We start from the raw sequence: 111,986 nt of genomic DNA, 5'->3' as shown, positions 1-111,986 counted from the left end.
ACGGCGAGGAACGAGAGGGAGAACGCCCCGAGCCGGTTGATCGTCCGGGCGGCGAGCAGCAGCCACACGGTGCGGGGCAGGGGGGCGCCGCGTGCGATGAGGCCCATGGCCGTCCTTGTCGTCGTCACTGGCGAATCGGGTAATGTCAGTGACGAAACGGTAGGGCCGAGAGGAGTAACTGGTCAAGTGCTATTCGACAGTCACATGGCGGTCCTGCTCGATGCGGGCGTCTCGTTGGTCAACGCCCTGACCGACGGGGAGGCGCGCGGCAGGCCGTACACCGCCCCGCGCGGTGCGGACCTGTGCGCGGCCGTCGACGCCGCACTGCCCGGCGGTACGGCGTCCGGTCCCCGCGCGATCGAGCCGGGGCAGGCCGCCGCTCTCGCCCGGACGGCACAGGAGTTGCGGCGGGTGTTCGAGGCCGTGAGCGCCGATCGCATCGACGACGCCGTGGTGGCGCTGAACCCGCTGCTGCGCTCGAGCGGGGCCCGTCCGCAGTTGGACCGGGCCGCGGGCGAGCCCTGGCAGGTCCACTTCCACGGCGCGGACGACTCCCTGGCGGTGGGGTGGAGCGCGGGGTGCGCGACCGGCCTGGCGATGGTGATCGGCGGGGACCTCGCCGGTCGCCTCGGCGTCTGCCAGGGCACCCGGTGCGACCGCGTCTACGTCGACACCTCGCGCAACGCCGCCCGGCAGTTCTGCTCGACGGCCTGTCAGAACCGCGCCAAGGCCGCCGCCTTCCGCACCCGCCGGGCTCAGGAGAGCGGTTAGATGGGCGGAACGAGGGCGAAGTAACGGTCGAGGACGGCCTGCTCGCCGGTGACCGTGAGGCGGTCGGCCGGGATCCGCTGCCAGAGGAAGAGCGTCAGGTCCGAGGCGCTACCGGCGAGTTCGACGTCGCCGGGCCCGTCGGGGGTGCGGGTGAGGCGGACGTCGGCGCCGTCGAAGTGCACCGACCAGCGGCCGGGGCCGTCGGTCTGCCGGAACCCGAAGCGTTCGCCCGCGCCGGGCGGGGAGGGGATCCAGGATCGCCGGGCCGGTGCCATCACCTCGAAGGTCTGGGTGACGGCGTCCACCGCGAGCTCGGCGTCGATCGGGCCGGCGGTGCCGAGTGCGTTCTCGACGTCCCAGCGGTGCAGGGCCGCCTCGATGCTCTGCATGCGGGGCCAGAACCCGGTGGTCTGCTCGGGCCCGAAGGTCCAGACCGGCTCGTTGGGACCGCACCGGACGAACTGCTCCTCCAGCGCGCGGGCCCCCTCGGCGAACCAGTCGGTGAGCTGCGCCGCCACCGGTGCGCGGTTGGGTGCCTGCTCCGGGGCCGGCCAGTCGGCCAGGTCCGCGGGCAGGTCGAAGGTGCTGAGGTCGCCCGCGTCCGGCGGCGTCATGAGCCGTTCCCCGATGAGCCGGTGCAGGAAGCGGTGCACCCCGCCCAGGTGGACGACCAGGTCGGAGACCGACCAGCCCGGACAGGACGGGATCAGGGGCGCTTCGTCGGCGTCGGCTGCCTGCCGAACCGCGGCCTCGAACGCCAGGATCTCGCGACGGAAATGCGCAACGTAGTCCATGAGCCCCACTCTGCCACGAGGTCAGGAGGGCTGGTGCTCGGCGGCGATGGCCTCCACTGCGGCGCGGGCGTGTTCGGCGTCGGCCGGGACCAGGCCGAGGCGGGTGCGGCGGTCCAGGATGTCGCCGGCGTCGAGGGCGCCCTCGTGGGTGAGCGCGTACTCCACCTCGGCGCGGGTGACGTCCAGGCCCTCGGCGATCGGGTCCAGCGGATGGGCGGTGCGGGCCGCGGCGAGGACGGTGGCGGCGGCGCCGCCGTGGCGGGCGAGCAGCGAGGCAGGCAGGGCGGTCGCCGGAGCCGGCCGGCTCTCGGGGTGGCCGGGTGCGCCGACCAGCGGGAGGTCGCGGGTCCGGCAGGGGCCGGCGGTCAGGCCGCGGGCGCGCAGCGCGGCGTCGACGGTGTCCTCGGCCATCGCCCGATAGGTGGTCAACTTGCCACCCACCACGGTGATCACGCCGGAGGGCGACTCGCGGACGGCGTGCCGGCGCGAGAGGTCGGCGGTCTCGCCGCCGCCGGCGTCGATCAGCGGGCGCAGCCCGGCGAAGGCGCCGCGGACGTCGGCGCGGGTCAGCTCGCGGCGCAGCGCGGTGTTGATGGTGGCGAGCAGGAAGTCGATCTCGCCGTCGGTGGGGACCGGCTCGTCCGGGATCGGGCCGGGGGCGTCCTCGTCGGTGAGGCCGAGCACGACCCGTCCCAGCTGCTGGGGCAGCGCGAAGACGAACCGGCTGGTCGAGCCGGGGACGGGGACGGTCAGCGCCGCCTGCGGACGGCCGAGGGCGGCGGCGTCGAAGACCAGGTGGGTGCCGCGGCTGGGGCGCAGGCGGATCGAGTCGTCCACCTCGCCGGCCCAGACCCCGGCGGCGTTGACGACGGCGCGGGCCGTCACGCTCAGCGTCTGCCCGGTGAGCGTGTCGGTCAGCTGCGCCGAGCTGCCGGTGACCCGCTCGGCCCGGACCCGGGTCAGCACGCTCGCGCCGTACTGCGCGGCGGTCCGCGCTATCGCGACCACCAGCCGTGCGTCGTCCACGAGTTGGCCGTCGTGGGCGACCAGGGCGCCGCGCAGGCCCTGGGTGCGGACGGCCGGGGTGAGCGCGGCGGCCTCGGCCGCGCCGACTCGGCGGGCCCGGGGCAGGACGGCCGCCGGGGTCCGGGCGCTGAGCCGCAGCGCGTCGCCGGCCAGGAAGCCGGTGTGCACCAGGGCGGCCTGAGCCCGGCTCACCGAGGGCAGCAGCGGGACGAGTTGGGGCAGCGCGCGGATCAGGTGGGGGGCGGTGCGGGTCATCAGGATGCCGCGCTCCACGGCGCTCTCCCGGGCCACCCCGACCCGCCCGGAGGCGAGGTAGCGCAGGCCGCCGTGGACCAGCTTGGAACTCCAGCGGCTCGTTCCGAAGGCGAGGTCGCGCGACTCGACCAGCACGGTCCGCAGCCCGCGCGAGGCCGCGTCCAGGGCCACGCCGGCGCCGGTGACGCCGCCGCCGATGACGAGCACGTCGATCGCGGCGCCGTCGGCGAGCGCGTCGAACTCCTCGGCACGGCGCCGGGAGTCGAGGACGGTGGTGCCGGCGTGACGGGTCATGGGGTGAGGTATCCGTTCAGTGCGGTGGCCAGTTCGCGGCGCCAGGCCGCTTCGGGGAGCAGCTGGGCGACCATCCGGTGCGACTGGACGGTGGACTGGGCGATGAGCAGCACCATGGTGGCCAGCTCGGTCGGCTCGCCGGGGCGGATCGAGCCGTGCCGCTGGCCGAGTTCGACGGCCTCGCGCAGTGCGTCGAGCAGGCCGCGCTGGCTGGTGCCGAGCCGTTCCACCACGTATTCGAGCAGGACGTCCGCGTCGGAGCGCAGCAGTGCGCCGAGCACGGCGTGGTCGCGTACCCGGATCGCGACCTCCACGACCCAGGCGACCACCGACTCGCGGTCGTCGCCGGCGCGGACGACCTGCGCCTGGGTGGCGTGGATCTCCCGGGTGAGCAGGGCGCCGATCACCGCGCGGACGTCCGGCCAGCGGCGGTAGACCGTGGGGCGGCTGACCCCGGCCCGGCGGGCGATCTCGGCCAGCTGGGTGCGGCGCAGGCCCGCGTGGACGACCAGCTCGGCGGCCGCGTCGAGGATCGCGTCGTCCACGCTGCGGGCGGCGGCCGGGTCGGCTTGGACTGCGTGGCTACTTGACATGATGTGGAACACTGTAACGCATGCCCTCAGACACGCACCCCACAGCCGCCCCGGCGGCGGCCAAGCTGCCGCTCCCGCCGATGAGTTGGGACGCCTGGGGTGACCCGGCGCTCGCCAAGCCGCTCTCCGACGACATCAGGGCGCTGCTGGAGCAGCTGCTCGGGGTGTCGGCCGCGGACGGCAGCGCACCGACCGCCGACGAGGTGGTGCTGCGCCCCTCCGCGCTGCCCGAGCAGGACCTGAGCGCGCTCGCCGCGATCGTCGGCGAGTGGAACGTGAGCGCGGCGGACGCCGACCGGCTGCCCCGCGCCGGCGGCAAGTCCACCCCCGACCTGCTGCGCCGGCGCAGCCGCGAGCCGCAGGACGCGCCCGACGCCGTCGTCCTGCCGGGGACCGAGGAGGAGATCGCCGCGGTCCTCGCGCACTGCTCCCGGCGCCGGATCGCGGTCGTCCCGTTCGGCGGCGGCACCAGCGTGGTCGGCGGGGTCGACCCGATCCGCGGCGCGTTCACCGCCGTCCTCTCGCTGGACCTGCGCCGCTTCGACGCGCTGCTCGACCTGGACGAGGTCTCCGGCGAGGCCGTCCTCGGTGCGGGGCTGACCGGCCCGCAGGCCGAGCAGCTGCTCGCGGCCCGCGGCTTCGAACTCGGCCACTACCCGCAGAGCTTCCGCTACGCGACCATCGGCGGCTTCGCGGCCACCCGCTCCTCCGGCCAGAACTCCGCCGGGCACGGCCGCTTCGACGACATGGTCCGCGGCCTGCGGGTGGTCACCCCCGCCGGCGCGCTCGACCTCGGCCGCGCGCCCGCCTCGGCGGCCGGTCCGGACCTGCGCCAGCTGTTCATCGGCTCCGAGGGGACGCTGGGCGTGATCACCGCGGTGCGGCTGCGGGTCCACCCGCTGCCCGCCGTCAAGGTCCACGAGGCCTGGAGCTTCCCCGACTTCGCGACCGGCGCCGCCGCGCTGCGCGCCGTCGAGCAGCAGGGCACCGGGCCCACCGTGCTGCGGCTCTCCGACGAGATCGAGACCGGCGTCAACCTGGCGATGGCGGAGAAGATCGGCGGCGACCAGGTCGCCGCCGGCTGCCTGGCGGTCACCGTCTTCGAGGGCACCGAGGAGCAGACCGCCGCCCGCCACGAGCGGACCCGCGCGGTGCTGCTGGCGGCCGGCGGCACCTCGCTGGGGGCGGAGCCGGCCCGCGCCTGGGAGCACGGCCGCTTCAACGCGCCCTACCTGCGTGACGCGCTGCTGGACTGCGGCGCGCTGTGCGAGACGCTGGAGACCGCCACCGACTGGTCGAACCTGGACGCGCTGAAGACGGCGGTGACCTCCGCACTGCAGAGCACGTTGCAGGAGGGCGGCAGCAGCTCGCTGGTGATGTGCCACATCTCGCACGTCTACCCGACCGGCGCCTCGCTCTACTTCACCGTCCTCGGCGCCCAGCAGGGCGACCCGATCACGCAGTGGGCGGCGGCCAAGACGGCGGCCTGCGACGCGATCATGGCGGCCGGCGGCACCATCACCCACCACCACGCGGTCGGCGCCGACCACCGCCCCTGGATGTCCCAGGAGATCGGCGACCTCGGCGTGAGCATCCTGCGCGCGGTCAAGGACGCGGTGGACCCGGCCGGGATCCTCAACCCCGGCAAGCTGATCCCGTGACCGCCGCGCCGGTCCGGCGGCCGATCGCGTCCGTCGTGCTGCTGAGCAACCCGGCCGCCGGCAGCGGCCATGCCGACCGGGCCGCCGCCCGCGCCGCCGCCCGGCTGCGCGAGCGCGGCGTCCAGGTCCAGGCGGTGGCCGGCAGTGACCCGCAGGACGCCGCCCGGCTGGCGCGCGAGGCCGTCGACAACGGCGTGGACGCGCTGGTGGTGGCCGGCGGCGACGGCATGATCGCGCTCGCCCTCCAGGCGCTGACCGGCACCGATGTCGCGCTCGGCGTGATACCCGCCGGCACCGGCAACGACCACGCCCGCGAGTACGGCCTGCCGCTGAAGAACCCGGAGGCGGCGGCCGACGTGATCGCCGACGGCCAGGTGCTGACGGTGGACGTCGGCCGGATCGACGCCGCCGACGGCAGCACCCGCTACTTCGGCTCGGTGCTCGCCGCCGGCTTCGACTCGCTGGTCAGCGACCGCGCCAACCGGCTGACCTGGCCGCGCGGGCGGATGCGCTACAACCTCGCCATGCTGGTCGAGTTGGCGGGCCTGCGCCCGCTGCCGTTCCGCCTGGTGCTGGCGGACGGGACGGTCGTCGAGGAGCCGCTGACCCTCGCCGCGGTCGGCAACACCCGCAGCTACGGCGGCGGGATGGCGATCTGCCCGGGCGCCGACCACGCGGACGGGCTGCTGGACCTCACCCTGGTGCGCGCGATGCCCCGGCGCACGCTGGTGCGGTTCTTCCCGACCGTCTTCCGCGGCACCCACGTGCGGCGCTCCGAGGTCGCGACCTACCGCACCGCCTCGCTGCGGATCGAGTCCGCGGGCATCAACGCCTACGCGGACGGCGACTGCGCCGGGCCGCTGCCGGCCGACGTCCGGGTCCTGCCGGGGGCGCTGGGGATCCTCGTTCCGGCCTGAGTCCCGAAACGCCGCCCGTAGCGTTGTGTGGCATGTCCGTGACGGGAAACCCGCTGGTCAAAGCCCTTCTCAGCGCTCCGGCGCCGGGCTAGCATTCCGGACACGGCGGCCCCCACCACCCCGAGAGCGGGGCCGCCGGCCAACCTCCGCACGCCCGAGCGCTTCGGCCGCACCCCCCACCGGGGGGTGCGGCCGAAGGCTGCGCGGCGACTAGTTGTGGAGCAGGTTGAGCGTGTTGGCGGTGGGCGCGTCGTCCACGAAGTAGACCGCGCGCTCGTCGGGGGCCACGGCCAGGCCGAAGAGGTTGCCGGCGCCGGGCGGGGTGCCGGTGGAGTCGAGGGTGCGCACCGCGATCTGGTGGCCGGCGGGGGTGGTCTCCACCAGGTTGCCGTCGCCGGCGTTGACGGTGAGGATGTCGCCGTCCGGCGCGACCGCCAGGCCGAGCGGGCTGTTCAGGCTGTTGTCGCAGCTGACCTCCCGTCCGGTGCCGGCCGAGTGGGAGCGGTGCAGGGCGTCGGGGATCGCGGTGATCCGGTTGCCCACGGTGTCGGCCACGTAGAGCGTGCCCTCGCGGGAGAGCCCGACGCCGGTCGGCCCGACCACCAGGGCGGCCGGGTCGGTGTGCTCGCCGAAGCCGGAGCCGATCTCGGTGGTCGACTCCAGACGCGGCGGCTGGTCGTCGTGGCCCCGGGAGAGCCGCAGGCGCAGCACCGTCCCCTCGTTCACGACGCTCCCGCCGCCGGCCACCGTGTCGTTGAGCACGTTGGTGACGAAGAGGTCGCTGCCGTGCTCGTCACTGGCCGCGGTCATGTCCCACGGGCCGTTGATGCCGTTGCCGGACAGCGTCTCGCGGACCGTGCCGTGGCTGTCCAGCACCAGCAGGCAGCCGGCCTGCGCGGTGGCGGACGTCCCGTCCGAGGTGGGCAGGCTGCCGACCACCACCCAGCCGCCGGGCAGCACGGAGAGCGCGGTGGTCAGGCCGACGCCGCCCGGGCACGGGCCGGGGAGGTGGGCCGGGTCGATCTGCGCGAACTGGTGCACGGTGCCGTTGCGGGCGATCTGCATCAGGGTGGTGCCGGTGCCCTGCTGGTTCTGCGCGTTGTTGAAGTTGCTGACCAGTACCTCGCCCTTGTGCAGGTCGCCGATGCTCTCCGGGACCACTGCGGTGCCGTACGGGTTCTGGTCGCCGTTCGACGGCACGGTGGACGCGATCGTGGAGACCGTGTTCAGCGGGCCGACGAAGGGCCCGCGGGCGTGCGCTGAGGGGGCGCAGGCCAGGCCCGCCGAGAGGGTGACGGCCAGTGAGGCGGTGGTGGCGAGGGTCGTGCTGAGTCGTCTTCTCATACTCTGCTTCCTCCTGGTGGGGCTCGAACATTTGGGACATACCGTCCTATACATTGACATCCAGGCGCAGCGATCTGACGCAGCCACAGCGCGTCGTGTCCGCGCCGGTTCCCTCTCATCGCCCCAGGAGGCCGCTCCCCGTGCAGACACTCACCCGACTCGGAATCGTCGCCGCGACCGCGCTCGCGACGACCGCCGCCCTCGCCCCGGCGGCGGGCGCCGCCGATCACCACGGCGCCCGGCACGCCGTGTTCGTCCAGACCGACAACCCCGCGGGCAACCGGATCATCGCCTATCACCGAGGGGACGACGGGCGGTTGACCGCCGCCGGCAGCTACGACACCGGCGGCCTCGGCGGCGTGCTGGACGGCTCGGTCGTCGACCACCTGGCCTCGCAGGGGTCGCTGACCTACGACGCCCGCCATGCGCTGCTGTACGCGGTGAACGCCGGCAGCGACACCGTCACCGTCTTCTCGGTCGACGGCGAGCACCTGATGAAGCGTCAGGTCATCGGCTCCGGCGGCCGGTTCCCGGTCAGCGTCGCCGTGCACGAGGACACCGTCTACGTGCTGAACGCGCTGGACGGCGGCTCGATCCAGGGCTTCACCGTCCACGACCGCCGGCTGAGCCCGCGCACCGACTGGAACCGCTGCCTGGGCCTGGACCCGAACGCCACACCGCAGTTCACCAACACCCCGGGCCAGGTCGGGTTCGCCGCGGACGGCTCGCAGCTGGTCGTGACCACCAAGGCCAACGGCAACAGCCTGCTGGTCTTCGCGCTCGACCACGAGGGCGCACCCGCGGACGCCCCGGTGGTCACCGTGCAGCCCGGAGCGGTGCCCTTCGGCTTCGTCCAGCACGGCCCGCACCTGCTGGTCACCCAGGCCGGACCGAACGCGGTCGCGACGGTGATGGTCAACCCGGACGGCACCGCCACCCAGTCGGGCGCCGCGCTCACCGGCCAGGCGGCCACCTGCTGGGACACCCTGATCGGACGCACCGTCTACGCCTCCAACGCGGGCAGCGGGACGGTCAGCGGCTTCCGGATCGGCGACCGCGGCGTGCTTGAGCCGCTGGGGAACACCGCAACCCACCCGGGCACCGTCGACTCCGCGGCCTCCGAGGACGGCCGCTTCCTCTATGTCCAGACCGGCGCGGCCGGAATCGTTGACGAGTTCCAGGTCAACGCCGACGGTTCGCTCACCGCGCTGGACTCGGTGACCGTGCCCGACGCGGTCGGCGGCGAGGGCATCGTCGCGTTCTGACGAGCGCAGCCCCCCGGACGGCTACCCCTGGTGGCCGTCCGGGAGGTACCAGTGGTGCGGGGCGATCTGGTCGCGGATCGCCTCGGGGCCCCAACTTCCTTGCGGGTAGGGCTGGACGGGCGGTGGGTTGTCGAGCAGCGGGGCGGAGATCTCCCACAGGCGCTCGATCCCGTCGGAGCGGGTGAACAGCGACTGGTTGCCGAGCATCGCGTCCAGCAGCAGTCGTTCGTAGCCCTCCAGGCCGTGCCGGCTGCGGAAGGAGTCGGCGTAGCGGAAGGTCATCTCGGCGGCGCCCAGGTCCATGGCGGGGCCGGGCTCCTTGGCCAGGAAGCGGACGCTGATCCAGCCGGGGTCGTCGAAGTCGATCACCAGGGCGTTGCGCCGCTGGGCGTGCGGGCCGACCAGGGAGTTGGGGAACATCCGCAGCGGCGGCTTGCGGAAGTGCAGCGTGACGACCTGGCGGCGCTGGCCCATCGACTTCCCCGACCGCAGGTGGAAGGGGACTCCGGCCCAGCGCCAGTTGTCGACCATGGCGCGCAGCGCGACGAAGGTCTCGGTCTGCGACGCCGGGTCGACGCCGGGCTCCTGGCGGTAGCCGGTGTACTGCCCGCGCACCACCTGGGCGATGTCGATCGGTTCGAGAGCCTCGAAGACCTTCGCGGTCTCGTCGCGCAGCGGCTTGGCGGCGAGCGAGGTCGGCGGTTCCATCGCGACGAAGCCGAGCAGCTGGAACAGGTGGGTGACGATCATGTCCCGGTAGGTGCCGGTCTGTTCGAAGAACTGCGCGCGCCCCTCGATCCCGATCGTCTCGGGGACGTCGATCTGAACGTGGCTGATGTGATAGCGGTTCCAGACCGGTTCGAAGAGCCCGTTGGCGAAGCGCAGCGCCAGGATGTTGTCCACCGACTCCTTGCCGAGGAAGTGGTCGATCCGAAAGACCCGGTCCTCCCCGAAGACGGCGTGCACCGCGTTGTTGAGCGCCCGGGCCGAGGCCAGGTCGGTACCGAACGGCTTCTCGACGATCACCCGGGCGCGCTCGGCGAGCCCGCTGTCGCCGAGCATCGCGATCACCGAGCGGAAGGCGTCCGGCGGCACCGCCAGGTGGCAGAGCCGCCGCGGCTCGCCCCCCAGCGCCTGTTCGGCGTGCCGGACGGCGTCCAGCAGCGGCCGCGGGTCCTCGGGGTCGGCGGCGCCGAAGCTCAGCGCGGCCTCGAAAGCGTGCCAGGCCGTGCCGTCCGGCGCGCTGAGGCCGAACTCCTGCACCGCCTGGCGGGCGTGCCGGCGGAACTCCTCGTCGGTCAGCGCGAACTGCGCCGGCGCCGAGCCGACGATCCGGTAGCGGGCGGGCAGCAGGCCGGCCCGGGCGAGGTGGAACAGCCCGGGCAGCAGCTTGCGGCGGGCGAGGTCACCGGTCGCGCCGAACAGGACGATCACATGGTCGTCGGGACGGGCGTCTGCGGCCGGGCGTGCGTTGTCGTCGGACATGGTGGCTGCCTGGCCCTTCCGCCGTTCGGCCCCGCCCTCCCATCGTGCGGTACCTGCCGGCAGCCCGCGCGCTCAGTGGTTGTTGGCCGGCTGCGGCCGCGCCGCCTCGGCCTGCGGATCCGGCGCGGTCAGCTCGTGGGCCAGTGGGGAGCGGCTGAGCAGCACCAGACCGGCCAGGATCAGGCCCGCGCCGGCCAGCTCCACCGCGGCCCACCAGCCGCCGCGGATCCGCTCGCCGTACAGGACCACGCCCAGCGCGATGCTGGTGCCGGCGTCGCCCAGGGTCAGCGCGGGCTGGGAGAAGACCAGCGACCCGGACTGCAACGCGTTCTGCAGCAGGAACAGCGCCGCCACGCCCACCGCGGCGAAGCCGTACGTCTGCCAGGCGGTGAAGAATCCGGCCGCGCCGTCCGCCTCCCAGCGCAGCGCCGAGGTCTTGAGCAGCGCCGCGGTCAGCGCGTAGCAGACCGCCGCGGCCATCCCCAGGCTCGCCGCCCGGACGGCTCCGGGCCCGCGCGCCGCCGCGAGGGCGGTGAGCGCGGCCGCCGTCGACAGGCAGCAGACCAGCACCAGCAGCCAGCGGCCGGCCGGCACCGCGTCGGCGGCGTGGCCCTCGCTCGGCGAGGCGGCCCAGAGCGCGACCCCCAGGCCTGCGGTGATGCAGGCCGTCGCCCGCCACACCTCGGAGGGCAGCCTGCGGTGCAGGATCACCCCGGCGAGCAGCAGCGCCGCCGGGAGCTCCAGCACGAAGACCGGCTGCACCACCGAGAGCGGTCCGTTGGCCAGCGCCAGCGCCTGGAAGCAGGCCGCCGCGCCGACCGCCGCGATGCCGGCCAGCCAGACCCGCTGGTGTACCAGCCGGGTGATCAGGCTCCACCGCAGACCGTCGGCGTCCGGCACCCGGCGGGCGGCCTTGCGCTGGAGCACGGTCGCCAGCGCGTTGCTGAGGGTGGTCAGCAGGGCGAACAGCACAGCCGCCACGGTGTTCACGGGCCACCTCCCGGTGCAGAAGTCTTGAGCCTGTCACCGATCATCCTGGCCCGTGTTCCGGCCGCCGACACCTCGCGGCGGCCGGAACACGCGTACCCGTGCGTCACACCAGGGCCGGCGCCACCTCCTGGGCGGCCGCCGCGGCGGGCCGCAGCGGCAGGTGGCAGGCCGCGAGGTGGTTGTCGGGACCGTACGGCGCGAGCTTGGGCTCGACCCTGGCGCAGATCTCCTGCGCGGCCGGGCAGCGGGTGCGGAACCGGCAGCCGGAGGGCGGGTCGATCGCGGAGGGCAGTTCCCCGGCGATGCCCTGGCTGCTCTTGGCCGCCTCCACCGCCGGGTCGGCCACCGGGATGGTGTCGAGCAGGCCGCGGGTGTAGTGGTGCACCGGGTTGGCGTACACCGACTCCGCCGGGCCGATCTCCACCAGCTTGCCCAGGTACATCACGCCGATCCGGTCGGACAGGTACCGGATCACCGACAGGTCGTGCGAGATGAACAGGTACGACAGGCCGAGCTCGCCCTGAAGGTCCCGCATCAGGTTCAGCACCTGCGACTGGATCGACACGTCCAGCGCCGAGACCGGCTCGTCCGCGACGATCAGCTTGGGCCGCAGCGCGAGCGCGCGGGCGAGCCCGACGCGTTGGCGCTGCCCGCCGGAGAACTCGTGCGGATAGCGGTCCAGGGCGCTGAGCGGCAGGCCGACCAGGTCGAAGATCTCCCTGATCCGCCGGTCGCGCTCGGCCGGGCTGTCGACCCGGTGGATGTCCAGCGGCTCGCGCATCACCGAGCGCACCATCATGCGCGGGTTCATCGCCGCGTACGAGTCCTGGAACATCAGCTGGACGTCGCGGCGCAGGTGCCGGCGTTCGGCCCGCGGGGCCTGCGCCAGGTCCCTGTCCTGGAAGAGCAGGCTGCCGCCGGTGGGTTTCTCCAGGCCGACGATGAGCTTGCCGACGGTGGTCTTGCCGCAGCCGGACTCGCCGACCAGGCCGACAGTCTCGCCCTGGTGCACCGTCAGGGACACGTCCGCCACCGCGCTGACCGAGCCGACGTTGCGGCGCAGCACCAGGCCGGCGGTCACCGGGTAGTCCTTGACCAGGCCCTCGATGCGCAGCAGCGGCTCGGTCAGCGTGCTGTCGCGCGATACGCGGACCCGCTCGGTGGCCACGGCCGTCGCGGCGACGGGGGCCGCCTCGGTGCGGTAGACGGGCTCGCCGACCGGCAGGAAGCAGGCGAAGCGGTGCTCCTCGACCGTCCCGGCCAGCGGCGGCTCGGACGTCCGGCACTCGTCGGTGGCGTAGCGGCAGCGCGCGGCGAACCGGCAGCCGGCCGGCGGCTTCGTCAGGTCCGGCGGCAGGCCGGGGATCGAGTAGAGCCGTTCCCCGGACTCGGCGCTGCGCTCGGGCAGCGACGCGAACAGCGCCTCGGTGTACGGGTGCCGCGGGTTGGCGAAGAGCGCCCTGGTGCTGGTGGTCTCCACGACCTTGCCCGCGTACATGACGGCGATCTTGTCCGCCCGGCCCGCGATCACGCCCAGGTCGTGGGTGACCAGGATGACCGCCATCCCGAGCTGCTGCTTCAGGTTGTCGATCAGCTCCAGGATCTGCTTCTGGATGGTGACGTCCAGCGCGGTCGTGGGCTCGTCGGCGATGAGCAGCTTCGGCTCGTTGGCCAGCGCCATGGCGATCATGGCGCGCTGGCGCATGCCGCCGGACAGCTCGTGCGGGTAGACCAGCGCGCGCTGTTTCGGACTGGGCATGCCGACCAGCGACAGCGCCTCGACGGCGCGTTCGTGCGCCTCCTTCTTGGAGGCCCCGCGGTGGATCCGCACCGACTCGGAGATCTGCCGGCCGATGGTCATCGTCGGGTTGAGCGACGTGGTCGGGTCCTGGAAGATCATGCCGATGTCGTTGCCGCGGACCGAGTCCATCTCCTCGGGGCTCAGCGAGAGCAGGTCGCGGCCGTCCAGCCGGATCTGCCCGCCCACCACCGTGCCGCCGTTGGGCAGCAGTTGCATGATCGACATCGCGGTCATGGTCTTGCCGCAGCCGGACTCGCCCACGATGCCGAGGGTTTCCCCCGCATCGACGCTGAGGTTGATGCCGTCCAACGCGTGGACGACCGAGCGCTTCAACCGGATCTCGGTGCGCAGGCCGATTACTTCTAGCAGTGCCACGGGATCACCGCTTCTGCAGTCGGGATTCGAAGGCGTCGCGCAGCGCGTCGCCGATCACGTTGAAGCTCAGGATGATCAGGATGATCACCACGGCCGGCGGGTAGATCATCCACCAGTAGCCCTGGCCCGCGTAGTTGGTGCCGACGTCGAGCATCCCGCCCAGGTCGTTGTTCGGCGCCTGCAACCCGAGCCCGATGTAGCTGAGGGTGGAGAGCGCGAAGACCGCGTCGGCGATCGAGAACGTCGTGTTCACGATCGTGGTGCCGATGGTGTTGGGCAGGATGTGCTTGAAGATGATCCGGGTGCCGCCGGCCCCCATCATCCGCGAGGCGTCCACGTAGTCCCGGACCTTGATCGCCAGGGCCTCGCCGCGGACCAGGCGGGTGATGCCGAACCACGAGGTGAGGCCCACCTCCAGGATCAGCATGCCCTTGCTCTTGCCGTAGACGCTGCTGAGGTAGATCAGCAGGAAGATCAGCGGGAATGACATCAGGGAGTCGATCACACGCATCATCAGCGCGTCGATCCAGCCGCCGACGAAGCCGGAGACCGCGCCGTACAGGGCGCCGGCGATGGCGGCGATCGAACCCGCCGCCAGACCGATCTCCAGGCTGGTCTGGCCGCCGACCATCATCTTGCCGAGCTCGTCGATGCCGTCGTTGTCGGTGCCGAGCGGGTGCCCGGCGCCGGGCGGCTTCGTGACGGCGGACAGGTCCACCACCGAAGTGTCGGAGTGGTAGAAGAGCGGGCCGAGGAAGCAGAAGCCGATGATCAGCACCAGGACGCCGACGGCGACCAGGGCCAGCTTGTTCTCGGAGAAGACCTCCCAGCCGCGCCGGAGCATCGAGCGCGGGGGCTCGGCGAGTTCGGTGCCGGGCGCGGCCGCGGGCGGCTCGGCCGTCGTTTCGGGTGCGAGCGTCATCAGGTCAGCCTCACTCGTGGGTCCAGCACCGCGTAGCTGACGTCGGCCACCAGCGAGCCGATCACGGTGACCACCGCCGTCAGCAGGGTGGCCGCCAGGGTGATGCCGTAGTCGTTCTGCAGGGCCGCGCGGGTGGTCAGCAGGCCGATGCCCTGGATGTTGAAGACGAACTCCACGATCAGCGAGCCGCCGACCAGGATGGGCAGCGAGAGGCCGATCAGGGTGACCATCGGGATCAGCGCGTTGCGCAGCACGTGGGCGTACATCGTGCGGCGCATCGAGGCGCCCTTGGCCTTCGCGGTGCGCACGTACTCCTGGGTGATCTGGTCCAGGACCCCGGAGCGCATGTAGCGGCTGTAGCCGGCCACCGTGGTGATCGTCAGGGTCAGCACCGGCAGGCAGACGGCCTCGGGGTGGGTCAGCGCCGCGCCGAAGGTGGAGACCTGGTTCTGCACCGAGACCCACTGGAGGTCGTCCTCGAACCACTGCTGGATCAGGAAGCCGATGAAGAAGGTCGGGATGCCGTACGCCACGAAGGAGAACACCGTGAAGGCGTGGTCGAGCACGCTGTTGCGCCGGGTGGCCTGGATCATGCCCATCGGGATCGCGATGAGCAGGGCCAGCAGCAGCGAGGCGCCGACGATGTAGGCGGAGGCGCCCAGCGCGTTGAACAGCAGGTCGGAGATGGGGCGTTGCACGATGTAGTCGAAGCCCAGGTTGCCGTGCAGCAGACCGTCGAGCCAGGTCCAGTACTGCACGTAGAGCGGGCGGTCAAGGCCCATCTGCTGTGTCAGGTGGGCGATGTTGGCCGGGGTGGCGTGGGTACCGAGGATCGCTCGGACCGGGCCGCCCGGCATGAGCTTCATCAGGCCGAAGGAGACGATGGTGACGATGAACACCGTGACCACGGACTGCAGAAGCCGCCGGAAGAGGTAGGCCGTCACCGCGGCCCCCCGAAGGGGACCGCGATGACCCGCGTGCTGTCATTCGTCATTTGGTGTAGTACCAGTACTCCGGCTCGTACCCCTGGAACGGGTCGCCCGCGTCCACGTGCAGGTTCTTGCTGACCTCGGCGATCGCCAGCGGGTTGGGGTTGTAGATGACCGGCTGCTCGCCCGCGATGTAGTCCTCGTAGGCGTACATGTCCTTGGTGTCGCTGCCGGTCGTGGTCTTGACGATCAGCTGGTCGAGCTTCGGGTCGGAGAAGCCCCAGACGTTCGGGCCGGCGCCGGTGGCGAAGAGTGCGTCACCGGTGGGGGCGTAGTCGGGCTCGTAGACCCAGCCGCCGAAGAGCAGGCCCTGCCACTGGCAGCCGGCCGGCGCGCTGGGGGCGCAGGCGACGCCCTCGTTGCCGATGGTGTTCTGGGTCTTGCTGACCATGGTGATGTCGATGCCGGCCTTGGCGGCGTCGGACTTCAGGTCCGCGGACATGGTGTCCAGCGCGGCCGAGCCGGACGGGTAGTCCAGCGAGAAGGCGGCCTTGGCGCCGGCGACGACACCGGGACCGCACTGGTTGGCGCCGGTGCCCGGGCTCGCGCAGACGGCCGGGGTCGAGCTGGTGTTCCAACCGTGGTCGCTCAGCAGCTTCTTGGCAGCCGCCGTGTCGAAGACGGCCTGCTCGGAGGCGGCCTTCGGGGAGAGCGGGTTACCGGCCGGGATGCTGGGCACGGCGCCGGTGCTCGGGTAGCCCCAGCCCTTGTAGATGCCGTTGATGATGCCCTGCTGGTCCACGGTGTCCTGGATCGCCTTGGTGAAGTAGCTCTGCTTGAAGAGCGGTCCCACCGTCGGGTTGGCGAAGTTGATCTGGTAGTACGAGATCTCGTCCAGGTAGGTCGGCGCGGGGATGTAGTAGCCGCCGCTGCTCAGCGGGTTGCCGGCATCCGGGTTCTTGGCGTTGTAGACCGGGGCGTCCTCGGCGGGCAGGTAGCCGAAGTTGATGGCGTTGGCACCGGAGCTGCCGGCCTTCAGGTCCGCGTACTCGGCGGTGGCCGCGGTGTACGGGACGAAGTCGACCTCGTCCAGGTACGGCTTCTGCGGCCCGGAGTACGCGGCGTTCGGCACGATGTCGTAGGCGCCGGAGGTGCCGTCGTAACTCTTGAGCTTCCAGGGGCCGTTGACGACGGTCCAGAGCGGGCTGGTGGTGTAGGTGCTGCCGGCCGTCGACTGCTTGCTGAGGTAGGTGTAGTCGGCGGTGCAGTCGGTCGTGGCGGCGTCCGAGCCGAACGCGTCGGTGGCGCAACTACCCTTGCTGGTGGCGCCGGTGACGTCCCAGGCCAGGGGCATCGGGGTGATCTGGCTGAGCTCGTCGTCCAGGAACCAGCTCTCGCTGACCGGGGTGTTCAGCGTCATCGTCAGGGTCTGCCCGGCGGCGGTCGCGCTCGCCACGTTGTCCGGGAAGTACTTGGCGCCGATCGACGGGTTCGGCGGGGTGTAGTACGCGCTGTTGGCCGTCTCGGCCTTGGCCATGTTCACCCAGAACATCACGTCCTGGGCGGTGATGGTCTCGCCGTTGGACCACTTCCACGGCTTCATCTGGATGGTGACGGTCTTGCCGTCCGCACTCCAGGTCGGGGTGTCGGCCAGCGAGACCTCGGGGTCCAGGCTGACCTTGTCGTTCAACCCCCAGTAGTACAACGGCCGGTAGAACAACTGCTGGAACTGGCCGGTGTTGATCGTGCTGATCTGCGCGGCGGTGTCGAACGGCCAGATCGCGTCCGGGAAGGTGGACGGCGACTCCGCGTAGCGCACCACACCACCCTTGACCGGAGCACCGGTCGGGCCGCTGACGGGGTTCCCCCCACCGCTGCTGCTCGTGCACGCAGCGGTCGCCGCCAGCACGGCGAGAAGTACCGCCGCCGTCCTTGCCCTTCGTGGTCCTGCCGGTTTCGTCATTCTGCGGACGCCCCTCTCCCATTCAGTGAATACCCATGAAGGTTCTGCCCTCGGTCCGGCAGCATTCTGCGCAGCGCGCGCGCCGGTGAAACGCCGAGGCCCCACCCGAATCTCCCGCGCTCCGTTGCATCTTGGAGCAACAGCGCGCGTAGTGCTACTAGTGAGACTCATTTCTCAAGCGGAGAGAAGAGCCGCGGAGGACTCCAGTTCGTCACGTTTCCATCAAGAACCCCGGCCTGCGGCAACGTTCGATCTTGCTGGGGGAGTTGACGCTTCCTCACACTTGGGCGACACGGCGCCTCAGGAGTACCCACTGGCCTCGCGGGTCTCACTGGCAACACCAGTCATGCCTGAAGAGTGGCACTTCGGATCATGATGCGCCAGATGGCTGCACGTGCTCGGTGGGGCAATTTTTCGGCCCGGACGGTCGGCAGCGGTTGGGAGGGTACGGGAAGGCGCGGGAAGCGCGGAAGGGCCTATCGGCGACGGCATTTCGGTCGTCCGGTTTTCTTTCCGTGCCGGGTTCTGACGGGGTATCGGCCGTTCCGGGTTGGCCGAGCGGCGGGGGGTTGTGGGTGGGCGGCGGGCTGTGCGGGGGCGGGTGGCGCGGGTCTCGGGAGGCCGGCGGGTCGGGGGTGACGAGTGGTGCGGGGGAGGCGGGGATTTCCGGCCGACGTGCGGGCGGCGGGGCTGGCCGGGCCGGTCTCGCCGGTTGGGAACATGACAAGTTTCTGTGGTGATACTGCCGGAGCTCGACCGGAGCTCGACGGGAGTCCATCCGGAGCTCGTCCGGAGCTCGTCCGTTCCGTCCACATCGACCAAAGGAGTTCGATATGCGTACCACCCGAAGCACGTTCGCAGCGGTGCTGGCGGCGGTGGCCGTCCTGGCCGTGGGAGCGGGGCCGGTGTCCGCGACCGGCGCCGACCCCGCCTCCGACCCCACCCCCGTCACCGTGACCGCGGTGCCCAACGCGCTGGTGCTGACCGTCAGCGGCGCGGTGCCGCAGGACGCCTCGATGGGGGAGCGCGCGGTGACCCTCAGCTGTCGCCCGGAGCCCAGCGGCGACCACCCGGACGCCACGGCGGCCTGCGGCAGCCTGATCGGCGTCCAGGGGGACTTCGGCAACCTGCCGACCGCGCACAGCTTCTGCCCGGACCTCTACCTGCCCGTGCTCGCCACGGCCGAGGGCGTCTGGGACGGGCAGAACGTCGCCTACCGGCAGACCTTCACCAACGAGTGCGACCTGCTGCGCGCGACCGGCCAGGTCTTCGACTTCTGACCTGCCTGACCGGCCTGACGTGTCCTCAGACGCGCTCCAGCACCACCACCGGGATCTCCCGGTCGGTCTTGGTCTGGTACTCGTCGTACGGAGGCCAGGCCGCGGTCATCGTCCGCCACATCGCCGGCTTCTCCTCGGGGGTCGCGGTGCGGGCGCGGGCGGTGAAGCGGTCGCCCAGCACCTGCACCTGGACCTCGGGGTTCGCCTGCAGGTTGAGGTACCAGGCCGGCGGCTGATCGGCGCCGCCCTTGGAGGCGACGACGAGCAGCGCCTCGCCGTGGGCCTGGTAGATCAGCGGAGTGATGTGCTGCTTGCCGGTCTTGCGGCCGGTGGTGGTGAGAATCAGCGCGGTGGTGCCCTCCCAATCGTGGCCCTCCGCGCCGTCGGTCTCGACGTAGCGCCTGACGTGCTCGCTGCCGAACAGCATTTGCCAACTCCTCTGGTGATCCGGGACTTCCTACTGACCGGATCAACGCCTACGCGCCGCATCGGTCACGAGGGTGCGGGGGCCGGTCGATCCAGTGGCCCCCGCACGCTACGCCCTCGATGACGGCTGTCACTGGTGGCGTCGATAATTGACGCCATGTCCCATACGATCCCGCTGGCCGTGCCGCAGGCCCTGGTTGATGCCCACGAGCTCGATCTCGCTGCTCCCTACACCTCGGGCTGGGGTTTCTCCCACCAGGGCCTGGCGTACGCACCGGGCGGGGATCTCTATGTCCTGTCCCAGCTGTGGCGCCACCGGCAGGACGAGGACGCGTCGGCAGGCCCCGCGGAGCAGTCGTTCCTGTACGGGATCATCAGCGAACCGCGCTCAAGAAGCACTGGTCACAGGTCGTCTGGCACTGGACCCACCGTCCCGCGGCGGGCGGGCTCCACCGGCTGTGACCCGGGCCTCCCCCTATCGCCCGTCCCAGAGCGCACCGAAGGCGAGCAGTTCGTCCCGGTGCTCGATCCGCTGGACCCAGTCAGCGGGCCATGCGTCCGCCCCGGCGTAGGCGCCGGCAAAGGCGCCGGTCAGGCAGGCGATCGAGTCGGAGTCGCCGGAGGAGTACGCGGCTCGGCGCACGGCGAGCACCGGGTCGTCGGGGAAGAGCAGGAAGCAGAGCAGGCCGGTCGCCAGTGCCTCCTCGGCGATCCAGCCCGCACCCGTGGCCAGGCAGGGATCAGCCTCGGGTGCCGGGGCCGTCAGCGCGGCGTCGAGCCGGTCGAGGACGGCCAGGCACTCGTCCCAGCCGCGCGCCATGAACTCCTCGGGCCGCTTGATGCCGACCTGGGCGGCGAAGTCGTCCAGCCAGTAGGCGTCGTAGCGCTCCCGGGCCGTCTGGGCACGGTCGCGCAGCAAGCCGGGGAGCTCGGCGGGCCGGGCGCCGTCGACCAGTAGGCGCACGGTCAGCGCCGTCAGCTCGCTGGCGGCCAGCGCGGTGGGGTGGCCGTGTGTCAGCGCCGCCTGGAGTTGTGCGGCGCCGGCGAGTTGGCGGTCGTCCAGGCCCGGAAGCAGCCCGAGCGGTGCCACCCGTATGTTGGCGCCGCAGCCCTTGGAACCCAGTTGGCTGGCCTCCTGCCAGGGCTTCCCCGGCCGGCCGAGCAGCCCGCAGGCGGTCAGGCAGGTCATCCCGGGGGCCCGGTTGTTCTCGGGGGAGCGGGCCCAGGCCACCAACTCCTCCCGCAGCGGCGGCAGCAGCCGGTGCGGTGTCAGCTCGCCGGTCCGCTGGAGGGCGCGGGCGAGGGCGAGTGTCATCTGGGTGTCATCGGTGACCAACGCGCGCTTGGGAAAAGGAAGTTCACGCCAGTTGGGCCAGTGCGACCCGATCAGCTCCAGCGTCTTGAACTCGGTCGGGAATCCCATCGTGTCGCCGATGGCGAGCCCGAGCAGCGCGCCCGTCGCCGGCCTGCGTGACGGGCGCGCTGATTCGTACCAGGTCACCAGGGCGGAGGCGATCGCGTACAGGGTCCCGTCCAGGAACGCGGTGCCGATGGTCCCGTCGCTGAAACGCTCCCCCCGCACCACCGCCGTCGCCGCCCGTACGGCGTCGCCGGGGCTGTAGGTCTCCTCCCAACTCAGCTGTGGGAGCGGGAAGTTCATCCAGTGGTACAGCGGGGTCACCGCCCCCAGGCCCGACAGCAGGCCGCAGACCGTGTCCACCCGCTCGCTGTACCGGGGGTAGGGCAACTGGTAGGAGCCACTCTCGGTCCGCCGCATTTCGGACCAGCTCACGTCGCCTTCCTCGACCACCCAGTCCCGCACCAGCGCGCCGAGTTGCTGCCACGCCTCAGGGCGGCTGCGGTCCAGCTGGGCCAGCAGTACCGCGTCTCCCGGGTCCCCCTCGCGCGGAGGCGAGGCGGCCGGGCTGACCCTCGGGACGTTCTGGTGCAGCAGTCGGCGCATCCGGGCGTACTTCACCGTCAGCCGGTGCCGGGTCGCCGGATGCAGGGCGGCAAGGCGCTGGGGGTTCGCGTTGTGCGCCAGGTCGGCCTGCTTGATGTCCAGCGCGCCCGGGGTGGACCTGATCCGGGCCGCGTACTCCCGCGGATCCTCCCCCGGACGCTTCGTCATCGCCAGTACCAGCGCCCTGGTGTGCGCGGACAGCGCCGCACCGGCCAGCCACTGCGGCGACAGCACGCCGTCCTCGATCGCATCGTGCAACCAGGCCGCGGCGACCTGCTCGTCACTGCCCCCGTGCTTCGCCACGCGCTGCGCCACCGCGGCCAGATGCTCGGCGTACGGCCGGCCGGCCTTGTCCACCTGCCCGGCATGGGCGCTCCTGGCCAGCGCTTCGACCTCGGCCAGAGTGAGATAGATCGTCATCCGCGCACTCTACTGTCGCCGCCGAGTCCTCCTCACAGCCCGTCGTACTCCGCGCGGACGGGAGCGATGATCTCCTCGACGAGCCACTGGGCGACGTGTGGGGGATAGGGGCTGCGCAGGCTCAGCACGATGTGCGTTATGCCGGCGGCGACGAGATCCAGGATCGCCTTGCGGTCACCGGCCGGATCGTCGTAGGAGACGATGTACTGCACGGACCGGGTGATCGTCCGCGGGTCCCGGCCGAGAGCCGCGCAGTGTGCGTCCAGGACGCTGCTGCGCTGGGTGATGTAGTCGAGGGTGTTGTGCGGCGGGCCGGGGATGTTCCAGATGTCGGCGTGCTCGGCCACCAGGCGGAGGGTTCTGCTTCCCCAGCCGCCGATCAGCAGCGGCGGGCCTGGTCGCTGGACCGGCTTGGGCTCGTTGCGGTTGCCCTTGAGGGTGGTGAACTGCCCCTGGAAATCGAAGACTTCCTCCGTCCACATGCGCTTGAGGATGGTGACGGTCTCCGCGAGGCGGGCGATGCCCTCCGCCGGCGGGACCAGGGTCAGGCCGTAGGCGTCGTACTCCGCGAGGGCCGGGTTCTCGCCCGTGACGCCACCGGCGTCGGGCGGTTGGTGGGTGCCGCCCACGCCGAGGCCCATGATCAGGCGTCCCTGGGAGATCACGTCCACCGTCGTGGCGATCTTGCCCAGGACGGCCGGCGGGCGGATCCGGTTGCTGGTGACGAGCAGTCCCAGCCGCAGCCGCCGGGTCTGTGCGGCCAGGGCGCTCAGCAGGGTCCAGCCTTCGAGTATCTGCCCGTCCTTGGGGCCTGCGACCGGCAGCAGGTGGTCCCAGAGCCAGGCGTCCGCGATCTCCGGCAGCGCGTCGGCCTCCTGCCAGACCCGGAGGATGTCCTGGTAGCTGACGCGCATCGGGGTGGTCTTGATGCCGAAGGTCAGTCGGTCCTGATGATGGGTTAACGGTGATGCAGTCATGCGGTCACTATAGCTGATCGTCAGTCAGGCTGACTATCAGTCCTGCGATACGATGTCGGCATGACGGGCGACGCAAGCTTCGAGGCCCTCGGTTTCCGCCTCGGCTATCTGTTCAAGCACGTGCACCTGCGGTTGGCCGAGGCATCCGCGCTGGCGCTGGCGCCGTTCGGTGTCGACGGCCGCGAACTGGCGGTCCTGGTCGTGCTCGCGGCAAAGGACCCGCTCTCCCAGCTGGAGGCGGCGGGCAGGCTCGGTGTCGACCGCACGACGATGGTGGCGCTCGTCGACGCCCTGGAGGTGAAGGGGCTCGTCGAGCGCCGGCGCAGTTCCCAGGACCGGCGCAAGAACATCGTGCAGCTGACCCCGACGGGTCAGGACTGCCTGCGCAAGGGCGAGCAGGCCCGCGCGGAGATGGAACGTCAGTTCCTCGCCCCGCTCGCCCCCTCGGACGCGGACCGGCTGGTCCGCTCCCTCCAGACCCTTGCCACGGCCCCTGCGACATCCCCTGCTGCGGTCCCCGAGGACGCCGGCTGACGACCGAAGGCTGCGGCGCCGAGCGGGACGCGCTGATCCGGGCCGCAGGTCACAGCGGGGCGAGAGGGGCAGCAAAGCGCATTCACAGCTTGGGGCGGGAGCGTGGCCGCCATGACCAGTACCAGTGCCGTCCCTTCGGACGCCCTCCCGCCACCGCCCGCCGTGGACCAGATGGGCCGGCCGCGCGTCGGCCCCGCGGCAGAGCCGATCTTTCCACCGCGGCACCCGCCCGGTGACGGGCCAGGGCGCGGGTGGGTGCGGCGCGGGTGGCGGGGGCGGGCGGAGGACGCGGCGTGGGTGCGGCCGGCGTTCCTGGCGCTGCTCGCGGTCACCGCGCTGCTGTACTGCTGGGATCTGAGCGTCTCCGGCTGGGCGAACTCGTTCTACTCGGCGGCCGTGCAGGCCGGCAGCCGCAGCTGGACGGCGTTCTTCTTCGGATCCTCGGACGCCGCGAACTTCATCACCGTCGACAAGCCCCCGATGTCGCTGTGGCCGATGGAGCTGTCGGCGCGCGTCTTCGGCCTCAGCTCCTGGAGCGTGCTGCTGCCGCAGGCGCTGATGGGGGTGGCCACCGTCGGGACGGTCTACGCCGCGGTTCGGCGGCGGTTCTCCGCGCTCGGCGGGCTGGTCGCGGGTGCGGTGGTGGCACTGACGCCGGTCGCCGCGCTGATGTTCCGCTTCAACAATCCGGACGCGCTGCTGGTGCTGCTGATGGCGCTGGCCGCATACGCCCTGCTGCGGGCCGTCGAGACGGCGGGCCTGCGCTGGGTGCTGCTGACCGGGGTGCTGTTCGGCTTCGGGTTCCTGACCAAGACCCTGCAGGCGTTCCTGATCCTGCCCGCGTTCGCGATCGTCTACCTGGTGGTCGCGCCGACGGGGCTGTGGCGCCGGATTCGGCAGCTGCTGGCGGCGGGTGCGGCGCTGGTGGTGGCCGCGGGCTGGTGGGTGGCGGTGGTCCAGTTGGTGCCGGCCGCCGATCGGCCGTACGTCGGCGGGTCGCAGGACGACAGCTTCCTGTCGCTGACCTTCGGCTACAACGGCCTCGGACGGCTGACCGGTGACGAGACCGGCAGCGTCGGGGGTGGTGGTTCCCCCGGTGGCGGTGGGCGCGGGCCGGGCGGTGCTGGAGCGGGCGGTCAGTGGGGTTCCACCGGTCTCGGCCGCCTGTTCGGCACGGACATCGGCGGCCAGATCGCCTGGTTGCTGCCCGCGGCGCTGGTGCTGCTGGTGTTCGGCCTGTGGGTCACCCGGCGCTACGCGCGCACCGACTCGGCGCGGGCCGCCTTCCTGGTGTGGGGCGGCTTCCTGCTCAGCACCGGGCTGACGTTCAGTTACATGGGCGGGATCTTCCACCAGTACTACACGGTCGCGCTGGTCCCGGCGATCGCCGCACTGGTCGGGATGGGCGCGGACGGTCTGTGGCGGGCCCGGCGGCGGCTGCCGTACGGGCTGCTGTTCGGGGCGGTGGTGGCAGGTACCGCGGGGTGGGCGTTCGTCCTGCTCGGGCGCAGCAGCGGGTTCGTGCCGTGGCTGCGCTGGGCGGTGCTGGTCGGCGGGCTGCTGGTGGCCGTCCTGGCGGTACCGGCCGGGCGGCTGGGTGGGCGCCTGGGTGGGCGGCTGGCGGCGGTCACCGGGGTGGTCGCGCTGGCAGTGGGGCTCGCCGGGCCTGCGGCGTACGCGCTGGACACCGTCTCGACCGGTCACACCGGGTCGATCGTGACGGCCGGCCCGCGTGTGCAGGGCGCGAGCGGACCGGGCGGTGGCGGCATGCCCGGCGGCGCGGGCCGTCCGGGCGGTGCGGGTCGTCCGGTCGGCGCAGGCGGCGCGGGTGGCTTCGGTGGCGCCGGCGGCTTCGGTGGCCCGGGCGGGATGCCTCCTGGTGCGTCTGCGGGCGGCAGAGGTGGCGGTGGCGGTGGCGGCGGTGGTGGCATGGGCGGGCTGCTGGACGGCACCCGGGTGAGCCCGGAGCTGGCCGCACTGCTGAAGCAGGGTGCCCACGGCTACACCTGGGTCGCTGCCACGGTCGGCTCGCAGAACCAGGCCGGCTACCAACTCGCGGTCGGCAGCCCGGTGATGGCGCTGGGTGGCTTCAACGGTACCGACCCCTCACTGAGCCTGGCCGGCTTCCAGCAGGACGTGCAGGAGGGCAAGGTGCACTACTTCATCGGCGGCGGCAGCGGTGGGATGGGTGGCGGCGGGATGAGCGGCGGTGGGATGGGCGGCTCGTCCTCCGACTCCGCGCAGATCACCGCCTGGGTCACGGCGCACTTCACCGCGAAGACCGTCGGCACCGCCACGGTCTACGACCTGACCGCACCGACCAGCTGACCGGCTAAGAGAACGGCTGCGCCACCACTGCGGTGGCGCAGCCGTTCTCTTAGCCGGTCCACAGGTTCGGCACAGGAGCGTCTCAGTGCCGCCTCCCAGGATGGCGGCCATGGTCGTTTTCCCCTCCCCCTCCTCTTCGTCCGCCCCTTCCTCCGGCCCCGGCGGCAACCCCGAACTCCGACGGGCCGACGGCACGCCGCTGCGCCTGCTGGTCGTCGACGACGAGCAGGCGCTCGCCGAGCTGCTGTCGATGGCGCTGCGCTACGAGGGCTGGGAGGTGCGCACGGCCCACGACGGCATGTCGGCGCTCCGGCTGGCCCGCGAGTTCAAGCCCGACGCCGTCGTCCTGGACGTCATGCTGCCCGACATCGACGGGCTGCAGGTGCTGTACGGGCTGCGCCGCGAGCTGGCGGAGGTCCCGGTGCTGTTCCTGACCGCCAAGGACGCGGTCCAGGACCGCATCGCCGGCCTCACCGCGGGCGGCGACGACTACGTCACCAAGCCGTTCAGCCTGGAGGAGGTGGTGGCCCGGCTGCGCGGGCTGCTGCGCCGGTCGGGGGCGGCCGCCGCCCGCGAGGGGGCGCGGATCGTGGTCGGCGACCTCGTCCTGGACGAGGACACCCACGAGGTCAGCCGGGCCGGCGAGGAGATCGAGCTGACCGCGACCGAGTTCGAGCTGCTGCGCTACCTGATGCGCAACCCCCGCCGGGTGCTGAGCAAGGCGCAGATCCTGGACCGGGTCTGGTCCTACGACTTCGGCGGCCAGACCAACATCGTCGAGCTGTACATCTCCTACCTGCGCCGCAAGATCGACGTCGGCCGGGAGCCGATGATCCGCACCCGCCGGGGCGCCGGGTACTCGATCCGTCCCGCGGAGGCGGGGTGAGCGCCGTGCCCGAGTCCCGGGCGAAGCTTGCCGCCCGCCTGGTCCGGGTGGGCCGCTGGTCGCTGCGGGCCCGCCTGCTGGCCGCCCTGCTCTCGCTGCTCGCCGTGGCGTGCGCGGTGGTCGCGGTGGTCACCGCGGTGGTGCTGCACCAGGACCTCTACAGCCAGCTGGACCGCCAGCTCGACGCCGTCACGATGCGCGCCGCCGGCCCGCCGGGGGCGCCGATGCCGCCCAGTGGCGACCTGGGGTTCGTCCTGGGTCCCGGCCAGCCGCTGAACACGCTGGGCGCGGTGGTGGACGGCGGCCAGGTGGTCGAGGGCCGTACCAGCTCCGGCGCGCTGAGCCCCGACACCACCGCGCTGACCCCGGCCCAGCTCGCCGTGCTCGACCCACTCGCGACCGGCCGCGAGGGCGTCGCCCACTCGGTGGACGTGCCCGGACTCGGTCCGTACCGGGTGGAGTCGGTGCACGACAACCGCAACGGCGACCGGATCCTGGTAGGCCTGCCCGCGTCCGACCAGCAGGACACCATGGACCGGCTGATCACCGCCGAACTCTGCGTCGGCGTCGGCGCCCTGGTCGCGGTCGGCCTGGTCGGCTTCGTCGCCACCGACTCCGCCCTGCGCCCGCTGCGCCGGGTGGCCGGCATCGCCACCCGGGTGGCCGAACTGCGGCTGCACCAGGGCGAGGTGGACCTGCACGAGCGGGTACCCGAGGCCGACACCGACCGGCGCACCGAGGTCGGCCAGGTCGGCGCGGCGCTCAACGGGCTGCTGGACCACGTCGGTTCGGCGTTGGCGGCGCGGCAGGAGAGTGAGCTGCGGGTGCGGCACTTCGTCGCCGACGCGAGCCACGAACTGCGCACCCCGCTGGCGTCGATCCGCGGCTACGCCGAACTCACCCGGCGCGGACGCGAGGAGACCGGCCCGCAGACCCGGCACGCCCTGAGCCGGATCGAGTCGGAAGCCGCCCGGATGACCGCCCTCGTCGAGGATCTGCTGCTGCTCGCCCGCCTCGACGCCGGCCACCCGGCATCCACGGCCCCGCTGGACCTTGCGCCGCTGGACCTCTCGCCGCTGGTGGTGGACTGCGTCAGCGACGCCCGCGCGGCGGGCGACACGCACCGGTGGCGGCTGGAACTGCCCGACGAGCCGGCCCTGGTCCACGGCGACCAGGCACGGCTGCGCCAGGTGCTGGTCAACCTGCTGGGCAACGCCCGCCACCACACCCCGCCCGGCACCACCGTGACCGCGCGTGCCTACCGGCAGGGCGAGCGGCTCCTGCTGGAGGTGGCGGACGACGGCCCCGGCATCGCCGCCGAGCTGCTGCCGCACATCTTCGACCGGTTCGCGCGCGGCGACGCCTCGCGCTCGCGGCACGCCGGCAGTACGGGCCTGGGCCTGGCCATCGTGCACGCCGTGGTGTCCGCGCACGAGGGGGAGATCGCGGTGCGCAGCGCACCGGGCGGTACGGTCTTCACCGTCAGCCTGCCCCCGCACCGGGCGGCCGCCGCGGCACGGGCCACGGCGCGGGCCGGCGGTTCATAGCGAGGTCACATCTGCGGCACACGGTGGCGACAGCAGCGGCGAGCACGGTGGGTCCCATGCGAACCCTGACGCCCACGCCGACCCCGTCCCTCCGCCAAAGCGCCATGCCGGCCCGGGAGTTCCTCCCCACCGACCGCGACGAGCCGGTGGTCGACGTGGTGATCCCGGTGTACAACGAGGAGCAGGACCTCGCCCCGTGCGTGCGCCGCCTGCACGCGCACCTGACCACCGCCTTCCCCTACACCTTCCGCATCACCATCGCCGACAACGCCAGTACCGACACCACACCGAGCGTGGCGCGGGCGCTGGAGGAGGAGTTCGACGAGGTGCTCGCCGTCCGGCTGGACCGCAAGGGACGCGGACGGGCGCTCAGCGCCATCTGGCTCGCCTCCGACGCGCCGGTGCTGGTCTACATGGACGTCGACCTGTCCACCGGGCTCAACGCGCTGCTGCCCCTGGTCGCGCCGCTGGTCTCGGGCCACTCCGACCTGGCGATCGGCTCCCGGCTGACCCGCTCCTCGCGGGTGGTGCGCGGGCCCAAGCGCGAACTGGTCTCGCGCGCCTACAACCTGATCCTGCGCGGCAGCCTGGCGGCGCGGTTCTCCGACGCCCAGTGCGGATTCAAGGCCATCCGCGCCGACGTCGCCCAGCGCCTGCTACCGCTGGTGGAGGACACCGCGTGGTTCTTCGACACCGAGCTGCTGGTGCTCGCCGAGCGCGCCGGCCTGCGGATCCACGAGGTCCCGGTGGACTGGGTCGACGACCCGAACTCCAGCGTCGACCTGGTGCGCACCGCCACCGACGACCTCAAGGGCGTCTGGCGCATCGGCCGCGCCCTGACCACCGGCCGACTCCCGCTGGACCGGCTGCGCCGCCCCTTCGGCGACGATCCGCGCGACGGTGAGCTGGACCAGGTCCCCGCGGGCCTGGCCCGCCAACTGCTCGGCTTCACCGCCGTCGGCGTGGCGAGCACCGCGGTCTTCCTCGCCCTCTACACGCTGCTACGCCAGACCGCCGGCCCCCAACTCGCCAACGCGCTCGCCCTGTTGCTCGCCACCCTGGCCAACACCGCCGCCAACCGGCGGCTGACCTTCGGCGTCCGCGGCCGCGCCCGCGCCCTGCGCCACCAGGCCCAGGGACTGCTGGTCTTCGCCGTCGGCTGGACCCTGAGCGCCGGTGCGCTGGCAGCCCTGCACACCCTCGGCACGGCGGCCTCGCGCTCCGCCGAGCTCGCCGTCCTGATCGCCGCCAACCTCGCCGCCACCGTGCTGCGCTTCCTGCTCTTCCGCGCCTGGATCTTCACCGGTGGCCGACCGCCTGCCGAGAGCGGCAGCGCCGGCCGACCCGTTCAGCAGTGAGATCAGCGCTCGACCTGCTCGGCGACCTCCTCCCCACCTGACCCCGTGGCATCCAGTCGGAGGCCGAACGCTGGGCCCGTGTCAGCAGCCGGGGCCGATCGACGCAGACGACGTCAGGGCGAGCGCGGCGATCCGCAACTCGGCTGCCCACGTCCGCTGGTCAAGCCCCAACGTGTACTCGATGCAGCACCCGCATTGCGGGATCAGCAGTACGAACGATCGCTCCTCCGCGGTCTCGACCTCCACATCCCACCAGTCGTCCGTCGCCAGGTCGGCGGGAGCGACTTCTCCGTCGACGAGTCTCGCCGCCAGTCGGCGCAGGCCGTGGCGCCGCGCCAGGTCCGGATCGGGCAACCCGATCCCGGACTCGGAGAGTGCCTGCTCGAACGCGTTGCGGATGTCGTGGGCATCCGCGTTGCGCGGCCAACCGGCGAGCTCACACAGCGTCGGGGTGTCCAGGCCGGCCGCGAGCGCCTCAGCAGCGATCATCGGCAGGTCCTCCGGGCGGATCTCACCCGCCTGATAACGGCACGCCAGCTCACCCAGAGTCGTGAGGCCGCTTTGCGCCGGGGTTTCCGGTTCTGCTGTCGTTCCTGCTGTTCGCATGACTCCTACGACCTCATGCCGAACCACTGCGCGGCGCCCCACGCCTCGAACCGTTCCACCTCGGTGAACCCCAGCTTCGCCGCGAGGCGCAGCGAGCGGTCGTTGGCAGTCTGGGTGGCGAGCACCACCGGCTCGCGGGGAAGCGCGTCGGCGAACCAGTCGAGTGCCGCTGCGCACGCCTCCGCGGCATACCCGCACCCCCACGCCTGCGGCAGGAACAGGTAGCCGAGCTCGGTCCTGCCGGCAGCCCGACCAACGTCCTCTGCTCTTCTGGTGAGCATGATCTGACCGATCATCGCTCCGTCGAGGTCGACGACGAAAAGGCCGGGGCGCCGCCCGGGCAGCTCAGGCACCGTGCGCTCGAGCTCGTCACGCGGCTGGGGGCCACCGAGGTAGGTGTTGACCTCCGGCGAGGCCAGCAGCTCGATGAACGCCGCGCGGTCCCCGGCCTCGGACTCACGGAGCACGAGCCTTTCGGTCCGTATCGGGGCAGGCGGCCAGGCGACGGGTCCAAGATCAGTCATGGCGGGCAACCTATCGCATGGTGTGAAAACCATTGTCTGCTCAGTCCGCCCTCAGTCCGCGAGGGCGGGCTGGCGGAGCCTTGAGGAGCTCCTACACCGTTCCGCGGGGCGCCACCCGCTGTAGGAGCTGGCGGGAGGACTCGAAGCCCAGCCGTTCGTAGACCGGAACTGCCCTGCGGCCGGAGTGGACCGTCACGCGCATGGACCCAAGGTGCGTCGCATGCTGCGAAGCAGCGTCCACGAGTGCCGAGCCGATCCCCTGTCCTCGCTGCTCCGGCATGACGAAAACGGTCTGGACGTCTGCGGACAGCCGACTTGTCGCTCCCGGCCTCGGCACGCGAGGGACGAGCGCGACCCAGGCCATGCCGACGATCTCCGGTCCGAGGAGTCGAGCCACGAACGCCAGGTGCGAGTCGCGGTGGGTGGCCCACCAGTCTTCGAGCTCCGCTGCGAATGCGTCAACGGACTGCTGCGCCGGCTCCTCGTGATGGGTGTCCAGCCACAGGAGCCGAGCCAAGTCCGCTATGTCGTCCTCATTCGCCTGACTGATCCTCACGAGAGGAGTCTAGTGCTGTGACCGGCAACGTTCCGCCGGGTTGGCGGTGACGGCGCCTCTTCAGGAACTGTCCGGTGCTGTCAGGGCTGGAACAGTCTCCACTGCCCCTCGGAGACGACCTGGGCGGCGCCGTCGACCACCTTGATGGCGGTCTCGTCGTCGATCGCATACGTCGGCGCGGGAATCCGTGCCGCCCACCTCTCCGCGTTGGCCAGGGAGGCGTCGGGGTGGTCCGGGTGCTCCAGGTGCGGGATCACCGCGAAGTCGACGAGTCCTGCCCCCTGTCCCGTGACCAGGATTCTGTCGACGTCACCCTGAGGCGTGGCGAAGACGATGTCTTCCGACCTCAACGGTCCATCGTTCCCGCGGGGCGGTTCGCGGTAGGTCTCGACAAAGGTGGAGGCAACAGCCATGCTCCCGGCGCTCACCCCCACGTAGACCGCCTCGGAGCGCAGCGTCGGCAGTAGGCGGGTCAAACCGGAGCGCCGCATCCAGTTGGCGAGGAACAGGGGGTCGCCGCCCCACACCAGCAGTGCGTCGGCGGCCTGGACCGTTGGCACCCAAGCTGCCTCCTCGATGCTCGGCAGCGCCGTCAGCTCCAGGATCCCCAACGATTTCCAACCCAATCCACACAACGGCGATGAACCCTCACCGGAGATCGCCCGCCACGCCATGCCCGGCCCACCAGGGAAGGGGTAGATGGCGGTGGGGATGAACAGGGCGTTGGACTCGGCGATCGATTTGCCCAGCAGGTCGACCAGCGCGTCGTGGATGCTGCTGTTCTTGATCCCGGACGACGTGAGCAGTGCTCTCATGTGCCTACCTCCCTGAGTTGCCTACTGCGGAGCACTCGCTGCGCCCCGAACCTCGCTGGACCTGCGCTTGGGCCAGACACAGACCGATCCGGGCGGTGCGATGCACCACCCGAACATCGGTCCGATCGCGACATCAAGACACTCCGACACCATAGAACGCAGGTACGACACAACCGGCCAACGTAACCGGTCAGAGCACTGGCCACGGCGTGGAGCCCGACAACGGGGGCCGGGAGCCGGTCTGCGGTGGGTGCTGGAAGGTGACCTCCGGGTTCGCCGGTGACGGGCCGTCGAGCAGGGGCTGGGGGATGCCCTTCAACTGGAGGTCGAAGAAGGCCGCGACGTAGGAGCGGGTGAGCTCCGCTGCGCGTTGCCCGGGGAGGGTCGCGCCCGGGAGGGGGATGTTGAACTCGGAGGCGAACACGGTCAGGTCGGTGAAGCTGACGTGGTCGGTTCCGCTGACGGTCAGCCAGCGCTTCCAGCCGTTCAGGTTCGCCCAGGCACTGTCCCAGGAGACGTCCTCGCCGGGGGTGTGTCCGGACTGGGTGCCCAGCAGCAGGAAGGGGCGGTGGTCCAGGCCGGTGGCGGGGATGGGGATGTCGAACGTGCCGTCCATGTCCACCCCGGCGCGCACCCGCTGGTCGGCGGCCATGGCCGAGGCGGCGGAGCTGCCACCGACGGAGTGGCCGGCCATGCCTATTCGCCGCGGATCGATCATGTGCGCGTAGTTCCAAGGAGAGTGGCGCTCAGTCAGTTGACTGATGACGAACGAGATGTCCGTGGCTCGACTCCGGTTCACCGCCGGCCACCCGTCGGGGAGATGGTCGCAGAAGGTGCCGCAGGTGAGGGTCTGGCCGTCGGGGAAGGTGGTTCCCGAGTCCTCGTAGGTGTGGTTGACCAGGGCGACCACGTAGCCGCGGCTGGCCAGGTCCTCGGCGAGGCTGGTGAGGGTGGAGCGCGGCATGGTGTACCCGGGAGAGAGCATCACCAGGGGGAAGCGCCCGGGCGCCGGTCGGGCATCGGTCCGTGCCCAGGTACGGGTGTCGCTGACCGTCTGGGGCGAGATGCCGGCTCCTGGTGCCTGTCGCTGCAGGAGGAGTTGTGCTTCCTCGGTGGTCATGTACTGTGCGGGCTCGCCGGTGGCGGGCCGTGCGGGGTAATAGACCGACACCATCAGCTGCCGCGGGCCGGCGGTGGGCACCCAGGGGTCCGGGCGATCCGCGTCGACCAGGTGCAGCGTGCTGAGTCCGACCGCGTGCGGGCCGGTGGGGCGGGGCAGCGCCGACTGGACGCCGACGCCGTGCGGGGCGGCTGTCGTGGCGGTGGCGGGCCCGGCGGCTGCGGAGGCGGCTCCCGCCGTGGCGACGGACAGGGCGAGGACAAGCGCGAGCGCGGCCGGCGCGGCGGCGCGACGAATTCCGGTCATAGCTGCAACGTAGGCTGTATAAAAGGAACTTGACGTCAACTCAGAGGCGGATGGAGTAGATCGGAGCCCTTAGGGGTTTTCCGGGAGAGGCCCCTGAGGCCGTCTTGGGGAGGCTCCTTTCGATCATCCCGAGCTTGCTCCGGAGGAGATCCCTGGACTGCTGGAACGGTTCGCGGGGGTTCCAGACCTCCGTGACGCACGGGGCACGGATGTCACGCGACTATGCCGAAGCCCTGCCCACCAGCGCGGCAGCATGAGGCAACCGCGGATTTTTGCGGAGCCGGTTGATCGCGTGCGGGGTGGTCATCACCGTCAGCCGGGAGACCTGCGGCGGATCGTGCGCGAGGGCAAGCGGTGTGCTACAAGACGAACTTCATCCGCGGGGCCGAGGTCATCCTGAAGCCGAGCTTGTCGTAGAGGCGCTTGCCTTCCGCGGTGGCGCTCAGGTCAACTCGGTCGGCGTCAATGGACCTGGCCCAGCTGAGCACGTCGAGGACGAGCGCCGTTCCGTAGCCGTGTCCGCGGTGTTCGGTCAGGGTGACAAGGTTCGTGAGGCGCACCGCGCGCCCCTTGGTGCACTGGGGGTTGGGCACGCCGAGTTCGAGGCTGCCGATCGCCGTGGCGACGATCTCACCGTCGACCTCGATCACCGGGAAGTGAGCACTGCCCGGATCTTCCACGAAGCAGGCGAACCACTCGGCGGCGTGACGTCGCCACGGCTCCTCTCGGCCTGCGTCGTCGTCGAACAACAGCCCCCAGAGGCGGAGCAACGCGACACCGTCGCTTGCGGTCGCGGTGCGAAGGCAACTGTTGTTCGTCATTGTCACGTCGCCATACTCGCACGGGCCGTGGAGACAACCCATGCCTCAGAGGGTGCCGAAGTCCCCGTTGCGGATGCCGGTGACGAAGCTCGACCAGCTGTCGGTGGGAAGGATGAGGGCGGGTCCGTGGGGGTCCTTGGAGTCCCGGACGGGCACGGCGCCGGTGGCGGCGAAGTCGGTGGAGACCTCGATGCAGTTGCCGCCCTCGCCTCCGGAGTAGGAGGACTTGAGCCAGGAGGCTGATGCGAGGTTCCGAGGTTTGGCCACGTTGATCAACTCTTCCAAGATGCGGCGGATCAGGCGCCTGCTTGCCGGCGCCGAGAGTGCTTGCGCTCGGAGCTGATCATAGTGCCACCGGAGCTGCTTGAGCTCGGCCCCATCCCCGCAGAAGTGTCCCCGCGTCAGAGTCTCGGAGTACAACCAGCGTTGCCCGTTCGGCAGGTGTAGGAAGGTCATCAAATAGCCGAACGCCGACGTTGTGTCCGCGCCCATGGGCAGGATCTGGATCGTCACGTTCTTTCGGGTGCTCAACTCAAGGAGGTGACGCAAGGCTTCGGCTTGGATCTGCGGTGATCCGACCACACGGCGGATCACGGACTCGTCCAGGAGGGAGACGATCTTGGGTCCGTCTGGAGCGAAGATCATGGCCTTCCGCGCCAGTCGGGCCTGGACCCACTCCTCGGCGGTCGCTGCGTCGGGAGCAGCGCCGAAGCCGTCGATGAGTGCTCGCGCGTAGGCCTCTGTCTGTAGCCAGCCGGAAAGGCGGTAAGGCTGCCAGTCCAAGACCTCCTCCGCCTCCGCCTCCAACTTGCGGAAGCGCTGGAACCAGTCCGGCGCGTGGTCGTCGCCCACCCGCTCCACGTACTCGTACGAGCGGGCCAGGACGCCACCCGCTCCGAGGGCGTCGTCGCACTGCTGCGCGAAGGACTTGGTCGGGATCGCGCGGCCGTTCTCCAGAGCCGAGATCCACGACTGGTCGCAGTGGACGAGCTCGGCCAACTGTTGTTGGGTCATATGAGCGGCCCGGCGCCAGTGGGCCAACTCCCGTCCCCACAGGGCGGCTGAGCTGCGGGCGGGGTCGGGGACGAGCTTACGACGTGGCATCAGACACCACCGGATATGAGTCGGGGAAGGAGACATGCGGTCCTGCTTGGTGATCGACCCCGGGAGGGCCGACACTGATTGTGCACTCGAACCGGGGATTTGGCCCCGATGTTCGCGATGAAACCCACCCCACGAGGGAATTCGTGACGTTCCGAGGTGCTCAGGATGTCCAGCACGGCTATGGAGAAACAGGAATGACGGTCGATCAAGAAGGCCCTCTCATGCCCAAACCCGCATTCGTGGACCGCACGATGCCCGACTGCCAATGCCCGGCCGACTGCGGCGGCCGCCCGGAGGCGTCGCTGCGGCTCGTCGCGGTGTACCCGACCGTCAGCTCGGGAGTCGCCAATCCGCCATCCCCCGAGGTTCATGTCACCTGTCAGCGCGGGGAGTTGGTCCGCGACGCGTTGAGCGGACGGCTCGGCGTGCTGATGGACCGGATCGGCACGCTGGTCTACCTGCGCCCCGAGCGCGGCGGTGCGGAGTGGGAGGTGGACCAGCGCTGGTTGCAGAAGCCGGTTGGGTCTCAGGAGCCGGAGGCAGTGTCATGAGTGTGATCCGTCGGCAAGTAGCCGCATCAGTAGCCGAGTTGAACGCCGCGTTCGCCGCCGCCGGACTGCCACTCGACCCGCCGCTCGACGCTGGCTGGCAGGTCACCGAGGCCGGTGCCGTCCTGGTCCTGCTCCGGCCGCTGCACCTGGCCGAGGTCGAGCAGCTCGCGATGGTTGCCTGGGCTGCGGTGGACCGCGGGTGAGTGGAGCGAAGCACGACGACGAGGACGGCGCCCCACCCGTCCCCTCCGGACGCGCCGCCGTGTACGCGGTCTCGTTCGCCGGGATCCTCGCGCTGGGCACGCTCCTGCTGGTCCTCGGCATACGGCCCTGACGTACCGGCAGGCGGGTGAAGTATTCCGGGACACGGCCAGGACGCCACAGGCTTCTCCGCGCTCGAAATAGTCTCCCGGGAAACGGCTAAAACACCCCGGTTGCGGCATTCTCGCGGCCGGTCGGAAAGGCTCGAATCGAAAGGGCTTTGCATGCGCATCAGCAGCTCACGCAGACGAGGGGGAGTGGCGCTGGCGGCGGTGCTGCCGCTGCTCGCCGCCGTCTCGGCCGGGACGACGACGGCGGCCCACGCCGCCTCGCCCGCGCCGCGGCAGGGCCGGGCCATCGTCGCGGGCACCAAGCCCGCCTGGGCACAGCCGTCCACCGACGCGGGCGCGGCCGCCGGGGCGGCGCCGGTCACCGCCCGGGTGTACCTGGCCGGGCGTGACCAGGCGGGCCTGGAGGCGCTGGCGCGGCAGGTCTCCGACCCGAAGTCGGGTTCCTATGGCCACTACCTGACGGCGCAGCAGCTGAACGAGCGCTTCGGGCCGACCGACGACCAGAGCGCGCGGGTCCGGTCCTGGCTGACCTCGGCCGGCATGCAGGTCATCGCGTCCAACGCGCATTACCTCACCGTCCAGGGCGACGTGGACACCGCCGAGCGCGCGTTCGGCACCGAGCTGCGCACCTACCACCGCGACGGCCGGACCTACCGCGCGCCGGCCGCCGACGTCACCGTGCCGGCCGCGCTGGCCGCCGACGTGCTGAGCGTCAGCGGCCTGAGCACCGCGCCGAGCCGGGTGCACCCGGGCAAGGCGCGCGCTTCGGACGCTCCGCCCGCGGGCAAGTCGGAGCCGCGCGACACGCTGCCGGGTCCGGGTCCGGCGTTCGTCAACTCGCCTCCGTTCTCGACGTTCTACGGCTCCAACCCGGCGACCGGCACGCCGCAGGCGTACGGTGCCACTCAGCCGTACGTGCTCCAGGGCTACAACGGCAGCCAGCTGCGCAGCGCGTACGGCGCCGCCGAGACCGGGCTGACGGGCCGCGGCGTGAAGGTCGCGATCGTCGACGCCTACGACTCGCCGACGCTGGGGGACGACGTCACGCAGTACGCTGCGGCGCACGGCGACGCCCCGTACGGCAAGAACCAACTGCTGCGCTACGACCCGGCGGTGTGGACCCACACCACGGCGGACACCAGCGTCGACCCGAACGCCTGCGACGCGAGCGGCTGGTACGGCGAGCAGACGCTCGACGTCGAGGCGCTGCACGGGATGGCGCCCGAGGCCGACATCAGCTACGTCGGCGCGGCCTCCTGCACCGACCCCGACCTGATCGACGCGCTGGACCGGGTGGTCGACCAGCACTTGGCCGACATCGTCTCCAACTCCTATGGCGAGGCCGAGAATGCGAGCGACCCGTCGCTCGACCAGGTCTACCGCCGGATCTTCGTACGCGGCGCGGTGCAGGGTATCGGCTTCTACTTCTCCAGCGGCGACGACGGCGACGAGGTCGCCAAGACCGGTACCAAGCAGAGCGACGTGCCGGCCTCGATGCCGTGGGTGACCGCCGTCGGCGGCACCTCGCTGGGCCTGGACTCCTCCAACTCCTACCGCTTCGAGACCGGTTGGGGAACCCTGAAGTCGGTCCTGTCGACGGACGGCACCAGCTGGACGAACTTCCCCGGCACCTTCAACGGCGGCGCGGGCGGCGGCACCAGCTCCCGCTTCGACGCGCCGTTCTACCAGAACGGCATCGTGCCCGAGGCCCTGGTGACGGCGAACGGCGGGCGCAACCGCGTGGTGCCGGACATCGCAGCGGTCGCCGACCCCAACACCGGCTTCCTGGTCGGCCAGACGCAGGCGTTCCCCGACGGCACCGCCAAGTACAGCGAGTACCGCGTCGGCGGCACCAGCCTGGCGTGCCCGGTGACGGCCGGCCTCCAGGCGCTGGCCCAGCAGGCCCAGGGTTCGCCGCTGGGCTTCGCCAACCCGGCGATCTACGCCCGGTTCGGCTCCGGCGCCTACCACGACGTGACCGACCACCCGTTCGGGCCCGGCAGTGAACTGGCCGAGGTGCGCGTCGACTTCACCAACAGCGTGGACGCCAGCGCCGGTACGGTCACCTCGCTGCGCACGCTCGGCAAGGACTCCTCCCTGTCGGCCGTCGAGGGCTACGACGACGTCACCGGCGTCGGCACCCCCAGCGCGGACTACTTGCGCTCCTACTGCCCGCCGGACGACCACGACCACGACCACGACGGCGGCCACGACGCGCCGTAGCTCCACCCGGACCGGGGCGGTCGCACGGTGCTCTCGGCGCCGAGCGGCCGCCCCCAGCCGTTTCGTGGGTTGGTCACGGGTGCTGGAAGGCGACCTCCGGGTCGGCCGGGTTGGGGCCGGTCAGCAGCGGCTGCGGGCGGCCCTTCAGCTGCTGGTCGAAGTAGGCGGCGACGTAGTCGCGGGTGAGCTGCATGCCGCGCTGCGCCGAGGTCTGCATCTGCGGCGGCAGCGGGATCCCGCCCTCAGTGGCGAGGATCGGGATATCGGTGAAGCTGGCGTGCACGGTGCCTGCCACGGTCAGCCACTCCTTCCAGCCGTCCAACGCCGCGTAGGTGTCGCCCCAGGTGGAGTCCGAGCCGCCGACGTTGTGGTCGATCTGGGTGCCGAACAGGAGGAAGGACCGACCGGCCAGGCCGCTGGCCGGCACCGGGGTGAACAGGGTGCCGTCCAGGTCGGCCCCGGCCCGCACCCGCGGGTCGACGGCCATCGTGGCGAGCGCGGCGGCGCCGCCCACCGAGTGACCGGCCACGGCGATCCGCGAACGGTCTATCAGGTCCGCGTGGGGCCAAGGCGAGTGGCTTTCGGTCAGCTGGCCGATCGTGAACGCGAGATCCTTGGCGCGGCTGTCGACGATGGCGGCCGGACCGCCGGGGACCGGCTGATTGCAGATCGTGCAGCCCAGGGTGGTGCCGTCGGGGAAGGTGGTCCCGGTGTTCTCGTAGGTGTGGTCGACCACCGCCACCACGTAGCCGCGGCTGGCCAGGTCCACCGCGAGGCCGGTGAGCATCGCGCGCGGCTGCTCCATCCCCGGCGAGAGCACCACCAGCGGGAAGCGGCCGTGCTCCGGACGGGCGTCGGCGTAGGCGTACGTCCTGGTGGCGGCCAGCGCGGTGGCGGACAGCGCGCTGCCCGGGACCTCGAAGTCGATGAAGTCCTGCGCCGCGGCCGTGGTCATGTAGGGCGCTGGGCGGCCGGTGCCGTGGACCGCCGGGTAGTACATCGAGACCATCAGCTGCCGCGGTCCGGCCGATGGCACCCACGGGTCCTGGCGCTGCCGGTCGACCAGGTGCAGGTCGTCGGTGCCGACCGCGTACTGTCCGGTCGGGCGCGGAAGTTGGAGCTGCTGCGCGGGCGCGGTGATGGCGGGCGAGCTGACGGCGGGGGCGGTGGCCGGTGCCGCGAAGGCCGTCCCGGCGGCCGCGATGGGTAGCGGCAGGACGAGGGCGAGGAGCGCGGCGGCGAGTGTGATGCTGCGAGTGCGGGTCATGGGGAAGACGGTAGGCGCGGGGGCCGGGAGCGGTCGTCGTTACGACGGGCGATCTTGGGTCCTCCTCGCGGAGGGGGGTCATCCTCCAGGAGGAGGCAGGGAGGCAGGAGGTCGGGCTGTGGCTCAGCCGGACGGGGGTGAGGCGGAGTGTTGGGGCGGCTGCGGGGGACGACCCGGGGTCAGGATTGGCCTGCTGGTGGGATTGTCCGACAGTAGGAGACGGCATGGCGGTGAGTCGGCGAAGGGTGCTGGCGGCGGTGGCCGGCGGAGCGCTGATGGGGGTTCAGGCACCCTGGCAGCCGGTTCCGAGGGCCGAGCGGGCGCCGTCGGACGCACGGGAGGGTGCAGCCCCCGTCCCGGCACATGTCAGCCGGGACGAGATCGTGGCCCGGTACGAAGGGGTCGAGCCGTCCGCGTGGGGGATGGAGGTGCCGGGCGTGATCACCGCTCTGCCCGACGACCGGCCCCTGCTGGCCCTGACCTTCGACGCCTGTGGCAGCACGGGAGGGTGCGGCTATGACGCCGGGCTGATCGACTTCCTACGGGCCAACCGAGTGCCCGCCACACTCTTCGTCAACGCGCGGTGGATCGACGCCAACCCGGACCGGTTCGAGGAGCTGGCGGGCGACCCGCTGTTCGAGATCGGCAACCACGGCACCGCCCACCGCCCGCTCTCCGTCTCCGGCCGCTCCGCGTACGGCATCGCCGGCACCCGGGACGCGGGCGAGGTGTACGACGAGGTGGAGGCCAACGCGGCGAAGCTGACCGGGCTGCTCGGCCGCCGACCTCGGTTCTTCCGCTCCGGGACCGCGCACTACGACGACGTGGCCGCCCGGATCGCCGCCGACCTGGGCCAACTGCTGGCCGGCTTCACGGTCAACGGCGACGCCGGAGCGACCCTGACCTCCGCACAGGTGCGCGCGGAGGTCGCGGCCGCGCCGTCGGGCGCCATCGTCCTCGGGCACATGAACCATCCCGGCGGCGGTACGGCCGACGGCATCGCCGCCGCCGTGCCATCGCTGCTGGCCGCCGGTCACCGGTTCGTCCGCCTCTCGGACCTGAGCTGACTCAGCGCGGCCTGCGCCAGGTCATGATCTCGGTCGGCGGGAGGTGTTCGGCGAACCGGCCGTCGGGTGACGCCTGCCGCAGCAGCGCGTGCAGGTCGCGCCGGAAGTCCTCCAGCCGGTCGCCGAACAGGTGGGGCGCGGAGAAGGAGAGGGAGAACACCCAGGCCACCAGGTCGTCCACGCCGCGGGTGACGACCTGGCCGGCGGGCACGACGTGCCGTTCGGCGTTCTCGAACCCGGCCCTGGCCAGCACGAGGTCCTCGCGGCCCGGGGTGCCGTTCGGCAACGTGCCCTGGCCTGCCCGCCGTTCGGGGCCCAGGTAGTGGCGCACCAGCTCGCTGATCTGCTCGGCCGGTGGGGCCGGATGCGGCAGCGGCGATGAATGTGCTTCTGCGGGCGGGTTCTTGAGGTCGCTCAGGTGGACGAACGCTCCGCCCGGCTCCAGCAGCTCCAGGACGGCGGCCGCGACCCGGTCGCGGTCCGTCCAGTGGAAGGACTGGCCGAAGGCCACGACGCGGAACCCGCCCGACACGGCGCCCGGCAGGTCTTCGGCGCGGCCGGGCACCCACCGCGCGTTGGTGATCCCGCGCCGCTCGCGCTGCCGTTCGGCCTCGGCCAGCATGTCCTGGTCGGGATCGAGGCCGACCACCTCCTGGAAGAAGCCCGCCAGCGCGAGCGCCACCGTCCCCGGCCCGCAGCCGACGTCGAGCAGCCGGCCCCGGCCGTCAAGGCCCAGGGCGGCGCGCAGCGTCTCGGCGAAGCCGGGTGCGTAGGGAAGCCGGCCGCGCCCGTAGTAGGCCGCGCTGCCCTGGAAGAGCGTGCTGTCCCAGCGCCAACCGTCGATCATGCCGAGGAGTCTGCCAGGGCGGGAGCGGCGTCGGTGTCGAGGGCCATCAGGAGCTCGGGATCCGCGGGGGCCGCGAAGCCGACCTTGGCGTAGACCGCGTGGGCGTCGACGGTACGGAGCATGATGCGGCGCAGGCCGTAGGGGGCCAGGTGGTCGCGGACGGCGGCGGCCAGTGCGGTGCCGAGGCCCTTGCCGCGGGCGGCGGGGGCGATGTAGACGTCGCAGAGCCAGGCGAAGGTGGCGCAGTCGGTGATCACCCGGGCGTAGCCGAGCTGAGCGCCCGAAGCGCTGTCGTAGAGGCCGAAGTTGAGCGAGTTGGCGACGGCGGTGTCCTGCTTGTCGCGGGGACGGCCCAGCGCCCAGTAGGCGTCCTCGGACAGCCAGCGGTGGACCAGGGCGGTGTCCAGGCGCTCGGGGTCGGTGGAGATCTCGTAGCCGTCCGGCAGTTCGGTGTCCATCCTCGGATCCAAGCAGGTCGGACCGCCTGCGGGCTACGGAATTTCGCCCTGGACGTGGGACTTGGCGGTGTCCACGAAGTCGTCGATCAGGTCGCGGGTGAGGTCGCGACGGGTGATGACGTCGGCGCGGTCCTGGGCTCGGTCGATCTTGCCTGTCTGCCGGAACGACTCCTTGGCTACGGCGACCAGGGCCGGTTCGTCGGTGATCATCTGGAGTTGGAAGAGAGCGTGCTGGGTGGCGGAGCGCAGCTCGTAGGAGAGCTGCCGCAGCTGCACCTCGTCCTCGGCGTCGGTACCCTCGTTCACGCAGAACCAGTGGTGGAGTTCGGCCTGACGGAACTTCACCAGGAGTCCGGCGTAGGCGGTGTACGCCTCCATGCGCTCCTTGCGCCGCTTCTCCTCGCGCGTTCCCTGCTCGGCGCGCCGGGCGGAGCGCTGCTGGAAGACGTGGGTCACGGTCGATCCCAGCAGGGTGCCGAGGACCGCGACCATGCTCGTGACGATGGCCTGCATGGCCCTAGTTGATCACAGAGTGCCGTCGTCCTGCGGGGAGTCCGGGTCTGCGGGATGGATCCGGTGCAGGCCCTTGCGGTCGTAGTAGCGGGTCATCGCGAAGCCGAAGGCGAGGGCGGCGGCCAGGCCGACGGCCATCATGATCCAGGCGCGGGTCAGGCCCGCGTCGGCGCGGGCGTCGAAGTAGAGGATCGAGCGGACGCCGTCGGTGAGTTGGCGCATCGGTTCGAACTCGGCCAGCACCCGGTAGAAGGTGGGCAGGGCAGCCAGCGGGACGGTGGCGCCGGAGGAGGGCAGCGCGAGGGCGATGAAGACGAACATCGCGATCAGCTGCCCGATCCCGCCGAACGCGGCGAGCAGCGCCTGTGCGCCCAGTCCGATGGTGGCGGTGGCGCAGAACGAGAACACCCAGAGCAGCGGCAGGTGGGAGGCGTCCATGCCCAGGATGGCGACGGTGGCCAGCATGATCAGGCTGGACGTCAGCACGGAGAGGCCCACCGACATCGTGCCGGTGACCAGGAGTGTCTGCGTGCGGCTGATCGGCACGGTCGGCCGCTGGGTGCGCAGCGGGCCCAACTCGCTTGCCGCGTAACCGAGGGCGACGTCCACGCCGTTGCTGATCACGGTGGCGCCCAGGAAGCCGGCCAGCACCAGCAGCAGCGTGTAGTAGAAGGCCGTCAGCCCCAACCCGCTGTGGGCGCCGATGGGATGGCCGACCGCCGTGACGATGGTGACCGGGTCCGCGAGCAGCAGGCGTTCGGCGGCGCTGCTGGTGGGCGGGGCCTTGAGCGTGCTGCCCAGCTGGGTGGAGGCGGCGTGCGCGGCCGTCTGGGCGATGCCGGAGGCCAGCGAGGAGGCCAGGCTTCCTGCGCCGGGGTTGGTGAGTACGGTGATGGTCGGCGGCGCGGGGGCGCCCGGTGCGGGGGCCCCGAGGGCGGTGACGGCGGCGCTGAAGCCGGCGTTCACCTCCAGGACGGCGTAGAGCTTGGCCGAGGCCAGCCCGTTCATCGCGCCCTGCTGGTCCAACTGACGCCAGCTGATCTGGTGTTGGGGATCGGGAGCGCCGGCGATGCCGGCGGTGATCTGCGCGCCGAGGTCGAGGCGCTGACCGTTCACCAGGGCGCCCCGGTCGTTGTTGACCAGGCCGATCGGCAGCCGGTGCAGGTGGCCGCGCGGATTGACGATGCCGCCGACGTAGAGCAGCGACAGCAGGAGCGTCACCAGGCCGATCACGACCGCCGGGAAGATCCAGATCTTGGGGGATCGCAGCACCCGCGCTGCGGTCGTCGCACCCACCAACGGCGTTGCCGGCAAAGGGGTTCAGCTCCTTTTCACGGGAAGGACGGACGGTCAGCCGACCGGGTTGTGCCAGGCGTCGCCGGCCGGCAGCAGCACGTCGGCGTCGGCCGGGCCCCAACTGCCCCTGGTGTACGGGTGGACGGGCGTGGCGTCGTCGAGCACCGGGTCCACGACCTGCCAGGCTGCCTCCACGGTGTCCTGCCGGGCGAACAGCCAGCGGTCGCCGTCCAGTGCGGCGCCGATCAGCCGGTCGTAGGGGCGCATGTCGGAGCCGGGCTGCTGGGTGAAGCTGAGCTCCTCGGCCTGCGGCTCCCAGCCGGCGCCCGGCTTCTTGCCGGCCACGGTCAGGCTCACCCGGCTCTCCGGCCAGATCCGGAACCGCATCGCGTTGGCGACCGGCACTGGTCCGGGCCCGCGTCCGAAGACGTCGTGCGGCACCTTGCGGAACTTCACGCTGATCTCGGTGGCGGTGACCGGCAGGCACTTGCCGGCCCGGATGACGATCGGTACGTCCGCCCAGCGCCAGGAGTCGGCGGCCAGCCGGACGGCCACGTACGTCTCGACGGTCGAGCGCGGGTCGACGCCGGCGACGTCGCGGTAACCCTCGTACTGGCCGCGGACGGTGTCCTTGGCGGTGAGCGGGCGCAGCGAGGCGACCACCCGCATCTTCTCGTCCCGCCAGGACGCCAGGCCCTGCCCGGACGGCGGGTCGGCGAGCACGGTCGCCAGCACCTGGAGCATGTGGTTCTGCACCACGTCGCGGATGGCGCCGGTGCGATCGTAGAACCGGCCGCGGTCCGAGACGTCGAAGGCCTCGGCCATGGTGATCTGGATGCTCTCGACGTGGTCGCGGTTGAGCAGTGGCTCGATCATCGAGTTGGCGAACCGCGCGAACAGCACGTTCTCCACCGGGTCCAGGCCGAGCCAGTGGTCGACCCGGTAGACCGCGTCCTCGGGAAAGTACCTGCTGATGGTCGCGTTGAGCGCGCGGGCGCTGCCCAGGTCGGCGCCGAACGGCTTCTCCACCATCACCCGGGCGCCCTTGGCCCGGCCGACCGCGGCGATGCCCTGGGCCACCCGGGCGAACAGCGCGGGCGGGACCTCCAGGTAGAACAGCAACCGGGTGGCGCTGCCGACGGCTTCGGACATCGCCGCGTAGGTGGCGTCGTCGCCGAGGTCGCCGTCGACGTAGCGCAGCAGCGACAGCATCTTGCGGGCGTCGGGCGCGTCCGGGTCCATGCCGTTGAGGTGCAGCGAGGTGGCGGCGTAGGCGCGGAACTGGTCAAGTCCCCAGCCGCTCTTGGCGACCCCGACCACCGGCACGTCCAGCGCCCCGCGCGCGACCAGGCCGACCAGGGCCGGGAAGGTCTCCAGCTTGGCGAGGTCGCCGGTGGCGCCGAAGATGACCAGTGCGTCCACGCGGTCCGCTGGCATCGGGTGTCTCCCTAGGGTGGGGGTCGGGTTGCCTCAGCCTGCTTCAGCGCAGGCGGTCGAGCAGGTGGTCGCCGACGCGCAGGGCGTTCGCGATGGCGGTCAGCGACGGGTTCACCGCGCCGATGCTGGGGAAGAAGGACGTGTCGACGACGTAGAGGTTGTCGAGGTCGTGGGCCTTGCAGTGCACGTCCAGCGCCGAGTCGCTCGGGTCGGTCCCGAAGCGGACGGTGCCCGCCTGGTGGGCGGTGGCGCCGATCGGCATCGTCTTGTGCAGGTAGAGGCTGTGCGGCAGCAGGTGCTGCTCGTGCATCCCGAGGCGGCCGAGCATCGAGCGCAACCGGTGCTGGAGGCGGTCCAGACCGGCGGTGTTGTTCCGCTCGTCCAGGGTGAGGCGGATCCTGTCGGAGCCGTCCAGGGTGACCCGGTTGCCGGGCAGCGGGAGATCCTCGCCGCAGAGCCAGAAGTCGACGGCGTGGTGCGCGAGCACCTCGAACGGCAGGTCGGGGGAGAGCTGCCCGGCCCAGCGCGGCGCCTCGGCGCGGATCTGCTCGGCGTCCGACTTGCCGAGCATCTGGATGCCGCCGAGCGGGAAGTCCCAGTCGTCCGCGCCGAGATACCAGTCGTGCAGCGCCAGGGTCTTCTGGAAACGGGTGGGGTTCGGCTCCCGGGAGACGGCCATCAGGGCCAGGTTGTTGTGCCGCATGTAGTGCCGGCCCACCACGTCCGAGCTGTTGGCCAGCCCGTTCGGGTGCCGGTCGTTGGCCGAACGCAGCAGCAGCGCAGCCGAGTTGACGGCTCCGCAGGCGACCACGACGAGGTCGGCGGCGAACTCGGCCCGGGAGCCGTCGGCGAGTTCGGCGACCACGGCGGTGACGGTGCGCCCACTGGGGTCGGTCTCCAGCCGGCGTACGGTGACGCCGGTGCGCAGCTCGACGCCGGGGTGTTGCAGGGCCGGATCGACGCAGATCACCTGGGCGTCGGACTTGGCCCCGAGCAGGCACGGGAAGCCGTCGACCCGGTCGCAGCGGATGCAGCTGCTGCCGTGGGCCGCCCGGCCCTGCTCGTCCTGGACCAGGTCGACGCCGATCGGCAGGTGGAAGGGGTGCAGACCGAGCTTCTCCAGGTCGTCGCTGAGCTGCTGGATCCGCGGCTCGTGCCGCACCGGCGGGTGGGCGTACTGCGCGCTGACCGGGCCCTCGGTGGGGTCCTCGCCGTGCCGGCCGTGCACCCGGTAGAGGTGCTCGGCCTGGGTGTAGTAGGGCTCCAGGTCCTGGTAGTCGATCGGCCAGGCGGGGGAGAGGCCGTCGTGGTGGCGCAGTTCGCCGAAGTCCTGCGGGCGCAGCCGGAACAGCGCGGCGCCGAAGAACTTGGTGTTGCCGCCGACGTAGTAGTTGGTCTCGGGGGCGAACTCCTGGCCGTGCCGGTCCAGCCAGAGTTCCGGCGCGCGGTACTTGGCGCGGACGAACACCGCGCCGGAGTCCCAGTTGTCGCGCTCGCGCGGCAGGTAGTCGCCGCGCTCCAGCAGCAGTACCCGCTTGCCCGAGGGCGCCAGGCGGTGGGCCAGCGTGCCGCCGCCCGCGCCGGTGCCGATGATGATGACGTCGTAGTGCTGATCGTCGGTCACGGACCGGGCCGTCCCTCGGTGCTCTGGTAGGGAGTGCTGTGTTCGGAAGGTATCGAGCGCGGGGGTGTGGGACGGGCTCGCTGCGGGCCGGTGGCTCGCGAGTTCACCCGATCGGTGGCGGGTGGTCAGAACAGGGCCACGGGGTTCACCGGGGAGCCGGTCGCCCCCGGCAGGCGCAGCGGCGCGACCACGCACAGGAACGCCCAGCGGTCCTCCTGCGCGCAGACGCGGGCCAGCTCCTCCAGCGCCAGGTAGTCCAGCAGGTGCAGGCCCATCGCCTGGACGGCCAGTACGTGCACCGGGTACGCCACGCCCGCCGCCGGGGAGGGTGCGGCGTCGCTGTTGCCGTCGCTGCCGAGCACCGCGACCCGCCGCTCGGCCGCGAACTCCAGCGCGCGCGGATGCAGTCCGGCCCGGGCTGGACTGCACCCGAGCGCCTCGCGGCGCCGGCGGTGGCCGGTGCGCACCAGCAGTAGGTCGCCCTCGGTGACGCGCACCCGCTGAGCGGACTCGGCCGCGCGCAGGTCGTCGGCGCTGACGCAGCTGCCCGGCTCCAACCACGGCGTGCCGCGCAGCCGGGGGATGTCGAGCAGCACGCCGCGCCCGGCGAGTGCGCCGCCGAGGACGTCCACGGTGAGCGCGGTCGCACCGGCGGCGGTGACCGCGGTGGCGGGCACGCCGCCGTACAGGGTGCCGTCGTAGCTGACGTGGCAGAGCGCGTCGAGGTGGCTGTCGACGTCGCCGTGCACGTTCATGGCGAAGCGGTCGCGGGCGAAGGACAGGCCGACGCCTGTGGGGAGGGCGGTCATCCGGTGCTCGGCGGGGTCGGGGTTGTCCGGTCCGGCGGCGGTCTCCACCGGGGCGCCGAGCGCGACCGTCCGTCCGCTGCGGACCAGTGCGGCGGCGGCCGCGACCCGCGCGCGGGTCAGCGCGGCGAGTGCGCCGCGCTCGGGGTCGGCCCAGGCGTTCGCGGCGCGTAGTTGCTTGTGCAACTCGCGAAATGCCGGAGCTGTGAGGTCGGACATCGCAGGCTCAGACGCCCTTGCGGTCCAGCGCCTCGTCCAGGGTGCTGGCCGCCATGATCAGTGACAGATGCGTGAACGCCTGTGGGAAGTTGCCCAGTTGCTCGCCACTGGGCCCGATCTCCTCGGCGAACAGGCCCACGTGGTTGGCGTAGGTGAGCATCTTCTCGAAGGCGAAGCGGGCCTGCTCCAGCCGTCCGGCCCGGGTGAGCGCGTCCACGTGCAGGAAGGTGCAGAGGCTGAAGGTGCCCTCCGAGCCGCGCAGCCCGTCCGGCGAGGCGGCGGGGTCGTAGCGGTAGACCAGGCTGTCGGAGACCAGCTTGCGGTTCATCGCGTCCAGTGTGCTCAGCCAGGCCGGGTCGGTGGCCGACAGGAACCCCACCCGGGGGATCAGCAGCAGCGAGGCGTCCAGCACGTCGCTGCCGTAGTGCTGGCACAGTGCCTGTTCGGTGCTGCTCCAGCCGTGTTCCATGGCCTGCTCCAGGACGGCGTCGCGGGCGGTGGTCCAGCCCGGCAGGTCGGCGGGCCGGCTGAAGTCGCGCGCCAGTTTCAGGCCGCGGTCGAAGGCGGTCCAGGTCATCACCCGGCTGTAGGTGAAGTGCTGTTGGCCGCCGCGGGTCTCCCAGATGCCCTCGTCGGGCCGGTCCCAGGCGGTGGCGAGCCAGTCGAGCATCCGGGCGATGGCGCGCCAGGCGCGGTAGTTCGGCTGGGTCTCCGCGCCGCGCTCCTGCGCGAGGGCGTAGAGCGCCTCGCCGTAGATGTCCAGCTGGAGTTGGTCGGCCGCACCGTTGCCGAGCCGGACCGGGTACGAGGCGCGGTAGCCTTCCAGGTGGTCGAGGATCTCCTCCGGCAGGTGGGGGTCGCCGTCCACCCGGTACATGATCTGCAGCGGTTCGGACCTGCCGTCGCGCTGCTTGGCGAGGCGGTCGGTGAGCCAGCCGGTGAACGCCGACGCCTCCTCGGCGAAGCCGAGGTCCAGCAGCGCGCGCACCGACAGCGAGCCGTCCCGGATCCAGGTGTAGCGGTAGTCCCAGTTGCGCTCGCCGCCGACCTGCTCGGGCAGTCCCATGGTCGCCGCGGCGATCGGCGCGCCGGTCGGCAGGTAGGTGAGCAGCTTGAGGGTGATGGCGGAGCGGTGCACCATGTCCGGCCAGCGGCCGCTGTAGCGCGAGGTGCGCACCCAGGCCTGCCAGAAGTCCACGGTGTCCCAGAGCTGCTCGGTCAGCGCGGCGGCGGTGGGCGGCGCGGGGGCGGGGCCGTCCGGGGCGCAGACGGTGAACACGGCGCCGGCCGTCTCGCCGGCGGCGAGCGTGATGCTCGCCATGACGTCCTCGCCGTCGCGCTCCAACGGGAACGTGGCCTGGAGGTGGGCGTCGAGCGCGGGTGAGCGGAACTCGGCCGCCTCCGCGTCGGTCAGGGACAGCTCGTGGGCGGCCCGACCGTAGTCGAAGCGCGGCCGGCACTCCAGGGTGAAGGTGACCTGGCCGCGCATGCACCGCAGCACCCGGATCAGCGTGTGCCGGTCGGTGGCCACACCGACCCGGTGCGGCGGCATCCAGTCCAGCACCTCGCCGACCCCATCCGGTGACATGAACCTGGTCACCAGGACGGCGGTGTTGGGGTAGTACAGCTGCTTGCAGCTGTTGTCCGGATGGTCCGGCGAGATGCGGAAGTACCCGCCGCGATCGTGGTCGAGGAGGGACCCGAAGACGCTGGGCGCGTCGCACCTCGGCGCGCAGAACCAGTCGACGACGCCTTCGGAGGACACCACGGCGGTGGTCTGCAGATCGCCCACCAGGCCGTGGTCGGCGATGAGGGGGTAGCGCTCCACGGGGCCTCCGAACCTCGGTACGGGCCTGCCGGACCCCCGGTTCCACTATCCGGCAGGAGCCCCGCGATCGCGCGCCGGAGGTGGGAGCGGGCGGCCCGTACTGTCGGGCGCGGCCGGTCCGGGCTTACCATCCAACTTCCTCATCCAACGTCCTACCGACCTGCGTCCCACCGACCTGCGTCCGACCGACCTGCCGAAAGCGCTGGTGACATGCGACCCACCCTCTTCACCGTCGAACACCCCGGCCCGGGCAAGCTGAGCACCATGGCCAAGCCCCGCGGCAACGACTGGCTGGACGACGAGATGTCCGCGCTGCGCGACTACGGCGTCGACACCCTGGTGTGCGCCCTCACCCTCCCCGAGATGGACGAACTCGGCCTGGCCGACGAGCCCCTGGCCGCGGCGGCCGCCGGCCTGCGGTTCGTCGCGATACCGATCCCCGACCGCACCGTCCCCGACCGCGCCGCCATCCTGCCGACCCTGCGCGAACTCGCCGAGCAACTCGGCAGCGGCGCCCGCATCGTCACCCACTGCCGCGCCGGCATCGGACGCTCCTCCCTCCTCGCCGCCTCGCTCCTCATCCTCAACGGCATCGCCCCCCACACCGCCTGGGCCCGCCTGGAACGAGCCCGCGGCCTCGCCGTCCCCGACACGGCCGAGCAGCGCGACTGGACACTGGACCTGGCCGCCGCGGTGGCAGGCTGAGACCGGGTTGCAACCGATCCCCGGTGCTGGGCGTGTGGGCGTCTCCTGTTCAGCGCCTCCGTCCAGCGCCTCCACTGCGGCGTCCAGGGACGGGGGTCTCAGCTCGGCTGAGCACACCGTCACTACCGAGGGACCGGTGGGAGGTTGGTGACCGTGCGCGACGCCTGATCACGCGCGCGGAAGCCCAAGCTGATGAGGGTGATGCTCTCTCCGGCAGTGAGGGGCGTCCGGCCGTGCGGCGTGAGCGCGCCGTCGAATACGACACAGTCACCCGCGGCGAGGTCGCATTCGAGGCAGCCGTCGGCGGTGATGAAGACGGTGGTGCTGACGCTGGGCGCGGCGGTGGGGCGCTCGTGCTGGAGGCACAGGATCAGGTTGGCCTCACCGAAGCCGAACTCGTCCACATGGAAGTCGAGGAACTGCCCTTCCTCCAGGTAGGCGATGTAGACGGCGGTGTGCGGCTGCTCGACTTCCAGACCGGTGGACCGCGCTACGACTGCGGCGAGGTCGACTTGTCCAGCGAAACGGCTCGCGGCGTCGCCGACGGGCGCGTTCCACTTGCCGTTGTGGAGGTACCCGTCAGCGGCTACGGCTTTCTCGGCCTCCGCCGCCATAGCGGCGATCAGCTCAGCGGGGAACGGCTGATCACGCAGGTGGCGCGGGTACACGCGCTGGTGTGCGTTGAGCCCGCGCACAGCGTCCCGGAGAGCGGGGAAGTCCTCTGCCCACCGGGCCGGTGTCTGGGCCGTGGTGCGGGACTGGAGCCATGAGGTCCACTCGCCGCTCCACTGGCGCGGCACCGCGCCGTCTGCCGCCGATGCGTCGGCTCGGCCGATCAGCAGTTCCACCCGGGCGAGTGCCGCCTGCGTTGACTCGACCAACCCGGCGTCCCCCTTGGTGATCCGCAGCCGCAGCGCTTCTTGCAGATGGGCCTTGGCACTCGCGAGGTCACCGCGCTCCATCAGGTTCTTGCCGGTGTGCTGAAGCGCAAAGTCGACAAGTTCCGGGTGGTGGCTTCGCGCGGTGTTCAGCGCGCTGCGGTAGAGCGCGTCCGCGCCCTGAACGTCCCCGGCGTAGCGGTGCGCGTCGCCGAGGTTGAGCCCGGTGGCGACGACGGCCCGGGTGTTGCCAAGCGCTGCGGCGAGGTCGAGCGACTGCCGGAGGACCGTACGAGCCTCGTCGTGGTTGCCCAGGCACATCTGGCCGATACCGATCCACCTGGTCAGGACCCGAGTTCGAGCGGGGTCGGCCTCCTCGGGCAACCCCCGCAGTTCCTCGTTGAGTTGGCCGACCGCGGTGGTCAGCTCGTTGCGGTCGGTGGGGACCATTCGGAGGCCCTCGTCCTGGTCGATGAGGTGCTGGAGCACTGGACCCTCCCTCGTTCGGTTCTGCTCAGCGTGTCACTACAGCTGGTCGGTCTGGTGGCGCAGGTCGGCCAGCAGCTCCACCCCGTGGGGGGAGAAGTGCTCACGCAGGAGTTCGAGTTCGCGCATGAGGTAGCGGACGGCCGGCAGGCCCGCGTCGTAGGCGCTCTGGAAGCTCGCGCGCTCGTTGGGCGTCAGGTCGTCGCGGCGCAGTTCGGTCCGGCGGAACCGCAGCAGCTGGTTGTACACCCAGGTCGCGTGGAACGCCCGGTCAATTTCCCAGAACTGGTTGCGGGCCACTCCCTGCGAGGCACGCCACGCGATCGCGATCTTGGGGGACGTCTTGGACGAGTACCCGTCGGCGAAGACCTGGTGCTGGAGGACGTGGAAGCTGATCGACTGGTGCGTCCCCTCGTGCAACAGGTTCTCTGCCAGGAAGAGAGGCGACGGCTCCGGGCTGACGGTGTTCGGCGGGATGTGGTGCCGGGCCTTCTCGGAGAACACGATGACGTACGGGAGTGCCGGGTCACTGGAGCTGGTCAGCGAGGAGACGCGGACGCCGGGTTTGAGGCCCACCCACAGCAGCCCACGGACGAATTCGCGCACGCGAGCGAATCCCTCGGGGTGGGCCAGTGACAGGCGGTCCAGGGCCTGGGTCAGTGCCGCGCGGCGCTCGTTGGTGTGCTGGACGATCTCGTAGTCCGTCAGGTTGATCTCGTTGGCGATCTCGCCGGGAAGCTCGGCGTCGAACCAGTCGAAGTTCGCCCCGGCCACGGTCACGTTGTCGCTGCGCAGGGAGCGGGCGTGCTCCGCGTAGGGGGTGCCCGACTTCACAAGGCGCTCCATCAGGGCGAACGGCAGAGCGCTCTCCGCGCCCACCTCGCGCAGACGGATCAGGTCCGGGTCCTTCCGCTCGAGGTCGAAGAAGGAACCGGCGGGGACGCGGGTGGCGATGGTGGTCTTCAATGCGGACTCTCCTTGATTGGGAAGTGTGGCGACGCCCAGCGGCGGGTCGGCTCGGATGATCACCCGCGCCGACCCGCCCATGCCGTCAACTAACCTGCATCAGTTCGGAACTGCGGTCAGACCTCGGTACCCGCCGGGGCGAAGTCGCCGTCCGGGACCGAGTGGTCCAGGCGGCGCGTCAGGGACTCGACGGACGCCTCCGGGACGAAGTCGCCGTCCGGGACGGAGTGGTCCAGGCGGCGGGTCAGGTCGTTGACCTTGATGCTGTTGGTCATAGGAAGTTCTTCCTTTCACGAGATGTCGGTCCCGCACCACTGCGGCGCAGGGTCGTGCCCCGGCTCAGCCATAGGTCTGTTGCGTAACGTTCGGCCGAGACGGGAGTCTTCGATCACCCGCAATGCGGTGGTCCCTTCGGTGACAGGGCACGCATTGTCGGGACGGCCGTAGCCAGCCGCCCTGGCACGCTTTCACGGTTGCCGAGGGGGATCGGTCAGTCCTCGCACCGGGCGGCTGCCGCTTAGTCAACTCCCGTCCAGGACTTGAGACGAGGCCGGATCGGAGGACACATCACCGGACACTTCGGCGGGTACGTTGTGTCCTCTGCCTTCTGGTGGAATTCGGTGGCCTAAGTTGGAACCGAGGGGGTGCACTTGCCCGAAGACACAGCGAACTGGACCTTCGTCGTCGCGCGAGTCGAACACGGTTGGCGCACACAGGAGGACTTCGCCAAGGCATACGACGCTGCGGCCCTGGTCCTCCGCTCGAAGGCTCAGATCTCGGTGCGGCAGATCAGACGCTGGGAGTCGGGTCAGACCACCTGGCCCAACCGGGATGCTCGCGAGGTGCTGTCCGAGATGTTCGGCGTGCCCCTCGAACAACTCGGATTCGTGCCGCCGGCCAGCAAGTCGACGCGATTGGGGGCCCTCACCGATTTCAAGCCGGACCTGGAGGACCACGTGCTTCGACGCACGTTCGTCGGCGGTCTGCTCGCTGCGCCGCTGCTCGATCTGGCGGCGCTCGATCATCTCGCCGCCGCTGCCCGCGATGCCCACCGCTACACCGACCAACAGCTTGTCGGGCACCTGAGCAGTGCCCTGGACGAGACCGCTCGGACCGATGTCCTCACCGGGCCGCACCGGGCCATGCCCGCCGCCCTCGGCATCCTCTCCGTCATCAGCACCAACGCCCGCGACGCCAAGCCCGAGATCCGCCAGCAGCTGCTAGGCCTCGGCTCCCGTGCGGCCGAACTCACCGCATGGCTGCACCGGGACGCCGGATCACCGCAGCAGACGATCACCTACTGGCACAACCAGTCGAAGGAGTGGGCGACCTTCACCGGTGACGGGGCGATGCACGCCTACGTCCTACTGCGCCAGGCGCAGGCGCTCGGCCGGCACGATCCGGCGCGGATACTCGCTCTGGCTGACGCCGCGACCGGCGGCCCGTGGACACTGCCGCCCCGCCCCCGCGCCGAGGCGCTGCAGCAGAAGGCACGGGGCTTGGCGATGACCGGTGCGAGCGAAAGCGAGATCGAGCGCGCCTTGGCCGAAGCCCATGCTGCGCTCGATCAGGCTGCCGAGCCATACGGGCCGGTGACGTGCGCCGGCCCTCTCGGTGACGGCTACACGCGGGACCGGCTGATGGTGCAGTCCGGGATCTGCTGGCGCGAGGCCCACTGCCCGGACAAGGCCGTCACTGTCTTCCAGACCTACATCACCACCACGGCCTTCGGCGCCCGCGACCACGCGCACTACAGCGCGTTCCTCGCCGGGGCGCTTGCGGAGGCCGGTGAGCCGGACGAAGCCGCCGCGGTGGCCCTGGGCGCCTTGGACGTGGCGGGGCCACCTCGGTACGGGCAGGCCATCACCGAACTTCACCGGACTGCGCAGATCCTGTTCCCGCACCGTGAGCGGCATGCGGTGCGGGAGCTCCACGAACGACTTGTCGTCCTGGTGGCCAGCTAGGAGGCGAGGAAGTCCGTGACCTTGGCGATCACCTCCCGCTGCCACGCCTGCGACTGCGGGTCCGCGTAGGTGGGGTCCTCGTGGACCGCGAAGCCGTGCTGTGCGCCTTCGAGTTCGTACAGCTCGGCCCCGGCACCGAACAGTGGCCGGAACCGGCGGGACAGCTCGATGTCGACGAAGGTGTCCTTCGTGCCGTGGACGATCAGCACGGGGGCCTTCACGTCGGCGCAGATCTTTTCCGGGTCCAGGTGGAAGACCTCGTTGAGGAGCCCGCGGCCGGTCTCGAACGGCTGCCGGACGGAGAACCCGCGTTCGTCCAGCTTCGCGGCCCGCTCCACCGACAGGTAGTCGTCGTTCCACCCGGCCGCTTCGGTGATGAAGCGGTTCTGGTAGTCCATGCGCGGGTTGAGCAGCACCAGCTTGGCCACGTCGCTGGGTTGGCTACCGGCGTGCAACGCCGCAGCGCCCCCGGAGAACGAGGCTGCGAGGACATGAACCGGACCGGGACGACCGGTGATCTCCACCAGGTGATCGGAGGCAGCCCGGATGTCGTTGGCGATGCCTGCGATCGTGATGTCAGCGAAGCGGCCGGCGCTCACTCCGTGAGCCCGCAGGTCGAACCGCAAGCAGGTGATTCCGCTGGCGGCAAGTCCGGCTGCCAGGCGGCCGAAGAACCCGCCTTCTTCGCGGGTCACTCCGGCACCGTGCGCGAGCACGGCCAGAGCCGCCGGAGGGGTAGCGGATGGGGTGACCGTGCCGAACAGTGCTGTGCCGTCCAAGGACCGGAACGCAGTCTCGTAATCAGTCATGCGCCGACCGTAGCAAGTGGGATGCGATCGAGTAGGCCGCCTGATCACGGAATGATCGCAGTAGCTGGAAGGGGGCTGTTCCGATGCTGTCGGGCCGTAGGTACCGGCTTGAACTGACTGACGATCAGGCCGCGCTTTCTGGTGGACGACGCCAGGACCACGCCCGAGCAGCACGCCATGCCGAACCGCGTTGGCGTTTGACTGTTTTGCAACCGATCCCCGGTGCTGGGCGTATAGAGGGTCAGTAGATCAACTGTTCACCAGCTATGCGGGAGTCCGGTGTCCCCCCTGTCGAACCTGTCGAAGCCCTTGCTCTTCCTCGACGTTGACGGAGTCCTCAATCCGGCCGAGCCGCACCCGGTGACGGACTTCGAAGCGCACACCGTGCTCGACTTCCGCGTCCTGCTGTCGGCTCGGCACGGCGAGTGGCTGCGCGAACTGGGGCAGGTCTACGAACTCTGCTGGGCCACCACGTGGGAGGAGGACGCCAACATCCACCTCGCGCCGTTGCTCGGCCTGGCGCCGCTGCCCGTGGTGCGGTTCGCCGGCTACCGGCCGCAGCCCGGGGACCCGCGCGTCCGGTTGATGGAGTTGTTCTCGGGGGCCAAGTGGGCGCCGCTGCTGCGTCACGCGAACGGTCGCCCGTTCGCCTGGCTCGACGACGTCATGCCGTTCCGGCTGGTCCGCAACTCGCTCCTGCGGCGCGACCGGCTGCTGCTCCCCGTCGACCCGCACCAGGGGCTGGAACGCCACCACGTCGATCGCCTGCTGTCCCGTCCGCCTCGCCGTCTGCGGCCGGGTGGCGGGCGCGGGAACTGAGGCCGGGCTGCCTCCTACATGGGTTGGACGAAGGGAGGGGAGCGAGTTCGGCCGGTCGGGAGCGCCAGGAACGGCCGGAGCGTCAGGAGCGCCAGGTGCGCAGCACGTCGGCGATGTCGGCGGCGGTGGCGCCGGGGCGCTTGAGGGCGGTGGCCAGGGCGGCGATCAGGTCCTGGTCGATCGTCAAGGGGACGTCGGCGGCGCGCAGGTAGCCGTGGGCGACGGCGACGGCGACGCGCAGGTTCGAGCGCTCCAGCCAGGGCAGTCGGCCCAGCGTGTGCGCCAGGGCGGCGGCGCGCGCGAAGGGGTCGCCGTAGACGTCGCGGCCGGCCAGGACGGCCCGGTGCCGCTCGACGGCGGCCAGGGCGACGCCGAAGTCCTGCGGGGCGGGGCGGGGCTCTCCGGCCCGCTCGACGACGTCCAGGATCCAGGAGAGGTCGAGGTGCAGGGTGGGGCTCACGCCGCGCTCTCGATGCGGTCGATCAGATCGCCGTACCCGTCCAGCACTTCCTGGGCGCCGGCCAGGAACGCGGCCCGGACTCGCTCGTTGTCGTCCCGGATCAGCTGGGCCACGTAGTCGTTCACCGGGATCCGACGGGTCTCGGCGGCCTGCTTGGCCATGTCGGCGACGGAGTCGTCCATCCGCAGGTTCACTTGGGTCTTCGCCATGGCACGGAAGCTACCACGTGCTAGCAGTAGTGGGGAGGTGGACGTGTCGGTGGCTTCCGGCTCTTCGCCGTCCCGCTGGGCGAGTGGGACCGGCTGACCGGCGCTCACGCTCGCCCTGCTCGACCGCGAACTGGCCGCCCGGCTGCGGGCCGGCCCGCGCTGCGCTCCCGAAGTCGCCTGGGCCTGGGGATAGTTGCAACGCACATCGCCGGCCGCGTCCGGGTGGACGCACTGGCCGCCGCCGCCGCCACCGGCCGGGGCCGGGTACCGCGACCAGGGGCTCAGCGGTCGGAGGAGGCGTTGGCGGTGCGGATCCAGCGGACGAGGGCGTGGACGAGGTCCGGGCTGAGCTTGGCGGCCTGGCGCAGCACGTCGACGTCGCCGAGCTGGAGTGGGACGTCGGCGTCGTCCAGTGCGGTGGCGAGCGCGGCCCAGCTGTCGACGTGCAGCGGGACGTGCAGGGTGTCGAGGGTCGCGCCCGCGCGCGGGGTGGCGGCGTACGGCAGTCGCAGGCACCAGTGCTCGCGGGGGTCGGTGGGACGGGTCACCGGTGTCCAACGCCGCGCGGGGTAGGGAGGACACGGCCTCGGGCGCGACATATATCACCCGCAGGGGCCGGTGGGACGCTCGCGGCGTCGGCAACCTACCCGATCGTGCTAAACAGGAGGTAACCAAAGGGGCCCACGTGCACCAGTTCAACCTCGGAGTCATGGCCCGGTCACGCAAAGAGAACGAGCGTCGACTGCCGATCCACCCCGCGCACTTCGAGCGGATCGACCCCGACCTCCAGGGGCGCATCTTCCTTGAGAACGGCTATGCAGAGCATTTCGGCATCCCTGACGAACAGCTGAGACCCTGGGTCGCCGGCTTCCGTTCCCACGACGAGCTCATCGCGCAGTGCGATGTGATCCTGCTGGCCAAGCCGCTGGCCGAGGACGTCGCGGAGCTGCGCGAGGGCCAGGTCCTGTGGGGCTGGCCGCACTGCGTGCAGGACCAGGCGCTCACCCAGCTGGCCATCGACCGGAGGCTGACCCTGATCGCCTTCGAGGCGATGAACCACTGGACCAACGACGGATCGTTCAACCTGCACGTCTTCCACAAGAACAACGAGCTGGCCGGGTACTCCTCGGTGCTGCACGCCCTGCAGCTGCACGGCTCGACCGGTGACTACGGCCGCCGCCTGCGGGCAGCGGTCATCGGCTTCGGCGCGACGGCGCGCGGCGCGGTGACGGCGCTCAGCGCGCTGGGCGTGCACGACGTGGACGTCCTCACCCAGCGCGGCGTCACCGCGGTCAGTTCGCCGATCCACTCCGCGCGGATCGTGCAGTTCGACCGCGACGAGGCGGACGCGCGCTTCAGCTACGCCCTCTCCGAGGACGGCCGGGTGCCGCTCGCGGGCTTCCTCGCCGAGCACGACGTCATCGTCAACTGCGTTCTGCAGGACACCAATGCGCCGCTGACGTTCCTGGGCGAGGACGACCTCGGCCTGCTCGCGCCGGGAACCCTGATCGTCGACGTCTCCTGCGACGAGGGCATGGGCTTCACCTGGGCGCGGCCCACGACGTTCACCGAGCCGACGTTCACGGTCGGGGACAACGTGCGCTACTACGGCGTGGACCACAGCCCGTCCTACCTCTGGAACTCGGCGACCTGGGAGAACAGCGAGGCGCTCCTCCCGTTCCTGGAGGCCGTCCTCAGCGGGCCGAGCGCATGGGATGCCAACGAGACCATCCGCCGGGCCATCGAGATCCACGACGGTGCCGTCCAGAACCCCAACATCCTGGCGTTCCAAGGGCGTTCACCGCGGTATCCGCACCCGCTCGCAGCGTCGGCGGCTCTCAGCGCCTGATTCGCCGGTGCGCGGCCCCGCCCGCCAGGACGTCCCGGCGGGCGGGGCCGCGGCGCGGTGTCAGGTGCTGAGGGCGTCCAGTGCCATGGCGAGCACCTTGGCCCGGAACGGGTTGGCCGGGTCCAGTGCCCGCGCGACCTGGACCGCCTCGTCGAGCAGCGCCTGCCGCAGCATCGGCAGGTCCTGCGCCCCCGGGGCCCGGCCGGCCAGCACCAGCACGTACGCCAGCTTGGACCCGTACGCCTCCGGGTTGGCCTGCGTCAGCACCCGGTAGACCCACAGGGCCTGCGGGCCGCGCAGCACCCGCCGGTTCGAGCTGAGCAGCATCACCTTCGCGCGCAGTACCGCGTCCTGATCCATCGCGTTCCCCCTTCGTCCCGCCACTCCGCCCACCGCCGACGGCGGGGCAGCACGACGTACGCACCGGGTCCTGGGGACAGGTCCCGGCCCGTGGCCGTGGGAGTGGATGCGGTCGAGTCTGCGGGTGGTCGACGGGTCCGGGCAAGGGAGGCCGGACGTGCGCTCGGTCCTACCCCGGAGGGCTGCTGACAGGGCATGATGGATCTGACACGCTGACAGCAGGCAGTGGTGAGCGAGCGGTGCCCCACGTGTGACCGGGTGGTTACGAGTGGTCACGGGCGGCGGGCTCGCTGCTAGACGGCCTCGTACTCGCCGAGCTGGACGCGGACCAGCTGCCGGGACTTGTACAGCTGCTGGAGGTCGCGGCGGACGGTGCGCTGCTCGGGCATCGGGTCGTAGGTCTGCTGGGCCCGTCGCCAGTCCCAGGTGCCGCCCTCTCTGCGCATCGTCTCCAGCAGCCGCTGGCGGCGCTCGGTGGCGGAGGTGGGAGGGGTGCTGTAGTGCTCGGTCATGGTCACCATTGTCTCGCACGATCGTGCGGGTTCTCTCCATCCGAGCGAACGGAACGTGGCAGGCTGTGCTGCATGCGCTACGTGATCATTGGGGCGGGGGCGGTCGGCGCCGGGATCGGCGGCCGGCTGTACGAGAGCGGGCACGACGTGGTGCTGGTCGCGCGCGGCGCGCACCTGGCGGCGCTGCGGGCGGACGGCCTGCGGTTCAGCACGCCCGAGGGCACCCGGACGCTCGCCGTTCCCGCCGTCGGCGGTCCCGAGGAGCTGGAGCTGGGCGCGCAGGACGTCCTGGTGCTCGCCGTCAAGGCCCAGCACACCGCGAGCGCCCTGGAGCCCTGGCCGTCACAGCCTGTGGTGGGCGGGGACGGCACCGCCGGTGAGCTGCTGCCGCTGGTGTGCGCGCAGAACGGCGTGGCGAACGAGCGCGCCGCGCTGCGCCGGTTCCGCCGCGTCTACGGGGTGTCGGTCTGGATGCCGGCCACCTACCTGGAACCGGGCACGGTCGCCGTCCCCGGCGCGCCGTTCAGCGGCATCCTGAACCTGGGCCGCTATCCGCAGGGCACCGACCCGACCGTCCGCGCGATCGCCGCGGACCTGGAACGCTCGCGCTTCCGCGCGCCGGTCCACGAGGACGTGCTGCGGTGGAAGTACGGCAAGCTGATCGGCAACCTCGCGAACGCCGTCGGGGCGCTGGCCGGCCCGTGTGAGGAGGGCCCGGCCCGGGAACTCGTCGATCGGACGATGGCCGAGGGCGCGGCCGTCCTGACCGCCGCGGGGATCGACTTCGCGAGCATCGCCGAGCAGCTGGAGGTGCGCGGGGACCTGATGCGCACCGTCCCACTGGACGGGGTGCAGCTGGGCGGCAACTCCTCGCGGCAGAGCCTGGCCCGCGCCACCGGCTCGATCGAGACGGACTACCTCAACGGCGAGATCGTGCTGATCGCCCGCGAGCACGGCGTGCCGGCCCCCCTCAACGAGGCCCTGCAACGCCTGGCCGCCGGCTTCGCCCGCGACCGGCGTGCACCGGGCAGCCTGACGGCAGCCGAGCTGGCGGCGCTGCTCGCGCTCTGATGCGGGCTCTGCCAGGGTTCCTCCATGCCTGATACCCACCAGCCACCACGCCTGCCGTCCGCCCACCGCAGCCGGCCGGCCACCGCCGCCGATGCACGCGCGATCCACCAGCTGGTCGCGGCCCGCGAGCGTGCGGTGATCGGCCACCCCGAGACCGGACTTGACGCCATCGCCGCGGATCTCGCGCTCCCCGCCGTGGACTTGGCGCTCGACACCGTCCTCGTGCACGACCCGGCGGGGGAGTTGGCCGGCTGGGCCTGGGTGCACGGCGGACGGCGCAGCACCGTCGACGTCCACCCCGCCCACCAGGGCCGGGGGTTGGGCGGCGCGCTGCTCGACTGGGTCGAGGCGCGGGCCCGGCAGCTCGGCAGCGCACGGCTCGCGCAGACGGTCCCGGACGGCGATCGGGCGGCCGTCGGGTTGCTGCGCTCGCGCGGGTACGACCCGTTCGTCACCCAGTGGCTGCTGGAGATCGGGATCGCGGCCGAGCCCGTGGTGCCCGCGCCGCCCGATGGCATCACCGTCCGGCCGTTCCGGCCCGGCGACGAACGATCGGCGTACCAGCTCACCGAAGACGCGTTCGACGAATGGCAGATGCGGCGCAAGTCGTACGAGGAGTGGGCTCTGCACACCGTCGAGCGCACCACCTTCGCCCCGGCCGTCTCACCCGTGGCGTTCGCCGGCGACCAGATGGTCGGCGCGGTGCTGGCCCTGGACGTCCCCGGCTCGGACGAGGGCTACGTCGAGCGCGTCGCCGTCCGGCGCGACCACCGCGACCGGGGGATCGCCCGCCTGCTGCTGCGTACCTCGTTCCGCGGCTTCCACCTGCGCGGGCAGCAGACCTGCACGCTGTGGACGCACTCGAAGACCGGCGCACTGTCGCTGTACGAGCGGGTGGGCATGACGGTCCGGCGCAGCTCCTCGGTCTACGGCAGGGAGTTGGACCCGGACCGCTGACCGCTGACCGCTGACCGCGGGACGGCGGGACGGCGGCGGCGACGGCGATGGCGATGGTGGTGCGGTAACCGCTGCAATTGCCGCGCGCCCGCCGCGCTGTGCGGGTTACCCTCGCGGCCATGACGTCCAGCGCGGGGCCGCAGAGCCACCGAATCGCACTCGCGGCGGTGGCCGGCCTACTCCTCGCCCTGACTGGATGCCGGAGCCAGGGATCGATGGACCACGGCACGGTCTTCGCCTTCGGCACCGCGACGATCCGGGTGAAAGCGGGTCAGACCTTCTCCCTGCACAAGAAGCTCGCTGTCGTGCCGGGCACCGACTGGCAGGTCGTCGCCCCTCGCCCCGACGCCGCGGTGGTCACCGTCGTCGGCACCGACCGGATCAGACCGGACAGTGGGGCGAGCGGCGACGGCGGCGAACTGTATGTGGTCTTCCACGCCGGTGCGAAGGGCAGCACCCAGCTGGTCCTGGAGAACTGCCTCGACTGCACCCCCGGCCTCAAGCAGATCTACCAGGCTCACGACACCTACCGCATCGAGGTCGGCTGACAACCGCGAGCCGGGCTGCGCAGCGCCTGCCGCATGAGGGTCCGTCAGCAAGCTGGCGGACCCTCATGCAAGATCGAGGCGAGGCGTTGCGTGGTGCGTTCTTGGTAGAGCACTGGAACGGCACGCTCGGCCGCTTCGAACATCAATGCGTTCGACGTGGCGTGGTCGTTGTCAGGAGAATCGTCCCATGAGTCTCCTCGTACACACCTTCGTCTATGACGCCGACGGCGGTTACCACTTTCTGGAGGACCCCGAGTACGGCGACACGCTGGCAGGCTTCGAGGGCACTCGAGCCCGGCTGTGGGGCTCCGCGGCGATCCGGGCCCTGGACTCCCGCTTCTTCCCGCGACTCGACGGCGAAGACCTCTATGTGGAACGGGACGAGATCGACGACTTCCTCGCCGAGTGCGAGGCAATCCGCCCACACCTCAACCACCTTGCTGGACAATGCGGTTACGACGCTGAGTACGTCACCGAGCGCTTCGGCAACATCGTTGCCGCCGCACTGCGTGCCAAGGCCGAGGCCGGCGGGATCGTCGTCTGGTAGCAGCGGCTGATGTTCGATGGCGGACGTAGGAAGGGTCCCGGTGCGGCGACGCGCGGCAGCGAGTGGACGAAGTCCTCAAGGGGTGGGCGGCCGGTAGATCGAGCTCGGGCGCGAGTTCGGCGACGTGTGCCGGTCAGGAGAGCGAAAGTAGGAGCTGGGCTGCGGCGCGGGCCTGGCGGGCGGGGGCGGGGGATCCGGTGATGGCGGCGGTGGTGATCGCGCCCTCGGCGAGGAGGGCGAGTTGGGCTGCGAGTGCGGGGGTGCCGCCGGCGGTGGTCGTCAGGTCGGCCAGGTAGTGGCGGAAGGCGGCTTTGTGGTCGGCGACCGCGTTCGCCACGGCTGGTGAGGTTGCGCCGAGTTCGCCGAAGGCGTTGACGAACGCGCAGCCTCGGAAGCCGGGTTCGGCGAACCACTGCTCCAACCAGTCGAAGACGGCCGGGATCCGCTGCTGCGGGTCGGCGTGGGCGTCCGCGTAGTGGGTGAGGGAGGTGAGCCAGTCGCTGTCGCGGCGGCGCAGGTAGGCCTCGACCAGGTCGCTCTTGGAAGGGAACAGCTGGTAGAGGCGCTTGAGGGGGACCCCGGAGGTGCTGCGGATCTCGTCCATGCCGACGCTCTGCACGCCGCGCGCGTAGAAGAGCGACTCGGCTGCGTCGAGCGCGGCCGTCCGTGCTGTTTCCAGGTCCACTGTCGCCACTGTCTGCCGCCTCCTTGAGAACCACCGTTCTCCTAGCGTACCGTCGGGCCGTGAGAACGCACGTTCTCACGAGCGAATCGACGCCAGGAGCCCGTTATGACCGTCCGACCCGTCCGACCCCCCGTCCCGCCGTTCACCGAGCAGACCGCGCGGCAGAAGGTGCAGGCCGCCGAGGACGCCTGGAACAGCCGCGACCCCGAACGCGTCGCGCTCGCGTACACCGAGGACTCCGAGTGGCGCAACCGCGACCGGTTCCTCACCGGCCGGGCGGAGATCGTCGCGTTCCTGCGCGACAAGTGGCGGCGCGAGCTGGACTACCGGCTGCGCAAGGAGCTCTGGGCGTTCACGGGCGACCGCATCGCCGTCCGCTTCGAGTACGAGTGGCGCGACGCGGCCGGCCAGTGGTGGCGCAGCTACGGCAACGAGAACTGGGAGTTCGACGCCGACGGCCTGATGCGCAAGCGCTTCGCCAGCATCAACGACCTGCCTATCGAGGAGGCCGAACGCCGCGTCCTGGCCCCCGAGTAGCGGGCGCGGTGGACGCGGCGGGTGCGGCGGGTGCGGCGTGGCGGGTCAGTGGTGGCGGATCAGCGGCGTCGGTTCAGTGGTGTCGGTTCAGTGGCCGAGGAGACCGGCGAGGTCGGAGCCGAGGTTGGCGACCTTGGTGAGGTCGCCGACGTCGCTGATGCCGCCGACCGGGATGCTGTAGGTGTGGCCGCCGCGGGAGGGGGCCGGGTAGGCGGTGCTGCCGGCGGCTGCGGCTGCCGCCGTCGTGGCGGTGGTCAGTGCGGCGGCGCCGAGCAGGGCGACGGCGAGGGCGGTTCGGACGGCGGTACGCATCGGGGCCTCCGTGGGTAGCGGGTGTCGGCCTGACTAACCTGCCGCAGGGCCCGCAGGGGGTGGTTGGCTGCGGAGTTCACCTGATCGGCGTAGGTGACCGCATGTCGGCCGAGCGGCGCGGGAGCAGCGGGTCACGGTGGACAGCATGGTCTCTCTCCCCGGTCGGTCTCTCGCGCGGCTGCTGGCGGCCGCGCTGTTCCTGGCGGGTGCGACGGTCGCGCCCGTCGCCTGCGCCCGTCAGGCCGTGTTCGACACCGGCCCCGCCGAGGCGGCTCTGCTGCGGTTGCTGCCCGCCCGGGCGGTGGCGCAGTTCACGCTCGTCGCCGAGGTCCGGGCGGGTGGCGGCGACGCGTTCTCGCTGAGCGGTGCGGTCGGCGCGATCCGGGTCGGCGGGACCTCCCCGGCGACCCTGCTGACGGGGGTGGGGTGGTACCTGGAGCACGTCGCCGGGGTCGACATCGGCTGGCCGGGGGACAGCCTCGGGCGGCTGCCGGTGCTGTTGCCGCCGGTGGCCGGGACCATCACCCGTACGGCCCTGGTCCCGCACCGCTACGCCCTGAACGACACCGACGACGGCTACTCGGGCGCCTATCGCGGCTTCGATGCCTACCGGCACGAGATCGACCTGCTGGCCCTGCACGGCGTCAACGAGGTGTTCGTCCAGCAGGGCGCGGAGTACCCGTACTACCGGGCGCTGCAGCAATTCGGCTACCGTGCAGGCGAGTTGCGCTCCTGGATCCCGGCCCCGGCACACCAGAGCTGGTGGCTGCTGCAGAACATGAGCGGCTTCGGCGGCCCGGTCTCCGAGCGGCTGATCCTGGACCGCGCGGCGCTCGGGCGCCGGATCACCGACCAGCTGCGCTCGCTGGGCATGACCCCGGTGCTCCCGGGCTTCTTCGGCACCGTGCCACCGGGCTTCGCCGACCGCAACCCGGCGGCCCGGGTCCTGCCGCAGGGCGGCTGGGTCGGCTTCGCGCGGCCGGACTGGCTGGACCCCGCCGGGCCGGTCTTCGACCGTCTGGCCGCCGCCTACTACGCCTGCCAGCGCGCCGCGTTCGGCGACAGCACCGCCTACAAGATGGACCCGCTGCACGAGGGCGGCAGCCCCGCCGGGGTGGACGTGGCCGCCGCCGCCCGGGCCGTCCAGGACGCCCTGGAAGCGGCCCATCCCGGCGCGACCTGGGTGGTGCTGGGCTGGGAGGACAACCCGTCGCCCGCCCTGCTCGCCGGCGTCGACCGCACCCGGCTGCTGATCGTGGACGGCCTCTCCGACCGGCTGGACGGCCTGGACCGCGACACGCAGTGGGCCGGCACGCCGTACGCCTTCGGCAGCATCGACAACTTCGGTGGCCACACCACCCTCGGCGCGAACACCGGGGTCTGGAGCACCAGGTTCGCGCAGTGGCGCGGCCGGCCCGGTAGTCGACTGGCCGGCCTGGCGTACCTGCCCGAGGGCACCGGCGGGAACCCGGCCGCGTTCGAGCTGTTCACCCAACTCGCCTGGGAGCCCGGGCCGATCGACTCGGCGGACTGGTTCGCGCGGTACGCCGCCCGCCGCTACGGCGGCGCCGACCCGCACACCGCCGCCGCCTGGGAGTTCCTGCGCCGAGGTCCGTACGGCATGCCGTCCGGCAGCTGGAGCGAGGCGCAGGACAGCCTGTTCACGGCCCGGCCCAGCCTGAGCGCGACCACCGCCGCCACCTGGAGCCCGCCCGCGCTGCGCTACGACCCCGCCGACGTGCGGGCGGCGCTGGACCAACTGCTCCAGGCTCCCGCCGAGTTGCGGGCGAGCGACGCCTACCGCTTCGACCTGGTGGACGTCGCCCGCCAGGCACTCAGCAACCAGGGCCGCGAGCTGCTGCCGCAGATCGCCGACGCGTACGCCGCGGGCGAGCTCTTCCGGTTCCGGGCGCTGACGGCGCGCTGGAGCCGCGACGAGGAGCTGCTGGACCGGTTGGTCGCGAGCGATGCGCGGTTCCTGCTCGGTCCGTGGCTGGCGAGCGCCCGCGCCCGGGGTGCCTCGGCGCGGGAGAGCGACCGGCTGGAGTACGACGCCCGGTCGATCCTCACCACCTGGGCGGGCCGCGGGCCCAGCGAGGCCGGCGTGCACGACTACGCCGACCGTGAGTGGTCCGGGCTGATCAGCGACGTCTACGCGCCGCGCTGGGCCGCCTACTTCGCCACGCTGGACACCGCTCTGGCGACCGGCGGATCCCCGGACGCGATCGACTGGTTCGCCGTGGACGACGCCTGGGCCCACCGCACCGACCGCTACCCGGTCGAGCCCTCCGGGGACCCGGTGGCGCTGGCGGGGGAGGTCCGCGACGCGCTGTGATGCGGGGAGCCCGGACGGACCAGCGCGGGTCGCGGCGACCGCACGGGCCGGGCGAGTGTGAGGGCAGCAGGTGCGGGACCGGTCCGCGCCGTTGAGGTAGGGCGGACCTGTGGACAGAAGGCACTCACGCACGGTAACCAGCGCCATCGTCGTGGTGGCCGCCGGCGTCCTGTCGGCGTGCAGCTCCTCCAGTAGCTCCCCGAGCAGCTCGTCGAGCGCCGCGTCGGCGCTCTCGCCCGCCACCGCCTCGTTCTCCGGGACGGTGCCGTCGGCGCTGGCCTCGAACGCCTCGGCGGCGAAGTCGGCGGTGTCGGCCGCCGCCTCGTCGGCCGGTGCCGCCGCGGCGTCCTTCGAGGCGTCCGTCTCGGCGGCCGGTGCCGCGGCCAGGGCGGCGGCGGTGGCGGCGCTGGCCTCGGTGAGCGGGAGCGGCAACGCGGTGAGCGACGTGACGCTGACCGGCGTGCCCGCGGCCACCAGCGGCGGGGCCAACGCGGCGGTCGTGACGATCACCAACAGCACCTCGAGCACGGCCTCCTACGCGGTGAAGGTCGAGTTCGACGACGCCTCCGGGAACGCCGTGGACAGCGACGTGGTGGGCGCCCAGCAGCTCGCGCCGGGCCAGAAGGCCGCACCGATCGCGTACAGCGCCAAGGACGTCGGGGTGGCGCTGGTCCCGCGCGTCGTCCAGGCCCAGCGCTACTGAGCACCGTGCGGTGGCTCGGGGCTGCTGGGCAGGGCAGGCTGGGAGGAGCCACAGCAGGAGGAGGTCTGCGATGGGTGCGGATGTCGGGCCCGTGGAGTACATGGTCGTCGCCTTTCCCGGATCGCGGTTCCGGGGCGAGATCGTGCCGGAGCTGAAGAAGCTGGTTGACGGCGGCATCGTCCGGATCATCGACCTGGCCTTCGTCAAACGCGACGAGGACGGGACGGTGCGGTTCCTGGAGCTGGAGTCCGTGGACGCCGAGGAGGCGGCGCTCTTCGCCGACCTGGACGGCGAGGTGGGCGGGCTGCTGAGCGAGGAGGACCTCGCGCTGATCGCCGAGGAGATCCCGGCGGGGTCCTCGGCGGCGCTGCTGGTCTGGGAGAACAGCTGGGCCACCGCGATCGCCGGTGCGATCCGGGCGGCCGGCGGGGTCCTGGTGGCGCACGAGCGCGTACCGGTCCACGTGGTCGAGCAGGATCTGCTCGCCATCTCAGCGGCCGGAGCGGTCTCGTGATCGGCCGCCGGATGGCCCGCGGCGGGCGACCCGGACTGATCGGTGCGGCTGCGCGCACCGCCGTGGTGGCCGGCACGGCGACCGCCGTCAGCGGACGCGTCGCCGCGCGGCAGCAGGAGCGCGCCGGCGCCCAGCAGGCCCCCGGCGCCCCCGCGCCCGTCGCCCCCGCCCCCGTCGCCCCCGCGCCCGTCGCGCCACCGGCTGCCGAGGCCGCGCCGCCGCTGGACGACCAGGCGCTGTCGGCGTTGGAGCGGCTGGCCCGGCTGCGCGACCAGGGAGTGCTGTCCGAGAGCGAGTTCGCCGCCGCGAAGCAGCGCGTGCTCGGTCTCTGACACCCGCGGGCGGGGGGCGGTGTGCGACGGTCTGTCAGAATCCGCCTGTGACCGATCGAGCCGCCGTCCCCGCGCCCGCCGAGAGTGTGCGACCGCTGGAGTTGTTCTTCGACCTGGTGTTCGTGTTCGCGATCACGCAGATCGCCTCGGTCCTGGCCGTGCACCCCGACCCGCAGGGGCTGGCGCGGGTGGTGGTGCTGTTGGCGCTGACCTGGTGGATGTACGGCGGGTACGCCTGGCTGACCAACGCGCTGGACCTGGACCGCACCCGGCCCAGGCTGCTGCTGCTCGGTGGGATGGCGTCGTTCTTCGTGATGTCGCTGGCGGTCCCGCGGGCGTTCGAGCCGGGCCCCTGGGGGGTGGTGCTCGGGCTGGGCTATCTGAGTGTGGTGCTGGTGCACACCGCCGGGTTCCTGCACACCTCGGGACGGGTCGGCATCGCCCGGGTCGGGCCGCTGAACCTGGTGAGCGCCCTGATGGTGGTGGCGGCCGGCCTGGCGCCGCCGGGCTGGCGGCTGACGGTGCTGGCCCTGGCCGGCCTGCTCCAGATCGTGACGCCGTTCCTGGTCGGGACGGGCGGCTTCACCGTCGGCGCGGGCCACTTCGTGGAACGGCACGGACTCGCCGTCATCATCCTGCTCGGCGAGTCGATCGTGGAGGTCGGCTCGGCCGCCACCCGGCAGTCCGCGCTCGTCGATGTGCTGCCGGGCGCGCTGCTGGCCCTGGCGCTCACCGCCGCGCAGTGGTGGCTCTACTTCGACCGCGAGGAGCGCGACAGTGAGGCCCTGCTGGAGAACGCCCCGGCCGGGCGGCGGTCGGCGATCGCCCTGTACTCCTTCGGCTACTCCTACCTGGTGATGATCCTGGGCATCGCGGTCAGCGCGGTCGGGATGCAGGAGGCCGTCGACGCGTTCGACCGGCCGCTGGAGGGGCTCAGGTGGCTGCTGCTCCCGCTGGGGGCCGGGCTCTATCTGCTCGGGCTGGCCTGCTTCCGCCGGGCGCTGGCCGGGCCCGGGAGCTGGCCGCAGCTGCGGCTGGCGGGTGCGGCCGCCATGCTGCTGGTCGCGCCTGCCGGGCGCTGGGTGGGCGGCTGGGCGGCGCTGGCGCTGACCGCCGGCCTGCTGCTGGGGCTGCTGATCACCGAGTCGGCCTGGGGGAAGCGGCCCGCGGGCTGAGGTCGGCCCGCGCTACTCGCCCCCGCCGCCGCTACTGCCGCCGTCTCCGCCGCCGCTGCTGTCTCCGACGCCTCCGGCGCCGCCGACGCCCGGGTCGTTGTTGTCGGACGAGCCCTTCGACTTGCAGGCCGCCAACCCGGGGATCGCCAGCACGATCGCCGCACCGGTGGCGATCAGGAATCCCCGCCTGCCGGTCACCCGCGCCGACTCGCGCCACTGCTGTGCCATCGCGTCCGCCCCCCGTCCCGTGACCGCCGGCCACGCCGTCCGGTCGTTCCGGACGGCCAGCATGGCACCGCGGGCAGCGCCGGGGAAGCGCATCGGGCTTTCCTGGTACGGGAGTTGAAAGATGGAGGAAAACGTCAACCAAGGGTTGACGATCCCAGGGGCGTCAACCTATGGTTGACGCATGACGAATCCCGTACGGCTCGACGATCTGATCGAGGCCATCAAGAAGGTCCACACCGACGCACTCGACCAGCTCTCCGACGCGGTCATCGCGGCGGACCACCTCGGCGACGTGGCCGACCACCTGATCGGCCACTTCGTGGACCAGGCGCGGCGCTCGGGCGCGTCCTGGACGGACATCGGCCGCAGCATGGGGGTCAGCAAGCAGGCGGCGCAGAAGCGCTTCGTCGCCAAGGACCCCGGCGAGGCGAACGACCTCGACCCCAGCCAGGGGTTCAGCCGCTTCACCAACCGGGCCCGGCACGTCGTGACGGCCTCGCAGGAGGAGGCCCGCAACGCCGGCAACGCCGAGATCGGCCCGGAGCACCTGGTACTCGGGCTGCTGAGCGAGCCCGAGGGGCTCGCCGCGCAGGTGATCGTCGCGCTGGGCGTGTCGCTGGACGCGGTGCGGCAGGCGGCGACCGCCGTCCTGGCGCCGGCGTCCGCCGAGATGCCGGCGCTCGTCCCGTTCGACGCCGGGGCAAAGAAGGTGCTGGAGCTGACCTTCCGGCAGGCCCTGCGGCTGGGGCACAACTACATCGGGACCGAGCACATCCTGCTCGCGCTGCTGGAGCTGGAAGCCGGGGAGGGGGTGCTCAGCGGCCTCGGCGTCGACAAGACCGCCACCGAGGCCAAGGTGGTGGAGATCCTGGCTGCCTACACGTCCAAGTAGCTTGGTCAGCCGGTCCGTTCGCAGACCTCGGGTTCCGCTGCCGGTACGGCGACCGGAGCGGGGTGCGGGCCGCCGAGGGCGGCCGTACCGGCGCGGACCAGGGCGGCGGCGCCGATCAGGGTGGCGGCCACCACGGCGAAGCCGCCCGCGCCGAGGCGGGTGGTGAGCCAGGCGAGTACGGCGGGGCCCAGCACTGCCACCGCCTCCGGTCCGGTGCCGAAGAAGCCCAGGTAGAGCGCCTGGCGGTGGTCCTCGGGGGCGAATGCGAAGGAGAGCGTCCAGCCGGCCGTCACCTGGACGATCTCGCCCAGCGTGAAGCACAGCACCGCCCCGGCCAGACTCGCCACCGCCCAGCCGGTGGGGACGAAGGCGGCCAGCGCGAGCAGGCCGCAGCCGCCGGCGAGCAGCATCCCGGCGGCCCAGCCGGCCCGCACGCCGCTGCGCAGGTCCTTCACCCGGTTGCCGAGCGGCACCTGAAGCGCCACCACGGTCAGCGTGTTGAGCAGCAGCAGGGCGCCCATGGTGGCCGGGGGCACGGACGTCCGGTGGGCGAGCCAGAGCGGCGTCATCACGCTGATCAGCGGGATGTGCAGCGAGAGCAGGCCGTTGCCGACGGTCAGCAGGGCGAAGCCGCGGTCGCGGATCGGCAGCAGCGCGGACCGTATCCGGCCACCGGCAGGGCGGCCGGCCGTCGGGTCGGCGGGCCGGTCGGTCTTCGGGCCGGTGGGCTGCGCCTGGTCGAGGTCGGCGGTGCGCCAGGTGGTGTGGGCGAGCAGCCAGGCGGAGAGGAAGAACGCCGCGGCGACGATCCCGACCACCGCGTCGAAGGCCGTGCGGTCCACCCGCAGCAGGCCGACGGTGCCCAGCAGCGCGCCCGCCGTGACGCCGATGTTGGTCGCCACCTGGATGCTGGCCATCGTCGCGCTGCGCTCGCTGGTGGGGACGAAGCGGCCCACCACGATCTGGCTGAACATCTTGCCCGGGCCGTCGGTCACCGAGACCAGGGCGAGCGCGAGGTAGAAGGTGGCGGTCGAGTGGACCGTGAAGAACGCGAGGAAGGACAGGCCGCGGACGATCTGCAGCACGGTGGCGACCCGGCCCGCGTGGCGGCGCCGGGCGAGCGAGGAGATCGGCACCATGGCGAGCAGGCCGAGCACGCCGCCCATCGCCAGGCCGCCGCCGACCTGGTCGGCCGTCAGGTTCAGCAGCCGGGTGAAGAACAGGGCCGAGGCGGAGATCCAGACCCCGGTGCCGATCCAGCCGATCAGCGCGGAGGCGGCGACGGCGCGTCCCACCGGATGCGCGGGGACCTGGGTGCGCGCCCAGCGCAGCACGGCGCCGCTCATCGGCCGGCTCCCGGCGTGGAGCCGGCCGTGGCCGGGGCGGAGTCGACCACCCGGTACTGCCGCAGTGCCGGTACGCCGAAGACGTTCATCGCCGGCCCCAGCGGGCGCACCCGCTCCGGTGCGACCAGGTGGTAGAGGGCGCCCTGCCACAGCGGCAGGAACGGCAGGTCGTCCAGCACCAGTTGCTCCGCCTGCCGGTAGCGGGTACGGCGCTCGGCGGCGTCGGCGGTGGCGCGGGCGCCGTCGATCAGGGCGTCGACGCGCGGGTTGCGGTAGCGCGCGTAGTTGCTGTCGCCCACCGCTGCGCTGTGCGTGAGCGGGTGCAGGGCGTTGTCCGCAGAGAGGTAGTCCACGGTCCAATTCATACGGAAAAGCGTGGTCGCGTGCGGGAGTTCGCGCAAATAGCCGGGCCAGTCCAGCCGGCGCTCCTCGACCTGCCAGCCGAGGCCGTCCCGAATGCCCCGCATCACGTCCGAGATCCAACCCTCGTGTCCTTGGCCGGCATTGAAAAGAACGCGGACGCCCCCGGGTGGGGCGATGCCGCGTTCGGCGAGCAACTGGCGTGCTCTGTCGGGGTCGTAGGCGAGGTTCAACGAGGGGCGGTGGGCGATCGCAGCGCCGGGCGGCAGCGCGCCCGGGCCGGTGAGCGGTGGCACGATCCGGTCGGCGACGGGTCTGGTCCCGGCGAAGTGCCGCTTGCCGATGCTCTCGCGGTCCACGCACATCGCCACCGCGCGGCGCACCACCGGATCGTCGAAGGGCGCGACCGGCAGCGGGAAGCCGAGGTAGGTGACCATCGGGTTGGGCGTGCAGTGGAAGGCCGGGCCGCTGCGTCCGGCCTCCTCGATCTGGTCCGGCGGCACCTCGGTGACGTCCAGTTCGCCCCGCAGGAAGGCCCGGTGGGCCGAGCTCAGATCCTGGTGGATCCGGAACTCGATCCGCCGGGCCGCTCCGGCGCCGCCGTCCGGGTAGGCGCCGTTGGCTGCGTAGTAGCCGTCGAATCTCTCCAGCGCCAGGCCGCGGCCCGGCTGCCACTCCTCGACGACCGCGTACGGGCCGGTGCTGACCGGCCGCCGGGCGAAGGCGGCCGGATCGGCCTCGGCGAGCTCGGCCGGCACCGGCGCGGTGACCCGGTGGCTGAACACGGCGGCGATCTCGTGGAACGGCCGGGTGAGCTGGATGAGTAGATGACTATCCGTCAGTCTCCGTACTCCGCTGAGGAGATGGGCGGAACCGGCGGCGACCTCGGCGTAGCCCTCGACCGCCGAGAGGTGGTGGGCGAGTGCCGAGTCGGTCTCCGGCCGGACCACCCGGGAGAGCGAGTAGCAGTAGTCCTGCGCGGTCACCTCCCGGCCGTGGTGGAAGCGGACGCCCGGGCGCAGCCGGAACCGTACGCTCAGCCCGTCCGGCGCCACCTGCCAGGCTCTCGCCGCGGCCGGGGCCAGCCGGCCGGTGACCGGGTCGCAGTCCACCAGCGGGTCCGCCAGCAGGCTCGCGACCAGCGCGCCGTCGTGCTCGAACGCCCGCCCAGGGTCGATCGCCGAGGGCTCGCACACCTGTACGCGAAGGGTGCCGCGCCTCACCGCTCCACCGTCGCCGGCACCTCGACCTCCAGGCGGTAGCGGCTGATGGTCTCCAGGACCGCGCGGCGCACCGCAGCCTGGTCGGCGCCGCGGAACAGGAAGCGGCCGCCGGCGTGGTCGTAGCCGCCCTGGCCGTCGAGGAGGTGGCCGGGCTCCGGCAGCGCCTCGGCGTAGACCTCGGGCACCGCGCCGACCAGCGAGTTGCGGGCGAGCACCCGCTGCGGCCACGGCCGGGGCTCGGGGAAGACCAGCCAGCCGCCGGCGGCGCTGGTCAGCAGCTCCTCGGCGCTGCTGCGCGGGGCCAGGCCGATCGAGGTCCGGAACGCCTCCTCGAAGAGGTCGATGCCGAACAGGTCGCGGTGCAGGAACGGCACGCCGGCGCCGCCGGGGCGCAGCCCCACCTCCAGGAAGACCGGCACGCCGTCGGCGGTGACGATCGCCTCCAGGTGGAACGGGCCGTCCAGCAGCTCCAGGGCGTCCAGGCACTCGGCGGTGAAGCCCTCCAGGCGCTCGCGCAGCGGTCCGGCATCGAGCAGGACCGAGCCGAGCGGGGTGCCCTCCATGAAGTCCAGGCAGGTGTTGACGTACTCGGAGACCGTCACGAAGTGGAAGCGGCCCGCGACGCGGATGCCGTCCACGTGGTGGATCGCCCCCTCGACGAACTCCTCGGCCTCATAGCCCTCCTGGCGCCCGATCGCCGCCAGCGCGGCGGCCAGCTCCTGTTCGGTGCGGGCCAGCACCACCCCGCGGGAGGCGGCGCCGTCGCGCGGCTTGAGGATCAGCGGCAGCCCGAGCTGCGCGGTGATCGCCGCCGCGGTGCTGTCGGCACTCAGTTCGAGGTACCTGGGCGCGCGCACCCCCGCCCGCTGGATCCACTGCTTCATCACGGCCTTGTCCCGGAACCGCAGCACGTGGTCGGTGGACCAGCCGGGGACGGCGAGTGCCTGGCGCAGTTCGGCGGCGGTGAGCAGGTCGAACTCGGAGACCCCGACGATGCCCGCGAGCGGCCCGTGCTTCTCGGCGATCCCGCGGGCCGCCGGCAGCAGCGTGTCGTAGCCGAGGTCGTCCACCACCACGGTCTCCACTGCGCCGTCCAGGTCCAGCGGCGGCAGCCCGTCGGGGGTGGTGAGGTAGGCGAGGCGGTGGGTGCCGTCCGGGACGAAGCGGTGGTACTCGCCGAACTCGTCGTCGAAGCGGTTGATGACGAGGAGCAGGGGGGCGGGCTGGCTGACCCGGGGCTGGCTACTCAAAACTCACTCCAAGGTCGATGGTCCGTCGGACCTCAAGGGCGTCGGCGTAGGAGTCGGCGGTGTAGAGGACATGGCCGAGTCGGCAGCGGAAGTCGTGTGCCGGGGGGATGGGATCGCCGGGTCGTAGGTAGAGCTCGGCCGCCAGCACGTCGGGACGTCCGCGCAGGTCGTCCAGGCCGCGCACGGACCGGTAGCGGTCCAGGCCCGGGGCGGTGAGGAAGTGGATGCCGGCGACCTTGGCGCGCGGCGAGCGCACCGGGACGGCGTCCGTGCCGAGACCGGTGTGCGCGGCCACCGCCAGGTGCGCCAGCGGGACGCCGGAGGCGATCTCGACCAGCTGCGGGATCCGGTCGCCGCCCATCCGGGCGCCGAGCTCGATCAGCACGGGAGTGTCGCCCGGCAGGCGCAGTTCGCAGTGGAACGGGCCGACCGTCACGCCCAGCGCCGCGACGACGGCGGTGACATAGGCGTCGACCGCGCGGCGCACCGAGGGCGTCAGGTCGGCGTGCACCACGTGGCCGAGCTCCACGAAGTGCGGTTCGGGGCCCAGGAATTTGCGGGTGACCGCGACGATCCGTACCTGACCATCCGTCACATAGCCCTCGACGGAAAGCTCGGGGCCCTCCAGGTACTCCTCCAGCAGGGCCCGGCCGTCCAGGCGGCGGCCCAGGTCCGAACGCTGGTCGCTGACCAGGTCCCGGTAGGAGCTGTGCAGTTGGGCGCGGTCGTCGGCCCGCACCACGTGGATGCTGCCGGCCGAGTCGGTCGGCTTCAGCACGCAGGGGAATCCCACCGCCTCGGCGGCGGAGTCCAGTTCGGCCGCCGAGCCGATGGCGGCGTAGCGCGGCACGCGCAGACCCGCCGCCTCGACCCGGCGCCGCATCAGCGCCTTGTCGCGGACCGCCGCGGCCTGCGGGGCGGGCAGCCCCGGCAGGCCGAGGCGGGCGGCGAGGCGTGCGACCACCGGGACGTAGAACTCGAACCCCGGCAGGATGCCGGCGAGTCCGCCCTCGGCGTGCAGGCCGGTGACGGCCGCGGTGAGGGCCGGCTCGTCGTTGGTGTCGAGCGTCAGCAGGGTGTCGATGTCCCGCCGAACCCCGTCGGGTAGCCGGCGGTCGTCGCGGTCGTGCGAGACCACCACCGTCTCAAGGCCCAGGTCGTGGGCGGCGCCCAGCAGCGCCACCCCCGAGGACATCGGTTCGACGACCAGGACGCGGCCCGGTCCCGGGGTTCGGAGGGACGTCATGTCAGCTCGCCGAGGCCTCGGAGCGGGCACCGACGGTGGACTCGTAGAGCTCGTTGAAGTAGTCCCCGATGAGGTCGATGAAGACGGTCAGGTAGACCTCGGCCTGCTCGGGGGAGCTGAACTTCTCGACCGCGCGGGCCACCGTGCGGAACATCAACTCGTCGTGGTCGTGCGACTCGTCGAAGGCGATGTGCGCCTTGGTGCCGTGCACGTACTCCTTGCCGAACTCGGTGGCGGCCTTCTCGGTGATGACCGGGTTGTACCGGTCGGAGTACCACTCGACGAACCAGTCCCAGATGGTGGTGGGTGCCGGGCCGGAGCGGTCGGCCTCCAGGCGCAGGTACCCCATCAGCTTGGCCGTGGAGGGGAAGACCGGGGTGGCGTTCAGCTGCTCGATGGTGAGGCCGAACTTCTCCAGGTCGCGGGTGAACATGTTCTCGTGGCCGAACTCCTCGGCCAGGTACTTGGCGAGCTTCGCGGCCAGCGCGTCGTCCTGCGAGCCGACCTTGTAGAGGGCGTAGCTGTCCACCTCGTTGTTCAGGCGGATCCGCAGCACGGTCTCGGTGATGTGCCGGATGTAGTAGTCGCGGTCGATCCACTCGCCGCTGTGCAGCTCGCGCAGCTTGGGAACGCGCTTGAACTGCTTCTCCAGGAGTTCCGCGGCCAGCGTCTGGAGACGCTCGCGGTCGAGCTTGGTCTCGGTGTTGGACATGGCTGTGCACACCCTTCATGGCGATGTTCGCGGGGGGCGTTACCGGTGAGCCGGGCGTGCGCGGTGGTGATTCCGCTCGGCTCGGTGCTCTCCCAACATCATGTGTCACAGGGCCAGTCGAGCAAAGAGCCAATTCGCAAGGCTTGGCCTGTACAGGGCAGCCGGGGCCCGCGGTGGCGCGGAGCAGGGCGGACGCCGATCGGACGCCGGTCGCTCGCTCGCGCGCTGTCCGTCAGTCGCTCGCCGCCGGGTCGGCGGTGGTCTCCTCGTGGGCGCGGGCGAGCAGGCGTACGCCCTCGCGCAGCGCGCGCTCGGGCAGCGTGTACGGCAGCCGCAGGAAGTTGTCGAACACCCCGCCCACGCCGAACCGCGGACCGCTCAGCAGGCGCACCTGGTAGCGCTCGGCGGTGGTGGCCAGAGCGGTGCTGATCGGCGCGCCGAGGTCGACCCACAGGGCCGAACCACCGGTCGGCACGCGGAAGCTCCACCCGGGCAGGTGGGTGCGCAGGGCGGTGACCAGGACCTCCCGCCGGCGGGTCAGCAGGGCCCGCCGCTCGGCGAGCAACTCGTCTGCGGAGTGCAGCAGATGGGTGGTGATGACCTGGTCGGCCGGTGCGGTGCCGGTGCCCTGGGCGGCGTTGTTGAGCGCCAGGCGGTGGATGATCGAGGGCGCCGCGCGGATCCAGCCGACCCGCAGCCCGTCGCCCACCATGGCGCGGGTGGAGCCGATCAGCGCCACGGTGTCCAGCGGATCGTGGGCGGCCAGCGTGGGCGGCATCTCGGGGCCGTCCAGCCGTAGTTCGGCGGCGCTCTCGTCGGCCACCAGCAGCGTGCCGCTCTGCTGGGCCGCCCGGACCAGCCGCTGACGGGCGCCGGCCGACATCAGCCGGCCGGTCGGGTGCTGGAAGTCCGGGGTGAGGAAGGCGATCTGCGGGCGCACCTGGCGCAGCGCGGTGACGAACATGTCGGTGTGCCAGCCCTCCTCGCCCAGCCCCACCGGGCACGGCCGGGCGCCGTGCAGCCAGATGGCGTCCATCACCAGCGGCGCCGAGGGGGCCTCGATCAGCACGAGTTGGGAGGGTTTGGCCCGCAGCTTCAGCAGTAACTGCCAGGAGTGGCGCGACCCCTGGGTCAGCAGCAGCTGGGCCGGCGAGGTCGGCAGGCCGCGCGCGGTGTAGCGGTCGGCGATCGCCTGGCGAAGTTCCGGCAGGCCGCGCGGGTCGTACTCGCCCCCGGCCAGCGAGCGGGCCAGGTCGGTGGCCGCCAGCCGTACCGCCTGCTCGATCAGCGGCGCCGGGACGGGCAGCGCGGCCGAGGTGAAGTCGGCCGTCCAGCCGCCGACCGGGCGGCGCGGCCGGCCGGCCGGGGGCCGGCCGACGGGGGGTGGCGCGGTCGGCAGCGAGACGACCGTCCCGAAGCCGCGCTCGCTGTGCACCTGGCCCTCGCTGCGCAGCAGGTCGTACGCCTTGGTGACGGTGGTGCGGCTGAGCCCGAGGTGCTCCGCCAGCACGCGTTCCGGGGGGATCCGGGTGTCCGGGATCAGCCGGCCCTCGCGGATCAGGACCCGTAACCGCTGGGCCAGCGCGGTGTAGGCGGGGTCGTCCGACTGCCAGCCGCCGAGCAGCTGGCCGAGCTGGCCGGGACCGATCAAGTACATGGAATCTGCCACAGTTCGCCATCCGGTCAGGACCGGCGCACCCGTGGCCGACGTCCGGGGTCTCCGGCCGTGTCGTCCGGGAGTGCACCGAGAAGTCCCGCTGCCGCGGCTGGCAGCGGGTCGGTCTGCGCGGTGAGAAGCGGGTCAGCTTCTCGAAGCTCTCCACGGGCGGGCCCCCCCGCAGATCACCCTTGTCCGGGTCATCGGTGGCGACGACAAGGGATGCTGCGGGCTGACTTGGCGGACACGTCGAAGCGCTGCCGGTCGACGGAGTCGGTCGGGTCCGGCCCTGCGAGGTGGTTCGCTGGCGTCACACCTCATGTGTCGCAGCTGCGCTCCGGTAAGTCAAGGGTGTTGTGTGCCAGATGTGCTGACGGTTGGTCACTTCTGAAAAGGTCGGCGAACCGGTTTGTTTTCCGGTGTGCTCAGCCCTGGCGTGCTCAGCCCTGGGCGGAGTAGGCCCGCTCGTACAGCGCCCAGTCGCCGTCGGACCAGACGTAGATGCGGATGCCGGTGGCGCCGGACCGGCCGGCCGCGATCGCCTCGCGCACGGCGATGACGTGGTCGTCGGCGGCCTGGCTGGTGCGGTGGTCGGTCGGGGTGTCGACGCCGGCGTCGGTGATGACGACGCGCCACGGCTTGAACGAGCTGCTGGAGGTCATGATCGGGCTCCTTGCTGGGCGGCGCACAGGCTCTGAGTCCATAGTGGCCGCGCGGAGGCCGATCGGGCGACGGGCCGGACGATCACGTTTTGCTCGCGAAGACCTCCTCGCGCTGGTTGGCGTCGGGAATGGGGGCCGGTCGGCGGCGCGATGTCTCTGTGCAGAGAGGTTGACATGTACGCGCAACGTGGGCTTAATCTGACAGGCCTTACCGCTCGGTAGCCTTGATGGTGAACCGGATCGCGGGACGGCGCAATGGCGCCTCGTGGACCTGACGGTGGGTCTGCTCCCGGTGCTCCGCTTCGGAACTCGCTCATGCCCCCCGCCTGCACCATGATGCAACCCGGAGAGCCCATGAGGTCCAACTTTTCGCTGACCGACGTCGTCATCGGGATCACCCCCTTCCAGGAACCGGACGCCGCGCTCGCCGAGGCCGTGTGCCGTGCCGGCGCCGTGGGCGTACTGGACCTCGGGGTCGGTGATCGCCGGTCGCGCGAGGAACTCGCTCGGCTGCGGGAGAGAGCCCCTGCCGGGTTCGGCGTCCGGGCGGCCCCCGGTTGCCGGATGGTCCCCGAGGACCTCCGCTCGGCCGTCGGGGCCGGTCCGCGGGTCGTCGTGCTGGCCGCGGACACCCCGGGCTGGGACATTGCCCAGCTTCGTGACGAGTACCGCCTGCTGGTGGACGTGACGGACCTGGGGCAGGCCGTGGCCGCGGTCCGCGCCGGGGCCCACGGACTGATCGCGCGCGGGTGCGAAAGCGGCGGCCGAGTGGGCGAGTTGAGCACGTTCGTGCTGCTTCAGCAGCTGCTGGCCGAGCCCGAGATCGAGGTGCCGGTCTGGGCCTGGGGCGGGATCGGGCCGCGCACGGCGGCGGCGGCCGTGGCCGGCGGGGCCGCCGGGGTGGTGCTGGACAGTCAGCTCGCGCTGCTGGCGGAGTCCGCGGTGCCTCAGGAGGCCGCGGCGGCCGTGCGCGGCATGGACGGATCCGAGACGACCGTCGTGGACGGGTGCCGTGCGTTGCGGCCCAGCAGGTCGAGCGGGGCAGAGGAAGTGACGGTTGGTCAGGACGGGTTTCTGGCAGCCAGGTTCGCCGAGAAGTGGGTGACGGTCCCGCGAGCGGTGCGCGCGGTGCGTGAGGCGGTCCTGGACGGTCTGCGAGCGTCGGCGGCGCCGGGTGCGGCGGCGGCCCTGCTCGGACCGGGGGCGCGGCTGGGCGAGCGGCTGGGGACCCGGCTGCCGGTGGTGCAGGGGCCGATGACCCGGGTCAGCGACCAACCGGGCTTCGCGGCGGCGGTGGCCGCGGCAGGGGCGCTGCCGTGCGTGGCCCTGGCGCTGGCCGGACCGGAGCAGACCCGCGAGCTGCTCGCCAGGACTGCTGCCGAGGTAGGTGAACTCCCTTGGGGTGTCGGCGTCCTGGGCTTCGCGCCGGAGGAGGTGCGCAGTGCCCAACTGGCGGAGGTGCTGGCGGCCAGGCCCAGCCATGCGGTGATCGCGGGTGGGCGCCCGTCGCAGGCACGGGTGCTGGAGGAAGCGGGAATCCGCACCTTCCTGCACGTGCCCTCGCCGGGCCTGCTCCAGCAGTTCCTGGAGGACGGAGCCCGCAGGTTCGTCTTCGAGGGATCGGAGTGCGGCGGGCATGTCGGGCCGCGCCACAGCTTCCCGCTGTGGGAGGCGCAGTTGGCGGTCCTGGAGGACTTCCTGGAGAGCGAGGGCCGGGCGGACCTGGAGGTGCTGTTCGCCGGCGGCGTGCACGACGCGCGCTCGGCGGCGATGGTGGCGGCGATGGCCGCACCACTGGCGCAACGAGGAGTCGCGGCAGGGGTGTTGATGGGCACCGCGTACCTGTTCACCGAGGAGGCGGTAGCCTGCGGGGCGGTACGGTCGCGGTTCCAGCGGCAGGTGTTGGCGGCGCGCGCGACGGAGCTGCTGCAGACGGCGCCCGGGCACGCCACGCGGTGCGTGCCGAGCCCCTTCACGACCGAATTCCGCACCGCGCGCGAGCAGTTGCGGGCGCAGGGAGTGCCGGACCGGGAGGCCTGGGAGCAGCTGGAGCGGCTGAACGTCGGCCGCCTGCGGATCGCCGCCAAGGGCGTCGACCGGGTGGCGGGCGCGTTGACCGCGGTGGACGAGCAGGGCCAGCTGGAGCGGGGCATGTTCATGGCCGGGCAGGTGGCGGTGCTGCGCTCGGCCACCACGACGCTGGCCGAGCTGCACGCCGAGGTGAGCACCGGGGCGGCCGGCCTGCTGGCCGATCGGGCCGCGGAGCTGGTGGAGCGCCTCGGCCTGCTGCCGGTTGCCGCGCCGGAGCCCGAGGCCGTGCCGCTGGACATCGCGGTGATCGGCATGGCGGGCATCTTCCCGCAGGCCCCCGACCTGCCCGCGTTCTGGGCGAACGTGGTGGGCGGGGTGGACGCGGTGACCGAGGTGCCGGCCGAGCGCTGGGACCCGGCGCTCTACCACGCGGCGGACGGCGGGCCCGGCAGTACGCCGTCCAAATGGGGCGGGTTCCTGCCGCGGATCCCCTTCGACCCGCTGAGCTACGGCATCCCGCCGTCCGCGCTGGGCAGCATCGAGCCGGTGCAGCTGCTGGCGCTGGAGACGGCGCGCCGGGCGCTGCTGGACGCGGGTTACGACGGCGGCGGCGCCGAGGGCGGTCGCGCCTTCGACCGCTCGCGCGCCAGCGTGGTGTTCGGGGCGGAGGCGGGCAGCGACCTCTCCAACGCGGGCGTGCTCGCGGCGGTGCTGCCCGGCTACCTCGGCACGGTGCCCGACGCGATCGCCGAGCAGCTGCCGAAACTGACCGAGGACTCCTTCCCGGGCATGCTGGCCAACGTCATCTCCGGGCGGATCGCCAACCGGCTGGACCTGGGCGGCGCCAACTTCACCGTCGACGCGGCCTGCGCCTCCTCGCTGGCGGCGCTGGACGTGGCCTGCAAGGAACTCGTCGCGGGCACCAGCGATCTGGCGCTGTGCGGCGGCGCGGACCTGCACAACGGGATCAACGACTTCCTGCTCTTCGCCTCGGTCCACGCGCTCTCGCCGACCGGCCGCTCCCGCCCGTTCGACGCGTCGGCGGACGGGATCGCGCTCGGCGAGGGGGTGGGCTGCCTGGTGCTCAAGCGCTTGGCGGACGCGCAGCGCGACGGCGACCGGGTGTACGCGGTGGTCCAGGGCGTCGGCAGCGCCAGTGACGGCCGTTCGCTGGGCCTGACGGCGCCGCGGCCCGAGGGGCAGCGGGCCGCGCTGGAGCGCGCCTACCGCGCCGCCGGGATCGGGCCGGGCCAGGTGGGGCTGCTGGAGGCGCACGGCACCGGCACGGTGGTCGGCGACCGTACCGAACTGGCCACGCTGACCGCGGTGTTCGCGGAGGCCGGTGCGGCGCCGCAGAGTTGTGCGCTGGGATCGGTGAAGTCGCAGATCGGGCACACCAAGTGCGCGGCCGGCCTGGCCGGGCTGATCAAGGCGTCGCTGGCGCTGCACACCGGTGTCAAGCCGCCGACCCTGCACCTGGAGCAGCCGAACTCGGCCTGGCAGGAGGAGAGCAGTCCGTTCGCCTTCCATGCCGAGGCCCGGCCCTGGGTCGCGCCGCCTGCCGAACGGGTGGCGGGCGTCAGCGCGTTCGGCTTCGGCGGAACCAACTTCCATGCGGTGCTGCGGGGTTACGACGGGCCACCGCCGGTGCACGCTCTGCAGGAGTGGCCGGCCGAACTCTTCACCTTCCGGGGAGCCGACCGGGCGCGCGCCCTGCGCGAGGTGGCCGAGCTGCTGCGGCAGGCCGAGGCGGACCGTTCGCCGTGGCGGCTGCGCGACCTGGCGCTGGCCGCCTCCCGGCGGGCGGAGTCGGCGCGCGGGCCGGTGCAGGTGGCGGTGGTGGCCTCGGACCTCGCGGAGCTGACCGGGCTGCTGCGCCGGGCGCTGGCGGGGGAGTGCGCCCCGGCGTCCGGACTGCACCTGGCCGAGGAGGACGGCCTGGGGGGAGAGGTGGCGTTCCTCTTCCCCGGACAGGGCAGCCAGCGTCCGGGGATGTTCGCGGAGCTGTTCTCGGCCTTCCCGGCCGTGCAGCGGCACCTGCGGTCGGGTCAGGCCTACACGGACGCGCTGTACCCGCCGGCGGCCTTCACGCCGCAGGCGCGGGAGCGCCAGCGCGCCGCGCTCACCGACACCCGGATGGCCCAGCCCGCGCTCGGGATGACCGGCCTCGCGGCGTACGAGTTGCTGGGGCTGGCCGGCGTGCGCCCGCAGCTGGCGGGCGGCCACAGCTACGGCGAGCTGGTGGCGCTGTGCGCGGCGGGGGCGGTGGCGGCTGAGGAGCTGCCCGCGCTCAGCGCCGATCGGGCCGGCGCGATCCTGGACGCCGTCGGGGAGGGCGCGGACCCCGGGTCGATGGCGGCGGTGGCGGCCGGGGCCCAGGAGGTCGAGCAGGTCCTGGCGGCCGCCGGGCTGGCGGGGCGGGTAGTGGCGGCCAACCGCAACGCGCCGCGCCAGACGGTCGTCTCGGGCGGGACGGACGAGGTGGCGCAGGCGATGCAGCGGCTGGCGGAGGCCGGGTACGGGGTGAAGCGGCTGCCGGTCGCCTGCGCCTTCCACAGTCCGCTGGTCGCGGGGGCGGGTGAGCGGTTCGCCGCGGCCCTGGCTCGATGTACGGTGCGCAGCCCGGAGTTCCCGGTCTGGTCGAACCGGACGGCCGCGCGCTATCCGGCGGGTCCCGCCGCGGTGCGCGGCGAACTCGCCGCGCAGATCGGCTCCCCGGTGCGCTTCGCGGAGCAGATCGAGGCGATGTACGAGGCGGGCGCGCGGGTGTTCGTCGAGGCCGGGCCCGGGTCGGTGCTGACCCGGTTGGTGTCGGCGGTGCTGGCGGACCGGCCGCACCTGGCGGTGTCGCTGGAACGGCGGCGCGCGGGCCTGCCCGGCTTCCTCGACGCGCTGGCCGAACTGGCCGTCGCCGGGCTGCCGGTGCGTATGGGTTGGCTGCTGCGCGGCCGCGACGCGGTGGACGCGGGCCGGGCGCGCACGACGCGCCGGCCCGGCTGGACGGTGGACGGGCAGCTGGTGCGTACCGCTGCCGGAGAACTGCTGCCCGGTGCGCTGGCGCCGGCCCGACAAGTACCGGAGGCCCTCATGACGACGCAGGAACCGCACGCGAACGGTCACCGGTCCGCCGGGGACGCCTTGGTGGCGGAGTTCCTCAGGAGCAGCCGGGAGCTGGTCGCGGCTCAACGGGACGTGCTGCTCGCGCACTTGGGCGGGGCGGTCGGCGCGCCGCAGCTCGCCGCGCCGGTCGTGACAGTGCCGGTGGTGACGGTGCCGGTCGTGACGACTTCGGTCGAAGCTCCGGCGGTTGTGCCGGAACCTCCAGCGGCTGCCGCCTTCGGCGAGGCCGACGTGCTGCGCACGGTGGTGGAGGTGATCAGCGAGCGCACCGGCTACCCGGCCGACATGATCGAACCCGACCTGGACCTTGAGGCCGACCTCAGCATCGACTCCATCAAGCGCACCGAGATCATCGGCCAACTCGCCCGCCGACTGTCCGCCGGCCCGAGCGGCGAGCTCGTCACGCTGGGCGACGAGGAGGTCGAGCAGCTCTCCGGCGCCCGCACCGCCGCCGCCATCACCCGCTGGCTCCTCGGCAGGCTGGACGGCCCGGCCCCCGAGACGCCGTCCGTGCCTCCCGAGCAGGTGGGCGTCGAGGGCCACGAGCCCGCCCGCCTGGAGTTCACCCCGGTGCCGCTGCCCGCACTCGTGTCCCAGCCGCCGACCGGTCAGCGCTTCGCCGTACTGGGCACCGACGGCGGCGGCGTCGCCGAGGCCCTGGCGGCGCGCCTCACCGCGCACGGCGCGCAGCTGCTGGCGCTCGACGCCGGTCACCAACTGTCGGCCACCGACGGCCCGTTGGACGGCGTACTGCTGCTGGACCCGCTCGGCCAGGACGGCTCGCCGGTGCTGCCGGGCTGCCTGCCCGCGCTCCAGAGCGCGCTGGCCCTCGCCCCCGCCCGGCTGCTCGCCGTCCGCAGCGCAGCGCCGTCCCGCAGCGGTCGGGCGGACGGCCTGCGCGGACTGTTCCGGACGATCGGCCGCGAGTACCCGGACACCGCGGCCCGGCTGGTGGAGTTCGCCGACGGCGTCACGCCGGCGCAGGTGGCCGAGGCGCTGGTCGGCGAGCTGCTGGCCGACGACCGCGAGCCGGTGGTGCTGCACGGCCCGCAGGGCCGCCAGGGCCTGGCCCTGGTGGAGCGCGGCCTGGGGGTGCTCGGCAGCACCGGGGCCGGCCCGGCCGGTGACGGCGCGGCGGAGGCCGCCGCGCTGGGACTGGACCGCGACGCCGTGGTGCTGCTGGTCGGCGGCGCGCGCGGGATCACCGCGCGCTTCGCGGCGACGCTCGCGGCGGCCTCGCACTGCCGCCTTGAGCTGCTGGGCCGCACCGCACCGCCGGACGGCCCCGAGGCTCCGGCGACGGCCGCCGCCCGCGACCGGTCGGCGCTGCGGGCCGTGCTCGCCCACCAGGGCGTCCCGCTGGCCGACATCGACCGCACCGCCTCCCGGCTGCTGGCCGGACGCGAGGTGGCGGCGACGCTGGACGAGCTGTCCGCGCTGGGCTCGAAGGCCGGCTACCAGGTCGTGGACGCGGCCGACCCGGCTGCTCTGCGGCAGGCGGTCAAGGAGGTCTACGCCGAACACGGACGGTTGGACGGCGTGGTCTTCGCCGCGGGCGTGATTGAGGACAAGGTGCTCGCCGAGAAGGATCCGGAGTCCTTCCGGCGGGTCTTCGCGACCAAGGCGGACGGCGCGCGGGCCCTGCTCGACGCGCTGGCCGAGCTGCCGGGCGGGCCGAGGTTCACGGTGCTCTTCGGCAGCATCGCCGCCGCCCTGGGCAACCGCGGCCAGGCCGACTACGCGGCGGCCAACGACGCGATGGAGGATCTGGGCGCCCGCTGGGCGGCCCGGACCGGGCGCCGGGCGCTGACCGTCCACTGGGGCCCGTGGGCGCCGTCCGGCCCGCACGGCGGCATGGTCTCGCCGGAGCTGGCCCGGGACTACGAGCGGCGGGGCGTGCGGCTGATCGACCCGGCCGCCGGCACGCTGGCGCTGCTGCGTGAACTGGCCTGGGGCGACGAGTCGGTGCGTTCCGTGGTCTACACCGCCTCGGGCTGGTGAGGGGCGCAGTGGCGCACACCCAACTCCCTCCGGTGGCGGTGGTGGGCATGGCGGTGCTGCTGCCCGGTGCCCCGGACCTGGCGACGTACTGGCGCAACCTGCTGGACGGCGTCGACGCGATCACCGACGTCCCCGAGGGCCGCTGGGACGCGGACTACTACGACCCGGCGGCTGCCACCGGACCGGCGGTCGCGGACCGGCTCTACTGCCGGCGCGGCGGCTTCGTGGACGCGTCGGCCGAGGTGCAGCCGACCCGGTTCGGCATCATGCCGAGCTCGGTGCCCGGCACCGAGCCCGACCAGCTGATCGCGCTGCAGGTCGCCTCGGCCGCCATTGCGGACGCGGGCGGCCCGGACCGGCTGCCCGATCGCGATCGGGTCGGCGTGGTGCTGGGCCGGGGCGGGTACCTCACGCCGGGCCTGGTCCGGCTCGACCAGCGGGTCCGCAGCGCGCACCAGCTGGTGCGCACCCTCGGCGAGCTGCTGCCCGATCTGACGCCTGCCCAACTCGGCCGGGTGCGTACCGCGTTCACCGACCGGCTCGGCCCCGACCGGCCGGAGTCGGCGATCGGTCTGGTGCCCAGTCTGGCCGCGTCCCGGCTCGCCAACCGGCTCGACCTGCGCGGGCCCGCGTACACGGTGGACGCCGCCTGCGCCTCGTCGCTGATCGCGGTGGACCAGGCGGTCGGCGAGCTGGCGAGCGGGCGCTGCGACCTGATGCTGGCGGGCGGTGTGCACCACTGCCACGACGTCACGCTGTGGAGCGTGTTCGCGCAGCTGCGGGCGCTCTCCCCGAGCCAGCGGATCCGCCCGTTCCACCGGGGCGCCGACGGGCTGCTGATCGGCGAGGGCACCGGTGTGGTGGTGCTCAAGCGGCTCGCCGACGCCGAGCGCGACGGCGACCGGGTGTACGCGGTGATCCGCGGCACCGGCGTGGCGAGCGACGGCCGCACGGCGGGGCCGGCCACGCCCGACCCGGGCGGCCAGAGCCGGGCGGTGCGGGCGGCCTGGCGGGCGGCCGGGCTCGACCCGGCCGTGAGCGGCGCGCTCGGCCTGCTGGAGGCCCACGGCACCGCGACCCCGGCCGGGGACGCGGCCGAACTGGCCACGCTGGCCGAGGTGTTCGGCCCGTCGGTGGCGGGGGAGGAGCGGGCGGTCCTCGGCTCCGTGAAGTCGATGATCGGCCACACCATGCCGGCCGCCGGCATCGCCGGACTGATCAAGGCGGCGCTGGCCGTGCACCACGCGGTGCTGCTGCCCACGCTGCACTGCGAGGAGCCGCACCCGGCGCTGGCCCGCACCCGGTTCCGCACCGTCGGATCCGCGCAACCCTGGGAGACCGTCGGCGGCGGACCCCGCCGCGCCGGGGTGAACGCCTTCGGCTTCGGCGGGATCAACGCCCACGTGGTGCTGGAACAGGCCCCGGGCAGCGTCAGCTCGGTCCCGCCGCGCGTCACGGTCGCCGAACCCGAGCGGGTACTGAGGCTGGCCGCCGAGGGGCCCGAGCAGCTGGCGGCGCTGCTCGCGTCCGAGGACCGCGTCCTGCTGGCCGCCGGCCTGCCGGAGCACGGCGGCCCGGCGCCGCGCCATCGGGTGGCGATCGCCGACCCGACCGCGAAGCGGCTGGCGCTGGCCCGTCGCGCACTCGCCCGGGGGCGGGCCTGGCGCGGGCGGGGCGACGTCTGGTTCGCGCCAGAGCCGCTGCTCGCCCGGCCCGTCCCCGGCCGGGTGGCGTTCCTCTTCCCGGGCCTGGAAGCCGAGTTCGCCCCGCGCGTGGACGATGTCGCCGACCACTTCGGCCTGCCCCGACCCGTCCTGGCGGGAGGCGTCGGCGACCTCGGGCGGCACGGCGCCGGGGTGGTGGCCCTCGGCCGCCTGCTCGACGCGGCGCTGCGCCGGATCGGCGTGCGGCCGGACGCCGTGGCCGGACACAGCGTCGGCGAGTGGACCGCGATGGCCGCCGGCGGCCTGTACTCCGGTGCCTCGGTGGACGCCTTCCTGGAGTCCTTCGACCCCGACGCGCTGCGGGTCCCGGGGCTGGCCTTCGCCGCGCTCGGCGCCTCGGCCGACCGGGTGCGCGAGGCGCTGGCTTCGGCCGAGGGCATGGCGGCGGCCGACGGCATGGGGGAAGTGGTCCTGTCGCACGACAACGCACCGCAGCAGTCGATCGTCTGCGGTCCCGAGCAAGCCGTCGCGGAGCTGGTGCGGCACTTCCGCGCGCAGGGGGTGCTGGGTCAGCTGCTGCCGTTCCGCTCCGGCTTCCACACCCCGATGCTGGCGCCCTACCTGGCGCCGATCCAGCGGGCGGCCGAGGGCTTCGAACTCCACCGGCCGACCGTGCCGGTGTGGTCCGGCACGACCGCCGCACCCTTCCCACCGAGCGAGGCCGAGGTCCGCGCGCTGTTCCTGCGCCACCTGGTGGAACCGGTGCGCTTCCGGCCGCTGGTCGAAGCCCTGTACGCGTCCGGCTTCCAGGTCTTCGTCCAGCTGGGAGTCGGCCAGCTGTCCTCGCTGGTGGGCGACACGCTGGGCGACCGTGAGCACCTCCTGGTCGCGGCCAACTCCCCGCACCGGGACGGGATGGCGCAGCTGCGCCGGGTCGCCGCCGCGCTCTGGGTGGAGGGCGCCGAACCGGATCTGGCCGCGCTGCTGCCGCCGACGCCGACGGTACGGTCGCATCCGTCGGTGCGGCTGGACCTGGGCGCGGCGCTCGTCTCGCTGGATCCGGCCGCCCTCGGCCCGCTGCGCGCCGAACTGGCCCCGGGCCCGCTCGTCGCACCCGGGAGCCTCTCCGCACTGGCCGACCGCTTCCCGGAGGCGGCCGAACTCGACGCGCTGCTGCGTGACACCGAGCGGACAGCTCTCGAACTGATCGGCGCGGCACGGCCGTTGCGGGGGGACTCGGTACGGCTCCGGATCTCGCCCGACGCCATGCCGTACCTGCGCGACCACTGCTTCTTCCGCCAGCGTCCCGACTGGCCCGACCTGACGGACCGCTGGCCGGTCGTCCCGGCCACCACCATCGTGCAGCACCTGCTGGACGCGGCGGAGCGAGCCGCGCCAGGGCGGGTGGCCGCCGGCGTGAGCGGGATGCGGTTCGGGCAGTGGGTGCCGGCCGCGACGCCGCTGGACGTGGAGATCACTCTCCAGGCCGCCGGCCGTGACTGCTTCACCGCCTCCTTCGGCGAATTCGCGCACGGCACCGTCGAACTGACGGATCGTCATGCCGTCCCGCCCGCGCCGTGGCCGGTGGACGAGGGGAGCGAGCGCAGCCCGGAGCTGACAGCTGCCGGGCTGTACGAGGAGCGGTGGATGTTCCACGGCCCGGCGTTCCAGGGCCTGACCGAACTGACCGCCCTCGGCGAGCGGCACGTACGGGGCGTGATCACCGCGCCGCCCGCCCCCGGCGCACTGCTGGACAACGTCGGCCAGCTGCTCGGCTACTGGATCATGGCCACCCGCACCGAGCGCACCGTTGTCTTCCCCGTCGGCCTGCGGCAGCTGCGCTTCTACGGGCCGCCGCCCCGGCCCGGCGCCGAACTCCACTGCCACATCCGCATCACCGAGCTCACCGACACCACCCTGGAAGCCGACGTGCAGCTGCGCTCGGGCGGCACGGTCTGGGCCGAGGTGCACGGCTGGCAGGACCGCCGCTTCGACAGCCACCCCGAGACCCGTCCCGTCGAACGCTTCGTGGAGCGCAACACCCTCTCCGCCCCGCAGGCCGGCGGCTGGGTGGTGCTGCACGAGCGCTGGCCCGACCTCGCATCCCGCGACCTGATCATGCGCAACCACCTGGGTTCCGCCGAACGCGCCCGGTACGAGCAGCAGCCGCCGCGCGGGCGCCGGGCGTGGCTGCTGGGCCGGATCGCGGTGAAGGACGCGGTGCGGCGCCGGCTGTGGGAGCAGGGCGAGGGACCGGTGTTCCCGGCCGAGATCGAGGTGCACAACGACGCGACCGGCCGGCCCCGGGTGTCCGGGCTGCACGGCCGCACGCTCCCCGACCTCGACGTCTCGCTCGCCCACCGGGCAGAGGCGGCCGTCGCCCTCGTTCGGGCCGGTACCCCTGGTGGGCCGGGAGTCGGCATCGACCTGGAGGAGGTGGTGGCGCGTCCGGCCACGACCCTGTCCGTCGCGCTCGGCCCGGCGGAGCTGGACCTCCTGGCGGCCTGCCGCGCCGCGCACGGCGGCAGCGAGGCGCTCTGGTTCACCCGCTTCTGGGCGGCGAAGGAGGCGGTGGCCAAGGCCGAGGGCACCGGACTGGGTGGTCGGCCACGCGACTTCGCGGTGGTCCGGGCCGACCCGTCGGCCCTGCTCGTCACCGTCGCCGGGCCCGACGGGCCGCGCACCCACCGGGTGCACTGCGCGCTGATCGACAACCCGCCCGGCCTCCCGCAGCGCCGCTACGTCGTGGCGTGGACCGCGGACGCCACCGACAACCGGACAGCCGACAACCACGAAGGGGCAGCAGCCAAGTGAGCGTCACCGAGCAGGAGATCCTCCGCGAGATCGCCGCCATGCTGGCCGCCGTGCTGGACGAGTACGGCCTGGACGACGCCGAGGTCACCATGGAGGCCCGCTTCACCGAGGATCTGGAACTGGAGAGCATCGACCTGGTGACCCTGGCCGGGCAGCTCCAGCAGCGCTGGGGCGAGCGGATCAACTTCGCCGAGTTCATCGCCGGCATGGAGCTGGACGAGATCATCGGCCTGACGGTGGGCCGGCTGGTCGACTACGTCGCGGACCGGCTGCAGACCGCCGAGCGGAGCTGACCATGGCCTTCCTCGACCTCGGCGCACTCCGCTTCCACGTGCAGCGCCTCCACCCGCAGGACGCCGGCCCGCCCGCCGCCACCGTCGTGCTGCTGCACGGGCTGCTCACCGACAGCCTCGCCAGCTACTACTTCACCCTGGCCCCCGCGCTCGCCGCCGCCGGGCTGGACGTGCTGATGTACGACCAGCGCGGCCACGGCCGCAGCGGGCGGCCGCCGACCGGCTACCGGCTCGAACACTTCGCCGACGACCTGGAGACCCTGCTGGACCGGCTGGAGGTGACCGGTCCGGTGCACCTGGTGGGCAACTCCTTTGGCGGCACGGTGGCGTTCGCACTCGCCGCCCGGCGTCCGGAGCAGGTGCTGAGCATCCTGGCCATCGAGTCCGAACCGGCCTCCGCGGCCTGGGCCGCCAAGTTGGACGGCATCCTGCGCCGGGCCGAGATCGAGCTGCTGAAGAAGTCGACGCTGGCCTGGGTCGCGGCGAAACGCGGCCCGCACACCGCCCGGCTCGCCCGCTCGGCCGGCCGGCTGCTGGCCGAGACCTCGCTGGCCCGGGAGATCCCCGCCAGCCGCCTGCCCGCCGATGCGGAGCTGCGCGCGATCAGCTGCCCGGTGCTGACCGTCTACGGCACCCGGTCCGACCTGGCCGCCCAGGCCGACTGGCTGGACGGGCTGCTGGGGGACTGCCGCAGCACCTTCGTCCCCGGCCAGGAGCACTCCGTCCTGGTCGAGACCCCGGAGGTGGTCCGCGAGCTCACGCTGTCCTGGCTGCGCGAACAGGGCGCTGAACTGCGGCTTGCGGGTGTGCCGTTGGGCGAGCGCGCGACGGCGCTGGGAGCCGCCCGGTGAGCCGCTTCCTCTTCGTCGTCCCGCCGCTGGTCGGACACGTGAACCCGGCCGTCGGCGTCGCGGCCGAACTGGCCGCCCTCGGCCACGAGACGGCCTGGGCCGGGCTGCCGGAGGTGGTCGGCGCGCTCGCCGGCCCGGCCGCCGAGGTCTTCCCCTGTGCCGTCCCCGCAGGCGAACAGGCCCAGCGGCCACCGGAGTTGCGCGGACCGGGAGCGCTGAAGTTCCTCTGGCAGGACTTCCTGGTCCCGCTCGCCGAGGCGATGGCCCCGGGCGTCGCGGCGGCGATCCGGCGCTTTCGCCCCGACGTGGTCGTGGTGGACCAGCAGGCGGTCGCCGGCGCGCTGGTCGCCGAGCGGTTCGGCCTGCCGTGGGCCACCTCGGCGACGACCTCGGCCGAGTTCGCCGGCGCACTGGACGGCATGCCCCTGGTGGAGTCCTGGATCTCCGGCCTGCTCGCCGACCTGCGCCGGCAGATCGGCGACCCGCAGGGCAGCGCCGACCCGCGCTTCTCCCCGCACCTGATCCTCGCCTTCACCACGGCCGAACTCGCCGGTCCCGTCGGGTCGTCGGCCGCACCGATCCGCTTCGTCGGCCCGTCGATCACGACGCGTCCCACGGCCCTGCCCTTCCCCTGGGACTGGCCGGCCGCGGACCGCGCGACCGTGCTGGTCACTCTCGGTACGGCCAACACCGACACGGGCGCCGCCTTCCTGACGGCCTGCCGGCAGGCGCTGCGGGCCCGCGCCGACCGGTTGCAGGCGGTGATCGTCGACCCCGGCGGGGTCCTGGGCGCAGCCGCGTCCGACCCCGACGTCCTGGTGCTGCCCTCCGTACCGCAGCTCCAACTGCTCGCGCGCACCGCCGCGGTGGTCTGCCACGCCGGTCACAACACGGTCTGCGAGGCGCTCTGGCACGGCGTGCCGCTGGTGGTCGCCCCGATCCGCGACGACCAGCCGGTGGTGGCCGGCCAGGTGGTGGCCTCCGGCGCCGGCGTCCGGGTGCGCTTCGGCCGGGCGGACGCGGCGCGGCTGGGCCAGGCGCTGGACGCGGTGCTGGACGATCCCGCCCACCGGACCGCCGCGCGGCGCATCGGCGCGTCCTTCCGCTCGGCGGGCGGGGCGGCCGCGGCGGCCGCCCACCTCGAACAACTGCTGAGGGAGACCGATGACTTCTTCGCCCACGCGTAAGGCGGCGGTCCGAGCCGCGACCGTCGCCGCCCTGCGTCCCGGCTACCGGGCCGACCTGGCCGACGGCACCGACCGCTTCTTCGAGCCGCGCCGCACCGACTGCCCCTGGTGCGGCTCCGCCCGGCTGCGGGTCCGCCTGCGCACCCGCGACCTGCTCCAGCACAAGCCGGGCGCGTTCGTCCTGGATGAGTGCCGGGACTGCGCGCACGTCTTCCAGAACCCTCGACTGACCGGCCGCGGCCTGGAGTTCTACTACCGCGACTTCTACGACGGCCTGGGCGAGCAGCGGCTCGGCTCGGTGTTCGGGACGCGCGCCGCGGTCTACCGAGGCCGGGCCCGGTCGGTGGCGCCGTTCGCCGCCGCGCCGAGCAGCTGGCTGGACGTCGGCACCGGCCACGGGCACTTCTGCGAGACCGCCCGCGAGCTCTTCCCGGGCACCTCCTTCGACGGTCTGGACCTCAGCGAGGGCGTCGAACTGGCCGAGCAGAACGGCCGGTTGGACCGCGGCTTCCGTGGCTCGTTCCCCGAACTGGCGCCGAAGCTGGCCGGGCAGTACGAGGTGCTGAGCATGTTCCACTACCTCGAACACAGTACGGACCCGGCACGGGAGTTGGCGGCCGCGCGGGAGGCACTGCGCCCCGGCGGGCTGCTGCTGATCGAGGTCCCCGACCCGCACTGCCGCTACGCCCGCCTACTGGGCCGGTGGTGGCTGCCCTGGTTGCAGCCGCAGCACCTGAACCTGATGCCGGCAGCCAATCTGCGCCGCCGCCTGGGCGAGTTGGGCTTCGAGGTCCTGCTGGAACAGCACGGCGAGCCGCACGACCCGGTCGACCTGCTGGCCGCCTGCTGGCTGCTGCTGGACGCCGTCGCCCCGCGCGAGGACGCACCGTGGCTGCCCGGCGCACCGCCCGGGCGGGCGCGGCGGGCGCTGCGCGGGGCGCTCTTCCTGGCCGCCGCCCCCGTGCTGGTGGCGGCCGCGCTGCTCGACCGCCTGCTCGCGCCCTTCGCCGCCCGCACGGGCCTGTCCAACGCCTACCGCCTGATCGCCCGCGCCGCCGAAGGGAACCCGAACCCGTGACAGCGACCCCGCTCGCCCTGACCGTCGCCAATCTGCTGCTGCGGCCGGGCTTCGGCTCCCGTCGCACCCCGGACCGGACCTTCGACCGGCTGGTCGCCGCCGCCGGTCAGGCCGACGGGGACCAGCGGTTCGTCGCCGACTTCCGCTTCCTGCTGCGCCACTGGGCGAAGGAGGAGAACCTCACCCCCGTCGGCTGGCTGTCCGCGCAGGCCCACGTCCGCCGGCACCTCACCAACCGGGCCCGGATCCGGCGGCTGATCGCCGAGCACCCCGCGATCGAGCAGGAGCCGGTCGAGCGGCCGGTGTTCGTGGTGGGCCTGCCGCGCACGGCCACCACGCTGACCCACGGCGTGCTGTCCCTCTCGGCCGGGCACCGATGTCCCAGGCTCTGGGAGCTGCTCACCCCCGACCTGGACCCCACGCCCGAGCAGCGGCGCAGGGCGATCGCCGCCGCACGCCGGATGGTCGGCGGAATCGACCTGTTCGCCCCGGGCTTCCGCGACATCCACCCGCTGCTCGCCGAGGGCCCCGACGAGTGCACCTTCGCCCTCCCGCACACCGTGATGCCGCTGTCCCAGGCCCGCATCCCCGGGTACCGGGCGTGGCACTACGAACGGGACTTCGTCCCCGACTACCAGCACCTCAAGCAGGTCTTCCAGGTGCTCCAGTACGGCCGTCCCGGTCCGCGCCGCCGCTGGGTGCTGAAGTCGCCCATGCACCTGGAGAACCTGGACGCGCTGCGCACGGTCTTCCCCGACGCCACGATCGTGTGGACCCACCGCGACCCGGTGGCCGTCGTGGCCTCGTTCTGCAGCCTGGTCGAGCACGGCATGGCCATCACCGTGCGGCCGCTGGACCTGCACGGCATCGGCGCCACCTGGCTCGAACTCCTCAGCCGCTCCATGCGGCGCGGCCTGGCCGCCCGGGCCGCGATCCCGCGCGAGGCGCTGGTGGACGTCCCGTACTCCTGGCTCGGCTCCGACCCGGCCACCGGCGCCCCGAAACTGTACGAGGCCATCGGCGCCCGCTGGACCGCCTCCGACGCCGCCCGCCTCCCCGAGATCACCGCCCGCCCCAGCGGCAGCCGCCCGCACAGCTACGACCTGGCCCGCTACGGCCTGACCCGCGCCGCCGTCGAGTCGGCCTTCACCCCGTACGACGCCCTGCGCGCCCAGGTCGAGCGCCTCTGACGCCTGGTGTCAGCCGTCGAAGGACGCCAGTGCCTGGACCACCACCGGCCAGGCCGCGCTGAGCGGGTCGATCAGCGCGAAGTGGCCCGCGTCCGGCACCGGTACGAGCCGGGTGGCCGGGTGCGCGCGGGCGTAGCCGTCGGAGAGCTTGGCGGGCACCACCTCGTCCTGGCCGCCGTGCACGATGACGACGGGCGTGGCGGGGGTGGGCAGCAGGACCGGGTCCAGCTCGGGGCGGTGCTGCGGCGGGCCGCCCAGGAAGGCGGCCACCGCATCGCCGTCCAGCCGTAGCCGGTGGGCGAGTTCGAGGTCGGCGACGGGTGCCAGGGCGATCGTGCCGACCAGTGCGGGCGCCGGCTGCGCCGCCGCGGACCAGAGCGCCAGATGGCCGCCGGCCGAGTGGCCGAGCACCACCGTCGACCCGTTGTGCGGGGCCGGCGCGCTCGCGAGCGCGGCCGGGACGGCGGCCAGCGCCGCGGCGACGTCGTGCACCGCCAGGTCGGGCGCCCCGGGCGTGCGGCGGTACTCGATCGAGACCACCGTCCAGCCCGCGGCGCGCAGCGCGCCGCCCATCGCCCGGGCGTGCGTGCGGTCGTAGTCGGGGCGCCAGAAGCCGCCGTGCACCAGCACGGCGAGCGGACGGCGCGCCGCGCGGGCGTCGCCCGGCCAGGCGTCGGCGACCTGGTCGGCGCGGGCGCCGTGGCGCAGCGTCAGGTCGGGCTCGGGCACGACCTGCGTCAGTACCGATCGGTCCTCCACCGTCGTCATTCCTTCCCGAGGAAGCGCAGGGCGTTGCCGGAGAGCAGCTTGTCGCGCTGCTTCTTGGTAAGGAAGGCGGACTCGTGGACCACCCGGCCGACCGGCCGCTCGCCCAGCGGGTACGGGTAGTCGCTGCCCAGCAGCACCTGGTCCTCGCCGAGGGTGTCCACCAGCAGGCGCAGCGCGGCCGGTTCGAAGACCACGGAGTCCACCAGGAAGCGGTCGGTGTAGTGGCTCGGCGGGTGCTCGGAGCGGCCGCGCACCAGGTCGCCGCGCCGGTGCCAGGCGTTGTCGGCGCGCCCGAGCCAGAACGGGAAGCTGCCGCCGCCGTGCGCGAAGCAGAGCCGCAGGCTCGGCGGCACCCGGTCGAAGACGCCGCCGAGCACCAGGGCGAGCGCCGACAGGTGGGTCTCGGCCGGCATCCCGGTCAGCCAGCGCGCCATCCAGCGGTCCAGCCGCGGCCCGGCCGCCATGTCCCAGGGGTGCACGAAGACCGGCGCGCCGACCTCGGCGCAGTGCTGGAGGAAGGCGACGATGCCCTCGTCGTCGAGGTCGCGGTCGCCGACGTGGTTGCCGATCTCCACGCCGGCGTGCCCGGCGGCCAGGCAGCGGTCGAGTTCGGCGCAGGCGGCGTCCGGGTCCTGCAACGGCACCTGGCAGAACGGGACCAGCCGCCCGCCGCCGCCCGAAGTGAGCTCCAGGGTCAGGTCGTTGAAGATCCGGGCGATCTTCACGGCCTGGTCTGCCGGCCGGTCGTAGGAGAAGAACACCGGGGTGGGCGAGACGACCTGGACGTCCACGCCGTCCGCGTCCATGTCGGCCAGCCGGGTGGCGGGGTCCCAGCAGGCGGCGCCGATCGGCCGGAACTCGCTCTCGCCGACCATGATCATGGCCTCGCGCTCGGAGTCGATCCGCAGCCACGGCCACCCGGTCCCGCCGCAGGCTGCCGACAGCTCGGGCCAGCCCCTGGGCACCAGGTGGGTGTGGACGTCGACGACGGGGCCGCCCATCAGCCCCTGCCCGGGTGCAGGGCGCCGCAACTTCCGCAGGTGCGGGCCGCGTTGTCGGCGTAGAAGGCCTGGAACACCGGCGGCAGGTCGGCGACGATGTCGCGCACCTGGAGCTCCACGTCGTGCAGCAGGGCGCTGCACTCCAGGCAGTACCACTGGAACCGCTCCCGGGTGCCCTCGGCGCGCACCCGCTCGATCACCAGGCCGATCGAGCCGGCCTCGGGCCGCTGCGGGGAGTGCGGCATGTTGCCGGGCAGCACCCAGAGTTGGCCCTCGCGGATGTGCACGGTGCGCGGGCCGTCGGCCGTCATCAGGTCGACGTGCATGTCGCCCTTGATCTGGTAGAAGAACTCCTCGTACGGGTCGACGTGGAAGTCGGTGCGCTGGTTGGGGCCGCCCACCACCTGGACGATGAAGTCCGAACCGGTGGGGAACATCTGCTTGTTGTTGACCGGCGGCCGCAGCAGGTGCCGGTTCTCCTCGATCCACCCCGGGAAGCTCACCGGGTCGCTGATCTCGGTCATCGTGTCCGTCCTTCCGTTCGGCCCTCGCCCGGCAGGGCGGCGACGGCCTGGATCTCCAGTAGCAGGTGGGGATGGGGGAGTTGGTGGACCGCGACGGTGGTGCGGGTGGGACCACTCTCGTCGAAGTACTCGGCGTAGACCTCGTTGTAGCCGCCGAAGTCGTTCATCGAGACCAGGTAACTCGTCACCTGCACCAGGTCGGTGAGGTCGGCGCCGACCTCGCGCAGCAGGTCGCGGATGTTCTCGATGACCGCGCGGGTCTGCTCCCGGATGTCCAGCGCGGTGGTGCCCAGCGCGTCGACCCGGGCTCCTGCGATGGTGTTGTCCGGCAGCCGGCTGCTGGTGCCCGAGACGAAGACGAACCCGCCGGCCACCTTGACGTGCGGGAAGCGGCCGCGCGGGACCGCCTTGCCCGCCACCACCCTGGCCTCAGGCACGGTCGTCTCCCTTCGCCGAGAGCGACGCCGTCCCCAACCCCTCGACGACGGCCCGCACCTGGGCGCCCGGCGCCAGCGGCACGGCGGCCGTGGCGGCGCCGGCCAGCAGCACCCAGCCCTCGCGCAGCCGCACGCCCTGGCGCCCGGCCAGCCGGACGGCCTCCTCGAAGGCCCGGCGCGGATCGCCCAGGATCGCGGCGGTCGAGCCGGTCTGCACCACCCGCCCGTCGATCTCCAGCAGCACCCCGAGGTTGGCCAGTGCGGTCGGCGGCGGCTGCCAGGGCCCGATCGCGAAGCCGGCCGCCGAGGTGTTGTCGGCGATGACGTCGGGCAGCGAGAAGCGGAAGTCCGCGTAGCGGGAGTCGATCACCTCCAGCGCGGGGGCCACCGCCGCCACCGCGGAGGCGAAGTCGTCGCCCGGCAGCACGTCCCGGCCGATCAGGAAGGCGACCTCCGGCTCGACCCGCGGGTGGATCAGGGTGCTGACGTCCACCGCGCCCCCGTCGGGGACCCGCATCCGGTCGGTGAGTCGGCCCCAGATCACCTCCGACACCCCCACCTGGACCATCTTGGCCCGGCTGGTCAGACCCATCTTCAGGCCGACCGTCCGCTCGCCCCGCGCCAGTTGACGGTTCATCAGCGCGCTCTGCACGGCGTAGGCGTCGTCGGTGTCGGCGCCGGGCGGCCAGGTCGGCTGCGGCACGGCGGTGGCGGTGAGCGCCGCGTCGTCCAACCGGGCGGCGAGCGCGGTCAGTTCATCCTGCGGCAGCGGCACGGCCGGCCTCCTCTGCGTGCGTGCGGGCCAGGTCGAGGGCCACGTCGACGATCATGTCCTCCTGGCCGCCGACCATCCGGCGCCGGCCGAGCTCGACCAGGATCGAGCGGACGTCGACGCCGTGCTTGGCCGAGGCCCGCTCGGCGTGCCGCAGGAAGCTGGAGTACACCCCGGCGTAGCCGAGCGAGAGGGTCTCCCGGTCCACCTGCACCGGCCGGTCCTGCAACGGTCGCACCAGGTCGTCGGCGGCGTCCATCAACGCGTAGACGTCGCAGCCGTGTTGCCAGCCCGTCAGGTCGGCGACCGCGGCGAACACCTCCAGCGGGGCGTTGCCCGCGCCTGCGCCCTGGCCGGCCAGCGAGGCGTCCACCCGGGTGGCGCCGTGCTCGACCGCGGTGACGCTGTTGGCGACGCCGAGCGAGAGGTTGTGGTGGGCGTGGATGCCGATCTGCGTGCCGGGATCCAGCACCTGCCGGTAGGCGTCCACCCGCTCGGCGGTGTCGCGCATGGTGAGCCGGCCGCCGGAGTCGGTGACGTACACGCAGTGAGCGCCGTAGGACTCCATCAGCTTCGCCTGCGCCGCCAACCCTGCCGGGTCGTTCATGTGGGACATCATCAGGAAGCCGGAGACGTCCATGCCGTTCTCCCGGGCCCAGCCGATGTGCTGGGCCGAGATGTCGGCCTCGGTGCAGTGGGTGGCGATCCGCACGCTGGTGACGCCCAGGTCGCGGGCGGCGCGCAGGTCCGCGATGGTGCCGATGCCGGGGAGCAGCAGCGTGGTGAGCCGGGCGCGGGTCAGCACCTCGGCGGCGGCGGCGATCCAGTCGTGGTCGCTTGCCGCGCCGTGCCCGTAGTTGACGCTGGAGCCCGCAAGACCGTCGCCGTGCGCGACCTCGATCGCGTCCACCCCGGCCGCGTCCAGTGCGGCGGCGATCTCGCGCACCTGGGCGACGGTGTAGCGGTGCGCGATGGCGTGCATGCCGTCGCGCAGGGTCACGTCCTGGATGTACAGCTGCTTCATCGTGCTCCTGCCCCTTCGGCGCGGCGGGCGATCATCCGTTCGGCGGTGCGCAGGGCCGCGGACGTCATGATGTCGAGGTTGCCCGCGTACTCGGGCAGGTAGTGCCCGGCGCCGGCGACCTGGAGGAAGACCGAGACCTGTAGTCCGCTGAACTCCCGGCCCAGCGCCGGGACGTAGGCCTCCACCCGGTCGAACTGCACCTCCTGCTTGAGGAGGTAGCCGGGGACGTACTCCTGGACGGCGGCCACCATCGCCGCGACCGAGGCGGCGATCGCGGCCCGGTCGGCGTCGGCGTCCGGGCACAGGCAGTAGACGGTGTCGCGCATCAGCAGCGGTGGATCGGCCGGGTTGAGCACGATGATCGCCTTGCCGTGCGCGGCGCCGCCGACGGCCTCGATCGCGCGCGAGGTCGTCTCGGTGAACTCGTCGATGTTGGCCCGCGTGCCGGGGCCCGCCGAGCGTGAGGCGATGGAGGCGACGATCTCGCCGTACACCACCGGCGTGACGCGCCCGACCGCGGCGACGATCGGCACGGTGGCCTGCCCGCCGCAGGTGACCAGGTTGACGTTCGGCTCGTGCAGGTGCTCCTCCAGGTTGACCGGCGGCACCACGTACGGGCCGATCGCGGCCGGGGTGAGGTCGACCACCGTGCGGCCGTGCGCGCGCAGCACCGCGTCGTTGTGCCGGTGCGCGGCCGCCGAGGTGGCGTCGAAGACCAGCTGGACCTCGGCGAACTCGGGCATCGCCACCAGCCCTTCGACGCCCTCGGCGGTGGTGGCCACGCCCAGCTTCGCCGCCCGCGCCAGGCCGTCGGAGGCCGGGTCGATGCCGGCCAGCGCCACCATCCGCAGCGAATCGGACAGTGTCAGGATCTTGATCATCAGGTCGGTGCCGATGTTGCCCGACCCGATCACCGCTACGCCGGTGGTCATGGTGCCTCCCTCTCACTTGCGGTGAAGCCGACCCGGACCGAGCCCAGCCCGGAGATCCTCGCCTCGTACATGCCGCCCGCGGTGACCGGCACCATCGGGCCCAGCGCTCCCGAGAGCACCACCTCGCCCGCCTTCAACGGGCGCCCGGCGGCGGCCAGTTGCCCGGCCAGCCAGGCCACGGCGTGCAGCGGGTTGCCCAGGCACGCGGCGCCCGCGCCGACCGAGACCGGCTCGCCGCCGTGCTCCAGCACCATCCCGCACAGCCGCAGGTCCAGGTCGGCCAGCGCACGCGGCGTGGTGCCGAGCACGAACAGCCCGCTGGAGCCGTTGTCGGCGACGGTGTCCACGATGGAGATGTCCCAGCCGGCCACCCGCGAGTCGACGATCTCGATCGCCGGCAGCACGAAGTCCGTCGCGCGGATCACGTCGGCGACCGTCGGCTGCTCGTGCGGCAGGTCCGCGCCGAGCACGAAGGCCACCTCGGCCTCCACCTTGGGCTGGAGCAGCCGCCCGAGGTCCACCTCGGCGCCGTCGGGCACGGCCATGTCCGCGAACAGCACCCCGAAGTCCGGCTGGAACACCCCGAAGGCCTGCTGCACGGCCGGAGAGGTCAGGCCGACCTTTGCTCCGACCGCCCGCCGCCCCTGCGCCGTCCACGCCTCCACCTGCGCCCGCTGCACCGCGTACGCCGCCTCGACGTCGCCCACGGCCAGCACCTTGCCGCGCAGCGGCGCACACGGCACCCCGCTCCGGTACGCCTCGGTGAGGATCGCGGCCGCCTCCCGCACCGCCTCGGCGCTCAAAGTTGCACGCACACGTTGGTGAGTTCGGTGTAGAAGTCGATCGAGTGCCGACCGCCCTCGCGGCCCACCCCCGAGGCCTTCATCCCGCCGAAGGGGGTGCGCAGGTCGCGCAGGAACCAGGTGTTGACCCAGAGCAGGCCGACGTCCAGCGCGGCGCCCGCCCGGTGCGCCCGGCCGACGTCGCGGGTCCAGAGCGTGGCGGCCAGGCCGTAGTCGCCGTCGTTGGCCAGGGCGTACGCCTCGTCCTCGTCGTCGAAGGGGGCGATGTGGCAGATCGGGCCGAAGATCTCCTCCCGGTTGGTGCGGGCCTGCGGGCCCAGGCCGGTGATCACCGTCGGACGGACGTACCAGCCGCCGTCGCGGGCGTCGCCGAAGGCCGGCACGTCGCCTCCGGCCAGCACGGTGGCGCCCTCGGCGCGGGCCAGATCGTAGCAGCCGAGCACCTTGTCGCGGTGCGCGCGCGAGATCAGCGGGATGGTGGCGGTGGCCTCGTCGGCGGGCCAGCCGAAGGCCAGTTCGCCCGCGCGCTTCGCCAGCCGCTCGGTGAACTCCTCGAAGACCGGGCGCTGTACGAGCAGCCGCTCGGTGCACAGGCAGACCTGGCCGCCGTTGGTGAAGGAGGACCGCACCGAGCCCTCGACGGCCGCGTCGAGGTCGGCGTCGGCGAAGACCAACCCGGCGTTCTTGCCGCCCAGTTCGAAGGAGACGGCCTTCACGCCGTCGGCGGCGGCCTTGGCGATGGCACTGCCGGTGGACGACTCGCCGGTGAAGGTGATGGCGTCCACACCGGGGTGGCGGGTGAGCAACTCGCCTGCGGAGCCCGGCCCGAAGCCGTGTACCACGTTGAACACCCCCGCGGGCACGCCGGCCGCGGCCATCACCTCGGCGAGCAGCGTCGCCGAACTGGGCGTCTCCTCCGAGGGCTTGACCACCACGGTGTTGCCGCAGGCCAGCGCCGGGGCGACCTTCCAGGTGAGCAGCAGCAGCGGCAGGTTCCACGGCACGATGACCGCCACCACGCCGACCGGCTTGCGCACCGCGTAGTTCAGTGCGCGGCCGCCGCCCGGGGTGGCGGTGCTGAAGGACTCCGTCCCGGTGACGGCCGCGAGGTCGGCGAAGGCGCGGAAGTTCGCCGCCCCGCGCGGCACGTCCAGCGTGCGGGCCTGGGCGATCGACTTGCCGGTGTCGCCGATCTCGGCCGCGACGACGTCCTCGAAGCGGCGCTCCAGCTCGTCGGCGACCCGGCGCAGCACCGCCGCCCGCTCCTGCTCGCCCATCCGCCCCCACGGGCCGCGCAGCGCGGCGCGCGCGGCGTCCACGGCGGCGTCCACGGTGGCGGCGTCGGCCTCGGCGACCTCGAAGAGCGTCTCGCCGGTCACCGGGCTGAGCTTCTCGAAGGTCCTGGCCGAGCTCGTGAACTCGCCGCCGACGTAGTGGCGCAGCAGCCCGGGCGCACCGTCCGGTCGTCCGGACAGCAGCCCTGGATGCCACAGTTGTTGGCTGGTCACACGATCCTCCCGATCCTGTACAGTCCCGCGGCCACGGCGCCCGCCAGGACGAGTGCCGCGCCGCCGAGCACCTGCTGCTGGCGCCGCACGCGCCGGCGCACCTGCGCGTACGGCACGGTGGAGAACGACACCAGCTCGTAGCGCGAGACGAACCGGCCGGGCAGCGCCCGCTCCAGCGCGTGCTCCACGCTCTTGACGCACCGGAAGACCGGTGAGGCGACCTTGTCGCGCATCTCCACGAAGTTGGCCAGTGCCATCTCGGCGATCGCGTCGGTGTTGGCCTTGCGGCGCTCCTCGAACAGCGGCAGCGCGCGCCGCCAGTCGCCACCGGTCTGCGCCAGGCAGCGGTCCAGCTCGACCACGTCCTCGAAGCCGCAGTTGGCGCCCTGGCCGTAGAACGGCACGATAGCGTGCGCGGCGTCGCCGAGCAGCGCGACGCGGCCGTGGGCCTGCCAGGGGGTGCAGCGCACGGTGCCGAGCCGGCCGACCGGGTTGTGCCGGTAGTCCTCCACCAGGTCCGGTGCGAGCGGTAGCAGGTCGGGGTAGTGGGCGCGGAAGTGGTCCTCGACGGCGGCCGGGCTGCTCAGCGCGGCGAAGCCGTCCGGTCCGCCGGTCGGCCAGAACATCGTGCAGGTGAACGACCGGTCGGGGTTGGGCAGCGCGATCATCATCGAGGTGCCGCGCGGCCATATGTGCAGTGCGCCGGGGTCGAGCGCGAACTCGCCGTCCACGGCGGGGACGGTCAACTCCTTGTAGCCGTAGTCGAGGAAGTCCACGTCCTCCTCGGTCTCGTGCTGAGCGACCAGCTGCCCGCGCACCACCGAGCCGGCGCCGTCGGCGCCGAGCACGACCGCGGCGACGGCGCGCAGCTCGCCCTCGGGTGTCTCGTAGGTCATCGAGCCGGTGGACGGGTCGAGCCCGGTGAGCTGGTGCCGGAAGAAGACCGTGACGCCGGGTTCGGCCTCGGCGGCGTCCAGCAGCGCGTTGTTGAGGGCGCCGCGGCTGATCGAGTTGATGGCGCGCTCGCCGTCGTGGCTGTACTGCTGGTAGTCCAGCGCTCCGGCCACCGGGTGGATCATGCGGCCGCGCATCGGCAGCGCGTCGGCCATGATCCGCTCCTCCAGGCCGATTCGGCGCAGCGCGTCCAGTCCGCGCTCCGAGAGCGCGAGGTTGATCGAGCGGCCGCGCTCGGCGCCGCCGGTGCGCGGGTCCGGGCGGCGCTCGTACAGGTCGACGTGGTAGCCGCGGCGGGCCAGGTAGCAGGCGAGCAGGCAGCCGGCCAGGCCCGCGCCGACGACGGCGACGTGGTCGTTCTCCTTGCCTGTCATGCCGTCACCGCCTGGGCCAGCGCGTCGGCGGCGCGCCAGCAGTCGTGGAAGGTCGAGTAGAGCGGGACGGGGGCGAGCCGGACGATGTCGGGTTCGCGCGCGTCGGCGATGACGCCGTGGGTGCGGCGCAGCTGCCGGGCCAACTCGGCGGCGCTGCCGCTGCCGCTGCCGCTGCCGATGCGAAGCGACAGCTGGCAGCCGCGGCGGCCGGGGTCGCGCGGGGTGACCACGCCGATCGGGCGCGAGGGGGTGATCTCGTCCAGCAGCGCTTCGAGGTAGCCGGTCAGCCGCTCGCTGCGGGCGCGCAGCGCGCTCATGCCCACCTTGTCGAAGAGCTCCAGCGAGGTGCGCACCGGGCCCATCGCGAGGATCGGCGGGTTGGAGACCTGCCAGGCGTCGGCGCTGGCGGGCGGCCGGGAGACCGGGTCCATCCGGAAGCGGGTGGCCGGCTCGGTGCTCCACCAGCCCTCCAGTCGCGGCAGGTCGCGGTCGGCGTGGTGGCGCTCGTGGACGAAGGCGCCGGCCACTGCGCCGGGGCCCGCGTTGAGGTACTTGTAGCTGCACCAGGCAGCGAAGTCGACTCCCCAGTCGTGGAGTTGGAGCGGTACGTTGCCGACGGCGTGCGCCAGGTCCCAGCCGACCCGGGCACCGGCCGCCTGTCCGGCGGCGGTGATGGCGGGGATGTCCAGCAGCTCGCCGGTGAGGTAGTTGACCCCGGCCAGCAGGACCAGTGCCGTGCGCTGCCCCTCGCGCGCCAGATGCTCCAGGACGTCCTCGGTGCGCAGCACGGCCTCGCCGGCGCGCGGCCGCAGCCGCACCACGGCGGTGTCCGGGTCGAGTCCGTGCAGGCGGGCCTGACTGCGCACGGCGTAGCTGTCGGAGGGGAAGGCGCTGTCCTCGATCACCAGGTGAACCCGCTCGCCGTGCGGGCGGTAGAAGGAGGTCATCAGCAGATGGAGGTTGACCGTCAGGGAGTTCATCGCGACGGTCTCGGCGGGCCGGGCGCCGACCAGGCGGGCGGCCGGCTCGGTGAGCAGCTCGTGGTACGGCAGCCAGGGACGGCCGGCCTCCAGGTGCCCCTCGACGCCGAGCCGCTGCCAGTCGTCCAGGTCCTCCAGCAGTTCGGCGCGGGTCGCCTTCGGCTGGAGGCCGAGCGAGTTGCCCGCGAAGTACGCGGCCTGCGCGTACCGTCCGCCGTCGGCGGGCGGTATGTGGAACAGGTCGCGGTGGCCGGGGTCGGCCGCGTCGAGCGCGAGGGCTTCTTCTTCTCCAGTCACCGGTACTCTCTCTTCCCTCTCGTGCTACATGAAGGTGCGGGCGGACCAGAGTTCCGGGAAGACCTCGCGGGCCATGCTCCGCTCCAGCCAGGCCAGGCCGTTGGAGCCGCCGCTGCCGGGCTTGGCGCCCATCGCGCGGCGCACCGCGCTCAGGTGCCGGTAGCGCCACTGCCCGAACTGCTCGGCCACCTCGGTGAGCGCCTCGCCGAGCAGCCGCAGGTGGTTGTCCGGGCCGCTGTCGCGGTAGACCTCCACCCAGGCGGCCTCGACGGCGGGGTGCGGCGGGCGTTCGGCGGCGAAGTCGCGTTCGGTCAGCTCGGACGGGACGGCGTGGCCGCGCCGGGCGAGCAGCGCGATGACGTCGTCCCAGAGGCTGGGGGCCGCCAGCGCGTCGGCCAACTCGGCGTAGACGTCCGGCTGTCGGTGGAAGGGCCGGATCAGCGAGGCGGTCTTCAGGTCGAGCAGGAACTCCAGGTGGCGGTACATCGCGGACTGGAAGCCCGAGCCCTCGCCGAGCTGGTCGCGGAACCGGTTGAAGTCCGCCGGGGTCATCCACCGCAGGCCCTGCCAGCTGGCGTTGAGCCCCTCCAGGTGCAGCGCGGCTCGGCGCAGCGGCAGCAGCGCGCCCCAGACGTCGTCCGCGCGCAGCAGCTGCTGCACCTCGCGCAGCTCGAACCGGGTGAGCCCGAAGTAGAGTTCCATCACCTGGCTGATCACCAGGAACGACATCTCCCCGGCGTCGTCGCTCAACGGGTACTGCAGGGAGTGCAGTTCGCCGGTGCGAACGTAGACGTCGTAGGGGACCCGGTCCGCGAAGTCGAGGGTCGGCGCACCGCCGGTGGCCCTGGCGCGATCGGTGCGCTCCCGTGCCGTCGCCGGTCGCAGCACCGCTGTCGGAGCGCTCTCGTTCATGGGGTACACCCTTCTGGTAGCAGGCCCGCTCATGATGGCGCTGGAGAGCTGGTTGGTGGAATAGTGAATCCACGGCGATGCCGCCGCGCGACGTTGAGTTCGCGACGGAATCGCCATGATCACTTCTGGGACGAAAGGTCCGCCGTGGACGACATGGACTGGGCGATCCTGCGGGAGCTCCAGAACGACGCGCGCCTCTCCTACAGCGAGCTGTCGCGGCGGGTTCACCTCTCACCGCCGGCGGTCACCGAACGGGTGCGCAGGCTGGAGGAGTCGGGCGTCATCACCGGCTACCACGCCCATGTGGAGTCGGCCCGCGCGGGCTGGTCGGTGCCCGCCTTCATCCGGATGTCCTGCTACGGACCCACCTGCCTGCTGCGCGACGCGGAGGTGATGCGCTGGCCCGGGATCCGCGAGATCCACCGGGTCACCGGCGACGCGTGCAGCATCCTCAAGGTGGAGGCCGAGTCGATCGAGGCCTTCGAGGCGCTGATCGACCGGCTCTCCAGCTACGGGCAGCCCTCCAGCACCATGGTGCTCTCCACCCAGCTGGACTGGCGCTCGGTCACCGCCACCGGGTAGGACCACCGCAACGATCCTGCGTGCACCGCCCAGTTGTCCCCGTGAAATCAAAACCCGAACGTCAACAGTCCGACAATCCGTCAGTCAGGGGTACCCGGGCGGGCCAGGCCGAGGTCGTAGGCCAGGATGACGGCCTGCACGCGGTCCCGGGCACCGATCTTCGCCAGCACGCGGCCGACGTGGGTCTTCACGGTCGACTCCGACAGGACCAGCCGCTCGGCGATCTCGCCGTTGGTCCAGCCGCGGCCGATGGCGACCAGGATCTCGCGTTCGCGCTCGGTGAGGGCGCGCAGCCGGGGGTGGTCGGCGTCCGGATCGGGCGCGCTGGTGGGCAGCCGGTGGGCGTAGGCGTCCAGCAGGCGCCGGGTCAGCGCGGGGGCGATCACCGCGTCGCCCGAGGCCACCGCCCGGATGCCGGCCAGCAGTTCCTCGGGCAGCGCGTCCTTGAGCAGGAACCCGCTGGCTCCGGCGCGCAGCGCCGCGTGCGCGTACTCGTCCAGGTCGAAGGTGGTCAGCACCAGGATCCGGGAGCGGCCGCCGGCGGCGATGATCCGGCGGGTGGCCTCGATGCCGTCCATGCCGGGCATCCGGACGTCCATCAGGATGACGTCGGGCCGCAGCAGCGCGCTCTGGCGCACCGCCTCGGCGCCGTGGCCGGCCTCGCCGACGACCTCGGTGTCGGGGGTGCTCTCCAGCAGCATGCGGAAGCCGAAGCGTTGCAGCGGCTGGTCGTCGACGATGAGCACGGTGGTCACAGGGCGGTGTCTTCCGGTTCGGTGGCGGTGCTGGGGAAGTTCTCGGCGGGCGGGGTGAGGTCCAGGACGGTGAGCACCGTCCAGCCGCCGCCGGGGCGCGGACCGGCGCTGACCGTCCCGCCGTAGAGGGCGGCGCGCTCGCGCATCCCGGCGATCCCGTGGCCCTCGCCGCCGGCCGGCCGGGGCGCCGCGGCGCCGTCCGGCGGGCCGGTGTCCTCGATGTGCACGCGCAGTCCGGCCTCCTCGACGGCGACGGTGAGCCGGCTGTGGGTGCGGGTGCCCGCGTGTTTGAGGGTGTTGGTGAGCGCTTCCTGCGCGATCCGGTAGACCGTCAGCTGCACGCCAGGGTCCAGCAGGGCCATGTCGCCGCTGGTGCGGTAGGTGACCTGCGGTCCGGCGGCGCGGACCCGTTCGCAGAGCGCGTCCAGGTCCGCGATGCCGGGCTGCGGGCTGAGCACGGCGCCCTCCGGCTGCTCGCGCAGCACGCCCAGCATCCGGCGCAGTTCGCCCAGTGCCTGGCGCCCGGTGCCGGCGATGAGTTGCAGCGCCTCCCTGCCGCGCTCGGGCGCGGCCTCGACCGCGTACGCGCCGCCGTCGGCCAGGCCGATGATGACGGACAGGTTGTGGCCGATGATGTCGTGCATCTCCCGGGCCATCCGGGTCCGTTCGGCGGCGGCGGCCAGTTTGCTGCGCTGGTCGCGCTCGACCACCAGGCGTGCCGCGCGCTCGCGCAGCGAGGCCAGGTGCGAGCGGCGGATCCGCAGGGCGAGCCCCAGCGCGGTGGCGGCGGTGGCGGCGCTGGTCAGGAAGAACAGCGCGTCCAGGAAGTTGACCGCCGGCGAGACGCGCAGGGCCACCACGGCCAGCAGGCACTCGGCGGCGGCGCAGGCCCACGGCAGGTGCCGCAGGCGGCCGTGCAGCGCCAGGCTGTAGAGGGCGATCAGCAGCGCGATGTCGGCGCGCAGCAGCACCAGCATCGACCACTGGACCAGGAAGGCGGTCGCGACCAGCGCGAACGCGACGGTGGGAGCCCGGCGCCGCCAGAACAGCGGTAGCAGCAGGGCCGCCTGGAGCGCGAGCATGCCGGCCACCGGCAGGTGGGTGATCTTCACGGCGGAGTCGCGCGGCCCGCCGCCGTGCACCAGGTCCGGCACGCAGAACAGCAGGAACACCGCGACCACCACGGCGGCGTCCAGCGCCCACGGCCGCTCGCGGTCGGCGCGCTGCACGCGCTGGCCGGCCCGCACCAGCCGGGCCACCAGCGGGTGGGCCCACAGCGGGTCCACCGCCGTCCCGTCGGTGGCGGGCGGCTGGTCGGGCGGCGGCGTGCCGGTGGTGTCGTCGACGCTCACAGGGGTCACCTGCCCAGGTTAGAGCCGTGCGCCGCCCGATCCGTGGTACCCGGGGGTGAGGCGCCGCAGGGTGGGTGGTACTGCGGTACCACCCACCCTGGTCCTCAGCCGAGGCCGAGGGTCGCCAGCGCGGTGGTCCAGTCCGTCGCTATGGCGGTCTGCGCGGGGGCGAGCTGGACGGCGCCCGAACAGACCGCCCGCTTCAGCGCGTTCTCGACGGCGTCCTTCTGGAAGGAGGTGCCGGTGGCGTTGTCGTGCGGTTCGGGCCAGAGGTTGTTCGGGTCCTTGGGCGCGCCGCCCAGCTCCAGCGGGATGAAGTGGTCCTCCTCGTAGTCGGACATGTTGGTGTCGCTGTAGCCGTAGGCGATGATCTGCTGCGCCTTGAGCTTGTTGGTGTAGGAGGTGGAGGGCCGCACGGTGGTGGTCCAGCCCGAGACGCAGATGGTCGAGTCGATGGTGTCCTGGGTGACGGCGGGGTTGAGCGCGCCCGGCGTGCAGGCGGGGTCGGGCAGCGGCAGGTAGGCCTCGGAGCAGGTCGCCGCGGCCTGGACGGCTGCGGTCCGAACGGCGCCGGGGTGGGCCGGCGCGGCGTGGGCGGTGCCCGTCAGCAGGCCGCCGAGGGCGAGGGCAAGAGCGGTTCCGGTGACGGCGGCGCGTCTCGGTACTGAGCGCATCTGAGCTCCAAAAGGGCAGCGTCGGCAGCGAGTTGCCGACTGGATGCGCTCATGACAGCACTCGGTGGACGACCCGGGGAGGGGCCTTGCGGTGAACATCTCGTGACGCGCGTAGACACAGCTGTGGCCGGGCCCCGCGGTCGGGCGGAAGGGGCTCAGCAGGCCCCGAACAGATGGCGGGAGGCGTGCTGCCGGCCGATCCGGACGATTTCGTGCCAGAACGGCGCAGCCGTCAGGTAGGCGCCGAGCCCCGCCAGCACGCCGAGCGCCACGTCCACGCTCACCCGCCCCTGCTTGGCCCAGTACACGTCCTGGAGGTCCAGCAGCAGCGCGAACTCGTCCGCGATCAGCGCCGCCCCCATCCCGTAGCCCGCCGCGACCACCGGGTGCCTGACCGCCTTCTCGTCCCCGCGCACCGCGACCAGACCGACGCCCGCCAGCGCCGCGATGCCGAAGTTGTAGTGGTGCACGTGCGTTCCGCCCGCCGAGACGTTCCCCCAGGGCAGCCAGCCGCCCCGGATGCCGTGGGTGATCAGCCGGGCGGTGCCGAACGTGGTCCCGAAGCTGACCCAGGTCACCAGCAGCGAGCGCTTCGTCGGCGAGAGGTGGATGTCCGCCGCCTGTCGCCAGTGCGCCAGCAGCCGCGTGCGCCCGACGTCGTACCGCTGCGCCGTGTCGTTCGTCATCAGGACCACTCCTTGGGACTACTCCTCGGAACTACTCCTCAGGGCCACTCCTCGGGTGCCGCCCCTCCCACCATCCTGCGTCCCCCCGATCCATCGGGCAGCCGCAGCTGCCCCGAGGTCCGCCCGGACGCCGCTGCGCACGCACGGGGTGCAGGGGCTAGAACGGAGGCCGGCGTGTGTCGAGGGGAGAGAACCGTGGGCTTGCTGGTGGTCATGGGGGCGGAGCTGTCGTGCTCCTTCGGGCAGGGCCCGCCGGCCGTGCTGGCGGTGCTGCGCCCCGATGCGACGGTCGGCGGCCTGCCGATCGCCACCGTCCAGGACAACGCGCCGCTGCTGAACATCCCGACCTTCGGCCTCTGCCTGAGCGAGGAGAACCCCGAGGTCGCGGCCGCGACGGCCGCCGCCCTGGGCGTCCTCACCCCCATGCCCTGCCTCCCGGTGCTCCCCGCCCCCTGGACGCCCGGCTCGCCGACGGTCCAGATCGACTCACTGCCCGCCCTCACCGCCTCCTGCACCTGCGCCTGCGCCTGGGGCGGCCTGATCGAGATCGCCGAACCGGGCCAGGAGAGCACCGAGGCCGCCGGCTGAGAGCGTCAGGCCCTCACCGGACGCACCCTCACCAACGCACCGCGGTGAAGTCGACCGGTCGGGGCTGGAGCTCCTGGGTACGCGTCGCCAGCCGCAGCAGCCGCCGGCTCATCTCGTCGGCGGGGAGCTGCCGGCGGTCGCCATGGCCCGGCAGCAGCCACTCGAAGCGCAGCCGTCCGGCCGTCCGGGCCAGCGAGGCGGCCAGCTCACTGATGGAGTACCAGGTGACACTGTCCGCCACCTCGATATCCGCCGTGGTACGGGACCAGTAGAAGCTGTCGCCGCTGAAGCAGTACCGCTCGTCCGCGAGGTAGAGAACGCTGCCCCGGGTGTGCCCGGGGAGGGGGAAGGCGGTCACTCCTTCGGCGATCTCCGCCGGTTCGCTGCCGCGCAGCACCCGGTCGGCGTTCGGGGCGGCATCGAGGTCACCCTCGTGGATCCACAGCCGGGCGCCGAGGCGGTCGGCGTAGCGTCGGCCGTGGGCCGCGTGGTCGCGGTGCGTGAGCAGGACGTCGGTGACGGGGCCCAGCGCCTCGTAGCGTGCGGCCAGCGACGTGCTCCAGCGCGGCGTGTCCACCATCATCGCGCTGCCGTCGGGGCGGCGCAGCAGGTAGGAGTTGGCCCCCGCGGTGTGCGCGGAGTTGTGTCCGCACAGGAGCACGGTGTCGTCCAGCGCCATCGGGAAGGGATCCGACGCCGCGTCCAACCGCCCGTCCGGGGGACGGATCGAACGGGTGGGGCACGCGTGCGCGGCGGCCTGGAGCTGTCGGAGCTCGCGCTGGCCGCGCGGCTGGCGCAGGACGACCGAGCGGCCGTCGACCTCGCCGATCAGGCCGGGGGCGAGCTGTCGGGCGACGTCGCAGTTCGTGCACCGCTCGTCCACCTGCCAGCCGTCGCCGTCGAACCGTTCCTCGCTCATGATCCGTTCCCCTCCGCACCGCGCCCGCCAACCGGCCGCCCACCATCCAGGGGTACCCCGCCCCGCGCGGAAAAGGGAAGAGGGCCCGGCCCAGGGCCGTTGCAAAGTCCCGTGATCTTGTGCGTGTGCCGGTCAGGCGATGCCCAGCAGGTCGAGCGGGCGGGTGAAGGGCTCGTAGGAGG

105 protein-coding genes and 1 pseudogene (1 of these 106 running past the window's edge) are annotated in these 111,986 nt (G+C 72.6%); 39 read left to right on the top strand and 67 right to left on the bottom strand.

Going from position 1 to position 111,986, the window contains the following annotated elements:
- Positions 1-107 carry the 5' end (the start) of an MFS transporter gene (locus P3T37_RS25540; RefSeq protein ID WP_280726189.1) on the bottom strand. 1,081 nt of this gene lie to the left of the window's left edge, so only the first 107 of its 1,188 coding nucleotides appear in the window; the start codon lies at positions 105-107; the stop codon falls past the left edge of the window.
- 79 nt (positions 108-186) lie between these two features.
- Between P3T37_RS25540 and P3T37_RS25535 the strand changes: the two genes are divergently transcribed.
- Entirely contained in the window at positions 187-771 is a 585-nt protein-coding gene (locus P3T37_RS25535; RefSeq protein ID WP_280726188.1) for a CGNR zinc finger domain-containing protein, read from the top strand.
- Here P3T37_RS25535 and P3T37_RS25530 read toward each other — a convergent pair.
- From P3T37_RS25530 to P3T37_RS25520, 3 genes are read right to left on the bottom strand one after another with little or no spacing between them, the layout of a single operon-like run.
- Complete coding sequence (locus P3T37_RS25530; RefSeq protein ID WP_280726187.1) at positions 768-1,565, bottom strand: maleylpyruvate isomerase family mycothiol-dependent enzyme; 798 nt, start codon at positions 1,563-1,565, stop codon at positions 768-770. The two genes, P3T37_RS25535 and P3T37_RS25530, sit on opposite strands and share 4 nt — an antisense overlap.
- 21 nt (positions 1,566-1,586) lie before the next feature.
- A complete protein-coding gene (locus P3T37_RS25525; protein WP_280726186.1) occupies positions 1,587-3,140 on the bottom strand; it encodes a glycerol-3-phosphate dehydrogenase/oxidase in 1,554 nt (517 codons plus the stop codon).
- Positions 3,137-3,733, bottom strand: coding sequence for a helix-turn-helix domain-containing protein (locus P3T37_RS25520; protein WP_280726185.1), 597 nt, complete (start codon positions 3,731-3,733; stop codon positions 3,137-3,139). Before P3T37_RS25520 ends, P3T37_RS25525 begins: the two co-directional genes overlap by 4 nt.
- A gap of 80 nt (positions 3,734-3,813) precedes the next feature.
- Here P3T37_RS25520 and P3T37_RS25515 point away from each other — a divergent pair, with 80 nt between their 5' ends.
- Positions 3,814-5,394, top strand: a complete 1,581-nt coding sequence (locus tag P3T37_RS25515) for an FAD-binding oxidoreductase (protein WP_280726230.1) — start codon at positions 3,814-3,816, stop codon at positions 5,392-5,394.
- On the top strand, positions 5,391-6,311 hold the full coding sequence (locus P3T37_RS25510; RefSeq protein WP_280726184.1) for a diacylglycerol kinase: 921 nt from the start codon (positions 5,391-5,393) through the stop codon (positions 6,309-6,311). The genes P3T37_RS25515 and P3T37_RS25510 overlap by 4 nt, the downstream gene beginning before the upstream one ends.
- 210 nt (positions 6,312-6,521) lie before the next feature.
- Here the strand turns inward: P3T37_RS25510 and P3T37_RS25505 are convergent, their stop codons facing one another.
- Positions 6,522-7,655, bottom strand: a complete 1,134-nt coding sequence (locus P3T37_RS25505) for a hypothetical protein (RefSeq protein ID WP_280726183.1) — start codon at positions 7,653-7,655, stop codon at positions 6,522-6,524.
- Between the two features lie 140 nt (positions 7,656-7,795).
- Between P3T37_RS25505 and P3T37_RS25500 the strand changes: the two genes are divergently transcribed.
- Positions 7,796-8,920 (top strand): beta-propeller fold lactonase family protein, encoded by a 1,125-nt coding sequence (locus P3T37_RS25500; RefSeq protein ID WP_280726182.1) that lies wholly within the window; start codon positions 7,796-7,798, stop codon positions 8,918-8,920.
- A 21-nt stretch (positions 8,921-8,941) separates the two neighbouring features.
- Here P3T37_RS25500 and zwf (P3T37_RS25495) read toward each other — a convergent pair whose 3' ends face one another.
- From zwf (P3T37_RS25495) to P3T37_RS25470, 6 genes are all read right to left on the bottom strand, one after another.
- The gene (gene zwf, locus P3T37_RS25495; protein ID WP_280726181.1) at positions 8,942-10,405 is read right to left on the bottom strand and encodes a glucose-6-phosphate dehydrogenase; all 1,464 of its coding nucleotides are present in this window, start codon (positions 10,403-10,405) and stop codon (positions 8,942-8,944) included.
- 72 nt (positions 10,406-10,477) lie between these two features.
- Positions 10,478-11,395: a DMT family transporter gene (locus P3T37_RS25490; RefSeq protein WP_280726180.1), complete on the bottom strand. Its 918-nt coding sequence runs from the start codon at positions 11,393-11,395 to the stop codon at positions 10,478-10,480.
- 103 nt (positions 11,396-11,498) lie between these two features.
- Entirely contained in the window at positions 11,499-13,571 is a 2,073-nt protein-coding gene (locus P3T37_RS25485) for an ABC transporter ATP-binding protein (RefSeq protein ID WP_280726179.1), read from the bottom strand.
- A gap of 4 nt (positions 13,572-13,575) precedes the next feature.
- A complete protein-coding gene (locus P3T37_RS25480; protein WP_280726178.1) occupies positions 13,576-14,493 on the bottom strand; it encodes an ABC transporter permease in 918 nt (305 codons plus the stop codon).
- Positions 14,493-15,437 (bottom strand): ABC transporter permease, encoded by a 945-nt coding sequence (locus tag P3T37_RS25475; RefSeq protein ID WP_280726177.1) that lies wholly within the window; start codon positions 15,435-15,437, stop codon positions 14,493-14,495. The genes P3T37_RS25480 and P3T37_RS25475 overlap by 1 nt, the downstream gene beginning before the upstream one ends.
- A gap of 46 nt (positions 15,438-15,483) precedes the next feature.
- Positions 15,484-17,241 (bottom strand): ABC transporter substrate-binding protein, encoded by a 1,758-nt coding sequence (locus P3T37_RS25470; RefSeq protein ID WP_280726176.1) that lies wholly within the window; start codon positions 17,239-17,241, stop codon positions 15,484-15,486.
- 977 nt (positions 17,242-18,218) lie between these two features.
- On the opposite strand from P3T37_RS25470, the gene P3T37_RS25465 reads away from it, so the two are divergent.
- A complete protein-coding gene (locus P3T37_RS25465; RefSeq protein ID WP_280726175.1) occupies positions 18,219-18,665 on the top strand; it encodes a subtilase-type protease inhibitor in 447 nt (148 codons plus the stop codon).
- 25 nt (positions 18,666-18,690) lie between these two features.
- Here the strand turns inward: P3T37_RS25465 and P3T37_RS25460 are convergent, their stop codons facing one another.
- The 4 genes and pseudogenes from P3T37_RS25460 to P3T37_RS25445 all read right to left on the bottom strand — a co-directional run bounded on the left by P3T37_RS25460 (position 18,691) and on the right by P3T37_RS25445 (position 22,451).
- Positions 18,691-19,092: a nitroreductase family deazaflavin-dependent oxidoreductase gene (locus P3T37_RS25460; RefSeq protein WP_280726174.1), complete on the bottom strand. Its 402-nt coding sequence runs from the start codon at positions 19,090-19,092 to the stop codon at positions 18,691-18,693.
- A 474-nt stretch (positions 19,093-19,566) separates the two neighbouring features.
- Positions 19,567-20,592, bottom strand: a complete 1,026-nt coding sequence (locus P3T37_RS25455; RefSeq protein ID WP_280726229.1) for an ADP-ribosylglycohydrolase family protein — start codon at positions 20,590-20,592, stop codon at positions 19,567-19,569.
- Positions 20,590-21,474, bottom strand: a pseudogene (locus P3T37_RS25450) (DUF6508 domain-containing protein); the annotation flags it as partial. The pseudogene P3T37_RS25450 and the gene P3T37_RS25455, both read right to left, overlap by 3 nt.
- Positions 21,475-21,506: 32 nt before the next feature.
- The gene (locus tag P3T37_RS25445) at positions 21,507-22,451 is read right to left on the bottom strand and encodes an LLM class flavin-dependent oxidoreductase (RefSeq protein ID WP_280726173.1); all 945 of its coding nucleotides are present in this window, start codon (positions 22,449-22,451) and stop codon (positions 21,507-21,509) included.
- A gap of 60 nt (positions 22,452-22,511) precedes the next feature.
- Here P3T37_RS25445 and P3T37_RS25440 point away from each other — a divergent pair, with 60 nt between their 5' ends.
- The 5 genes from P3T37_RS25440 to P3T37_RS25420 all read left to right on the top strand — a co-directional run bounded on the left by P3T37_RS25440 (position 22,512) and on the right by P3T37_RS25420 (position 29,104).
- Positions 22,512-22,985 (top strand): MarR family winged helix-turn-helix transcriptional regulator, encoded by a 474-nt coding sequence (locus P3T37_RS25440; RefSeq protein ID WP_280726172.1) that lies wholly within the window; start codon positions 22,512-22,514, stop codon positions 22,983-22,985.
- Between the two features lie 111 nt (positions 22,986-23,096).
- Positions 23,097-25,313 (top strand): glycosyltransferase family 39 protein, encoded by a 2,217-nt coding sequence (locus tag P3T37_RS25435; protein ID WP_280726171.1) that lies wholly within the window; start codon positions 23,097-23,099, stop codon positions 25,311-25,313.
- 109 nt (positions 25,314-25,422) lie between these two features.
- A complete protein-coding gene (locus P3T37_RS25430; RefSeq protein WP_280726170.1) occupies positions 25,423-26,199 on the top strand; it encodes a response regulator transcription factor in 777 nt (258 codons plus the stop codon).
- Between the two features lie 5 nt (positions 26,200-26,204).
- Positions 26,205-27,746 (top strand): HAMP domain-containing sensor histidine kinase, encoded by a 1,542-nt coding sequence (locus P3T37_RS25425; RefSeq protein ID WP_280726228.1) that lies wholly within the window; start codon positions 26,205-26,207, stop codon positions 27,744-27,746.
- 56 nt (positions 27,747-27,802) lie between these two features.
- Positions 27,803-29,104 carry a glycosyltransferase gene (locus P3T37_RS25420; protein WP_280726169.1) on the top strand — a complete coding sequence of 434 codons (1,302 nt, stop codon included), beginning with the start codon at positions 27,803-27,805 and terminating at the stop codon, positions 29,102-29,104.
- 81 nt (positions 29,105-29,185) lie between these two features.
- Here P3T37_RS25420 and P3T37_RS25415 read toward each other — a convergent pair whose 3' ends face one another.
- From P3T37_RS25415 to P3T37_RS25385, 7 genes are all read right to left on the bottom strand, one after another.
- Complete coding sequence (locus tag P3T37_RS25415) at positions 29,186-29,710, bottom strand: hypothetical protein (protein WP_280726168.1); 525 nt, start codon at positions 29,708-29,710, stop codon at positions 29,186-29,188.
- A gap of 5 nt (positions 29,711-29,715) precedes the next feature.
- Positions 29,716-30,234 (bottom strand): GNAT family N-acetyltransferase, encoded by a 519-nt coding sequence (locus tag P3T37_RS25410; protein WP_280726167.1) that lies wholly within the window; start codon positions 30,232-30,234, stop codon positions 29,716-29,718.
- A gap of 91 nt (positions 30,235-30,325) precedes the next feature.
- Positions 30,326-30,790 (bottom strand): GNAT family N-acetyltransferase, encoded by a 465-nt coding sequence (locus P3T37_RS25405; protein ID WP_280726166.1) that lies wholly within the window; start codon positions 30,788-30,790, stop codon positions 30,326-30,328.
- Positions 30,791-30,870: 80 nt separating this feature from the next.
- Positions 30,871-31,605 carry a Type 1 glutamine amidotransferase-like domain-containing protein gene (locus P3T37_RS25400; RefSeq protein WP_280726165.1) on the bottom strand — a complete coding sequence of 245 codons (735 nt, stop codon included), beginning with the start codon at positions 31,603-31,605 and terminating at the stop codon, positions 30,871-30,873.
- Positions 31,606-31,795: 190 nt separating this feature from the next.
- The gene (locus P3T37_RS25395; protein ID WP_280726164.1) at positions 31,796-33,031 is read right to left on the bottom strand and encodes an alpha/beta hydrolase; all 1,236 of its coding nucleotides are present in this window, start codon (positions 33,029-33,031) and stop codon (positions 31,796-31,798) included.
- Between the two features lie 359 nt (positions 33,032-33,390).
- Entirely contained in the window at positions 33,391-33,852 is a 462-nt protein-coding gene (locus P3T37_RS25390; RefSeq protein WP_280726227.1) for a GNAT family N-acetyltransferase, read from the bottom strand.
- A 45-nt stretch (positions 33,853-33,897) separates the two neighbouring features.
- The gene (locus P3T37_RS25385) at positions 33,898-34,956 is read right to left on the bottom strand and encodes a Scr1 family TA system antitoxin-like transcriptional regulator (RefSeq protein WP_280726163.1); all 1,059 of its coding nucleotides are present in this window, start codon (positions 34,954-34,956) and stop codon (positions 33,898-33,900) included.
- 221 nt (positions 34,957-35,177) lie between these two features.
- On the opposite strand from P3T37_RS25385, the gene P3T37_RS25380 reads away from it, so the two are divergent.
- From P3T37_RS25380 to P3T37_RS25365, 4 genes are all read left to right on the top strand, one after another.
- On the top strand, positions 35,178-35,507 hold the full coding sequence (locus tag P3T37_RS25380) for a hypothetical protein (protein WP_280726162.1): 330 nt from the start codon (positions 35,178-35,180) through the stop codon (positions 35,505-35,507).
- Positions 35,504-35,710, top strand: a complete 207-nt coding sequence (locus P3T37_RS25375) for a hypothetical protein (protein ID WP_280726161.1) — start codon at positions 35,504-35,506, stop codon at positions 35,708-35,710. Before P3T37_RS25380 ends, P3T37_RS25375 begins: the two co-directional genes overlap by 4 nt.
- On the top strand, positions 35,707-35,841 hold the full coding sequence (locus P3T37_RS25370) for a hypothetical protein (protein ID WP_280726160.1): 135 nt from the start codon (positions 35,707-35,709) through the stop codon (positions 35,839-35,841). The genes P3T37_RS25375 and P3T37_RS25370 overlap by 4 nt, the downstream gene beginning before the upstream one ends.
- A gap of 151 nt (positions 35,842-35,992) precedes the next feature.
- On the top strand, positions 35,993-38,062 hold the full coding sequence (locus tag P3T37_RS25365; protein ID WP_280726159.1) for a S53 family peptidase: 2,070 nt from the start codon (positions 35,993-35,995) through the stop codon (positions 38,060-38,062).
- Between the two features lie 73 nt (positions 38,063-38,135).
- Here the strand turns inward: P3T37_RS25365 and P3T37_RS25360 are convergent, their stop codons facing one another.
- Positions 38,136-39,329 carry an alpha/beta hydrolase gene (locus tag P3T37_RS25360; protein WP_280726158.1) on the bottom strand — a complete coding sequence of 398 codons (1,194 nt, stop codon included), beginning with the start codon at positions 39,327-39,329 and terminating at the stop codon, positions 38,136-38,138.
- A gap of 224 nt (positions 39,330-39,553) precedes the next feature.
- On the opposite strand from P3T37_RS25360, the gene P3T37_RS25355 reads away from it, so the two are divergent.
- Positions 39,554-40,396 (top strand): polysaccharide deacetylase family protein, encoded by an 843-nt coding sequence (locus P3T37_RS25355; RefSeq protein WP_280726157.1) that lies wholly within the window; start codon positions 39,554-39,556, stop codon positions 40,394-40,396.
- A gap of 1 nt (position 40,397) precedes the next feature.
- Here P3T37_RS25355 and P3T37_RS25350 read toward each other — a convergent pair whose 3' ends face one another.
- From P3T37_RS25350 to P3T37_RS25315, 8 genes are all read right to left on the bottom strand, one after another.
- Complete coding sequence (locus P3T37_RS25350) at positions 40,398-41,243, bottom strand: class I SAM-dependent methyltransferase (RefSeq protein WP_280726155.1); 846 nt, start codon at positions 41,241-41,243, stop codon at positions 40,398-40,400.
- Positions 41,240-41,701: a GNAT family N-acetyltransferase gene (locus P3T37_RS25345; RefSeq protein ID WP_280726154.1), complete on the bottom strand. Its 462-nt coding sequence runs from the start codon at positions 41,699-41,701 to the stop codon at positions 41,240-41,242. Before P3T37_RS25345 ends, P3T37_RS25350 begins: the two co-directional genes overlap by 4 nt.
- A 33-nt stretch (positions 41,702-41,734) precedes the next feature.
- Positions 41,735-42,214 (bottom strand): hypothetical protein, encoded by a 480-nt coding sequence (locus tag P3T37_RS25340; protein ID WP_280726153.1) that lies wholly within the window; start codon positions 42,212-42,214, stop codon positions 41,735-41,737.
- A gap of 12 nt (positions 42,215-42,226) precedes the next feature.
- On the bottom strand, positions 42,227-43,486 hold the full coding sequence (locus tag P3T37_RS25335; RefSeq protein ID WP_280726152.1) for a DUF3533 domain-containing protein: 1,260 nt from the start codon (positions 43,484-43,486) through the stop codon (positions 42,227-42,229).
- A gap of 78 nt (positions 43,487-43,564) precedes the next feature.
- Positions 43,565-44,947: a glucose-6-phosphate dehydrogenase gene (gene zwf / locus P3T37_RS25330; RefSeq protein ID WP_280726151.1), complete on the bottom strand. Its 1,383-nt coding sequence runs from the start codon at positions 44,945-44,947 to the stop codon at positions 43,565-43,567.
- 43 nt (positions 44,948-44,990) lie between these two features.
- Positions 44,991-46,571, bottom strand: coding sequence for a GMC family oxidoreductase (locus P3T37_RS25325; protein WP_280726150.1), 1,581 nt, complete (start codon positions 46,569-46,571; stop codon positions 44,991-44,993).
- Positions 46,572-46,696: 125 nt separating this feature from the next.
- Positions 46,697-47,596, bottom strand: coding sequence for a cyclase family protein (locus tag P3T37_RS25320; protein WP_280726149.1), 900 nt, complete (start codon positions 47,594-47,596; stop codon positions 46,697-46,699).
- Positions 47,597-47,603: 7 nt separating this feature from the next.
- Positions 47,604-49,424 carry a glycoside hydrolase family 15 protein gene (locus tag P3T37_RS25315; RefSeq protein WP_280726148.1) on the bottom strand — a complete coding sequence of 607 codons (1,821 nt, stop codon included), beginning with the start codon at positions 49,422-49,424 and terminating at the stop codon, positions 47,604-47,606.
- Positions 49,425-49,634: 210 nt separating this feature from the next.
- On the opposite strand from P3T37_RS25315, the gene P3T37_RS25310 reads away from it, so the two are divergent.
- Positions 49,635-50,129, top strand: coding sequence for a tyrosine protein phosphatase (locus P3T37_RS25310; protein WP_280726147.1), 495 nt, complete (start codon positions 49,635-49,637; stop codon positions 50,127-50,129).
- A gap of 122 nt (positions 50,130-50,251) precedes the next feature.
- On the opposite strand, the gene P3T37_RS25305 is transcribed toward P3T37_RS25310, so the two are convergent.
- From P3T37_RS25305 to P3T37_RS25295, 3 genes are all read right to left on the bottom strand, one after another.
- Positions 50,252-51,496 (bottom strand): tetratricopeptide repeat protein, encoded by a 1,245-nt coding sequence (locus P3T37_RS25305; RefSeq protein ID WP_280726146.1) that lies wholly within the window; start codon positions 51,494-51,496, stop codon positions 50,252-50,254.
- A gap of 36 nt (positions 51,497-51,532) precedes the next feature.
- The gene (locus P3T37_RS25300) at positions 51,533-52,459 is read right to left on the bottom strand and encodes a hypothetical protein (protein WP_280726145.1); all 927 of its coding nucleotides are present in this window, start codon (positions 52,457-52,459) and stop codon (positions 51,533-51,535) included.
- A 116-nt stretch (positions 52,460-52,575) separates the two neighbouring features.
- Complete coding sequence (locus P3T37_RS25295; protein ID WP_280726144.1) at positions 52,576-52,734, bottom strand: hypothetical protein; 159 nt, start codon at positions 52,732-52,734, stop codon at positions 52,576-52,578.
- 375 nt (positions 52,735-53,109) lie between these two features.
- Between P3T37_RS25295 and P3T37_RS25290 the strand changes: the two genes are divergently transcribed.
- Positions 53,110-54,423 carry a helix-turn-helix transcriptional regulator gene (locus P3T37_RS25290; protein WP_280726142.1) on the top strand — a complete coding sequence of 438 codons (1,314 nt, stop codon included), beginning with the start codon at positions 53,110-53,112 and terminating at the stop codon, positions 54,421-54,423.
- Here P3T37_RS25290 and P3T37_RS25285 read toward each other — a convergent pair.
- On the bottom strand, positions 54,420-55,232 hold the full coding sequence (locus P3T37_RS25285) for an alpha/beta fold hydrolase (protein ID WP_280726141.1): 813 nt from the start codon (positions 55,230-55,232) through the stop codon (positions 54,420-54,422). The genes P3T37_RS25290 and P3T37_RS25285 overlap by 4 nt on opposite strands.
- A 279-nt stretch (positions 55,233-55,511) precedes the next feature.
- On the opposite strand from P3T37_RS25285, the gene P3T37_RS25280 reads away from it, so the two are divergent.
- Positions 55,512-56,051 (top strand): HAD domain-containing protein, encoded by a 540-nt coding sequence (locus P3T37_RS25280; protein ID WP_280726140.1) that lies wholly within the window; start codon positions 55,512-55,514, stop codon positions 56,049-56,051.
- A gap of 82 nt (positions 56,052-56,133) precedes the next feature.
- Here P3T37_RS25280 and P3T37_RS25275 read toward each other — a convergent pair whose 3' ends face one another.
- From P3T37_RS25275 to P3T37_RS25265, 3 genes are all read right to left on the bottom strand, one after another.
- Positions 56,134-56,511 carry a fic family toxin-antitoxin system, toxin component gene (locus P3T37_RS25275; protein ID WP_280726139.1) on the bottom strand — a complete coding sequence of 126 codons (378 nt, stop codon included), beginning with the start codon at positions 56,509-56,511 and terminating at the stop codon, positions 56,134-56,136.
- Complete coding sequence (locus P3T37_RS25270; RefSeq protein WP_280726138.1) at positions 56,508-56,720, bottom strand: hypothetical protein; 213 nt, start codon at positions 56,718-56,720, stop codon at positions 56,508-56,510. The genes P3T37_RS25275 and P3T37_RS25270 overlap by 4 nt, the downstream gene beginning before the upstream one ends.
- A 281-nt stretch (positions 56,721-57,001) precedes the next feature.
- Positions 57,002-57,268: a hypothetical protein gene (locus P3T37_RS25265; protein WP_280726137.1), complete on the bottom strand. Its 267-nt coding sequence runs from the start codon at positions 57,266-57,268 to the stop codon at positions 57,002-57,004.
- Between the two features lie 137 nt (positions 57,269-57,405).
- Here P3T37_RS25265 and P3T37_RS25260 point away from each other — a divergent pair, with 137 nt between their 5' ends.
- Positions 57,406-58,569 (top strand): N(5)-(carboxyethyl)ornithine synthase, encoded by a 1,164-nt coding sequence (locus tag P3T37_RS25260; RefSeq protein WP_280726136.1) that lies wholly within the window; start codon positions 57,406-57,408, stop codon positions 58,567-58,569.
- Between the two features lie 60 nt (positions 58,570-58,629).
- Here the strand turns inward: P3T37_RS25260 and P3T37_RS25255 are convergent, their stop codons facing one another.
- Together P3T37_RS25255 and P3T37_RS25250 are read right to left on the bottom strand one after the other, a co-directional pair.
- Positions 58,630-58,929, bottom strand: coding sequence for a hypothetical protein (locus P3T37_RS25255; protein WP_280726135.1), 300 nt, complete (start codon positions 58,927-58,929; stop codon positions 58,630-58,632).
- 293 nt (positions 58,930-59,222) lie between these two features.
- Positions 59,223-59,441 (bottom strand): hypothetical protein, encoded by a 219-nt coding sequence (locus P3T37_RS25250; protein ID WP_280726134.1) that lies wholly within the window; start codon positions 59,439-59,441, stop codon positions 59,223-59,225.
- Positions 59,442-59,513: 72 nt separating this feature from the next.
- Between P3T37_RS25250 and P3T37_RS25245 the strand changes: the two genes are divergently transcribed.
- The 4 genes from P3T37_RS25245 to P3T37_RS25230 all read left to right on the top strand — a co-directional run bounded on the left by P3T37_RS25245 (position 59,514) and on the right by P3T37_RS25230 (position 62,564).
- The gene (locus P3T37_RS25245) at positions 59,514-60,512 is read left to right on the top strand and encodes a 2-dehydropantoate 2-reductase N-terminal domain-containing protein (RefSeq protein WP_280726132.1); all 999 of its coding nucleotides are present in this window, start codon (positions 59,514-59,516) and stop codon (positions 60,510-60,512) included.
- A gap of 24 nt (positions 60,513-60,536) precedes the next feature.
- Positions 60,537-61,469 (top strand): GNAT family N-acetyltransferase, encoded by a 933-nt coding sequence (locus P3T37_RS25240; RefSeq protein WP_280726131.1) that lies wholly within the window; start codon positions 60,537-60,539, stop codon positions 61,467-61,469.
- Between the two features lie 119 nt (positions 61,470-61,588).
- Entirely contained in the window at positions 61,589-62,017 is a 429-nt protein-coding gene (locus P3T37_RS25235) for a hypothetical protein (RefSeq protein ID WP_280726130.1), read from the top strand.
- Between the two features lie 187 nt (positions 62,018-62,204).
- Positions 62,205-62,564 (top strand): hypothetical protein, encoded by a 360-nt coding sequence (locus P3T37_RS25230; protein WP_280726129.1) that lies wholly within the window; start codon positions 62,205-62,207, stop codon positions 62,562-62,564.
- 133 nt (positions 62,565-62,697) lie between these two features.
- On the opposite strand, the gene P3T37_RS25225 is transcribed toward P3T37_RS25230, so the two are convergent.
- Positions 62,698-63,249: a TetR/AcrR family transcriptional regulator gene (locus tag P3T37_RS25225; protein WP_280726128.1), complete on the bottom strand. Its 552-nt coding sequence runs from the start codon at positions 63,247-63,249 to the stop codon at positions 62,698-62,700.
- A gap of 105 nt (positions 63,250-63,354) precedes the next feature.
- On the opposite strand from P3T37_RS25225, the gene P3T37_RS25220 reads away from it, so the two are divergent.
- Positions 63,355-63,786: a nuclear transport factor 2 family protein gene (locus P3T37_RS25220; protein WP_280726127.1), complete on the top strand. Its 432-nt coding sequence runs from the start codon at positions 63,355-63,357 to the stop codon at positions 63,784-63,786.
- Positions 63,787-63,873: 87 nt separating this feature from the next.
- Here P3T37_RS25220 and P3T37_RS25215 read toward each other — a convergent pair whose 3' ends face one another.
- On the bottom strand, positions 63,874-64,098 hold the full coding sequence (locus P3T37_RS25215; protein ID WP_280726126.1) for a hypothetical protein: 225 nt from the start codon (positions 64,096-64,098) through the stop codon (positions 63,874-63,876).
- 145 nt (positions 64,099-64,243) lie between these two features.
- Between P3T37_RS25215 and P3T37_RS25210 the strand changes: the two genes are divergently transcribed.
- From P3T37_RS25210 to P3T37_RS25190, 5 genes are all read left to right on the top strand, one after another.
- The gene (locus P3T37_RS25210) at positions 64,244-66,433 is read left to right on the top strand and encodes an alpha-N-acetylglucosaminidase (RefSeq protein WP_280726125.1); all 2,190 of its coding nucleotides are present in this window, start codon (positions 64,244-64,246) and stop codon (positions 66,431-66,433) included.
- A 109-nt stretch (positions 66,434-66,542) separates the two neighbouring features.
- Complete coding sequence (locus P3T37_RS25205) at positions 66,543-67,136, top strand: hypothetical protein (protein ID WP_280726124.1); 594 nt, start codon at positions 66,543-66,545, stop codon at positions 67,134-67,136.
- Positions 67,137-67,206: 70 nt separating this feature from the next.
- Positions 67,207-67,650: a DUF6325 family protein gene (locus P3T37_RS25200; protein WP_280726123.1), complete on the top strand. Its 444-nt coding sequence runs from the start codon at positions 67,207-67,209 to the stop codon at positions 67,648-67,650.
- Positions 67,647-67,982, top strand: coding sequence for an SHOCT domain-containing protein (locus P3T37_RS25195; protein ID WP_348533280.1), 336 nt, complete (start codon positions 67,647-67,649; stop codon positions 67,980-67,982). Before P3T37_RS25200 ends, P3T37_RS25195 begins: the two co-directional genes overlap by 4 nt.
- Positions 67,983-68,029: 47 nt before the next feature.
- Entirely contained in the window at positions 68,030-69,157 is a 1,128-nt protein-coding gene (locus P3T37_RS25190) for a low temperature requirement protein A (RefSeq protein ID WP_280726122.1), read from the top strand.
- Between the two features lie 12 nt (positions 69,158-69,169).
- Here the strand turns inward: P3T37_RS25190 and P3T37_RS25185 are convergent, their stop codons facing one another.
- The gene (locus P3T37_RS25185; RefSeq protein ID WP_280726121.1) at positions 69,170-69,478 is read right to left on the bottom strand and encodes a hypothetical protein; all 309 of its coding nucleotides are present in this window, start codon (positions 69,476-69,478) and stop codon (positions 69,170-69,172) included.
- Positions 69,479-69,566: 88 nt separating this feature from the next.
- On the opposite strand from P3T37_RS25185, the gene P3T37_RS25180 reads away from it, so the two are divergent.
- Positions 69,567-70,277 (top strand): Clp protease N-terminal domain-containing protein, encoded by a 711-nt coding sequence (locus P3T37_RS25180; RefSeq protein ID WP_280726120.1) that lies wholly within the window; start codon positions 69,567-69,569, stop codon positions 70,275-70,277.
- A gap of 5 nt (positions 70,278-70,282) precedes the next feature.
- On the opposite strand, the gene P3T37_RS25175 is transcribed toward P3T37_RS25180, so the two are convergent.
- The 7 genes from P3T37_RS25175 to P3T37_RS25145 all read right to left on the bottom strand — a co-directional run bounded on the left by P3T37_RS25175 (position 70,283) and on the right by P3T37_RS25145 (position 78,733).
- Positions 70,283-71,623 (bottom strand): MFS transporter, encoded by a 1,341-nt coding sequence (locus tag P3T37_RS25175; RefSeq protein WP_280726119.1) that lies wholly within the window; start codon positions 71,621-71,623, stop codon positions 70,283-70,285.
- Positions 71,620-73,179, bottom strand: coding sequence for an ABC transporter substrate-binding protein (locus P3T37_RS25170; protein WP_280726117.1), 1,560 nt, complete (start codon positions 73,177-73,179; stop codon positions 71,620-71,622). The genes P3T37_RS25175 and P3T37_RS25170 overlap by 4 nt, the downstream gene beginning before the upstream one ends.
- Positions 73,180-73,202: 23 nt before the next feature.
- The gene (locus P3T37_RS25165; protein ID WP_280726116.1) at positions 73,203-74,456 is read right to left on the bottom strand and encodes an ATP-grasp domain-containing protein; all 1,254 of its coding nucleotides are present in this window, start codon (positions 74,454-74,456) and stop codon (positions 73,203-73,205) included.
- Positions 74,449-75,702 (bottom strand): ATP-grasp domain-containing protein, encoded by a 1,254-nt coding sequence (locus P3T37_RS25160; RefSeq protein ID WP_280726115.1) that lies wholly within the window; start codon positions 75,700-75,702, stop codon positions 74,449-74,451. Before P3T37_RS25160 ends, P3T37_RS25165 begins: the two co-directional genes overlap by 8 nt.
- Position 75,703: 1 nt before the next feature.
- Positions 75,704-76,414 carry an iron-containing redox enzyme family protein gene (locus P3T37_RS25155; RefSeq protein ID WP_280726114.1) on the bottom strand — a complete coding sequence of 237 codons (711 nt, stop codon included), beginning with the start codon at positions 76,412-76,414 and terminating at the stop codon, positions 75,704-75,706.
- Between the two features lie 232 nt (positions 76,415-76,646).
- Positions 76,647-78,071, bottom strand: coding sequence for a PLP-dependent aminotransferase family protein (locus P3T37_RS25150; RefSeq protein WP_280726113.1), 1,425 nt, complete (start codon positions 78,069-78,071; stop codon positions 76,647-76,649).
- A 440-nt stretch (positions 78,072-78,511) separates the two neighbouring features.
- Positions 78,512-78,733, bottom strand: coding sequence for a hypothetical protein (locus P3T37_RS25145; protein ID WP_280726112.1), 222 nt, complete (start codon positions 78,731-78,733; stop codon positions 78,512-78,514).
- 354 nt (positions 78,734-79,087) lie between these two features.
- Between P3T37_RS25145 and P3T37_RS25140 the strand changes: the two genes are divergently transcribed.
- The 7 genes from P3T37_RS25140 to P3T37_RS25110 are packed head-to-tail and all read left to right on the top strand — an operon-like array spanning position 79,088 to position 94,962.
- Positions 79,088-85,885: a type I polyketide synthase gene (locus tag P3T37_RS25140; protein ID WP_280726111.1), complete on the top strand. Its 6,798-nt coding sequence runs from the start codon at positions 79,088-79,090 to the stop codon at positions 85,883-85,885.
- Positions 85,882-90,363, top strand: a complete 4,482-nt coding sequence (locus tag P3T37_RS25135; protein ID WP_280726110.1) for a beta-ketoacyl synthase N-terminal-like domain-containing protein — start codon at positions 85,882-85,884, stop codon at positions 90,361-90,363. Before P3T37_RS25140 ends, P3T37_RS25135 begins: the two co-directional genes overlap by 4 nt.
- Before the next feature lie 38 nt (positions 90,364-90,401).
- Positions 90,402-90,656 (top strand): phosphopantetheine-binding protein, encoded by a 255-nt coding sequence (locus P3T37_RS25130; protein ID WP_280726225.1) that lies wholly within the window; start codon positions 90,402-90,404, stop codon positions 90,654-90,656.
- A 2-nt stretch (positions 90,657-90,658) separates the two neighbouring features.
- Positions 90,659-91,507 carry an alpha/beta hydrolase gene (locus P3T37_RS25125; RefSeq protein ID WP_280726109.1) on the top strand — a complete coding sequence of 283 codons (849 nt, stop codon included), beginning with the start codon at positions 90,659-90,661 and terminating at the stop codon, positions 91,505-91,507.
- Positions 91,504-92,694: a glycosyltransferase gene (locus tag P3T37_RS25120; RefSeq protein ID WP_280726108.1), complete on the top strand. Its 1,191-nt coding sequence runs from the start codon at positions 91,504-91,506 to the stop codon at positions 92,692-92,694. The genes P3T37_RS25125 and P3T37_RS25120 overlap by 4 nt, the downstream gene beginning before the upstream one ends.
- Positions 92,672-93,772, top strand: a complete 1,101-nt coding sequence (locus P3T37_RS25115) for a class I SAM-dependent methyltransferase (RefSeq protein ID WP_280726107.1) — start codon at positions 92,672-92,674, stop codon at positions 93,770-93,772. Before P3T37_RS25120 ends, P3T37_RS25115 begins: the two co-directional genes overlap by 23 nt.
- Complete coding sequence (locus tag P3T37_RS25110) at positions 93,769-94,962, top strand: sulfotransferase (protein ID WP_280726106.1); 1,194 nt, start codon at positions 93,769-93,771, stop codon at positions 94,960-94,962. Before P3T37_RS25115 ends, P3T37_RS25110 begins: the two co-directional genes overlap by 4 nt.
- A 9-nt stretch (positions 94,963-94,971) precedes the next feature.
- Here the strand turns inward: P3T37_RS25110 and P3T37_RS25105 are convergent, their stop codons facing one another.
- The 12 genes from P3T37_RS25105 to P3T37_RS25050 are packed head-to-tail and all read right to left on the bottom strand — an operon-like array spanning position 94,972 to position 106,248.
- On the bottom strand, positions 94,972-95,721 hold the full coding sequence (locus P3T37_RS25105; protein WP_280726105.1) for an alpha/beta hydrolase: 750 nt from the start codon (positions 95,719-95,721) through the stop codon (positions 94,972-94,974).
- Between the two features lie 5 nt (positions 95,722-95,726).
- On the bottom strand, positions 95,727-96,731 hold the full coding sequence (locus P3T37_RS25100) for an amidohydrolase family protein (RefSeq protein WP_280726104.1): 1,005 nt from the start codon (positions 96,729-96,731) through the stop codon (positions 95,727-95,729).
- Positions 96,731-97,255 (bottom strand): 3-hydroxyanthranilate 3,4-dioxygenase, encoded by a 525-nt coding sequence (locus P3T37_RS25095; protein WP_280726103.1) that lies wholly within the window; start codon positions 97,253-97,255, stop codon positions 96,731-96,733. The genes P3T37_RS25100 and P3T37_RS25095 overlap by 1 nt, the downstream gene beginning before the upstream one ends.
- A complete protein-coding gene (locus tag P3T37_RS25090) occupies positions 97,252-97,692 on the bottom strand; it encodes a RidA family protein (RefSeq protein ID WP_280726102.1) in 441 nt (146 codons plus the stop codon). Before P3T37_RS25090 ends, P3T37_RS25095 begins: the two co-directional genes overlap by 4 nt.
- Positions 97,685-98,467 (bottom strand): fumarylacetoacetate hydrolase family protein, encoded by a 783-nt coding sequence (locus P3T37_RS25085; RefSeq protein WP_280726101.1) that lies wholly within the window; start codon positions 98,465-98,467, stop codon positions 97,685-97,687. The genes P3T37_RS25090 and P3T37_RS25085 overlap by 8 nt, the downstream gene beginning before the upstream one ends.
- On the bottom strand, positions 98,448-99,488 hold the full coding sequence (dmpG, locus tag P3T37_RS25080) for a 4-hydroxy-2-oxovalerate aldolase (protein WP_280726100.1): 1,041 nt from the start codon (positions 99,486-99,488) through the stop codon (positions 98,448-98,450). Before dmpG ends, P3T37_RS25085 begins: the two co-directional genes overlap by 20 nt.
- The gene (locus P3T37_RS25075; protein ID WP_280726099.1) at positions 99,485-100,420 is read right to left on the bottom strand and encodes an acetaldehyde dehydrogenase (acetylating); all 936 of its coding nucleotides are present in this window, start codon (positions 100,418-100,420) and stop codon (positions 99,485-99,487) included. The genes dmpG and P3T37_RS25075 overlap by 4 nt, the downstream gene beginning before the upstream one ends.
- A complete protein-coding gene (locus P3T37_RS25070; RefSeq protein WP_280726098.1) occupies positions 100,417-101,235 on the bottom strand; it encodes a fumarylacetoacetate hydrolase family protein in 819 nt (272 codons plus the stop codon). The genes P3T37_RS25075 and P3T37_RS25070 overlap by 4 nt, the downstream gene beginning before the upstream one ends.
- Positions 101,220-102,731 carry a 2-hydroxymuconic semialdehyde dehydrogenase gene (locus P3T37_RS25065; RefSeq protein WP_280726097.1) on the bottom strand — a complete coding sequence of 504 codons (1,512 nt, stop codon included), beginning with the start codon at positions 102,729-102,731 and terminating at the stop codon, positions 101,220-101,222. Before P3T37_RS25065 ends, P3T37_RS25070 begins: the two co-directional genes overlap by 16 nt.
- Positions 102,728-104,059, bottom strand: a complete 1,332-nt coding sequence (locus P3T37_RS25060) for an NAD(P)/FAD-dependent oxidoreductase (RefSeq protein ID WP_280726096.1) — start codon at positions 104,057-104,059, stop codon at positions 102,728-102,730. Before P3T37_RS25060 ends, P3T37_RS25065 begins: the two co-directional genes overlap by 4 nt.
- The gene (gene kynU / locus P3T37_RS25055) at positions 104,056-105,336 is read right to left on the bottom strand and encodes a kynureninase (RefSeq protein WP_280726095.1); all 1,281 of its coding nucleotides are present in this window, start codon (positions 105,334-105,336) and stop codon (positions 104,056-104,058) included. The genes P3T37_RS25060 and kynU overlap by 4 nt, the downstream gene beginning before the upstream one ends.
- 24 nt (positions 105,337-105,360) lie before the next feature.
- Entirely contained in the window at positions 105,361-106,248 is an 888-nt protein-coding gene (locus P3T37_RS25050; RefSeq protein WP_280726094.1) for a tryptophan 2,3-dioxygenase family protein, read from the bottom strand.
- A gap of 153 nt (positions 106,249-106,401) precedes the next feature.
- On the opposite strand from P3T37_RS25050, the gene P3T37_RS25045 reads away from it, so the two are divergent.
- Positions 106,402-106,830, top strand: a complete 429-nt coding sequence (locus P3T37_RS25045) for an Lrp/AsnC family transcriptional regulator (RefSeq protein ID WP_280726224.1) — start codon at positions 106,402-106,404, stop codon at positions 106,828-106,830.
- Between the two features lie 80 nt (positions 106,831-106,910).
- Here P3T37_RS25045 and P3T37_RS25040 read toward each other — a convergent pair whose 3' ends face one another.
- The 4 genes from P3T37_RS25040 to P3T37_RS25025 all read right to left on the bottom strand — a co-directional run bounded on the left by P3T37_RS25040 (position 106,911) and on the right by P3T37_RS25025 (position 110,297).
- Positions 106,911-107,585, bottom strand: coding sequence for a response regulator transcription factor (locus tag P3T37_RS25040; RefSeq protein ID WP_280726093.1), 675 nt, complete (start codon positions 107,583-107,585; stop codon positions 106,911-106,913).
- Entirely contained in the window at positions 107,582-108,871 is a 1,290-nt protein-coding gene (locus P3T37_RS25035; protein WP_280726223.1) for a histidine kinase, read from the bottom strand. The genes P3T37_RS25040 and P3T37_RS25035 overlap by 4 nt, the downstream gene beginning before the upstream one ends.
- 170 nt (positions 108,872-109,041) lie before the next feature.
- Entirely contained in the window at positions 109,042-109,611 is a 570-nt protein-coding gene (locus tag P3T37_RS25030; protein WP_280726092.1) for a hypothetical protein, read from the bottom strand.
- A gap of 155 nt (positions 109,612-109,766) precedes the next feature.
- Positions 109,767-110,297, bottom strand: a complete 531-nt coding sequence (locus P3T37_RS25025) for a hypothetical protein (protein ID WP_280726091.1) — start codon at positions 110,295-110,297, stop codon at positions 109,767-109,769.
- A gap of 195 nt (positions 110,298-110,492) precedes the next feature.
- Between P3T37_RS25025 and P3T37_RS25020 the strand changes: the two genes are divergently transcribed.
- Positions 110,493-110,885: a DUF4280 domain-containing protein gene (locus P3T37_RS25020; protein ID WP_280726090.1), complete on the top strand. Its 393-nt coding sequence runs from the start codon at positions 110,493-110,495 to the stop codon at positions 110,883-110,885.
- A 28-nt stretch (positions 110,886-110,913) separates the two neighbouring features.
- On the opposite strand, the gene P3T37_RS25015 is transcribed toward P3T37_RS25020, so the two are convergent.
- Entirely contained in the window at positions 110,914-111,804 is an 891-nt protein-coding gene (locus tag P3T37_RS25015; RefSeq protein ID WP_280726089.1) for an MBL fold metallo-hydrolase, read from the bottom strand.
- Positions 111,805-111,986 lie beyond the last annotated feature (182 nt).

This window comes from Kitasatospora sp. MAA4 (assembly GCF_029893355.1).
Lineage (GTDB): Bacteria > Actinomycetota > Actinomycetes > Streptomycetales > Streptomycetaceae > Kitasatospora.
This window is presented reverse-complemented; position numbering and strand designations above follow the sequence as displayed.

What these genes read in the sequence shown, in the direction of transcription:
- P3T37_RS25270 (WP_280726138.1), bottom strand. Translation starts at nt 56,720, where the DNA reads ATGGCGAAGACCCAAGTGAACCTGCGGATGGACGACTCCGTCGCCGAC.
- P3T37_RS25525 (WP_280726186.1), bottom strand. Translation starts at nt 3,140, where the DNA reads ATGACCCGTCACGCCGGCACCACCGTCCTCGACTCCCGGCGCCGTGCC.
- P3T37_RS25460 (WP_280726174.1), bottom strand. Translation starts at nt 19,092, where the DNA reads ATGCTGTTCGGCAGCGAGCACGTCAGGCGCTACGTCGAGACCGACGGC.
- P3T37_RS25180 (WP_280726120.1), top strand. Translation starts at nt 69,567, where the DNA reads ATGACGAATCCCGTACGGCTCGACGATCTGATCGAGGCCATCAAGAAG.
- P3T37_RS25235 (WP_280726130.1), top strand. Translation starts at nt 61,589, where the DNA reads ATGACGTCCAGCGCGGGGCCGCAGAGCCACCGAATCGCACTCGCGGCG.
- P3T37_RS25515 (WP_280726230.1), top strand. Translation starts at nt 3,814, where the DNA reads ATGAGTTGGGACGCCTGGGGTGACCCGGCGCTCGCCAAGCCGCTCTCC.
- P3T37_RS25390 (WP_280726227.1), bottom strand. Translation starts at nt 33,852, where the DNA reads ATGACGAACAACAGTTGCCTTCGCACCGCGACCGCAAGCGACGGTGTC.
- P3T37_RS25200 (WP_280726123.1), top strand. Translation starts at nt 67,207, where the DNA reads ATGGGTGCGGATGTCGGGCCCGTGGAGTACATGGTCGTCGCCTTTCCC.
- P3T37_RS25140 (WP_280726111.1), top strand. Translation starts at nt 79,088, where the DNA reads ATGAGGTCCAACTTTTCGCTGACCGACGTCGTCATCGGGATCACCCCC.
- P3T37_RS25410 (WP_280726167.1), bottom strand. Translation starts at nt 30,234, where the DNA reads ATGACTGATCTTGGACCCGTCGCCTGGCCGCCTGCCCCGATACGGACC.
- P3T37_RS25350 (WP_280726155.1), bottom strand. Translation starts at nt 41,243, where the DNA reads ATGATCGACGGTTGGCGCTGGGACAGCACGCTCTTCCAGGGCAGCGCG.
- P3T37_RS25430 (WP_280726170.1), top strand. Translation starts at nt 25,423, where the DNA reads ATGGTCGTTTTCCCCTCCCCCTCCTCTTCGTCCGCCCCTTCCTCCGGC.
- P3T37_RS25445 (WP_280726173.1), bottom strand. Translation starts at nt 22,451, where the DNA reads ATGACTGCATCACCGTTAACCCATCATCAGGACCGACTGACCTTCGGC.
- P3T37_RS25060 (WP_280726096.1), bottom strand. Translation starts at nt 104,059, where the DNA reads ATGACAGGCAAGGAGAACGACCACGTCGCCGTCGTCGGCGCGGGCCTG.
- dmpG (WP_280726100.1), bottom strand. Translation starts at nt 99,488, where the DNA reads ATGAAGCAGCTGTACATCCAGGACGTGACCCTGCGCGACGGCATGCAC.
- P3T37_RS25345 (WP_280726154.1), bottom strand. Translation starts at nt 41,701, where the DNA reads ATGGACACCGAACTGCCGGACGGCTACGAGATCTCCACCGACCCCGAG.
- P3T37_RS25155 (WP_280726114.1), bottom strand. Translation starts at nt 76,414, where the DNA reads ATGTCCAACACCGAGACCAAGCTCGACCGCGAGCGTCTCCAGACGCTG.
- P3T37_RS25240 (WP_280726131.1), top strand. Translation starts at nt 60,537, where the DNA reads ATGCCTGATACCCACCAGCCACCACGCCTGCCGTCCGCCCACCGCAGC.
- P3T37_RS25045 (WP_280726224.1), top strand. Translation starts at nt 106,402, where the DNA reads ATGGACTGGGCGATCCTGCGGGAGCTCCAGAACGACGCGCGCCTCTCC.
- P3T37_RS25415 (WP_280726168.1), bottom strand. Translation starts at nt 29,710, where the DNA reads ATGCGAACAGCAGGAACGACAGCAGAACCGGAAACCCCGGCGCAAAGC.
- P3T37_RS25030 (WP_280726092.1), bottom strand. Translation starts at nt 109,611, where the DNA reads ATGCGCTCAGTACCGAGACGCGCCGCCGTCACCGGAACCGCTCTTGCC.
- P3T37_RS25465 (WP_280726175.1), top strand. Translation starts at nt 18,219, where the DNA reads ATGCGTACCACCCGAAGCACGTTCGCAGCGGTGCTGGCGGCGGTGGCC.
- P3T37_RS25420 (WP_280726169.1), top strand. Translation starts at nt 27,803, where the DNA reads ATGCGAACCCTGACGCCCACGCCGACCCCGTCCCTCCGCCAAAGCGCC.
- P3T37_RS25145 (WP_280726112.1), bottom strand. Translation starts at nt 78,733, where the DNA reads ATGACCTCCAGCAGCTCGTTCAAGCCGTGGCGCGTCGTCATCACCGAC.
- P3T37_RS25175 (WP_280726119.1), bottom strand. Translation starts at nt 71,623, where the DNA reads ATGAGCGGCGCCGTGCTGCGCTGGGCGCGCACCCAGGTCCCCGCGCAT.
- P3T37_RS25520 (WP_280726185.1), bottom strand. Translation starts at nt 3,733, where the DNA reads ATGTCAAGTAGCCACGCAGTCCAAGCCGACCCGGCCGCCGCCCGCAGC.
- P3T37_RS25160 (WP_280726115.1), bottom strand. Translation starts at nt 75,702, where the DNA reads ATGACGTCCCTCCGAACCCCGGGACCGGGCCGCGTCCTGGTCGTCGAA.
- P3T37_RS25355 (WP_280726157.1), top strand. Translation starts at nt 39,554, where the DNA reads ATGGCGGTGAGTCGGCGAAGGGTGCTGGCGGCGGTGGCCGGCGGAGCG.
- P3T37_RS25220 (WP_280726127.1), top strand. Translation starts at nt 63,355, where the DNA reads ATGACCGTCCGACCCGTCCGACCCCCCGTCCCGCCGTTCACCGAGCAG.
- P3T37_RS25255 (WP_280726135.1), bottom strand. Translation starts at nt 58,929, where the DNA reads ATGGATCAGGACGCGGTACTGCGCGCGAAGGTGATGCTGCTCAGCTCG.
- P3T37_RS25015 (WP_280726089.1), bottom strand. Translation starts at nt 111,804, where the DNA reads ATGAGCGAGGAACGGTTCGACGGCGACGGCTGGCAGGTGGACGAGCGG.
- P3T37_RS25230 (WP_280726129.1), top strand. Translation starts at nt 62,205, where the DNA reads ATGAGTCTCCTCGTACACACCTTCGTCTATGACGCCGACGGCGGTTAC.
- P3T37_RS25395 (WP_280726164.1), bottom strand. Translation starts at nt 33,031, where the DNA reads ATGACCGGAATTCGTCGCGCCGCCGCGCCGGCCGCGCTCGCGCTTGTC.
- P3T37_RS25075 (WP_280726099.1), bottom strand. Translation starts at nt 100,420, where the DNA reads ATGACCACCGGCGTAGCGGTGATCGGGTCGGGCAACATCGGCACCGAC.
- P3T37_RS25320 (WP_280726149.1), bottom strand. Translation starts at nt 47,596, where the DNA reads ATGTCCGACCTCACAGCTCCGGCATTTCGCGAGTTGCACAAGCAACTA.
- P3T37_RS25285 (WP_280726141.1), bottom strand. Translation starts at nt 55,232, where the DNA reads ATGACTGATTACGAGACTGCGTTCCGGTCCTTGGACGGCACAGCACTG.
- P3T37_RS25385 (WP_280726163.1), bottom strand. Translation starts at nt 34,956, where the DNA reads ATGCCACGTCGTAAGCTCGTCCCCGACCCCGCCCGCAGCTCAGCCGCC.
- P3T37_RS25310 (WP_280726147.1), top strand. Translation starts at nt 49,635, where the DNA reads ATGCGACCCACCCTCTTCACCGTCGAACACCCCGGCCCGGGCAAGCTG.
- P3T37_RS25435 (WP_280726171.1), top strand. Translation starts at nt 23,097, where the DNA reads ATGACCAGTACCAGTGCCGTCCCTTCGGACGCCCTCCCGCCACCGCCC.
- P3T37_RS25440 (WP_280726172.1), top strand. Translation starts at nt 22,512, where the DNA reads ATGACGGGCGACGCAAGCTTCGAGGCCCTCGGTTTCCGCCTCGGCTAT.
- P3T37_RS25245 (WP_280726132.1), top strand. Translation starts at nt 59,514, where the DNA reads ATGCGCTACGTGATCATTGGGGCGGGGGCGGTCGGCGCCGGGATCGGC.
- P3T37_RS25050 (WP_280726094.1), bottom strand. Translation starts at nt 106,248, where the DNA reads ATGAACGAGAGCGCTCCGACAGCGGTGCTGCGACCGGCGACGGCACGG.
- P3T37_RS25100 (WP_280726104.1), bottom strand. Translation starts at nt 96,731, where the DNA reads ATGGGCGGCCCCGTCGTCGACGTCCACACCCACCTGGTGCCCAGGGGC.
- P3T37_RS25530 (WP_280726187.1), bottom strand. Translation starts at nt 1,565, where the DNA reads ATGGACTACGTTGCGCATTTCCGTCGCGAGATCCTGGCGTTCGAGGCC.
- P3T37_RS25480 (WP_280726178.1), bottom strand. Translation starts at nt 14,493, where the DNA reads ATGACGCTCGCACCCGAAACGACGGCCGAGCCGCCCGCGGCCGCGCCC.
- zwf (WP_280726181.1), bottom strand. Translation starts at nt 10,405, where the DNA reads ATGTCCGACGACAACGCACGCCCGGCCGCAGACGCCCGTCCCGACGAC.
- P3T37_RS25365 (WP_280726159.1), top strand. Translation starts at nt 35,993, where the DNA reads ATGCGCATCAGCAGCTCACGCAGACGAGGGGGAGTGGCGCTGGCGGCG.
- P3T37_RS25095 (WP_280726103.1), bottom strand. Translation starts at nt 97,255, where the DNA reads ATGACCGAGATCAGCGACCCGGTGAGCTTCCCGGGGTGGATCGAGGAG.
- P3T37_RS25505 (WP_280726183.1), bottom strand. Translation starts at nt 7,655, where the DNA reads ATGAGAAGACGACTCAGCACGACCCTCGCCACCACCGCCTCACTGGCC.
- P3T37_RS25130 (WP_280726225.1), top strand. Translation starts at nt 90,402, where the DNA reads ATGCTGGCCGCCGTGCTGGACGAGTACGGCCTGGACGACGCCGAGGTC.
- P3T37_RS25150 (WP_280726113.1), bottom strand. Translation starts at nt 78,071, where the DNA reads ATGTACTTGATCGGTCCCGGCCAGCTCGGCCAGCTGCTCGGCGGCTGG.
- P3T37_RS25215 (WP_280726126.1), bottom strand. Translation starts at nt 64,098, where the DNA reads ATGCGTACCGCCGTCCGAACCGCCCTCGCCGTCGCCCTGCTCGGCGCC.
- P3T37_RS25375 (WP_280726161.1), top strand. Translation starts at nt 35,504, where the DNA reads ATGAGTGTGATCCGTCGGCAAGTAGCCGCATCAGTAGCCGAGTTGAAC.
- P3T37_RS25250 (WP_280726134.1), bottom strand. Translation starts at nt 59,441, where the DNA reads ATGACCGAGCACTACAGCACCCCTCCCACCTCCGCCACCGAGCGCCGC.
- zwf (WP_280726151.1), bottom strand. Translation starts at nt 44,947, where the DNA reads ATGCCAGCGGACCGCGTGGACGCACTGGTCATCTTCGGCGCCACCGGC.
- P3T37_RS25210 (WP_280726125.1), top strand. Translation starts at nt 64,244, where the DNA reads ATGGTCTCTCTCCCCGGTCGGTCTCTCGCGCGGCTGCTGGCGGCCGCG.
- P3T37_RS25125 (WP_280726109.1), top strand. Translation starts at nt 90,659, where the DNA reads ATGGCCTTCCTCGACCTCGGCGCACTCCGCTTCCACGTGCAGCGCCTC.
- P3T37_RS25400 (WP_280726165.1), bottom strand. Translation starts at nt 31,605, where the DNA reads ATGAGAGCACTGCTCACGTCGTCCGGGATCAAGAACAGCAGCATCCAC.
- P3T37_RS25340 (WP_280726153.1), bottom strand. Translation starts at nt 42,214, where the DNA reads ATGCAGGCCATCGTCACGAGCATGGTCGCGGTCCTCGGCACCCTGCTG.
- P3T37_RS25360 (WP_280726158.1), bottom strand. Translation starts at nt 39,329, where the DNA reads ATGACCCGCACTCGCAGCATCACACTCGCCGCCGCGCTCCTCGCCCTC.
- P3T37_RS25185 (WP_280726121.1), bottom strand. Translation starts at nt 69,478, where the DNA reads ATGCGCTTCCCCGGCGCTGCCCGCGGTGCCATGCTGGCCGTCCGGAAC.
- P3T37_RS25115 (WP_280726107.1), top strand. Translation starts at nt 92,672, where the DNA reads ATGACTTCTTCGCCCACGCGTAAGGCGGCGGTCCGAGCCGCGACCGTC.
- P3T37_RS25380 (WP_280726162.1), top strand. Translation starts at nt 35,178, where the DNA reads ATGCCCAAACCCGCATTCGTGGACCGCACGATGCCCGACTGCCAATGC.
- P3T37_RS25025 (WP_280726091.1), bottom strand. Translation starts at nt 110,297, where the DNA reads ATGACGAACGACACGGCGCAGCGGTACGACGTCGGGCGCACGCGGCTG.
- P3T37_RS25295 (WP_280726144.1), bottom strand. Translation starts at nt 52,734, where the DNA reads ATGACCAACAGCATCAAGGTCAACGACCTGACCCGCCGCCTGGACCAC.